The 114,422-nt window shown below is 70.8% G+C and carries 101 protein-coding genes, 2 tRNA genes and 2 pseudogenes (1 of these 105 cut by a window edge); 59 read left to right on the forward strand and 46 right to left on the reverse strand.

Annotated features, from left to right (window positions below):
* Positions 1-283, reverse strand: partial view of a transglycosylase domain-containing protein gene (locus tag AB0411_RS10200; protein WP_366416787.1) — the start only. 1,916 nt of this gene lie to the left of the window's left edge; the window shows 283 of its 2,199 coding nt (coding positions 1-283); its start codon is at positions 281-283; the stop codon falls past the left edge of the window.
* A gap of 382 nt (positions 284-665) precedes the next feature.
* Here AB0411_RS10200 and AB0411_RS10205 point away from each other — a divergent pair, with 382 nt between their 5' ends.
* Entirely contained in the window at positions 666-1,007 is a 342-nt protein-coding gene (locus AB0411_RS10205) for a WhiB family transcriptional regulator (RefSeq protein ID WP_088799104.1), read from the forward strand.
* A 308-nt stretch (positions 1,008-1,315) separates the two neighbouring features.
* Here AB0411_RS10205 and AB0411_RS10210 read toward each other — a convergent pair whose 3' ends face one another.
* The gene (locus AB0411_RS10210; RefSeq protein ID WP_366416788.1) at positions 1,316-2,764 is read right to left on the reverse strand and encodes an ArsA family ATPase; all 1,449 of its coding nucleotides are present in this window, start codon (positions 2,762-2,764) and stop codon (positions 1,316-1,318) included.
* Complete coding sequence (locus AB0411_RS10215; protein ID WP_366416789.1) at positions 2,761-3,813, reverse strand: ArsA-related P-loop ATPase; 1,053 nt, start codon at positions 3,811-3,813, stop codon at positions 2,761-2,763. Before AB0411_RS10215 ends, AB0411_RS10210 begins: the two co-directional genes overlap by 4 nt.
* Positions 3,814-4,021: 208 nt before the next feature.
* Here AB0411_RS10215 and AB0411_RS10220 point away from each other — a divergent pair, with 208 nt between their 5' ends.
* From AB0411_RS10220 to AB0411_RS10235, 4 genes are all read left to right on the forward strand, one after another.
* A complete protein-coding gene (locus AB0411_RS10220) occupies positions 4,022-4,180 on the forward strand; it encodes a DUF4177 domain-containing protein (RefSeq protein ID WP_003967454.1) in 159 nt (52 codons plus the stop codon).
* A complete protein-coding gene (locus AB0411_RS10225) occupies positions 4,177-4,641 on the forward strand; it encodes a RidA family protein (protein ID WP_366416790.1) in 465 nt (154 codons plus the stop codon). The genes AB0411_RS10220 and AB0411_RS10225 overlap by 4 nt, the downstream gene beginning before the upstream one ends.
* A 124-nt stretch (positions 4,642-4,765) precedes the next feature.
* Positions 4,766-5,725 (forward strand): NUDIX hydrolase, encoded by a 960-nt coding sequence (locus AB0411_RS10230; protein ID WP_366416791.1) that lies wholly within the window; start codon positions 4,766-4,768, stop codon positions 5,723-5,725.
* Complete coding sequence (locus AB0411_RS10235) at positions 5,722-6,558, forward strand: MBL fold metallo-hydrolase (RefSeq protein WP_366416792.1); 837 nt, start codon at positions 5,722-5,724, stop codon at positions 6,556-6,558. The genes AB0411_RS10230 and AB0411_RS10235 overlap by 4 nt, the downstream gene beginning before the upstream one ends.
* A 65-nt stretch (positions 6,559-6,623) precedes the next feature.
* Here the strand turns inward: AB0411_RS10235 and AB0411_RS10240 are convergent, their stop codons facing one another.
* Both AB0411_RS10240 and AB0411_RS10245 read right to left on the reverse strand, forming a co-directional pair.
* On the reverse strand, positions 6,624-7,442 hold the full coding sequence (locus AB0411_RS10240) for a nucleotidyltransferase domain-containing protein (RefSeq protein WP_366416793.1): 819 nt from the start codon (positions 7,440-7,442) through the stop codon (positions 6,624-6,626).
* 209 nt (positions 7,443-7,651) lie between these two features.
* A complete protein-coding gene (locus AB0411_RS10245) occupies positions 7,652-8,326 on the reverse strand; it encodes a Crp/Fnr family transcriptional regulator (protein ID WP_006604164.1) in 675 nt (224 codons plus the stop codon).
* 440 nt (positions 8,327-8,766) lie between these two features.
* On the opposite strand from AB0411_RS10245, the gene nth reads away from it, so the two are divergent.
* Genes nth through AB0411_RS10260 form a run of 3 tightly spaced genes read left to right on the forward strand, consistent with a single transcriptional unit; the run spans position 8,767 to position 11,835 of the window.
* Positions 8,767-9,840, forward strand: coding sequence for an endonuclease III (gene nth / locus AB0411_RS10250; protein ID WP_366416794.1), 1,074 nt, complete (start codon positions 8,767-8,769; stop codon positions 9,838-9,840).
* Positions 9,841-9,893: 53 nt separating this feature from the next.
* Positions 9,894-10,622: an NUDIX hydrolase gene (locus AB0411_RS10255; RefSeq protein WP_366416795.1), complete on the forward strand. Its 729-nt coding sequence runs from the start codon at positions 9,894-9,896 to the stop codon at positions 10,620-10,622.
* Positions 10,623-10,635: 13 nt separating this feature from the next.
* The gene (locus AB0411_RS10260; RefSeq protein ID WP_366416796.1) at positions 10,636-11,835 is read left to right on the forward strand and encodes a MarP family serine protease; all 1,200 of its coding nucleotides are present in this window, start codon (positions 10,636-10,638) and stop codon (positions 11,833-11,835) included.
* Positions 11,836-11,970: 135 nt separating this feature from the next.
* Here AB0411_RS10260 and AB0411_RS10265 read toward each other — a convergent pair whose 3' ends face one another.
* From AB0411_RS10265 to AB0411_RS10295, 7 genes are all read right to left on the reverse strand, one after another.
* Positions 11,971-12,168 carry a hypothetical protein gene (locus tag AB0411_RS10265; RefSeq protein WP_350252447.1) on the reverse strand — a complete coding sequence of 66 codons (198 nt, stop codon included), beginning with the start codon at positions 12,166-12,168 and terminating at the stop codon, positions 11,971-11,973.
* Between the two features lie 220 nt (positions 12,169-12,388).
* Entirely contained in the window at positions 12,389-13,324 is a 936-nt protein-coding gene (locus AB0411_RS10270) for an alpha/beta fold hydrolase (protein WP_366416797.1), read from the reverse strand.
* A complete protein-coding gene (locus AB0411_RS10275) occupies positions 13,321-13,776 on the reverse strand; it encodes a phage holin family protein (protein WP_366416798.1) in 456 nt (151 codons plus the stop codon). The genes AB0411_RS10270 and AB0411_RS10275 overlap by 4 nt, the downstream gene beginning before the upstream one ends.
* Positions 13,777-13,820: 44 nt before the next feature.
* Positions 13,821-15,215, reverse strand: coding sequence for a Na+/H+ antiporter NhaA (gene nhaA / locus AB0411_RS10280; RefSeq protein ID WP_366416799.1), 1,395 nt, complete (start codon positions 15,213-15,215; stop codon positions 13,821-13,823).
* Positions 15,216-15,609: 394 nt separating this feature from the next.
* The gene (gene acs, locus AB0411_RS10285) at positions 15,610-17,574 is read right to left on the reverse strand and encodes an acetate--CoA ligase (protein WP_366416800.1); all 1,965 of its coding nucleotides are present in this window, start codon (positions 17,572-17,574) and stop codon (positions 15,610-15,612) included.
* 149 nt (positions 17,575-17,723) lie between these two features.
* A complete protein-coding gene (locus tag AB0411_RS10290; protein WP_366416801.1) occupies positions 17,724-20,060 on the reverse strand; it encodes a SulP family inorganic anion transporter in 2,337 nt (778 codons plus the stop codon).
* Between the two features lie 506 nt (positions 20,061-20,566).
* The gene (locus AB0411_RS10295; protein ID WP_366416802.1) at positions 20,567-21,553 is read right to left on the reverse strand and encodes an ATP-binding protein; all 987 of its coding nucleotides are present in this window, start codon (positions 21,551-21,553) and stop codon (positions 20,567-20,569) included.
* Positions 21,554-21,654: 101 nt separating this feature from the next.
* On the opposite strand from AB0411_RS10295, the gene AB0411_RS10300 reads away from it, so the two are divergent.
* A complete protein-coding gene (locus AB0411_RS10300) occupies positions 21,655-22,557 on the forward strand; it encodes an oxidoreductase (RefSeq protein WP_260636531.1) in 903 nt (300 codons plus the stop codon).
* Between the two features lie 364 nt (positions 22,558-22,921).
* Here AB0411_RS10300 and AB0411_RS10305 read toward each other — a convergent pair whose 3' ends face one another.
* Positions 22,922-23,830, reverse strand: a complete 909-nt coding sequence (locus tag AB0411_RS10305; RefSeq protein WP_366416944.1) for an HAD family hydrolase — start codon at positions 23,828-23,830, stop codon at positions 22,922-22,924.
* A gap of 458 nt (positions 23,831-24,288) precedes the next feature.
* Between AB0411_RS10305 and ssd the strand changes: the two are divergent.
* From ssd to AB0411_RS10340, 7 genes and pseudogenes are all read left to right on the forward strand, one after another.
* Positions 24,289-25,395, forward strand: a pseudogene (ssd, locus tag AB0411_RS10310) (septum site-determining protein Ssd); the annotation flags it as partial.
* 260 nt (positions 25,396-25,655) lie between these two features.
* Positions 25,656-26,822 carry a TadA family conjugal transfer-associated ATPase gene (locus AB0411_RS10315; RefSeq protein ID WP_366416803.1) on the forward strand — a complete coding sequence of 389 codons (1,167 nt, stop codon included), beginning with the start codon at positions 25,656-25,658 and terminating at the stop codon, positions 26,820-26,822.
* Entirely contained in the window at positions 26,819-27,739 is a 921-nt protein-coding gene (locus AB0411_RS10320) for a type II secretion system F family protein (protein WP_366416804.1), read from the forward strand. Before AB0411_RS10315 ends, AB0411_RS10320 begins: the two co-directional genes overlap by 4 nt.
* Before the next feature lie 13 nt (positions 27,740-27,752).
* Complete coding sequence (locus AB0411_RS10325; protein ID WP_366416805.1) at positions 27,753-28,595, forward strand: type II secretion system F family protein; 843 nt, start codon at positions 27,753-27,755, stop codon at positions 28,593-28,595.
* Between the two features lie 495 nt (positions 28,596-29,090).
* On the forward strand, positions 29,091-29,228 hold the full coding sequence (locus AB0411_RS10330; RefSeq protein WP_371872427.1) for a DUF4244 domain-containing protein: 138 nt from the start codon (positions 29,091-29,093) through the stop codon (positions 29,226-29,228).
* On the forward strand, positions 29,215-29,613 hold the full coding sequence (locus AB0411_RS10335) for a TadE family type IV pilus minor pilin (RefSeq protein ID WP_366416807.1): 399 nt from the start codon (positions 29,215-29,217) through the stop codon (positions 29,611-29,613). The genes AB0411_RS10330 and AB0411_RS10335 overlap by 14 nt, the downstream gene beginning before the upstream one ends.
* Positions 29,588-29,932: pseudogene (locus AB0411_RS10340) on the forward strand (Rv3654c family TadE-like protein); the annotation flags it as partial. The gene AB0411_RS10335 and the pseudogene AB0411_RS10340, both read left to right, overlap by 26 nt.
* A 531-nt stretch (positions 29,933-30,463) precedes the next feature.
* Here the strand turns inward: AB0411_RS10340 and AB0411_RS10345 are convergent.
* Positions 30,464-32,833: a DEAD/DEAH box helicase gene (locus AB0411_RS10345; RefSeq protein ID WP_366416808.1), complete on the reverse strand. Its 2,370-nt coding sequence runs from the start codon at positions 32,831-32,833 to the stop codon at positions 30,464-30,466.
* 162 nt (positions 32,834-32,995) lie between these two features.
* Between AB0411_RS10345 and bldG the strand changes: the two genes are divergently transcribed.
* From bldG to AB0411_RS10380, 7 genes are all read left to right on the forward strand, one after another.
* Positions 32,996-33,337, forward strand: coding sequence for an anti-sigma factor antagonist BldG (gene bldG, locus AB0411_RS10350; RefSeq protein WP_004571875.1), 342 nt, complete (start codon positions 32,996-32,998; stop codon positions 33,335-33,337).
* Between the two features lie 111 nt (positions 33,338-33,448).
* The gene (locus AB0411_RS10355) at positions 33,449-33,892 is read left to right on the forward strand and encodes an ATP-binding protein (RefSeq protein ID WP_366416809.1); all 444 of its coding nucleotides are present in this window, start codon (positions 33,449-33,451) and stop codon (positions 33,890-33,892) included.
* Between the two features lie 1,068 nt (positions 33,893-34,960).
* On the forward strand, positions 34,961-37,366 hold the full coding sequence (locus AB0411_RS10360; RefSeq protein WP_366416810.1) for a sodium-translocating pyrophosphatase: 2,406 nt from the start codon (positions 34,961-34,963) through the stop codon (positions 37,364-37,366).
* A gap of 218 nt (positions 37,367-37,584) precedes the next feature.
* Complete coding sequence (locus AB0411_RS10365; RefSeq protein WP_366416811.1) at positions 37,585-38,169, forward strand: small secreted protein; 585 nt, start codon at positions 37,585-37,587, stop codon at positions 38,167-38,169.
* Between the two features lie 155 nt (positions 38,170-38,324).
* The gene (locus AB0411_RS10370; protein ID WP_437041578.1) at positions 38,325-39,872 is read left to right on the forward strand and encodes a DUF7059 domain-containing protein; all 1,548 of its coding nucleotides are present in this window, start codon (positions 38,325-38,327) and stop codon (positions 39,870-39,872) included.
* A gap of 84 nt (positions 39,873-39,956) precedes the next feature.
* Positions 39,957-40,154 (forward strand): hypothetical protein, encoded by a 198-nt coding sequence (locus AB0411_RS10375; RefSeq protein WP_366416813.1) that lies wholly within the window; start codon positions 39,957-39,959, stop codon positions 40,152-40,154.
* 325 nt (positions 40,155-40,479) lie between these two features.
* Positions 40,480-40,884, forward strand: coding sequence for a hypothetical protein (locus AB0411_RS10380; protein ID WP_366416814.1), 405 nt, complete (start codon positions 40,480-40,482; stop codon positions 40,882-40,884).
* A 51-nt stretch (positions 40,885-40,935) separates the two neighbouring features.
* On the opposite strand, the gene AB0411_RS10385 is transcribed toward AB0411_RS10380, so the two are convergent.
* Both AB0411_RS10385 and AB0411_RS10390 read right to left on the reverse strand, forming a co-directional pair.
* Positions 40,936-41,376 carry a DUF2752 domain-containing protein gene (locus tag AB0411_RS10385; RefSeq protein WP_366416815.1) on the reverse strand — a complete coding sequence of 147 codons (441 nt, stop codon included), beginning with the start codon at positions 41,374-41,376 and terminating at the stop codon, positions 40,936-40,938.
* The gene (locus AB0411_RS10390; RefSeq protein ID WP_366416816.1) at positions 41,373-42,044 is read right to left on the reverse strand and encodes a hypothetical protein; all 672 of its coding nucleotides are present in this window, start codon (positions 42,042-42,044) and stop codon (positions 41,373-41,375) included. The genes AB0411_RS10385 and AB0411_RS10390 overlap by 4 nt, the downstream gene beginning before the upstream one ends.
* Positions 42,045-42,577: 533 nt before the next feature.
* Between AB0411_RS10390 and topA the strand changes: the two genes are divergently transcribed.
* The 5 genes from topA (at position 42,578) to AB0411_RS10415 (ending at position 52,466) form a co-directional block, all read left to right on the forward strand.
* Positions 42,578-45,415, forward strand: coding sequence for a type I DNA topoisomerase (gene topA / locus AB0411_RS10395; RefSeq protein WP_366416817.1), 2,838 nt, complete (start codon positions 42,578-42,580; stop codon positions 45,413-45,415).
* Positions 45,416-45,546: 131 nt separating this feature from the next.
* Positions 45,547-48,861, forward strand: coding sequence for a dTMP kinase (gene tmk, locus AB0411_RS10400; RefSeq protein WP_366416818.1), 3,315 nt, complete (start codon positions 45,547-45,549; stop codon positions 48,859-48,861).
* 235 nt (positions 48,862-49,096) lie between these two features.
* Positions 49,097-50,347, forward strand: coding sequence for a DNA polymerase III subunit delta' (locus AB0411_RS10405; RefSeq protein WP_366416819.1), 1,251 nt, complete (start codon positions 49,097-49,099; stop codon positions 50,345-50,347).
* Between the two features lie 361 nt (positions 50,348-50,708).
* Positions 50,709-52,289, forward strand: coding sequence for an alpha/beta hydrolase (locus AB0411_RS10410; protein WP_366416820.1), 1,581 nt, complete (start codon positions 50,709-50,711; stop codon positions 52,287-52,289).
* A gap of 103 nt (positions 52,290-52,392) precedes the next feature.
* Positions 52,393-52,466: transfer RNA gene (locus AB0411_RS10415), tRNA-Thr, on the forward strand.
* Positions 52,467-53,183: 717 nt separating this feature from the next.
* Here AB0411_RS10415 and AB0411_RS10420 read toward each other — a convergent pair.
* Positions 53,184-54,125, reverse strand: a complete 942-nt coding sequence (locus tag AB0411_RS10420; protein WP_366416821.1) for a ScbA/BarX family gamma-butyrolactone biosynthesis protein — start codon at positions 54,123-54,125, stop codon at positions 53,184-53,186.
* Between the two features lie 296 nt (positions 54,126-54,421).
* Between AB0411_RS10420 and AB0411_RS10425 the strand changes: the two genes are divergently transcribed.
* From AB0411_RS10425 to AB0411_RS10445, 5 genes are all read left to right on the forward strand, one after another.
* On the forward strand, positions 54,422-55,048 hold the full coding sequence (locus tag AB0411_RS10425) for a ScbR family autoregulator-binding transcription factor (RefSeq protein ID WP_403146038.1): 627 nt from the start codon (positions 54,422-54,424) through the stop codon (positions 55,046-55,048).
* A gap of 141 nt (positions 55,049-55,189) precedes the next feature.
* Positions 55,190-55,888: an HAD family phosphatase gene (locus AB0411_RS10430; RefSeq protein WP_366416823.1), complete on the forward strand. Its 699-nt coding sequence runs from the start codon at positions 55,190-55,192 to the stop codon at positions 55,886-55,888.
* The gene (locus AB0411_RS10435; RefSeq protein WP_366416824.1) at positions 55,885-56,652 is read left to right on the forward strand and encodes an SDR family NAD(P)-dependent oxidoreductase; all 768 of its coding nucleotides are present in this window, start codon (positions 55,885-55,887) and stop codon (positions 56,650-56,652) included. Before AB0411_RS10430 ends, AB0411_RS10435 begins: the two co-directional genes overlap by 4 nt.
* Positions 56,653-56,815: 163 nt before the next feature.
* Positions 56,816-57,412 carry a TetR/AcrR family transcriptional regulator gene (locus AB0411_RS10440; protein WP_366416825.1) on the forward strand — a complete coding sequence of 199 codons (597 nt, stop codon included), beginning with the start codon at positions 56,816-56,818 and terminating at the stop codon, positions 57,410-57,412.
* Positions 57,413-57,508: 96 nt separating this feature from the next.
* Positions 57,509-58,375 (forward strand): transketolase, encoded by an 867-nt coding sequence (locus tag AB0411_RS10445; protein ID WP_366416826.1) that lies wholly within the window; start codon positions 57,509-57,511, stop codon positions 58,373-58,375.
* 53 nt (positions 58,376-58,428) lie between these two features.
* Here the strand turns inward: AB0411_RS10445 and AB0411_RS10450 are convergent, their stop codons facing one another.
* Positions 58,429-59,277 carry a helix-turn-helix transcriptional regulator gene (locus AB0411_RS10450; RefSeq protein WP_366416827.1) on the reverse strand — a complete coding sequence of 283 codons (849 nt, stop codon included), beginning with the start codon at positions 59,275-59,277 and terminating at the stop codon, positions 58,429-58,431.
* A 437-nt stretch (positions 59,278-59,714) separates the two neighbouring features.
* Here AB0411_RS10450 and AB0411_RS10455 point away from each other — a divergent pair, with 437 nt between their 5' ends.
* The 21 genes from AB0411_RS10455 (at position 59,715) to AB0411_RS10555 (ending at position 84,459) form a co-directional block, all read left to right on the forward strand.
* Entirely contained in the window at positions 59,715-61,055 is a 1,341-nt protein-coding gene (locus AB0411_RS10455; RefSeq protein ID WP_366416828.1) for an NDP-sugar synthase, read from the forward strand.
* 24 nt (positions 61,056-61,079) lie between these two features.
* Positions 61,080-61,781 (forward strand): SDR family oxidoreductase, encoded by a 702-nt coding sequence (locus tag AB0411_RS10460; protein ID WP_366416829.1) that lies wholly within the window; start codon positions 61,080-61,082, stop codon positions 61,779-61,781.
* A 313-nt stretch (positions 61,782-62,094) separates the two neighbouring features.
* The gene (locus AB0411_RS10465; protein WP_366416830.1) at positions 62,095-63,342 is read left to right on the forward strand and encodes an IS701 family transposase; all 1,248 of its coding nucleotides are present in this window, start codon (positions 62,095-62,097) and stop codon (positions 63,340-63,342) included.
* Complete coding sequence (locus AB0411_RS10470) at positions 63,339-64,841, forward strand: maltokinase N-terminal cap-like domain-containing protein (protein ID WP_366416831.1); 1,503 nt, start codon at positions 63,339-63,341, stop codon at positions 64,839-64,841. The genes AB0411_RS10465 and AB0411_RS10470 overlap by 4 nt, the downstream gene beginning before the upstream one ends.
* A 54-nt stretch (positions 64,842-64,895) precedes the next feature.
* Entirely contained in the window at positions 64,896-65,840 is a 945-nt protein-coding gene (locus tag AB0411_RS10475; RefSeq protein WP_366416832.1) for an NAD(P)/FAD-dependent oxidoreductase, read from the forward strand.
* Between the two features lie 106 nt (positions 65,841-65,946).
* Positions 65,947-66,651, forward strand: coding sequence for an EthD domain-containing protein (locus AB0411_RS10480; RefSeq protein WP_366416833.1), 705 nt, complete (start codon positions 65,947-65,949; stop codon positions 66,649-66,651).
* A gap of 86 nt (positions 66,652-66,737) precedes the next feature.
* Positions 66,738-67,574, forward strand: coding sequence for a type 1 glutamine amidotransferase domain-containing protein (locus AB0411_RS10485; protein WP_366416834.1), 837 nt, complete (start codon positions 66,738-66,740; stop codon positions 67,572-67,574).
* Positions 67,575-67,611: 37 nt separating this feature from the next.
* Positions 67,612-69,258: a thiamine pyrophosphate-binding protein gene (locus AB0411_RS10490; protein WP_366416835.1), complete on the forward strand. Its 1,647-nt coding sequence runs from the start codon at positions 67,612-67,614 to the stop codon at positions 69,256-69,258.
* Positions 69,251-69,850 (forward strand): DJ-1/PfpI family protein, encoded by a 600-nt coding sequence (locus AB0411_RS10495; RefSeq protein WP_366416836.1) that lies wholly within the window; start codon positions 69,251-69,253, stop codon positions 69,848-69,850. Before AB0411_RS10490 ends, AB0411_RS10495 begins: the two co-directional genes overlap by 8 nt.
* 5 nt (positions 69,851-69,855) lie before the next feature.
* Positions 69,856-71,703: an AGE family epimerase/isomerase gene (locus AB0411_RS10500; protein WP_366416837.1), complete on the forward strand. Its 1,848-nt coding sequence runs from the start codon at positions 69,856-69,858 to the stop codon at positions 71,701-71,703.
* Entirely contained in the window at positions 71,700-72,041 is a 342-nt protein-coding gene (locus AB0411_RS10505; RefSeq protein WP_366416838.1) for an STAS domain-containing protein, read from the forward strand. Before AB0411_RS10500 ends, AB0411_RS10505 begins: the two co-directional genes overlap by 4 nt.
* Positions 72,038-74,176, forward strand: a complete 2,139-nt coding sequence (gene glgX / locus AB0411_RS10510; RefSeq protein WP_366416839.1) for a glycogen debranching protein GlgX — start codon at positions 72,038-72,040, stop codon at positions 74,174-74,176. Before AB0411_RS10505 ends, glgX begins: the two co-directional genes overlap by 4 nt.
* A gap of 18 nt (positions 74,177-74,194) precedes the next feature.
* On the forward strand, positions 74,195-74,506 hold the full coding sequence (locus tag AB0411_RS10515) for an anti-sigma factor antagonist (RefSeq protein WP_366416840.1): 312 nt from the start codon (positions 74,195-74,197) through the stop codon (positions 74,504-74,506).
* Between the two features lie 14 nt (positions 74,507-74,520).
* Positions 74,521-75,009, forward strand: a complete 489-nt coding sequence (locus tag AB0411_RS10520) for an ATP-binding protein (protein WP_366416841.1) — start codon at positions 74,521-74,523, stop codon at positions 75,007-75,009.
* A gap of 11 nt (positions 75,010-75,020) precedes the next feature.
* Positions 75,021-76,271, forward strand: a complete 1,251-nt coding sequence (locus AB0411_RS10525) for a PP2C family protein-serine/threonine phosphatase (protein WP_366416842.1) — start codon at positions 75,021-75,023, stop codon at positions 76,269-76,271.
* 55 nt (positions 76,272-76,326) lie between these two features.
* Positions 76,327-77,094 (forward strand): MinD/ParA family protein, encoded by a 768-nt coding sequence (locus tag AB0411_RS10530; protein ID WP_366416843.1) that lies wholly within the window; start codon positions 76,327-76,329, stop codon positions 77,092-77,094.
* 65 nt (positions 77,095-77,159) lie between these two features.
* Positions 77,160-79,250, forward strand: a complete 2,091-nt coding sequence (locus AB0411_RS10535) for a maltotransferase domain-containing protein (protein WP_366416844.1) — start codon at positions 77,160-77,162, stop codon at positions 79,248-79,250.
* Positions 79,139-81,430, forward strand: coding sequence for a 1,4-alpha-glucan branching protein GlgB (gene glgB, locus AB0411_RS10540; protein WP_437041589.1), 2,292 nt, complete (start codon positions 79,139-79,141; stop codon positions 81,428-81,430). The genes AB0411_RS10535 and glgB overlap by 112 nt, the downstream gene beginning before the upstream one ends.
* 19 nt (positions 81,431-81,449) lie before the next feature.
* Positions 81,450-81,935, forward strand: a complete 486-nt coding sequence (locus AB0411_RS10545) for a TrkA C-terminal domain-containing protein (protein WP_366416846.1) — start codon at positions 81,450-81,452, stop codon at positions 81,933-81,935.
* A gap of 4 nt (positions 81,936-81,939) precedes the next feature.
* Positions 81,940-83,187 carry a cation:proton antiporter gene (locus tag AB0411_RS10550; protein WP_366416847.1) on the forward strand — a complete coding sequence of 416 codons (1,248 nt, stop codon included), beginning with the start codon at positions 81,940-81,942 and terminating at the stop codon, positions 83,185-83,187.
* 273 nt (positions 83,188-83,460) lie between these two features.
* On the forward strand, positions 83,461-84,459 hold the full coding sequence (locus tag AB0411_RS10555) for an SMP-30/gluconolactonase/LRE family protein (protein ID WP_366416848.1): 999 nt from the start codon (positions 83,461-83,463) through the stop codon (positions 84,457-84,459).
* Between the two features lie 81 nt (positions 84,460-84,540).
* On the opposite strand, the gene AB0411_RS10560 is transcribed toward AB0411_RS10555, so the two are convergent.
* The 11 genes from AB0411_RS10560 to AB0411_RS10610 form a co-directional block, all read right to left on the reverse strand.
* Positions 84,541-85,791, reverse strand: a complete 1,251-nt coding sequence (locus AB0411_RS10560) for an MFS transporter (protein ID WP_366416849.1) — start codon at positions 85,789-85,791, stop codon at positions 84,541-84,543.
* A 50-nt stretch (positions 85,792-85,841) separates the two neighbouring features.
* Entirely contained in the window at positions 85,842-86,342 is a 501-nt protein-coding gene (locus AB0411_RS10565) for a nuclear transport factor 2 family protein (protein ID WP_366416850.1), read from the reverse strand.
* 26 nt (positions 86,343-86,368) lie between these two features.
* Positions 86,369-86,836, reverse strand: coding sequence for a nuclear transport factor 2 family protein (locus AB0411_RS10570; protein ID WP_366416851.1), 468 nt, complete (start codon positions 86,834-86,836; stop codon positions 86,369-86,371).
* On the reverse strand, positions 86,833-87,528 hold the full coding sequence (locus tag AB0411_RS10575) for an SDR family NAD(P)-dependent oxidoreductase (protein WP_366416852.1): 696 nt from the start codon (positions 87,526-87,528) through the stop codon (positions 86,833-86,835). The genes AB0411_RS10570 and AB0411_RS10575 overlap by 4 nt, the downstream gene beginning before the upstream one ends.
* Positions 87,529-87,552: 24 nt before the next feature.
* Positions 87,553-87,861 carry a muconolactone Delta-isomerase gene (locus AB0411_RS10580; RefSeq protein WP_366416853.1) on the reverse strand — a complete coding sequence of 103 codons (309 nt, stop codon included), beginning with the start codon at positions 87,859-87,861 and terminating at the stop codon, positions 87,553-87,555.
* A 50-nt stretch (positions 87,862-87,911) separates the two neighbouring features.
* Positions 87,912-88,946, reverse strand: coding sequence for an ankyrin repeat domain-containing protein (locus AB0411_RS10585; protein WP_366416854.1), 1,035 nt, complete (start codon positions 88,944-88,946; stop codon positions 87,912-87,914).
* Positions 88,946-89,392, reverse strand: a complete 447-nt coding sequence (locus tag AB0411_RS10590) for a nuclear transport factor 2 family protein (RefSeq protein WP_366416855.1) — start codon at positions 89,390-89,392, stop codon at positions 88,946-88,948. Before AB0411_RS10590 ends, AB0411_RS10585 begins: the two co-directional genes overlap by 1 nt.
* Before the next feature lie 96 nt (positions 89,393-89,488).
* Complete coding sequence (locus tag AB0411_RS10595) at positions 89,489-89,956, reverse strand: nuclear transport factor 2 family protein (RefSeq protein WP_366416856.1); 468 nt, start codon at positions 89,954-89,956, stop codon at positions 89,489-89,491.
* A gap of 14 nt (positions 89,957-89,970) precedes the next feature.
* Positions 89,971-91,098 carry a low temperature requirement protein A gene (locus AB0411_RS10600; protein ID WP_366416857.1) on the reverse strand — a complete coding sequence of 376 codons (1,128 nt, stop codon included), beginning with the start codon at positions 91,096-91,098 and terminating at the stop codon, positions 89,971-89,973.
* A 174-nt stretch (positions 91,099-91,272) separates the two neighbouring features.
* Positions 91,273-92,523, reverse strand: coding sequence for a glycogen synthase (glgA, locus tag AB0411_RS10605; protein ID WP_366416858.1), 1,251 nt, complete (start codon positions 92,521-92,523; stop codon positions 91,273-91,275).
* A 314-nt stretch (positions 92,524-92,837) separates the two neighbouring features.
* Positions 92,838-93,251 carry a hypothetical protein gene (locus tag AB0411_RS10610; RefSeq protein WP_366416859.1) on the reverse strand — a complete coding sequence of 138 codons (414 nt, stop codon included), beginning with the start codon at positions 93,249-93,251 and terminating at the stop codon, positions 92,838-92,840.
* Positions 93,252-93,654: 403 nt separating this feature from the next.
* Between AB0411_RS10610 and AB0411_RS10615 the strand changes: the two genes are divergently transcribed.
* Positions 93,655-95,025, forward strand: coding sequence for a helix-turn-helix domain-containing protein (locus tag AB0411_RS10615; RefSeq protein ID WP_366416860.1), 1,371 nt, complete (start codon positions 93,655-93,657; stop codon positions 95,023-95,025).
* Positions 95,026-95,091: 66 nt separating this feature from the next.
* Here the strand turns inward: AB0411_RS10615 and AB0411_RS10620 are convergent, their stop codons facing one another.
* From AB0411_RS10620 to AB0411_RS10630, 3 genes are all read right to left on the reverse strand, one after another.
* Positions 95,092-95,643 carry a cupin domain-containing protein gene (locus tag AB0411_RS10620; RefSeq protein WP_366416861.1) on the reverse strand — a complete coding sequence of 184 codons (552 nt, stop codon included), beginning with the start codon at positions 95,641-95,643 and terminating at the stop codon, positions 95,092-95,094.
* A gap of 159 nt (positions 95,644-95,802) precedes the next feature.
* The gene (locus AB0411_RS10625) at positions 95,803-96,789 is read right to left on the reverse strand and encodes a TIGR03619 family F420-dependent LLM class oxidoreductase (RefSeq protein WP_366416862.1); all 987 of its coding nucleotides are present in this window, start codon (positions 96,787-96,789) and stop codon (positions 95,803-95,805) included.
* 5 nt (positions 96,790-96,794) lie between these two features.
* Positions 96,795-97,253, reverse strand: a complete 459-nt coding sequence (locus AB0411_RS10630; RefSeq protein ID WP_366416863.1) for a nuclear transport factor 2 family protein — start codon at positions 97,251-97,253, stop codon at positions 96,795-96,797.
* Positions 97,254-97,422: 169 nt separating this feature from the next.
* Here AB0411_RS10630 and AB0411_RS10635 point away from each other — a divergent pair, with 169 nt between their 5' ends.
* The 3 genes from AB0411_RS10635 to AB0411_RS10645 all read left to right on the forward strand — a co-directional run bounded on the left by AB0411_RS10635 (position 97,423) and on the right by AB0411_RS10645 (position 100,239).
* Positions 97,423-98,331, forward strand: a complete 909-nt coding sequence (locus AB0411_RS10635; RefSeq protein ID WP_366416864.1) for an alpha/beta hydrolase — start codon at positions 97,423-97,425, stop codon at positions 98,329-98,331.
* The gene (locus tag AB0411_RS10640; RefSeq protein WP_366416865.1) at positions 98,328-99,821 is read left to right on the forward strand and encodes an MFS transporter; all 1,494 of its coding nucleotides are present in this window, start codon (positions 98,328-98,330) and stop codon (positions 99,819-99,821) included. The genes AB0411_RS10635 and AB0411_RS10640 overlap by 4 nt, the downstream gene beginning before the upstream one ends.
* 121 nt (positions 99,822-99,942) lie before the next feature.
* A complete protein-coding gene (locus AB0411_RS10645; RefSeq protein ID WP_366416866.1) occupies positions 99,943-100,239 on the forward strand; it encodes a muconolactone Delta-isomerase family protein in 297 nt (98 codons plus the stop codon).
* Between the two features lie 179 nt (positions 100,240-100,418).
* Here AB0411_RS10645 and cysS read toward each other — a convergent pair whose 3' ends face one another.
* The 10 genes from cysS to AB0411_RS10695 all read right to left on the reverse strand — a co-directional run bounded on the left by cysS (position 100,419) and on the right by AB0411_RS10695 (position 110,651).
* Complete coding sequence (gene cysS, locus AB0411_RS10650) at positions 100,419-101,813, reverse strand: cysteine--tRNA ligase (protein WP_366416867.1); 1,395 nt, start codon at positions 101,811-101,813, stop codon at positions 100,419-100,421.
* Complete coding sequence (locus AB0411_RS10655) at positions 101,810-102,454, reverse strand: phosphoribosylanthranilate isomerase (RefSeq protein ID WP_366416868.1); 645 nt, start codon at positions 102,452-102,454, stop codon at positions 101,810-101,812. The genes cysS and AB0411_RS10655 overlap by 4 nt, the downstream gene beginning before the upstream one ends.
* 16 nt (positions 102,455-102,470) lie before the next feature.
* Positions 102,471-103,085: a LysE family translocator gene (locus AB0411_RS10660; protein ID WP_366416869.1), complete on the reverse strand. Its 615-nt coding sequence runs from the start codon at positions 103,083-103,085 to the stop codon at positions 102,471-102,473.
* Positions 103,086-103,211: 126 nt separating this feature from the next.
* Positions 103,212-104,003: an indole-3-glycerol phosphate synthase TrpC gene (gene trpC / locus AB0411_RS10665; protein ID WP_366416870.1), complete on the reverse strand. Its 792-nt coding sequence runs from the start codon at positions 104,001-104,003 to the stop codon at positions 103,212-103,214.
* 1 nt (position 104,004) lies between these two features.
* Positions 104,005-105,027, reverse strand: coding sequence for an anthranilate phosphoribosyltransferase (gene trpD / locus AB0411_RS10670; RefSeq protein WP_366416871.1), 1,023 nt, complete (start codon positions 105,025-105,027; stop codon positions 104,005-104,007).
* Positions 105,027-107,135, reverse strand: a complete 2,109-nt coding sequence (locus tag AB0411_RS10675) for an FAD-dependent oxidoreductase (RefSeq protein ID WP_366416872.1) — start codon at positions 107,133-107,135, stop codon at positions 105,027-105,029. Before AB0411_RS10675 ends, trpD begins: the two co-directional genes overlap by 1 nt.
* A 15-nt stretch (positions 107,136-107,150) precedes the next feature.
* On the reverse strand, positions 107,151-107,870 hold the full coding sequence (locus AB0411_RS10680) for a YggS family pyridoxal phosphate-dependent enzyme (protein WP_366416873.1): 720 nt from the start codon (positions 107,868-107,870) through the stop codon (positions 107,151-107,153).
* A gap of 25 nt (positions 107,871-107,895) precedes the next feature.
* Positions 107,896-108,627 (reverse strand): B3/B4 domain-containing protein, encoded by a 732-nt coding sequence (locus AB0411_RS10685; protein ID WP_366416874.1) that lies wholly within the window; start codon positions 108,625-108,627, stop codon positions 107,896-107,898.
* Positions 108,624-109,265 (reverse strand): pyridoxamine 5'-phosphate oxidase, encoded by a 642-nt coding sequence (gene pdxH, locus AB0411_RS10690; protein ID WP_366416875.1) that lies wholly within the window; start codon positions 109,263-109,265, stop codon positions 108,624-108,626. Before pdxH ends, AB0411_RS10685 begins: the two co-directional genes overlap by 4 nt.
* A gap of 147 nt (positions 109,266-109,412) precedes the next feature.
* Complete coding sequence (locus tag AB0411_RS10695; protein WP_366416876.1) at positions 109,413-110,651, reverse strand: hypothetical protein; 1,239 nt, start codon at positions 110,649-110,651, stop codon at positions 109,413-109,415.
* A gap of 473 nt (positions 110,652-111,124) precedes the next feature.
* On the opposite strand from AB0411_RS10695, the gene AB0411_RS10700 reads away from it, so the two are divergent.
* Positions 111,125-111,196 (forward strand) — tRNA-Cys (locus tag AB0411_RS10700).
* Between the two features lie 210 nt (positions 111,197-111,406).
* Here the strand turns inward: AB0411_RS10700 and AB0411_RS10705 are convergent.
* The 4 genes from AB0411_RS10705 to AB0411_RS10720 are packed head-to-tail and all read right to left on the reverse strand — an operon-like array spanning position 111,407 to position 114,269.
* Positions 111,407-112,615, reverse strand: coding sequence for a HAMP domain-containing sensor histidine kinase (locus tag AB0411_RS10705; RefSeq protein ID WP_366416877.1), 1,209 nt, complete (start codon positions 112,613-112,615; stop codon positions 111,407-111,409).
* Positions 112,616-112,620: 5 nt separating this feature from the next.
* Entirely contained in the window at positions 112,621-113,298 is a 678-nt protein-coding gene (cseB, locus tag AB0411_RS10710) for a two-component system response regulator CseB (RefSeq protein ID WP_366416878.1), read from the reverse strand.
* Positions 113,299-113,309: 11 nt separating this feature from the next.
* Positions 113,310-113,753 carry a hypothetical protein gene (locus AB0411_RS10715; protein ID WP_366416879.1) on the reverse strand — a complete coding sequence of 148 codons (444 nt, stop codon included), beginning with the start codon at positions 113,751-113,753 and terminating at the stop codon, positions 113,310-113,312.
* Positions 113,754-113,768: 15 nt separating this feature from the next.
* Positions 113,769-114,269: a hypothetical protein gene (locus AB0411_RS10720; RefSeq protein ID WP_366416880.1), complete on the reverse strand. Its 501-nt coding sequence runs from the start codon at positions 114,267-114,269 to the stop codon at positions 113,769-113,771.
* Between the last annotated feature and the right edge of the window lie 153 nt (positions 114,270-114,422).

The raw sequence follows: 114,422 nt of genomic DNA on the forward strand, positions 1-114,422 counted from the left end.
ACATGTCCTTGAGGCCGACGACCGTACGGTCACGGGAGTAGACCTTGGCGATCTCGCCGCCCTGGGAGTCCAGAATCCTGGTCCGCTGGCTGAGCGGTGGCGTCTTGAGGTTCGCCGGGATGTCGTCAAAACCCTCGACCGATCCCTTGGCGGTCAGGCCCAGCGCCCCGGCCGCCGGGAGCGCGAGGCCGGCGAGCACCGCTCCGGCCAGGACGCTGACACCGAGGAACTTGGCGGCCTGCTGAGTCTTGGACTGACCCCCGCCGTCGCGCTTCTTAGGCATGAGGGCAGCCTACGTTCTCAATCGCCGGACAGGGGCGCACCTGTTCGCCTAGCCTGTTCTCAGCTACCACAGCTGAACGGTTACGCCTGAGTTCGTCAACCCCCTCCTCCCGCGGGTCGCGCCCCCACGTACCCGTGTGTGTCGAGAGAAACCCCGTGTCAGGGCAGGGAACTGTCCTGCCTTGTGTGCAAAGTGATGTATGCCGTTCGGTCACTCCGTTGGGTGATCTGCCGCATACGCATAGTCCGTTCGGGCCATTCAAGATTGGGCCCGAAGGGGGTGTTGCGCCCTGCCTGCCTTCCGTAACGTCCTCAACTGGCAACGGTGAATATGCCGATTGCCGCCGTGGGGGAGCCTCGATTCGGGAGAGGACGGCGCCAGCATGAGCTGGGTAACCGACTGGAGTGCACAGGCAGCCTGCCGCACTACCGATCCGGATGAACTGTTCGTACAAGGGGCGGCGCAGAACCGCGCCAAGGCGGTGTGCACCGGATGTCCGGTACGCACGGAATGCCTGGCCGATGCCCTGGACAACCGGGTGGAGTTCGGCGTGTGGGGCGGGATGACCGAGCGCGAGCGGAGGGCGCTGCTGCGTCGCCGCCCGACGGTGACGTCATGGCGCCGGCTGCTGGAGACCGCGCGCACGGAATACGAGCGCAGCACGGGCATCTTGCCGCTGGACTGCGAGGACGAGATCTTCGACGAGTTCGCCGCGGTCGGGTAGGAGGGGAGTCACGGGCCCCGGCCCGTGGCCCGCAGGTCCGGCCGGTGAATTCGGCCGGGAAGGTTCGGCTGGTGGCGCGTTCTGGTCGTCGAGTGGTGACGTGCCATCAGTGTTCTTGAGGCATCCGGGAGTTGGGATGTCGAGGGGGTAGGCGAGGTGTACGGGCGTGCTGTTGTCCGGCGTGCCGCGTGCCGGGCTGTGATGTGCCATGCCACATGCCGGAGCGTGAGCGTTCGTGAGGGTGGTGGGTGCTGGGTGCGTGGTGCTGGGCGCCTTGGGTGGGCGGCCGGGCCGGTCGCGCGTACCGCTCAGTCGTCGGAGCCCTGGTCGGATGCCGTGGGGTCGTCGGTGTCGGTGGGGTTCAGCGCCAGGCGGTCGCCGATGGCACGCAGCCCCGCGAGGTCATGGACATCGCCGGGCAGCGCGGCGACCTCTGTCACCGGAACCTCGGGATGCAGCGCGGTGAAGCGGTCCCGCGTGCGACGTTCGCGCGCGAGGACCTGCATGCGTTCCGCGTGCAGTCGTAGCAGCCCGGCGGCCAGTTGCGCCGCCGAGGCTGACGTGGGTGTCACCTGCTCCGCCGCGGCAGCGGGGGAGAGGCCGCCGGCGGTACGTGGTCCAGCCTTCCCGGCGTCGAGATCCACAATGCCGGTGCTTTCAAGATTATTTTCTGCGCGGCCGGGAGCCCGGTCGGCGTCCGCGGCGGCGCCGGGGGCGGGGTCGTCCGCCGCGGCCGGGACATCCCCGGAGTCCGCCGAGGGGTCCGGCGCGCCGTCCGCGCGGGTGTCCTCCGCCCTGCGGTCCGTGAGGGCCTCCGCCGCCGCCAGGGCGCGCTCGGCGCTCAGTTGGGCGGCGCCGCTGCCGTGCACCCGGTTCAGCACGAGGCCGGCCAGCGGCATCTGCTCGGCGGCCAGCCGCTCGACGAAGTACGCCGCCTCGCGCAGCGCGTCCCGCTCCGGCGCGGCCACCACGAGGAACGCCGTGCCGGGCGCCTGCAGCAGGCGGTAGGTGGCGTCGGCGCGGGTGCGGAAGCCGCCGAACATGGTGTCCATCGCGGCCACGAACGTCTGCACATCGCGCAGGAGTTGACCGCCCATGAGCTTGCTGAGGGTGCCGGTCATCATCGACATGCCGACGTTGAGGAACTTCATGCCGGCCCGGCCGCCGACCTTCGCCGGCGCCATCAGCACCCGGATGAACTTGCCGTCCAGGAAGGACCCGAGACGCTTCGGCGCGTCCAGGAAGTCCAGCGCGGAGCGGCTCGGCGGGGTGTCGACGACGATCAGGTCCCATTCGTCGTTCGCGCGGAGCTGGCCGAGCTTCTCCATGGCCATGTACTCCTGTGTGCCCGCGAAACCGGCAGACAGGGACTGGTAGAAGGGGTTCTCCAGGATGGCGCGGGCCCGGTCGGCATCCGCATGGCCCTCGACGATCTCGTCGAAGGTGCGCTTCATGTCCAGCATCATCGCGTGGAGTTCGCCGCCCGCGCGCTCGTCGACGTCCTTGACCCGGCGCGGGACGTTGTCGAGCTCGGAGATCCCCATGGACTGGGCCAGCCGCCTGGCCGGGTCGATGGTCAGCACGACGACCTTGCGGCCGCGCTCGGCGGCGCGTACGCCCAGGGCCGCGGCGGTCGTGGTCTTGCCGACGCCGCCCGAGCCGCAGCACACCACGATGCGGGTGTGCGGGTCGTCGATCAGCGCATCGACCTCGAGCCGCGGGGCCGAGGCGTCCAGCGTCGTGTTGTCCGAGGTCATATGGGCCCCTGTTTCCGCAGGTCTCTCGCCAGGTGGTAGAGCCCGGCGAGGTCCACTCCCTCGGGGAGCAGCTCCAACTCGTAGGTGGGCAGGCCGAGGGCGGAGAGTTCGGCGTACTCGGCGCGCTCCAGCTCGACCCGCTCGGCGTGTTCGCGCGCCTGCTCCAGCAGGGGGTCGATCAGACGGTCCGCCAGGCCGCCGCGGCGGGCGCCCCCGAGGCCGGCTTCGGAGAGCGCCTTGGCGACGCCCGTACGCGCGCCACGGGCGGCGATGTCGAGGTCGCCGTTGTCCAGCAGGGCCGGGCGGGTCATGTTGATGACGACGCCGCCCACGGGGATGCCGGCGGCGCGCAGCTCGGCGACGCCGTCCGCGGTCTCCTGGACGGGCATCTCCTCCAGGAGCGTCACCAGGTGCACCGCGGTCTCGGGCGACTTCAGGACCCGCATCACGGCCTGTGCCTGATTGTGGATCGGGCCGATCTTCGCGAGTCCCGCGACCTCGTCGTTGACGTTCAGGAAGCGGGTGATGCGGCCCGTCGGCGGGGCGTCCATCACGACCGCGTCGTAGACGAACTTCCCGCTCTTGTCCTTGCGGCGGACCGCCTCGCACGCCTTGCCGGTCAGCAGGACGTCCCGCAGGCCCGGCGCGATGGTCGTGGCGAAGTCGATGGCGCCGAGCTTCTTCAGCGCCCGGCCCGCGCTGCCGAGCTTGTAGAACATCTGGAGGTAGTCCAGAAGGGCGCGTTCGGCGTCGATGGCGAGGGCGTGGACCTCACCGCCCGCCCGTCTGCCGCCGCGGGAGGGCTCTCCCGCGGACTCCGCCCGGGCGGATCCCCACGGCGAGGCACCCTCCGATGCCGGACCCACCGCGATCTTGCGTTCCTCATAGGGAAGCGCTTCCGTTTCGAACAATTGGGCAATGCCCTGCCGGCCCTCGACCTCGACCAGGAGGGTACGGCGCCCCTCGGTGGCCAGGGCCAGGGCGAGGGCGGCGGCGACCGTGGTCTTGCCGGTGCCGCCCTTGCCGCTGACGACATGGAGCCTGCTCACGCAAAGGAGCCTAACCAGTCCGCGTCCCGGCTACGCACGGGATACGCCTGGGAGGTCCCGGATAATCTGCCCGCGATCCCTCCGGGAAAGGTCGGGGATGCTCCGTAGGGGTCTGCGGGGAGCCCCGCGGAACGCCGCACCGGACGGGCGGGACGCCCCGCGGCGGACGGCGTCCGCAGCCGCCGTGGACAGGCATTACGCTCGCCCCATGACCAAGTGGGAATACGCAACCGTGCCGCTCCTCGTGCACGCGACGAAGCAGATTCTGGACACCTGGGGCGAGGACGGCTGGGAGCTCGTCCAGGTCGTGCCGGGCCCGAACAACCCCGAGCAGCTGGTGGCCTACCTGAAGCGGGAGAAGGCGTGAGCGCGGCGGAGGACAAGATCGCGGCGCTCGGGCTGAAGCTGCCGCAGGTCGTGCCGCCGCTGGCCACCTACCAGCCCGCGGTGCGCTCCGGCGCCTATGTGTACACCTCCGGCCAGCTGCCGATGGTGGACGGCGCGCTGCCGGTCACCGGCAAGGTCGGTGCCGAGGTCGGCGCCGAGCAGGCCAAGGAGCTCGCCGCGACCTGTGCGCTCAACGCGCTGGCCGCCGTGAAGTCCGTCGTCGGCGACCTCGACAGGATCCAGCGGGTCGTGAAGGTCGTCGGTTTCGTGGCCTCCGCGCCGGACTTCACCGGCCAGCCGGGTGTCCTCAACGGCGCCAGCGAGCTGCTGGGCGAGATCCTCGGGGACAAGGGCGTGCACGCCCGGTCCGCCGTGGGCGTGGCGGTGCTGCCGCTGGACGCCCCGGTCGAGGTCGAGATCCAGGTCGAGATCGCCGAATAGCCCTCCCGTAGGGGCTCCGCGGCCCCGAGCGTGTGCCGTGTGCCGGAGGGCCCCTCGTCAGCAGGGGCCCTCCGGCGCGAAAGACGCCCTCGAACATCAGCGCGCGAGCGCATAGCATCCGGCCATGTCGTCCACGACCAACGGCCAGTGGTACCCACCGGAGTGGCCGGACCGCATCCGGGCGCTCGCGAACGGCGAGCTGACCCCCGCCGAGCCCCGGCGGGCCGCCACCGTCCTGCTGCTGCGGGACTCCGCCTCCGGCGGCCCCACCGTCCACATGCTGCGCAGACGTACCTCCATGGCCTTCGCGGGCGGCGCGTACGCCTATCCGGGGGGCTCCGTCGATCCGCGCGACGAGCGCCCGATCGCCTGGGCCGGCCCGTCGCGCGCCCAGTGGGCGGTCCGTATGGGCGTCGATCCGGCCACCGCGCAGACCATCGTCTGTGCCGCGGTCCGCGAGACGTTCGAGGAGACGGGCGTGCTGCTCGCCGGCACCTCCGCCGAGACGGTCGTCACGGACACCACCGGCGCGGACTGGGAGGCCGACCGCGCGGCCCTGGTCGCCCACGAGCTGTCCTTCGCCGACTTCCTGGCCCGTCGTGGCCTGGTCCTGCGCGCCGACCTGCTCGGCGCCTGGGCCCGCTGGATCACCCCCGAGTTCGAGCCGCGGCGCTACGACACCTGGTTCTTCGTCGCGGCGCTCCCCGAGGGCCAGCACACCCTCCCCCAGGGACCTGAGGCGGGCCCCGGTCCGGGAGAGGCCCCCGGCGCCACCACCGAGGCGGACCTCGCGGTGTGGATCCGGCCGGAGGAGGCCGCGGCCGGCTACGACCGCGGCGAGCTGCTGATGATGCCGCCGACCATCGCGACCCTGCGCTCCCTCCAGCCGTACGCCACCGCCGCGGGCGCGCTGGGCGCCGCGGAGGCCCAGAACCTGACGCCCGTATTGGCGCAGGCCCGCCTCGTGGGCGGCGAGATCGAGCTGAGCTGGCCGGGACACGACGAGTTCACCAAGCACATCGCCCCGTCCGGCACCGGTACCCCCGGGGACGGCGACGGCTCCTCGGGAGGGACCCCCGCATGACCGAAGCATCCGCCCTCCCCGGACAGCCGCGCGGCGGAGCGATCGCCGGGCAGGCGAGCGCGCGGGCCCGGTGCGTCCTCGCCCCGAACCCGTCGCCGATGACCCTGGACGGCACCAACACCTGGATCGTCGCCGAGCCGGACTCCGATCTCGCCGTCGTCATCGATCCCGGGCCGCTCGACGAGAGCCATCTGCAGGCCGTCATCGACACCGCCGAACGGGCCGGCAAGCGCATCGGGCTGACCCTGCTGACCCACGGTCACCCCGACCACGCCGACGGCGCCGCCCGCTTCGCCGAGCTGACCCGTTCGGCCGTACGGGCCCTGGACCCGGCGCTGCGCCTGGGCGACGAGGGGCTCGCAGCGGGCGAGGTCATCACCACCGGAGGCCTGGAACTGCGCGTGGTGCCCACACCGGGCCACACCGCCGACTCGCTCTCCTTCCACCTCCCGGCCGACCGCGCCGTCCTCACCGGCGACACGATCCTCGGGCGCGGCACCACCGTGGTCGCGCACCCCGACGGACGCCTCGGCGACTACCTGGACTCGCTGCGCCGGCTGCGCTCCCTGACGGTCGACGACGGGGTGACGACGGTCCTGCCAGGACACGGGCCGGTGCTGAACGACGCCCAGGGGGCGGTGGAGTTCTATCTGGCGCACCGCGCACACCGGCTCGCCCAGGTGGAGACCGCGGTCGAGGCGGGCCACCGCGCGCCCGCGGAGGTCGTCGCGCACGTCTACGCCGATGTCGACCGGTCGTTGTGGCCGGCCGCCGAGCTGTCGGTGCGGGCACAGCTGGACTACCTGGGCGAGCACGGACTGATCGAGAGCTGACGGCCCGGCGGCGGGCGGCGGGGCCCCGGGGCGCGGACGGGCCCCGGGCGGGCCGAGAGACGGCGTCAGCCCGCCCCCGGCGGGGCCGCCTTCGCCCCGTGGACGGCCAGGTATTCGGCGGCCAGCCAGGGGCCGAGCCCGGTGAGCAGCTCGTCCAGCAGCTCCGGGTGGGCGGCGGGCGCCCGGGCGGCGCGTGCCGCGGCGCGCATCTGCTCGGCGTGCGCCGGGTAGTAGCGGGCGAACACCTCGGCGGACTCGCCCAGATCGCTCGTCCAGCCGCCCCAGCGCGGCATGACCAGGGTGAACCCGGTGCGTACCAGGCGGCGCGCCACACCCCGGGTCAGCCGGGTGCGCTCGGCCTCCGTAGTGGCCGCGGCGGCCCGCTCGCGCAGACCGGGCAGGCTGCGGAAGAGGTCGCCGTTGGTCTCACGGGCCAGGAGTGAGGTGGGGCGGTAGCGGGGCAGCTCGGCGGCGAGGTCCGGGCCGCCGAGCGGCGTGCACAGGCAGGCCACGAACCATCCGAGGTCGTACCGCTCCCGCTCGCTGCGCAGCCGGTCCACGCCGAACAGCAGGATTCCCACGCCGTTGACCTGCCAGAACGCGGCATCCAGGCCGCGCTCGACCGCGCGGACGGCAGCGTGGTCGGCCTCGGTGGGCTCGTCCCGCAGGGCGATCAGCGCGTCGAGGTCGGAGACCCCAGGGACGGCCGTGCCCCGGGGGACGCTGCCGAAGAGATAGCTGCTGTGCAGGCGGCCGGGGCCGAAGCGCGCGCCGGTCCGGGCGCCGAGCTCCGCCACGACGGGCGCGAACGGCGCGGACACCCGGTCCAGGGAGCCTTCCCGCACGAAGCAGCCGTCCCGGTCCAGTCCCCTGCCGCGCGTCATGGCGCCACTATGGCGAGGGGCGGGGGGTGTGGCGACCTGATTACGGGGCGGGGAAGGGCGCGGCGGCCGGTGGCCGGGGCCGCGAGGAGGCGGCCGGCGGCCGGGCCCATGAGAGGTGACCGGCGCCTACGAGAGGGCGCCGGTGCTTCCGCGGGCCCATGCGGAAGGGCCCCGCCGGAGCGGGGCCCTTCCAGGAGGTCGGCGAGGGGTCAGCGCGAGCGCTTGGCCAGCCGCTCGACGTCCAGCAGGATCACGGCGCGCGCCTCCAGGCGCAGCCAGCCGCGGCCCGCGAAGTCCGCGAGCGCCTTGTTGACCGTCTCGCGGGAGGCGCCCACCAGCTGGGCCAGCTCCTCCTGCGTCAGGTCGTGGACGACGTGGATGCCTTCCTCGGACTGCACGCCGAAGCGGCGTGACAGGTCGAGCAGGGCGCGGGCCACGCGGCCCGGCACGTCCGAGAAGACCAGGTCGGACATCTGGTCGTTGGTCTTGCGCAACCGTCGGGCGACCGCGCGCAGCAGGGCCGTGGCCACCTCGGGGCGGGCGTTCAGCCAGGGCTGGAGGTCGCCGTGGCCCAGGCCGAGGAGCTTGACCTCGGTGAGGGCCGAGGCCGTGGCCGTACGCGGGCCCGGGTCGAAGAGCGAGAGCTCACCGATCAGCTCTCCGGGGCCGAGGACGGCGAGCATGTTCTCCCGGCCGTCCGGGGAAGTGCGGTGCAGCTTCACCTTGCCCTCGGTGACCACGTACAGGCGGTCGCCGGGGTCCCCTTCGTGGAACAGGGCGTCGCCGCGGGCGAGCGTGACCTCTCCCATCGAGGCGCGCAGCTCGGCCGCCTGCTCGTCATCGAGCGCCGCGAAGAGCGGTGCGCGCCGCAGAACGTCGTCCACGAGATCTCTCCTTGTCGACATGCTCCGGGGGACTGTGGTCCCCATCATGCCGGAATGCAAAACAGTGCGATCAATCACAAGTTTGCCGGACCGGTGCCGCCCGCCATAAGGCAGGGGGCCGATTGGGGTCACGAATCATAGTGATCAAGCCGGATGTCAGTGGCTGGCCTTAGTCTGGCCGAGTGTCCAATACGCCGGTGGGAGCAGAGGAGTGGGGGGCCGGAAGAGTGAGCGCAGGGCGTGATTCCGCTGTGGGCGAACAGCCGTCCGGCCGCACGCCGAATCCCGGCGAAAGCGGCAAATCGCTCTCCGGGGTGACGTCCGGCCCGGAGCCGGCCGTCCGTAGGCCCGGCGCGTCGCGGCCGGCGGCGCAGGACACCGCGCAGACCTCCGTGAAGAAGACCTCGGTAGGCAGGACCTCGGCAGGGAAGAAGGCCGCCGTGAACGAAACCCCAGAGAAGCCGGCGGCGGCCACGAAGGCCGCGGCACAGAAGGCCGTCACGAAGAAGGCCACCGCCCGGAAGGCCGTCGCCACGAAGGCCACGACGAAGAAGGCCACCACGAAGAAGACGGCCGCGGCCGCCGAGAAGGCCCCCGCGAAGAAGGCGCCCGCCAAGAAGGCGGCGACGGTCAAGAAGGCGGCCACCAAGACCGCCCCCGCCAAGAAGACCACCGCGAAGACGACCGCCGAGACGGCCGCGAAGAAGACCCCGGCGAAGAAGACCCCCGCGCGCAAGCCCGAGTCGCGGGTCGCCATGGTGCGGCGGGCCCGCCGGATCAACCGCGAGCTGGCCGAGCTGTACCCGTACGCCCACCCCGAGCTGGACTTCACCAACTCCTTCGAGCTGCTGGTCGCCACGGTCCTGTCCGCGCAGACCACCGACCTGAGGGTCAACCAGACCACCCCGCGTCTCTTCGCGGTCTGCCCCACGCCCGAGGACATGGCCGCGATGGATCCGGAGCGGCTGGAGGAGCTGATCCGGCCGACCGGCTTCTTCCGGGCCAAGGCGAAGTCGCTGCTCGGGTTGTCGGCCGCGCTGCGCGACCGCTTCGGCGGCGAGGTGCCGGGCCGCCTGGAGGACCTGGTCACCCTGCCCGGAGTCGGCCGCAAGACCGCCAATGTCGTGCTGGGCAACGCCTTCGGCGTCCCGGGCATCACCGTCGACACCCACTTCGGCCGCCTCGCCCGCCGTTTCGGCTGGACCACCGCGGAGGACGCCGAGAAGGTCGAGGCGGATGTCGCCGAGATCTTCCCCAAGAGCGAGTGGACGATGCTCTCGCACCGCGTGGTCTTCCACGGCCGGCGCGTCTGCCACTCCCGCAAGCCCGCCTGCGGCGCCTGTGCCATCGCCCCGCTGTGCCCCGCGTACGGCGAGGGCGAGACGGACCCGGAGAAGGCCAGGAAGCTGCTGAAGTACGAGCTGGGCGGCCAGCCCGGGCAGCGGCTGAAGCCGCCGGCCGACTATCCGGGGCAGCCCGCGCCCCCGATGGCGTCCCAGGTGGCCGCGCCATGACGGCACCTGCCCAGAGGTGACCGACGATCGATGCCAGGCCTGAGGGGGCGCGTATGAGGAGTGCACGGGAGCAGCGGTACGGCGACGAGGCGGACGTCCGCGGCGCGGCGTCCGGCCGGGACGCCACGGTCACGGCCGACGGCCTGCCCGAGTGGCTGGCCCCGGTGGCCCGCGCGGCCGCCACGATCGAACCGCGCCAGCTCAGCCGCTTCCTGCCGCCCGAGAGCGGCGGGCGGCAGTCCGCCGTGCTGATCCTCTTCGGCCACGGCGCACGCGGCCCCGAGCTGCTCCTGATGGAGCGCGCCGGGACCCTGCGCTCGCACGCCGGCCAGCCCTCCTTCCCCGGCGGCGCCCTCGACCCGGAGGACGGCGACCCCGACGGGCCCGGTCCGGTGCGGGCGGCGCTGCGGGAGGCCGAGGAGGAGACCGGCCTCGACCCGTCGGGTGTGCAGGTCTTCGGCGTGCTGCCGCGGCTCTACATCCCCGTCAGCGGCTTCGTGGTGACGCCCGTTCTGGGATGGTGGCGCCGGCCGAGCCCGGTCGGCGCGGTCGACCAGGCGGAGACCGCACGGGTCTTCACGGTTCCCGTGGCGGATCTCACGGATCCGGCCCATCGTGTGACAACGCGCCATCCCAGCGGCCACACCGGGCCCGCGTTCCTTGTCGAGAACGCCCTGGTCTGGGGCTTTACGGCCGGCGTCATCGACCGGATCCTGCACTACTGCGGGTGGGAGATTCCGTGGGACCGTGACAAGGCGGTCCCACTGGACTGGCGCTCGTGAGACGGTGTCCGGCGTGAACGTCCTGGACATCTTGCTACTGGTCGCGGCCGTATGGTTCGCGATCATCGGCTATCGGCAAGGCTTTGTCGTCGGCATCCTGTCCGTGATCGGCTTCCTCGGGGGCGGCCTGATCGCGGTCTACCTGCTGCCCGTGATCTGGAACGAGATCACCGGAGACGCGACACCCGGCACCTTCGCGGCCGTCGCGGCGGTCGCCATCGTGATCGTGTGCGCATCCGTGGGCCAGGCGCTCACCACCCACTGGGGCAACAAGCTGCGCCGCCACATCACCTGGTCACCGGCGAGAGCGCTGGACGCGACCGGCGGCGCGCTGGTCAACGTGCTGGCGATGCTGCTGGTGGCCTGGCTGATCGGGTCGGCGCTGGCCGGTACCTCCCTGCCCACGCTCGGCAAGGAGGTCCGGAACTCCAAGGTGCTCCTCGGGGTGTCCCGGGTGATGCCCCAGCAGGCCGGCACCTGGTTCGCCGACTTCTCCTCGGTCCTCGCGCAGAACGGCTTCCCCCAGGTCTTCACGCCGTTCTCCAACGAGCCGATCCACAATGTGCCCGCGCCCGATCCCCGGCTGGCCACCAGCCCGGTGGCGGCACAGGCACGGCGCAGCATCGTCAAGGTCGTCGGCACGGCCCCCGGCTGCGGCAAGGTCCTCGAAGGCACCGGCTTCGTCTTCGGCCGGCACCGCGTGATGACCAACGCCCATGTGGTCGGCGGCGTCCGCGAGCCGACCGTCCAGGTGGGCGGCGAGGGCCGTACGTACGACGCCAAGGTCGTGATCTACGACTGGCGTCGTGACATCGCGGTGCTGGAGGTGCCCGCGTTGGAGGCGCCGGCGCTGCAGTTCGCCGACGGGGACGCGAACAGCGGCAACAATGCCATCGTCGCCGGCTTCCCGGAGAACGGCGGCTACGACGTCCGCTCCGCCCGTATCCGCGGCCGCATCCAGGCCAACGGCCCGGACATCTACCACCGCGGCACGGTCGGCCGCGATGTCTACTCCCTCTACGCCACGGTCCGTCAGGGCAACTCCGGCGGCCCGCTGCTCACCCCGCAGGGCAAGGTCTACGGCGTCGTCTTCGCGAAGTCGCTGGACGACTCGCACACCGGCTATGCGCTGACCGCCGACGAGGTCCGCCAGGACGTCCTCCAGGGACGTACGGCCCGGCAGCAGGTCGACAGCCAGGGCTGCGCGATCTAGGTCCGGTCGGCACGGTCCCGGGGCGTGTCCGGCGGTCGGTGACCGCCGGGCGGGCGCCTTGGGGCTGTGCCGGGCGCGGGAGACATGCTCCGCGCGCCCGGCCGGCGGCCGGGCGTCGGGTGCGGAAGCCGTGGGTCAGGTACGGGGATGGCGTAGCCGCGCGCTCATCCAGCGCGCTCTGCGGCGCAGGATACGAGGGATGCCCATGGGGTGCGCCGGGTCGGGGGAGGCGCCGGACCCGAGGTCCGGGGTTCCCCTGTCCTGAGTACCCACTACAGCGGCACTGCTGCGGCGGTTGCGTGCCACGTCACGGTAGTCGTGCGTCCAGCCCATACTTTCGACTCTGCCCGTGCCCCAAGGTCCGTAACCGCCTCGGGGACCGCCAATTGGCCTATGCGCCGGGCAAGTGGCTGTTCGTCATACATGCGTTCGGGCGCCGGTCGGGTGCACCCGCCCGGTGGGGGCGCACCGGGGAGCCGGTGTGCCCGCCTGTCCCAACGATCGGGCTCCGGGCTCTCGTTGCCCGGGGCCCGCTGCTGCCGGGCGCGGCCGCTCAGCGATCCGGTTCCGGGTCCTTGAGCCAGTTGATCAGTTCCGTGGAGAACGCCACCGGGTCCTCCTCGTGCGGGAAGTGGCCCAGGCCGTCGAACAGCCGCCAGCGGTACGGCGCCTCGACGTACTGGCCCGAGCCGGCCGCGCTGCGGGTGCGCATCACCGGGTCGAGCGAGCCGTGCAGATGCAGCGTCGGGACCCGTACGGGCATCTTCATCCGGCGGTTGAACTGGATGCCGTCGGGGCGCGCCAGCGACCGCACCATCCAGCGGTACGGCTCGATCGAGCAGTGCGCCGTCGACGGGATGCTCATCGCCCGCTGGTAGACGGCGATCGCCTCGTCGTCGGGCAGCCGGGGCCCGGACCAGTCGCGGATCATCCGGCCCACCAGCGCCGCGTCGTCCGCCGTCAGCCGGCGCTCGGGCAGCCAGGGCCGCTGGAAGTTCCAGATGTGCGAACTGCGGGCGCTCTGCCGGACGTCGGCGAGCATCGCCGAGCGCCAGCGCCGCGGGTGCGGCATCGAGGACACGGCCAGCCGGCGCACCAGCTTGGGCCGCATCACCGCCGCCGTCCAGGCGAGGTAACCGCCCAGGTCGTGGCCGACGAGCGCGGCGTCCGGCTCGCCCAGGGACCGTATGACGCCGGTGATGTCCAGGGCGAGGTTCGCCGGGTCGTAGCCGCGGGGTGTGCGGTCGCTGCCGCCGACGCCCCGCAGGTCCATCGCCACCGCCCGGAAACCGGCCTCGGCCAGCGCGGGGAGCTGGTGCCGCCAGGTCCACCAGAACTGCGGAAAGCCGTGCAGCAGCAGCACCAGCGGGCCCTCGCCCATCTCCGCGATGTGGAAGCGGGCGCCGTTGGCCGCGACGTCACGGTGCGACACCGTCCCACCGGGGATGCCGATCCGTACGACCGAGGCGGTGCTGTCAGGGGCTGTCATACCGATGAGCGTGTCACAGACTCCAGCGCCGGGTGTTCCACCGGGGCCAGGCGCGGGTGCGGCTTGGCCTTCTGGAGCACGGCCGCCGTCTCCTTGGCCGAGTTGATGGACTTCTCCGGCTTCTTGATCTTCTTCATCTTGGCCATGGCGATCAGGGCCAGCAGACCGGCGAGCACCAGGAAGGCGCCGCCGACGATCAGGAAGGACCAGGCGAGCCCGAGGCCGAGGTTGTGGATGCCGTAGGCCGCCGCGAAGCTCAGCACCGGCAGCGCGAACAGCGCCAGCGCGCCCGCGACCATGAACGCGGCACTGCCGATGCCGGCCCGCTTGGCGTCCTGGCGGAACTCCGCCTTGGCCAGCGCGATCTCGTCGTGCACCAGCGCGGACATCTCGGCGGTGGCCGTGGCCACCAGCTGTCCGAGGCTGCGTTCCGTGCCGTCGGCTGCGCTCATCGCCGTCTCCCTCTTCTCTTCACCCGGATGCAAAGCCTCTCAGATCATGCCGGACCATCGTCTCCGGCATGCCTGCTGGAGGCCACTTCGGCAAGTCGCCGGTGTTCCGCGGCCTTCGCTTCGTGGATTGCCGCCATCCGCAGGTGGTATTCGGGGTTGTCGAGTTCGTAGATGTCGGGGATGCCGTCCTGGTCCTCGTCCCGCTCTTCTTCCTCGCACAGCTTCTTGTACTCGGCATTACGGAGCTTGAGCAGGATCCCCGCGAAGACGGCCGCCAGCAGCGAGCCGATCAGTACCGATGCCTTGATCTCGTCGGTCAGCACCGCGTTGCCGGAGAAGGCGAGTTCGCCGATGAGCAGCGAGACGGTGAAGCCGATCCCGGCCAGGGAGGCGACGGCGAAGACATCCGGCCAGGCGAGGTCGGGGTTGAGTTCGGCCTTGGTGAAGCGGGCGGCCAGCCAGGTGCCGCCGAAGATGCCGAACGTCTTGCCCACCACCAGGCCGAGGACGACCCCCAGCGTCTCCGGCCGGGTGAACACGTCGTGGACCGCGCCGCCGGATATGGAGACGCCCGCGGAGAAGAGGGCGAACAGCGGCACGGCGAAGCCGGCCGAGAGCGGGCGGACCAGGTGCTCGATGTGCTCGCCCGGGGACTGGGTCTCCCCCTCGCGCCGGGTGCAGCGCAGCATCAGGCCCATGGCGACGCCGGCGATGGTGGCGTGCACCCCGCTGTTCTCCATCAGTCCCCAGATGACCAGGGCGAGCGGCACGTAGACGTACCAGCCCCGGACGCCCTTGCGCAGCAGCAGATAGAAGATCACCAGGCCGACGGCGGCCAGACCGAGCGCCAGGAAATTGAGCGTCGAGGTGAAGAAGACCGCGATGATCAGGATGGCGAAGAGGTCGTCGACGACGGCGAGCGTCAGCAGGAAGGCGCGCAGCGCGGCGGGCAGGGACGTGCCGATGACGGCGAGCACGGCGAGGGCGAAGGCGATGTCGGTGGCGGTGGGCACCGCCCAGCCCTGCAGCGAGCCGCCGCCGATGCTGTTGACGGTGAAGTAGACGACCGCCGGCATCGCCATCCCGCACAGCGCGGCGATCACGGGCAGCGCGGCGGCTTTTGGATCGCGCAGCTCGCCGGCCACCAGTTCGCGCTTGAGCTCGATGCCGGCCACGAAGAAGAAGACCGCGAGCAGCCCGTTGGCGGCCCAGTGCTGGACGGACAGGTCCAGACCCAGTGCGGCCGGTCCCAGGTGGAAGCCGCGGACCGCCTCATAGCTGCCGCCAAGGGTGTTTGCCCAGATCAGAGCGGCTACGGCGGCGGCGAGCAGGAGGACGCCGCCGACGGTTTCGGTGCGCAGCGCGTTCGCGATGTAGTTGCGTTCGGGCAGCGGCATCCGCCCCAGGAATGGGTTGCGGCGGTGGGTGGGGGCGCTCACGCGGTGACCTCCGGGCCTCTCGGTAGCTGCGTACGGCTGTTGCAGTTGCCGACCAGACTTCCCGGCGCACCCTGAGTTTCTTAGCGTGTCATTGACGCAGCTCCCACTTTACCGACCAGGGGCAAGCGGCTATCCGGTGGCCCCACTTTACGGGCAAACCGGGCGTTGGGCTGCTGGAGGGCGGCTGGGGCGCAGGGGCGGGCGCTGGTGGGGGCCGGGCTGCGCGGGAGCGGGGCCCGGCGGTGCCGGAGCGGGTGCGGGGCCGGGGCGTGGGGCCCGGGGGAGCGGTGGCTCTCGACGCGGACCCGGACCGCCCGGAGGCGCCCCTTCGCCGGAGACGACGGAGGGGCGCCCGGCCGCGTCGGCCGGGCGCCCCGTCGGGCGGGGGTTCCGCTCAGTCCTCGGAGGCCGCGCTCGGCAGCTTCGCCTGGATCAGCTCCATGACCGAGGAGTCGGTGAGGGTCGTGACATCACCGAGGTCGCGGTTCTCGGCGACATCGCGCAGCAGCCGCCGCATGATCTTGCCGGAGCGGGTCTTGGGCAGCTCCGCGACCGGCAGGATCCGCTTGGGCTTGGCGATCGGGCCGAGCTGCTGGGCGACATGGGCGCGCAACTCCTCGACGAGGCCCTCGTCCTCCGCCGCGCCGCCTCGCAGGATGACGAAGGCGCAGATGGCCTGGGTGGTCTGCGGGTCGGCGGCGCCGACGACCGCGGCCTCGGCCACCTTCGGGTGCGAGACCAGCGCCGACTCGACCTCGGTCGTGGAGATGTTGTGGCCGGACACCAGCATCACGTCGTCCACCCGGCCGAGCAGCCAGATGTCGCCGTCGTCGTCCTTCTTGGCACCGTCGCCGGCGAAGTACTTGCCCTCGAAGCGCGACCAGTACGTGTCGAGGTAGCGCTGGTCGTCGCCCCAGATGGTGCGGAGCATGGACGGCCAGGGCTCGGTCAGCACGAGGTAGCCGCCGGCGCCGTCGGGGACCTCGCGGGCCTCGTCGTCCACGACGGTCGCCGCGATGCCGGGCAGCGCCACCTGGGCCGAGCCGGGCTTGGTGGCCGTGACGCCCGGCAGCGGGCTGAGCATCATGCCGCCGGTCTCGGTCTGCCACCAGGTGTCGACGATCGGCGTGGCATCGGCCCCGATGTGCTTGCGGTACCACATCCAGGCCTCGGGGTTGATCGGTTCGCCCACCGAGCCGAGGACGCGCAGCGACGACAGGTCGAACTTCGCCGGGATGTCGTCGCCCCACTTCATGCAGGCGCGGATCGCGGTCGGCGCGGTGTAGAGGACCGTCACGCCGTACTTCTGGACGATCTCCCACCAGCGGCCCTGGTGCGGGGTGTCGGGCGTGCCCTCGTAGAGCACCTCGGTCGCGCCGTTGGAGAGCGGGCCGTAGGTGATGTACGAGTGGCCGGTCACCCAGCCGACATCGGCGGTGCACCAGAACACGTCGGTCTCGGGCTTGAGGTCGAAGACCGCGTGGTGGGTGTACGAGACCTGGGTGAGGTAGCCGCCGGTGGTGTGCAGGATGCCCTTGGGCTTACCCGTGGTGCCGGAGGTGTACAGGATGAACAGCGGGTGCTCGGCGTCGAAGGCCTCGGGCGTGTGCTGCTCGCTCTGCCGCTCGACGATCTCGTGCCACCACACGTCCCGGCCGTCGTGCCAGGCGACGTCCTCCTGGCCGGTGCGGCGGACGACCAGGACGCTGCGGACGTTCTCCGTGCCGGGCCTGGTCAGCGCCTCGTCGACGGCGGGCTTGAGGGCGGACGGCTTGCCGCGGCGGTAGCCGCCGTCGGCGGTGATCACCACGCGGGCGTCGGCGTCGTTGATGCGGGTGGCGAGGGCGTCCGCGGAGAAGCCGCCGAAGACGACGGAGTGCGGGGCGCCCAGGCGGGCGCAGGCCAGCATGGAGATGACCGCCTCGGGGATCATCGGCAGGTAGATGGCCACCCGGTCGCCGCTGCGCACGCCCAGCTCGGTCAGCGCGTTGGCCGCCTTGGAGACCTCGCGCTGCAGCTCGGCGTACGTGATCGCGCGGGTGTCACCCGGCTCGCCCTCGAAGTGGATGGCGACCCGGTCGCCCAGGCCGTTCTCGACGTGCCGGTCCACGCAGTTGTACGCGACGTTGAGCTTGCCGTCGGCGAACCACTTCGCGAAGGGCGGGTTGGACCAGTCGAGGGTCTGGGTGGGCGCGGTCTCCCACGACAGGCGTCGGGCCTGCTCGGCCCAGAAACCCAGCCGGTCCGCCGCGGCCTGCTCGTACGCGGCAGCCGTGACGTTGGCGTGCGCGGCCAGATCGGCGGGCGGCTCGAACCGCCGCTCCTCCTTGAGCAGGTTGGCCAGGCTTTCGTTGCTCACAACTTCTCCCATTCCCAGGGCGTCCGATGTGTCCCCAGGTCATAGCTCATCAGCCCACGCCCGGCCCTGACAAGGCCTGTGGAAAATTATTGGTGTAGACCTGTTGGCGGGGAGTCAGTTCCGGGGGTGCCGAGGGGCTGCCGCGCAGGTCAGGCCGTCACCGGTGCCGGTTCGCCACGGACCGCGCAGAACCGCCCGGTGGCCTCGTCGAGCACGTATGCCTGGGCCTCGCCGACATGGAAGTACATGCCGTGCAAGGTGAGCGCGCCCTCGGCCACCCGGCGCGACACGCAGGCGTGCGTCCTGAGGTGGTCGAGCTGTTGCATGACGTTGACGAGCGCCAGCCGCTCCTGGTCGTCGCTCACCGGGCGACCGCTCAGGGAGACTTCGCCCCGCCCCAGCCGCCCGATGCGCTGCATACGGGCCAGGCTCGGCCGCCCGTGCCGCAGCCACCGGGACAGCGAGGTCGGCTCGGCGTCCTCCGGGGCGGCGGCGCCCAGCAGCGCCCCCATGGCCCCGCACCCCGAATGGCCGCACACCGTGATCGACCCGACCCGCAGCACCTCCACGGCGTACTCGATCGCCGCCCCCACGGAGTCGCAGGAGGCATCCGAGCCGGGCGGCGGCATCAGGTTGCCGACATTGCGCACGGTGAACAGGTCTCCCGGCCCACTCGACGTGATCATGCTCGTGACCAGCCGGGAGTCGGCGCAAGTCAGGAACAGCTGGGTGGGCCGCTGCCCCTCGCGCGCCAGCCGTGCCAGCTCTTCGCGCACGAGCGGGGCCGTATGGCGCTGGAACGCGCTGACCCCGCCCAGCAGTTGGCTGCCGCTGCTCTCCGCGGTCGCTGCCGCCTCCGGGGCGGGCCGGGTGCAGTGGTGGTTGCGCCACGGCGTCCACGGGCGGCAGGAGTGCGCGCGGGCCGGTTCGGCGATCGGCCGTCCGGAGCGGCCGCCGAGGGTCACCCCGCCGCCGTGCGCCCGGTGGGCGGTGGACCAGGACTGCAGCGCCTCGTAGGCGGCATGGTCCATGAACGAGCCGCACAGTTCGATGACGACGTCGGTGTGCGCGGGGACCTGCGCCAGCGCCCGGGTCAGCCGCGGCACCGCCAGGAACGTCAACTGTCCGCTGACGCGCACCCGGTGCCCCCCGGCCTCCTCCGCCACCGTGATCCCGGTGTGCGTCAGCCGGCGCAGTGCCAGCAGGAGCGCGACGGCGATGCCCGTCACGACGCCCTGGAGCACGCCGAGCAGCACGACGCCGCCCAAGGTGGCGGCGTACACCGGGAACTCGCGGTGGCGCTGTACGTGCCGGATGTGCGCGAAGCTCACCATGCGCACGCCGACGACCATGACCAGCGCGGCGAGCGCGGCCAGCGGGATCAGCTCCAGTGCCGCGGCCAGCAGCCCCGCGCAGAGCAGCACCCATACGCCGTGCAGCACGGTGGCCCGGCGGGTGGCCGCGCCCGCCCGCACATTCGCCGAGCCGCGCATCGCGCCTCCGGACACCGGCAGCCCGCCCAGCAGCCCGGAGACGGCATTGGCCACGCCCTGGCCGACCAGCTCGCGGTTGAGCCGGGTCCGCCCCGTGGGAGCGTCCGGCCGCTCGGCCGCCAGCCGGCCCACGGCCACCGCCGACAGCAGCGACTCCATACTGGCGACGAGGGTGACGGTCAGCACCGCGGCGGCCAGCGCCGGAAGGGACGCGTCCGGCAGCACCGGCGGCTCGGGCAGCCGCCAGGACGGCAGCTCCACGCGCGCCACCGCCGTTCCCGTGCTGACGGCCGTCGCGGCGAGCACGGCGGCCAGCGGGGCCGGCAGCACCCGCGCCCACCGCCCGATACGGCCCGGCAGCCGCCCCCAGCCGATGAGCACGACGACGGTGACGCCGCCGATCAGCAGCGCGGCGGCGTGCGGGTGCGCCAACTGGCCGGGCAGGGCTGCGGCGTTGTCGAGCGCCGAGCTGTCCGGGCTGCCGCCGAGCACCACATGGAGCTGTCCGAGGGCGATGGTGGCCCCGATACCGGCCAGCATGCCGTGCACGATCGCCGGGCTGACGGCCAGCGCCGCGCGGGCCACCCGCAGGGCCCCCAGAGCGAGTTGGGCGAGGCCGGCCAGGACCGTGATGGCGCAGGTGGCGCGCCAGCCGTAGTGCTGGACCAGGTCGGCGGTGACCACCAGGAGGCCGGTGGCCGCACCGGTCACCTGGAGCGGGGCGCCGCCGAGCAGACCGGCGACGATGCCGCCGGCGACCGCGGCGACCAGCCCAGCCTGGAGCGGGGCGCCGGTGGCCAGGGCGATGCCCAGCGACAGCGGGACGGCGAGCAGGAAGACGACGACCGAAGCGGAGAGGTCCCCTCGGAAGGCGGCCCGGCGGGCCCCCTTGGAGCGAGGGCCGGGCCCGGAGGATGTGCCGGGCTCGGGAGGCGTTTCGGTGGGGGGAGAGGTGTGCGACGACTGCGGCGGCAACTTCTCGATCTGCGGCATTCCCGTCTCCTCCGGGGCGACGCGGTCGCGCGGGGCGCGAGCGTGGGGCGGCGGTGTACTGCGGCGGGACGTGAGCCGGCCGGTGGTTGCCGCCGTTGGGCGACGGTCCGGTGACTCTCAAGCATCGGTAAATGAACCGTAATGACAGGTAAAGGTAAGGAGAAGCTTTTACCGGCAAATGCCGTCATCCTTCCCCCTATGTGGTGAATAAGATGACGCTCGGCTTGCTGATTTCCTGTCGCTTCTCGACGGCGAGAAGTCGGTGTGCGGGGATTCCGGTGAACTGCCGGCGGAGGGGGTCCGGGCGCCGGAAATGAGGCGCCGATAGCGGTGCCCGGCGAAATCGAGTGGCCCGCGGCAAAGGCGACGGCGCCGCAGGCGATCGGTGTCATGGGCGACCGCATTCATCGCCGCGGCGGCCGTACTCCAGGTGCTGCCGGGGGCGGGCGCCGGAGGGGGCGGCTGGGCGGCGTGCCGCTCCGGGGCCCCCTCCGGACCCGTACCCGTCAGGCGGGCTGTGGGGCGGCCGCCCCTTCGAAGAGCACGAAGGACGGGTCGACCTGGGCCGCAAGATCGACTCCGGTCTTCGCATTGCCCCAGCTCTCCGCGTTCTTCAAATGGAAGTGCACCATCTGGCGGGTGTAGCGCTCCCAGTCGCGGCGCCCGTAGGCGGCGTCGGCCGTGCGGTGCAGGGTCTCCAGGGCGTGGCGGTTGTCCTCCTCCAGGCAGGCGAAGGGGCTCGGGCGGCCCTTCTCCATGGCGCGCACCCAGTCGGAGTGGCCGACGGTCACCAGCAGGTCCTCGCCCGCCTCCTCGCGCAGGAACGCCAGGTCCTCGGGGCCCTGCACCTTGTTGCCCACGACCTTCAGGGGGACGCCGAAGTCCCGCGCGTACTCCTTGTACTGGCGGTAGACGGCGATGCCCTTACGGGTCGGCTCGGCCACCAGGAAGGTCATGTCGAAACGGGTGAACATCCCGGAGGCGAAGGAGTCGGAGCCGGCCGTCATGTCGACGACGACGTACTCCTCGCGGCCGTCCACGAGGTGGTTCAGGCACAGCTCCACGGCGCCGACCTTGGAGTGGTAGCAGGCCACGCCCAGGTCGGACTCGGTGAACGGCCCGGTCGCCATCAGCCGTACGGCGGAGTCGCCGAGCTGCACCGTCCTGGCGCAGGCGTCGTACACGGGGTTGTTCTCGCTGATCCGCAGCAGCCGGGAGCCCTCGCCGGGCGGGGTGGTCTTGATCATCGATGCGGCGGACGGGATCCGCGGGTTGCTGCCGCGCAAGTAGTCCTTGATCAGCGGGAGGTGGGCGCCCATCGCGGGGAGCGCGGCGTCCTCCGCCTCGTCGAGGCCGAGGGCGGCGCCCAGATGCTGGTTGATGTCGGCATCCACGGCGATCACGGGGAGTCCGGTCGCGGCGAGATGGCGGATGAACAGGGAGGACAGGGTGGTTTTGCCGCTGCCGCCCTTCCCTACGAAAGCGATCTTCATGTTCACCAAGGGTAAGTGGAAGATCGCCGTGGGTGAGAGGGCTGCGTGAGGAAGACCACTCCTTCGAGGGGTCGGCCCCGGTGGTGCGTAGGGTCGTACCCATGGCTGGAAACACCAGGGGGACGTCCCCCGCACCCCCGAAAGCGAGCGACGACCCGCTCGCGACCCTGGCCTCGCTCCCGGGGGTCGCCGACTCCGTGGCCTCCGTCCGCAAGGGCGTCGACCGGGTGTACGGGCACCGGATCATGCGGCGCCGCAGCAACGAGGTGACCTCCGAGGCGGCGCTGCGCGGAGCGCGCGGTTCCGCGGCCCTTTCGGGAGCCGACTGGGCGCTCGAAGAGGTCCGGCGCCGCACGGACTTCGGCGTCGAGGGCGAACCGCGGACGGTCGGCGCCGCGCTGCGGCTGACGGCCGAGGCCGGGCAGCTGCTCAGCGTCTGGCGGCAGTCGCCGCTGCGGGTGCTGGCGCGGCTCCACCTGGTGGCGGCATCAGGAGGCGGACAGGGCTCCGCCGAGGCCGAGGGTCGGCACGGGCCGGGCGGCGCGGCGGACGACACGGTGGGACGGCCCCGGCTGGCCGCCGAGCCGGTGGACGAACCGCTCATCGAACTGCCGCTCCCGGATGCCGACGAGGTCGCCGGGCGCCTGGACGGGCTGTCGCGGCTGCTGCTCACCGGTACCGAGGCGCCGGCCCTGGTGACCGCGGCGGTGGTGCACGGCGAGCTGCTCGCCCTGCGTCCGTTCGCCACCTGCAACGGGTTGGTCGCGCGGGCCGCGGAGCGGATCGTGCTGATCGGCAGCGGACTGGACCCGAAGTCGATCTGCCCGGCCGAGGTCGGCCACGCCGAACTGGGCCGTGCGGCCTATGTCGCGGCCCTGGAGGGTTACGTCTCCGGCACCCCGGAGGGCGTCGCGGCATGGATCGCGCACTGCGGACGTGCGGTGGAGCTGGGCGTGCGGGAGAGCACCGCCGTCTGTGAGGCGCTGCAGCGCGGCGCGGCATAAGGGGAGCCGGGGCGAAAGCCGCGCTCGGCACCCGAGAATTCCGGAAGCCTTGCTTCCTTGCCCCTGAACAGGGTTGCGGCGGTACCAATGGTGGTACCGCCGCTGGCATGTCCGTCGGGTTACCATGCGTGCTCGGTTATGTGCCCATCAGGTCGGATTCTTTGTCCGGTTACCTGGTGCGGCTGGCCCGTAATCGACGGGTCGGCGTCGCGTGGGTGCCCGACATTCATGCATCGGTCCGTGGGCCACTTCCTGCGTTAAAGGTGTTCCTCTCGGATGTCCTTGGTCTCGCGGGCCGTTAAGTCCTTTGTACTCCTCGGGCCCGGCAAGCGGAACCCCAACCTGCAGATCTTTACGTTTGGCTTCAAACGCGGGCATTGCGGAGTGCGCCGCCGGTCCGGCCGATAACGCGGACGCGTGGCTTTGTGGTTTTCCGCCGGCTCGTGTACCAGACCAGCGTTGCCGTGGCCATGGCCGCACCCACCGCTGCCAGGGCGGCGAGCACCGGCCGCGAGGGCATCGACAGCGACGGGAGCCGCTGTTTGAGCGGGACCGGACGGTTGAAGGAGAGCACCGGCCAACCGCGCGCGACCGCCTCGCGGCGCAGCGCCCGGTCCGGATTGACCGCGTACGGGTGACCCACCGCCGAGAGCATCGGGACATCGGTCGCCGAATCGCTGTACGCATAACAGCGCTCGAGGTCGTAGCCCTCGGACGCGGCGAGTTCCTGAACGGCCTCCGCCTTGGTCGGTCCGTAGGCGTAATACTCCACCTCGCCGGTGAAGCGGCCGTCCGCGCCGACGACCATACGGGTGGCCACCACCCGGTCCGCGCCCAGGAGTTCACCGATCGGTTCGACGACCTCGGCGCCCGAGGTGGAGACGATCACGACGTCCCGTCCGGCGGCGTGATGCTCCTCGATGAGCGAGGCGGCCTCGTCGTAAATGATGGGGTCGATGAGATCGTGCAGCGTCTCGGCGACGATCTCCCGCACCTGGGCGACGTCCCAGCCGCGGCACAGCGAGGAGAGGTATTCCCGCATGCGCTCCATCTGATCGTGGTCGGCGCCGCCCGCCAGGAACACGAACTGGGCGTACGCGGTGCGCAGTACGGCCCGCCGATTGATCAGGCCGCCTTGGTAGAACGACTTGCTGAAGGTCAGCGTGCTCGACTTTGCAATGACGGTCTTGTCCAAGTCGAAGAACGCGGCAGTACGGGGAGTCGAGTGAGGCACGGAGTGGTTTTCCACGGGGCGAGCATAGGCGCCCACCATTCGGCGTAAGGTGTGGCGCGTGGGTTTGCCTGAGAAGGCTCTCGGGTACACCATGGAAGTCACGGATCGTTCGCGACCGTGCTAACCCGGTCCGGCTCCTCCCCCCCCGAGTCGGCCGTGGGGACGACCCCCGCTCTCCCCCCCGGCGGGGGTCGTCGCATGTCCGGATGCATTTTCTGCCGCCGGGCGCCGACCCGCTCCTCACCTTGCCTGTGCGGCGCCGGCACTCTCGGTGCAATCATCCCATTACGCACCGTAGCGGCGCGGCTCCTTCGGGGGAGAGTCTCTTGAGCCCCACAAGTTGCCGTTCGTCGCTGGAATAGGTGACAGGGATATTCACAACCCCCGGAGTTGTCCACAATTTCGGATCAAGATCCACAAGATTTTCCCGGTCGCTGCACCGTGAAAAGCCGCGAGTTCGCGGATGTGCGAGTTGTGTAGCGACAGGGGGACAGAACGTGGCCGGAACCACGCCATCGAATGGATCGGTCCGGACCGGCGGAGAGCCGGGCGGACCACTGATCATCACCGAGGACGAACGACTCCTCGACGATCTTCTGCGGCTGTGCGCGGCGGCCGGGGCGCTGCCCGAAGTGGCCCACGGCCTGCCGGCCCGCAGGGGCGACTGGGAAGCGCCTCCCCTGGTGATCGTCGGCGCCGACTGCGCGCCCCGGTTGCTCGGCGCCGCACGGCGCCCGGGCGTCATCCTCACGGGCGGGGACCCCGACGATCCCGCTCTCCTGCGCCGGGCTGTCGCCCTCGGGGCCGAGCGCGTCCTCGCCCTCCCCGACGGCGAGCGCTGGCTGACCGACCGGATCGCCGACGCCGTCGAGGGCGTCGGGCCCCCGGCCCTGACGGTCGGAGTCATCGGCGGCTGCGGGGGTGCCGGGGCCAGCACCCTGGCCGGTGCGCTGGCCGTCACCGCGGCCCGCACGGGGCGGCGCACCCTGCTCGTCGACGGAGATCCGCTGGGCGGCGGCCTGGACGTCCTGCTGGGCGGGGAGAAGGAGAAGGGGCTCCGCTGGCCCGCCTTCGCCGAATCGCGCGGCCGGGTGGCCTGCGGCGCACTTGCGGACTCGCTGCCGCGGCTGCACTCCCTGCGCGTCCTCAGCTGGGACCGGGGCGCCGACGTCACCATCCCGCCCCCGGCCATGCGCGCGGTCATGGCCGCGGCCCGGCGCCGCGGCGGTGTCGTGGTGGTCGATCTGCCGCGCAGGGTCGACGAGGCGACGGCCGAGGCCCTCGCGCAGGTGGACATGGGCCTGCTGCTCGTCCCCACGGAGCTGCGCGCGGTCGCGGCGGCCGGACGGGCGGCCTCCGGGGTGCAGCAGGTGCTCGGCGATCTGCGGGTGGTGGCCCGCGGGGTTCCCGGACGCCATGGGCACGGGCTGCCGCCGGACGAGATCGCCTGCCTCATGGGGCTGCCGCTCGCCGGCGAAGTGCCGTGGGAGGCGGGCCTGTTGATGGATCTGTCGCGTGGTGTGCCACCCGGGGCCCAGGTGCGGGGGCCGCTGGCGCGGTTCTGCGCAGGGTTCTGGGGGCGTGTGACGGAGGGCGGGAGCGCGGGCGGTGGCTCGGCGGGTGCCGAGTGGCCGGGCGCCGCCGAGCGGTCGGGGGCTGGGCCGGAGCGCTGGCCGGGATCGGGCGTGGGGGAAGATCCGGGGCCGGAGACAGCCGGTGGCCCGGGGCCGGAGGCGGACGGCCGTTCGGGACCGGAGCCGAGCGGTGGCCCGGGGCCGGGGGCGGCAAGGAGGCCCGGTGCGGTGTCGTGGTCGGTGGCCGGTCCCAGGGGGTCCCGTGCGGCCGGCCGGGACGGTGGCTGGTCATGAGCCGGAGCCAGGTCCTGCTGGAGGCGGTGCGCAGACGCCTCGCCGAAGCCGGGGCGGAGCCCACGCCCGCCCGTGTGGCGGTGGCCCTTCGTGAGCAGGGGCGGCTCCTGGGCGATGCCGAAGTGCTGGGCGTGGTGGCCGCATTGCGGTCCGAGATGGTCGGCAGCGGACCGCTGGAGCCCCTGCTGGCCGCGCCCGATGTCACGGACGTCCTGGTCACCGCGCCGGACGAGGTGTGGGTGGACCGCGGCGGCGGACTGGAACGCACCGGCGTCCGCTTCCGGGACGCGGCCGAGGTGCGCAGGCTCGCCCAGCGACTGGCGGCGGTGGCCGGGCGGCGGCTGGACGATGCCCGGCCATGGGTGGATGCCCGGCTGCCGGACGGCACCCGGCTGCATGCGGTGCTGCCCCCGGTGGCGGTCGCCGGGACCTGCCTGTCCTTACGGGTGCTGCGGCCGCGGGCCTTCTCCCTCGCGGAACTGGTGTCGGCGGGCACCGTCCCGCCGGGCGGCGACCGGCTGCTCGCCGCGGTGCTGGCGGCCCGGCTGTCGTTCCTGATCAGCGGGGGTACGGGCTCCGGGAAGACCACCTTGCTCAGCACCCTGCTCGGACTGGTCGGCCCGGCGGAGCGGATCGTCCTGGCCGAGGACTCGGCGGAGCTGCGGCCGGACCACCCCCATGTGGTGCGGCTGGAGACCCGGCCCGCCAACCAGGAGGGCGTGGGCCGGGTGACGCTACGGGATCTCGTACGGCAGGCGCTGCGCATGCGCCCGGACCGGCTGGTGGTGGGGGAGGTGCGCGGCGCCGAGGTCACGGACCTGCTGGCGGCGCTCAACACGGGCCATGAGGGCGGGTGCGGCACGGTCCATGCCAATGCGGCGTGCGATGTCCCCGCGCGCCTGGAGGCCCTCGGCTCGACGGCGGGCCTGGACCGCGCCGCGCTGCACAGCCAGTTGGCGGCCGCGCTCTCGGTTGTGCTGCATCTCGTACGCGACCGGACCGGCCGCCGCAGGATCGCCGAGCTCCATGTCCTGGAGCGGGACCGCGACGGGTTCGTGGTGACCGTGCCGGCGGCTCTCTGGAGCACGGACGGCTTCCAGGAGGCGCAAGGCTGGGGACGGTTGATGCGGCTGTGCGAGCGGGGCGGGGGCGGAGTCCGATGAGCGCGGTCGGTATGACGCTGGTGGCCGCGGTGCTCTGCGCGGTGGGCGCGGGCCGGTTGGCCGGCGGCCGTCGGGACGTCGTGCGGCGGCGGGTCCGGTCGCTGTTCGGGGGCGTCGGAGAGGCGGACCCGGAAGTCGGGTGGCGGGCCTGGCGTCGGGGCCGCGCGGTGCGGAAGTGGTGCGCGGGGCGAGTGGTCGAGGGCGAGGCGGGGCGGCGCTGGAGCCTCGGACGCTGGGGGGACTGCGGGCGGGAGATCTGGTGTCTGCCGGCGGGGCTGGCGCTGGCCGTGCTGGGCAGATCCGTGCTCCCGGTACTCGCCTCCGTGGTGGCCCTCTTCCTCGTCCGCCGGTGGCTGGCCGCCCGCGGAGCGGTCCGGGCGCGCGAGGGGCGCTCTGCCGCGGTGATCGGGCTGTGCGCTGCGGTGGCGGGCGAGCTGCGGGCCGGACGTCAGCCCGCCCGGGCGCTGCTGGCCGCGGGGGCTCCGGGGCTCGGTGCGGCCGGTTCGGCGGTGCTGGCGGCCGCGCGATACGGCGGGGACGTGCCCCGGGAGCTGCGGGCCGCGGCCCGGCTGCCGGGGGCCGCGGGACTGACCGGTATGGCCGCGTGCTGGCAGGTGGCGGTGGAGGGCGGCGCAGGACTGGCCTCGGGACTGGAGCGGATCGCGGCAGGCCTCAGAGCCCGGAGAGATCAACGCGATGAACTACGGGCGCAGTTGGCGGGCCCACGGGCCACCGCGCTGATGCTTGCCCTGCTGCCGGCCGGCGGACTCCTGATGGGCAGCGCACTCGGCGCCGACCCCCTGCGGGTGCTGCTGCACACCCCGGCCGGGTGGGGCTGCCTGGCCGTCGGCGGGCTCCTGGAGTGGTGCGGGGTGTCCTGGACGGCCCGGATCGTCGCTGCCGCGGAAGACGCTTAGGGAGGGGATCGGTGTGAGCGCGGAAGTTGTCCACAGGGTGGGGATGGCGGTTGCCGCGATGGTGGCGCTGCTGTGCACCATGGCCCTGGTGCGGGAGGCGCGCCGCGGGCGGATGATGCGGCGGCGGGTGTCGGCGATGTGGGCCGCCGGGCCCGGGCGAGGCCGTGGGCCCGGCGACCAGCACAGGACGATCGCCCGGCTCCGGCGCCGCACTCGAAAGCCGAGCACGGAGGACGGCGCCCCGGTGAACGGCCTGCTCAAGGAGTGGGCGGGGCCCCTCGGGGCGGCCGGATTCATGGTCATTCTCATGGGGGGCGTCACAGGTGTCCTGATGGGACTCGCCGTGGGATACGGGGCGCACCGCCGTCTGGCGCATCAACGGGGCGCGGAGGCGGCCCGGGCGGCGGCCGCGGAGGTACGGGCGCAGCTGGCGCCGGCGGGCGACCTGCTGGCGGCCTGCCTCGCGGCGGGGGCCGGGCCGCGGGAGTCGGCCGAGGCGGTGGGCCGGTCTCTCGACGGGCCGGTCGCCCAGCGGCTGCGCCAGGTGGCGGCGGAACTGCGACTGGGGGGTGAACCCGCCGTCGTATGGACACGGCTGGCCGACCTTCCCGGCGCCCAAGGGCTGGCGCGCTGCATGGAGCGCGCCGGGATATCCGGGGTGCCGGCCGTCGAGTCGGTGTCCCGGGTCGCCGCCGAACTCCGTGCGGAACAGGCCCGATCGGCGACCGCGCGGGCCCGGCGGGCCGGGGTGCTGGTCACTCTGCCGCTGTCGGCGTGCTTCCTGCCCGCGTTTCTGGCACTCGGGGTCGCACCGGTGCTGATCGGCCTGGCCGACGGCGTGCTGGGACGCAACTGAGCAGAAAGAGAGGTGAGTTCGAGGGGGAGGAGGGGCTGGTTCGAGCGGCAGTGGGATCAGCGGGACGAGGTCGGAGGAAAGACGGCGGCAGAGAGAAGGCGGCGGGCGGGACCGGAGCACCGGCGGAGGAACCAGGCGCATCCACGGCTCCAATGCCGGCACCGGTACTCGCCGCCCCGGTGGGCGCATCTCGCCGCCTGTGGTGTCGATGCAGGCCGGGCTCGGCTACCCGCCGGGCCAGAAGACGCCCATCGAAGGCCATACGTCAGAGGCCGCGCATCAAAGGCCGCGCATCAAGGGCCGCGCATCAAAGGCCGTGCATCAAGGGCCGTGCATCAAGGGCCGCTTCACAGAGGCCAGACGCCAGAGGCCATTCATCAGGTGGTGTGAACGGGGGACGGAATGTTTCGAGGTGGAGTGTTTCGAGAGGGAGCGTTCCGACGGTTGAGGCGGTGGAGGGCGGGGCTGCGCGCGCTCGGGGCCGACGACCGGGGGATGACCACAGCGGAGTACGCCGTGGGAACGCTCGCGGCGTGCGCCTTGGCTGCGGTGCTCTACAAGGTCGTGACGAGCGGGCCGGTGAAGGCGCTGCTCCAGGCGGCGCTGGAGCGGGCGATCAATGTCCAGTTCTGACGGCCGGCCCCCGGGCCCTCGGGCCCGGGGCGCCCCGCGCGGCGCCCGTGACGGCGGGTTCGTGACGGCGGAGACCGCTGTGGTCCTGCCCGTACTGGTAGCGGTGGTGGCTGCGCTCATCTGGGGGCTGATGGCGGTGTGCGCCCGTATCGAGTGTGTGGATGCCGCGCGGGCCGGGGCGCGGGCCGCCGCGCGGTCGGAACCGCGGGCGGCGGTGATCTCGGCGGCGCGGGGCGCGGCTCCGAGGGGCGCGCGGGTCGGGGTGGCGCGGGAGGGCGACCTGGTGCGCGTGCGGGTCGAGGCGGACCTGCCCGGCGTGGGGCAGCTGACCGTGAAGGTCGGAGGGGAGGCGGTGGCTCTTGCTGAGGAGACGGTGCGGCGATGAGGGCTCCGCGACGGTCTGGACGGTGTTCGCGGCGGCGGCACTGTGCGCGGTCTTCATGGCCCTGGTCGGCGTGGGCCAGGCGGTCACGGCGCGGCACCGAGCGGGCGGCGCCGCGGACCTGGCGGCGCTGGCCGCCGCGGACCACGCCCCGCAGGGCCCGGCCGAGGCCTGCGCCGCGGCTCACCGGGTGGCGGCCGCCCAGCACACCCGCCTGGTGCGCTGCGCGCTGACCGGGCCGGTCGCCGACGTCTCCGCCGAGGCCGGCCGCAGCCCCTTCACCTCCCGCGTACGGGCCCGAGCCGGGCCGCCGGGCCCTGCTGACCGGGCACCGGCCCGAACTGGCCCGCCGGGCGGGACCGGCGACGAGGCGCGGGCCCGGGCCGTGCCGACGGGGCGAGCTGCCATGATGCTGAGCCGGGCGGGGCTGAGGGGGCGAGCTGCCGTGGTGCCGAGCCGAGCCGGGCTGAGGGGCGTAGCGCCCCGGCGTCGAACAAGGCTGTGCCGGCGGGGGCAAGCTGGCCTGGCGCCGAGCCGGGCAGGGCTGCCGAGGCATGGTGTCACGGTGCTGAGCCGGGCCGTGCGGGGTGAGGCGAGCTGGCCTGGCGTCGAGCCGCGCAGGGCCGTCGGGGCACACCGCCTTGGCGCCGAACCAGCCCGTGCTGCCAGGCGCCCTGCCCCGGCGCCGAGCAGGGCCATGCCGCCAGGGCACGCTGTCCCGCCGCGGAGCCGGGCCGCGCCGACGGGGTGCGCCGACACAACGAACCGGACGAGGCCGAAGGCGCCCACCAGTGCCCCGGCACCGGCGCCGGCCCGCCCGCCCACGGCTGTGTCCGTCGGCCGCGGCCGACCGTCAGGGGGTGTCCTCCCGCGGCGCTCCGCGCAGCAGTTCGCCCAGCAACCGGATGGCGCCCCGCTTGTGGAGGGGCTCGTTGCCGTTGCCGCACTTGGGGGACTGGATGCAGGAAGGGCAGCCGGCCTCGCATTCGCAGGAGGCGATGGCGTCGCGGGTGGCGGTGAGCCAGTCGGCGGCGGTGTGGAAGGCGCGTTCGGCGAATCCGGCGCCGCCGGGATGGCCGTCGTAGACGAAGACGGTCGGCAGCAGGGTGTCCGGGTGGAGCGGCACGGAGACACCGCCGATGTCCCAGCGGTCGCAGGTGGCGAAGAGCGGCAGCATGCCGATGGAGGCGTGTTCCGCGGCGTGCAGCGCGCCGCCGAGCTGCTCGGGATTGACGCGCGCGGCGTCGAGCTGGTCCTCGGTGACCGTCCACCACACCGCGCGGGTGCGCAGCGTACGGGGCGGCAGATCGAGCTTGGTCTCGCCCAGGACCTCGCCGGTGATCAGTTTGCGGCGCAGGAAGGAGACGACCTGGTTGGTGACCTCCACGGAACCGAAGCACAGCCGGCCGTCCCCCCAGGGGACCTCGGTGTCGGTCTCCAGGATGGCGATGGCGGTGGTGTCACGGGCGGTCGTGGAATAGGGCGGATGGGCCTCCTCGACGAGCGCCACGTTGTCCGCCAGGTCGAGGTGCCGCACGACATAGGTACGGCCCTGGTGGAGGTGGACCGCGCCGTCGTGGACGGTGGTGTGCGCGGCGGCGGCGTCCACGGTGCCCAGCAGCCGTCCGGTGCCGTCCTCCACGACCTGCACCGGCGAGCCGCCCTGGCCGCGGATGTCGGTGAGGTCGACGGCCCGCTCGCGGCGCGTCCAGTGCCAGGCCCTGGCACGCCGCCGCAGCAGGTTCGCGGCCTCCAGCTGCGGCATCAGTCCGGCGGCCGCGGTCCCGAAGTGTGCGAAGTCGGATGCGGTGAGCGGAAGTTCGGAGGCGGCCGCGCACAGGTGCGGGGCGAGCACGTACGGGTTGTCGGGGTCGAGGACGGTGGATTCGACGGGCTGGTCGAAGAGCGCCTCGGGGTGGTGGACGAGGTAGGTGTCCAGCGGGTCGTCGCGGGCCACGAGCACGGCGAGAGCGCCCTGCCCGGAGCGGCCCGCCCGGCCGGCCTGCTGCCACAGGGACGCCCGGGTGCCCGGATAGCCGGCGATGACCACGGCGTCCAGACCGGAGACGTCCACGCCCAGTTCGAGCGCGGTGGTGGCGGCCAGGCCGAGGAGCTCGCCGCTGTGCAGCGCGCGTTCCAGGGCCCGGCGCTCCTCGGGCAGATATCCGCCCCGGTACGCGGCGATGCGCCCGGGCAGCGAGCGGTCCACCTCCGCGAGCCGCTCCTGTGCGATCAGCGCGATCAGCTCGGCGCCGCGCCGGGAGCGGACGAAGGCGACGGTGCGTACGCCCTGGACGGCGAGGTCGGTGAGCAGGTCGGCGGTCTCGGCGGTGGCCGTCCGGCGCACCGGGGCGCCCTGCTCGCCGTGGAGCTCGGTGAGCGGCGGCTCCCACAGCGCGAACGCCAACTCGCCGCGCGGCGAGGTGTCCTCGGTGATTTCCACCACGGGCAGACCGGTGAGCCGGGTCGCGGCTTGGGCCGGCTCCGCGGCCGTGGCGGAGGCGAGCAGGAAGACCGGCTCGGAGCCGTAGCGGGCGCAGACGCGGCGCAGCCGGCGGATGACCTGTGCGACGTGGGAGCCGAAGACACCGCGGTAGCTGTGGCATTCGTCGATGACGACATAGCGCAGCGCGCGCAGGAAGGAGGACCAGCGGGCGTGGGCCGGCAGGATGCCGTGATGCAGCATGTCGGGGTTGGTCAGCACGTAGTTGCCGTACTGGCGGACCCATTCACGCTCCTCGACGGGGGTGTCGCCGTCGTAGACCGCGGGCCGGACGGCGGTGCCCAGCGGGGCGGCCAGTTCGCGTACGGCACGCCGCTGATCGGCCGCCAGCGCCTTCGTGGGGGCCAGATACAGGGCCGTGGCGCCCCGCCCGTTCGGCGCCTCCGAGCCGTCCAGGAGCCGGGAGAGGACCGGCGCGAGATACGCCAGGGACTTCCCCGAGGCGGTGCCGGTGGCCACGACGACCGACTCGCCGCGCAGTGCGTGTTCGGATGTCCGTGCCTGGTGGGCCCAGGGACGATCGATTCCGGCCGAACGGATGGCAGCGATCACTTCCGGCCGGATCTGTTCCGGCCAGTCGGCATGGCTGCCAATGCGCGGGGGCAAGTGCTCCGTATGAGTGATGCGCGCAGCGCGGGTCGCGCCCCGGGCGAGACGTTCGAGAATCATGCCTGGGGAAGGGCGCGCGCCCGCATCCGGCGGGACTGGATTGGAGGCCATCGGCACCGAGTGTGTCACCGGAGTGACGGACAATGCTCAAAGGGCGTCGTGCACGCCTGCCGGTAAGTGATTGAATGCCATCGCGGCTGCCAGATCCGCCCCTACCTTCGGTGGGGAGGCCCCAGGGGGGCGACCGCTCGATAGCAAGGTGCTGGAGGATCCGTGGACCTGTCCCTGTCGACCCGGACCGTTGGCGACCGTACGGTCGTCGAGGTCGGTGGCGAGATTGATGTATACACCGCGCCCAAGCTGCGGGAGCAGCTGGTCGAGCTTGTGAACGACGGAAGCTACCACCTCGTGGTGGACATGGAACGTGTCGACTTCCTCGACTCCACTGGGCTCGGCGTGCTGGTCGGCGGACTCAAGCGGGTGCGTGCCCATGAGGGCTCGCTGCGCCTGGTCTGCAACCAGGAGCGCATTCTCAAGATCTTCCGAATCACCGGACTGACCAAGGTGTTCCCGATTCACACCTCGGTCGACGAAGCCGTCGCAGCTACCGACTGACGGTTTCGCCGGTCCCCCGCGCCATCGGGCGCGGGGGGAGGAAGCAGTAGGGGGTTCCGGACACGGTGTCCGGCCCCCTGCGTCGCACGCCCGCATAACGAGGGGGATGGCATGGCCACCGTCGAACTTCGCTTCAGCGCCCTTCCCGAGCACGTCCGCACCGCGCGTCTGGTCGCGGCTGCCGTGGCACGGCGCGCCGGGGTGGACGAGGCGGTGCTGGACGAGGTGCGGCTCGCCGTCGGTGAGGCCTGCAGCCGGGCCGTCGGGCTGCACGAGAGCCATGACATCGCGGAGCCCGTCCGCGTCCTGCTGATCGAGGACGAGAAGAAGTTCTCGATCGAGGTCGGCGACGGCGTCTCCGGCGACTCCGGTACGTCCGGCGCGCGGGGCGGCGACGATTCCGAGGGCGCCGCGGAAAGCGACGCCGAGGGCGAGGACGAAATGGGCCTCGCGGTGATCAGCGGGCTGGTCGACGATGTCGAGGTGACCGCCGGCAAGGACGGCGGGCTGATCCGCATGACCTGGCCCACCAATACGGCTCCGGTCCTGCCGTAGCGCCCCGGCGGAGCGCCGGGAGCATCCGGAGGGTGTCCCGGGGAGGCCGGGAGTCCCTGAGAGGGCCTGTGGAAGGCCTGCCCCGTCCGTAGCGGCTGAGGACGCGCCCCGTGATGCCTGAGGGGCCTGCGAGCCTCTTTCGCCGCTGCCGGCCGCACGTCGCTGCCGGTCGCAAGGCCGCACCCGGCTGCTAGGACGCACCCGGTCGCTAGGCCATACCCGGCTGCAAGGCCGTACCCGGTCGAGGGCGCCGGCCGCCCCCAGCCGATGGTGCGCTGATCGGGGGCTCCATGCCCCCGGCCCACGCCCCTGGCCCACGCCCCTGGCCCGGCGCCCGGGTCGTCACTGCGGATCCCGGACGTCCACGCATCCAGGCCGCCCACCTGTCCGGGACGTCCGCCTGCTCGACCCCGTTCCTCGGCCTTCCCGTCGTGCCCCACCGGCCTCACCCTCTCGCCGTGTGCCCGTGTGCCCGTGTGCCCGTGTGCCCGTGTGCCCGTGTGCCCGTGTGCCCGTGTGCCCGAGGGACCCGGAGCCATGCGCTGTCCCGGCCCGTGACGCAGGCGCCCGCGCAGGCACCCCGCAGCCGCCCCGTGAGCCCGGCGGTGCGGCCCCCACCGCACCGCCGGCCCCATGCCTTCCCGCCGTCTCCTGCGTTGCGATCCGGACTCGATCTGATGGGGACTCAGCGGGTGGTGGAGTGCGGTCCGTGCTCCCTGGGGCACCCGTTCGGCCGAAGACGGGCCGATCAATTCTCTCCCGCGTCACACGGGGCCGCGCCGTCCCGGATTCCGGGGTGGCGTCCTTGAGCAGCGACGATCAGATGGCGATCGCCGGACGATCAGTACGACAGAGAGATCATCGGGCGGTGGTCAGCGAATTTGGCGCTTTCCTTCGTCCGGGCGAATTCCGTACGGCGTCGGCCTTTTGATCTTCGCTGCTACCGGCGAATTCCCTTTGACGCGTACTGTTTTGATCAACCGTGGCTCCCTACAATCCGTCCACATCTTGCTCAGGACGCCTGAGCGTGCTTCCGCGCGCCCATGTGCCAAACGTCAAGGAGGACGAATGGCGGGGCCTTACACCCCTCAGTTGCTTGACACCCCCACTTTTCTGGCCGGGCCCTCACTCACGGCGGGCAACCGCGTCATCGTGCTGGTGATCGCCGTCGTCGCCCTGGCGGCGCTGGCTGTCGCGGCGGTGCTGGTCCGCCAAGTGCTCGCGGCCGGTGAGGGAACCGACAGTATGAAGAAGATCGCGGCGGCCGTGCAGGAAGGCGCAAATGCCTACCTGGCGCGGCAGTTGCGGACTCTCGGCGTATTCGCCGTCGTGGTGTTCTTCCTGCTCATGCTGCTGCCCGCGGAAAATTGGACGCAGCGCGCCGGACGCAGCGCCTTCTTCTTGATCGGCGCCGGTTTCTCGGCGGCCACCGGCTATATCGGTATGTGGCTCGCCGTGCGCAGCAATGTGCGCGTCGCGGCGGCCGCACGGGAAGCCACGCCGGCCGAGGGCGATACCAAGAAAAAGGATCTTACGGCCGTCTCCCACAAGGCGATGAAGATCGCATTCCGTACCGGTGGCGTCGTCGGCATGTTCACCGTGGGCCTGGGCCTGCTCGGCGCGTCCTGCGTGGTGCTCGTGTACGCCGTCGACGCGCCCAAGGTGCTGGAGGGCTTCGGGCTCGGCGCCGCGCTGATCGCGATGTTCATGAGGGTCGGCGGCGGCATCTTCACCAAGGCCGCGGACGTCGGCGCCGACCTGGTCGGCAAGGTCGAGCAGGGCATCCCCGAGGACGACCCGCGCAACGCCGCGACCATCGCGGACAACGTGGGCGACAACGTCGGTGACTGCGCCGGTATGGCCGCCGACCTCTTCGAGTCGTACGCGGTGACCCTGGTCGCCGCCCTCATCCTGGGCACGGCGGCCTTCGGCGACGCCGGTCTCGCGTTCCCGCTGCTGGTCCCGGCCATCGGTGTGCTCACCGCGATGATCGGCATCTTCGTCGTCGCGCCCCGGCGCAGCGACCGCAGCGGGATGACGGCGATCAACCGCGGCTTCTTCGTCTCCGCGGGCATCTCGCTGGTGCTGGTGGCCGTCGCGGTGTTCACCTACCTGCCGTCCAGCTACCAGGACCTGACCGGTGTCACCGACACCGAGGTCCTGGGCACCAGCGGCGACCCGCGGATGCTGGCGCTGGTGGCGGTCGCCATCGGCATCGTGCTGGCCGCGCTGATCCAGCAGCTGACCGGCTACTTCACCGAGACCACCCGGCGTCCCGTCCGGGACATCGGGAAGACCTCGCTGACCGGTCCGGCCACGGTCGTGCTGTCCGGCATCTCCATCGGCCTGGAGTCGGCGGTCTACTCGGCGGTGCTGATCGGCCTGGCCGTCTACGGGGCGTACCTGCTGGGCGGTGCCTCCATCATGCTGGCGCTGTTCGCGGTGGCGCTGGCCGGCACCGGTCTGCTGACCACCGTCGGCGTGATCGTGGCGATGGACACCTTCGGGCCGGTCTCCGACAACGCGCAGGGCATCGCCGAGATGTCCGGCGATGTCACCGGTGACGGCGCGCAGGTGCTGACCGACCTGGACGCGGTGGGCAACACCACCAAGGCCATCACCAAGGGCATCGCCATCGCGACCGCCGTACTGGCCGCGGCCGCGCTCTTCGGCTCGTACCGGGACGCGATCGCGACCGCCGTACGGGACATCGGCAGCGCCGCGAGCGGGATGGGGCTCAGCCTGGACATCTCGCAGCCCAACAACCTGGTCGGGCTGATCCTCGGCGCCTCGGTCGTGTTCCTGTTCTCCGGGCTGGCGATCAACGCGGTGTCGCGGTCGGCGGGAGCGGTGGTCTTCGAAGTGCGCCGGCAGTTCCGGGAGCACCCCGGGATCATGGACTACACCGAGAAGCCCGAATACGGCCGGGTGGTCGACATCTGCACCAAGGACGCGCTGCGCGAGCTGGCCACTCCCGGGCTGCTGGCCGTGCTCACGCCGATCGCGGTCGGTTTCTCCCTCGGGGTCGGCGCGCTCGGCTCGTTCCTGGCGGGTGCGATCGGCACCGGCACGCTGATGGCGGTCTTCCTCGCCAACTCCGGTGGCGCGTGGGACAACGCCAAGAAGCTCGTCGAGGACGGCCACCACGGCGGCAAGGGCAGCGAGGCGCATGCCGCGACCGTCATCGGCGACACCGTCGGCGACCCGTTCAAGGACACCGCGGGCCCGGCGATCAACCCGCTGCTGAAGGTCATGAACCTGGTGGCGCTGCTGATCGCGCCCGCTGTGGTGAAGTTCTCATACGGCCAGGACAAGAGCACGGGCGTGCGGATCGTCGTCTCCCTGCTGGCGATCGGAGTCATCGTCGGTGCGGTCTACGTCTCCAAGCGGCGCGGAATCGCCGTGGGTGACGAAGACAACTCCGAAGACCCGGAGAACATCGCCAAGTCCGCCACGACGGCGGTGGCGTCCTAGCCGGGAGAGACCTCCAACGGGGCGTGCGGACCGCTCAACTGGGCGGGTGGACGGCGTATTTTGCGGACGCCGGCCGCCCGCCTTCCGCTTGCCCGGGTGGCCCTGCGGTCCTTGGTGCAAATGGCTGCAATGAGGGCAGGGCGGGATGCCCGACCGGTGGCCGAGGCCCTTTGGACGTGTATGTTCCGGGGCCGAGAGCCATGGAAGGGACCAATCCGGTGAACAAGAAGCTTGTGGCTGCACTGTCCGGCGGTGCGGCACTGGTGCTCGCGCTGACCGGCTGCAGCGACGACAGCAACAAGAAGCTCAATGACTGGGCGAAGAGTTTCTGCGACCCTGCGCAGGCTCAGTTCAAGCAGATCCAGGACGCCAACGGCGCCATGCAGACGGCCGACAACGGCAGCACGGACTCCAAGAAGGTCCAGCAGACCGACTCGGCGGCCTTCCAGAAGATTTCCCAGGCCTACGCCTCGCTGGCCAAGTCCCTGGAGAAGGCCGGGCCGCCGCCCACCGACCAGGGCAAGCAGGCACAGCAGAACGCCGTCAAGGAGCTCAACTCGCTCTCCAAGGGCTACGCGGGCCTCCAGAAGCAGGTCAACAACCTCGACACCTCGGACAAGCTCAAGTTCGCGGACGGTCTGCGCGACCTGTCCAGCGGCATCAACAAGCTCAACAAGCAGAGCGAGGCGGCCTTCAAGAACCTGGAGTCCGGCGACGTCGGCAAGGCGATGGCCGCCCAGAAGGGCTGCCAGAACCCGGCCGCGTCGGGCTCCCCGGCCCCCACGCAGTCCAAGAAGTCGTAGGGCGCGGCCTCCTGGGCGTGACCCGGCGCCGTAGCCGGGCGTGAGCGGGAAGACCCGCGGCGCAGGTGCACGGCAACGGCTTCGTACGGCCCGGCGACGCGCCCGAGAGGGGCGTGGCGCCGGGCCGTCGCCGATTGTCGGTGGCAGGGCCGACAATGGTGGGCGTGAGTACGCACCTCCCCACCGCCGATGTCCAGGACCCCGAGAGCAACGCCCGCACCGCCCGGCTGCGCGAGGCGCTGCTGGCCGCCGCCTACACCGCCGACGGGCTGCTGGATCTGCTCGGCGCGCCGGCCTATGCCGCGCTGGCGCGCAGCGAGACCGTCCCCGCCCTGCGGGCGACGCGCGGCGGCAGCCCGTTGGAGACCCTGGTGCGGCTGTTCCTGCTGCAGCGCCCGGTGGAGCTGCGGCAGGCGCAGGCCGCCCTGCCGGTCGCGGACTGCCTCGCCGACGGCTGGCTGGTGCAGGACGGCGACGAGCTGCGCGCCAGTGTGGACGTGCGCCCGTACGGCGGCCCCGAGGGGCAGGACTGGTGGATCGTCTCCGACCTGGGCTGCGCGGTCGGTGGCGCCGGCGGCATCCGGGGCGCCGGGGAGGCGGACCGCGCGCAGCTGGTGCTCGGGGTCGGCGGTGCCTCCACGACCCTCGCGGGAATCACCGTGCGCAGGCCGGCCGGCAAGGCACTCGACCTCGGCACGGGCTCCGGCATCCAGGCGCTGCACGCCGCCCAGCACGCCACCCGTGTCACGGGCACCGACCTCAACCCACGGGCGCTGCGGATCGCCGCGCTGACCCTGGCGCTCTCCGGGGCGGGGCCGGCGGATCTGCGGGAGGGCTCGCTGTTCGAGCCCGTGGGGGACGAGACGTACGACCTGATCGTGTCCAACCCGCCGTTCGTGATCTCGCCGGGCGCCCGGCTCACCTACCGCGACGGCGGTATGGGCGGCGACGACCTGTGCCGCACGATCGTCCAGCAGGCCGCCGCGCACCTCAACGACGGCGGGTACTGCCAGCTGCTGGCCAATTGGCAGCATGTGGCGGGCGAGGAGTGGCAGGACCGGCTGCGCTCCTGGGTGCCGCGCGGCTGCGACGCGTGGATCGTGCAGCGCGAGGTGCAGGACGTCGCCCAGTACGCCGAGCTGTGGCTGCGCGACGCGGGCGACCACCGCGCCGGTGACGAGGCGTATGCCGCGCGGTACGGCGCCTGGCTCGACGAGTTCGAGGCGCGCAGGACGAAGGCCATCGGCTTCGGCTGGATCACGCTGCGCAAGTCCGGGTCGGACTCCCCCTCGATCACGGTCGAGGAATGGCCGCACCCGGTGGAACAGCCGCTGGGGGAGTCGGTCGTACGGCACTTCGAGCGCCAGGACTACCTGCGGGCCACGGACGACGCGGCGCTGCTCGCCGGGCACTTCCGGCTCGCCGACGAGGTGGTGCAGGAGCAGGTCGGGCTGCCCGGGGCGGAGGACCCCGAGCATGTGGTGCTGCGTCAGAACCGCGGGATGCGGCGGGCGACGAAGGTGGACACGGTCGGCGCGGGCTTCGCCGGGGTGTGTGACGGCTCGCTCCCGGCCGGACGGATCCTGGACGCCATCGCCCAACTCGTCGGCGAGGACCCGGTGCTGCTCCGGGACCGTACGCCGGCCTCGATCCGGATGCTGGTCGAGCAGGGGTTCCTGGAGCCGGTGGCCGCGGACGGCTGACAGGGGTCCGGGGCGGCGGGACACGGCGGATGTCGTTCATCCGGCGTTCGCCGGGATGCCGCCCCGGAGTGCCAGGCTGCCCGCATGGAGAGTGGACCCGAGGTCTTTGCCGGTGCGGCGTTCGCGCTGTTCGGCGCCGCACTGCTGGTGTGGACGGGCGTCTGCGCACGGACCGGTGCGCCGGTCGCCGAGGGCGTCAGCCGTCCGGTCGCCACCGTGACGGCGCTGCTGTGCGGGGTGGCCTTCCTGGTCACGGGCGGTTGGTTGCTGGCGACCGTGTAGTCGTGAACGATGGGCCGTGCCGGGAGCGGTGGCGCGGGGCGGGTTGTGAGCCGTGGTGCGAGGCGAGCCACGCGCCGGGCTGTGAGCCACGAGCCGGGCCGTGAGACGTGAGCCGTGCTGTGAGGTGTGAGGCGTCGCGTGGGGTGCCACGACGGGACGGTGCCTCAACTTCCGTTGCGTGTCGCTCCGTTCACTTCCGGCCAGATCTGTGACAGATGGCCGATGTGTGACGGTACGAGGGAACTTTCCGGCTCGGTTGGACATGTTCCTCAGTGAAGGTCACCCATGACCGGCAGGCTCACCGACCCTTGAGTGAGGAATCCATATGAACCGCGCATTCCGCTACGCCACCGTCGGCGCTGTCGCCGTCTCCCTGCTCGCCGGCGGCTCGGCAGCGGCCTTCGCCGCTCCCCAGCACCTGCACTCGCCCACGCCGGTCGTGGCCACCGCCCCGGCCGCCGCTTCCCTGACGGCCAAGGCCAGCGCGACCACGGTCAACGCCTGGCAGGAGTTCCGGATCTCCGGCACCGCCAAGGGGATCAAGGCCGGCACCAAGGTCACCGTCCAGCAGAAGCAGGGCACCAAGTGGGTCTCGCTGCCCGCCCAGGTGCCGGTCAACGCCAGCGGTACGTACTCGGTGCGGGTCAAGCTCGGCATCAAGGGCGTCAACCAGCTCCGCATGGGCGCCGGCAGCACCGTCTCCCCGGTGGTCAAGGTCACCGTGCGCTGACGCCGGACGTCCCGGACCGCGCCCGGACCGTCCCCGACGGCCGGGCGCGTCCTAGCCGACGAGATTGCGGGCGACCATCCACACCGCGGCAATGCCGAGCACCACGGCATTGCCGCGGGCCGAGAGCCGCGGCCGGTACACGCGCCCGCCGAGGCCGGCGACCAGCCGGCGCCCGACCGCGTACGCCACGACCGGTCCGGCCAGCGTGAGCAGCACGGCGTTGTCGTGGAAAGCCGCCACGACATCGCCGTGCATCAGGTCGTACGCCATCCGCGTCCCGCCGCACACCGGGCACAGCAGCCCGGTGGCCCATTTGAACGGGCAGGGGATCAGCAGCTGTCCCGGCTGGTGCGGATCGGTGTGCCAGAGATAGACGGCGGCCGCCGCCACGGTGCCGAAGCCGATCGCCGCCTGCCGGACGGTGCGGGTCCGGACCGACGCCCCCGTGGATTCCGCGGGCTCGGCGGGACCCCAGGGCTCCTCGGTGCTCACACGCTCAGCGACCTGGCGTAGTTGACCTGGTTGAGCACGAACATCACCTGCTCGCGGGACTGCACCGGGATCATCGTGGAGTGGTGCCGCCCGCCGCTGTTCACCGTGACCTGCACGAACCCGGTGGTCACCCGCTCCTTCATCAGCAGGAAGAGCAGCCCGAGCAGGCAGAAGAGGAAGAAGACGATGGCCAGCACGACCGCGTGCGCCGGCATCTTCTCCTCGGTCCGCGACATGTCGGTCGCCGTCCACACCGCGCCCCTGAGCGGCATCGGCCCGGCCGGCGTCATGATCGTGTCGCCGCTCACCGCGATATCGCCCAGCGACAGCGCCATCCCGCCGGGCTGCGGCCCGGCCTGGAACCCGGCCCCCGCCTGGAAGCCCCCGGTCCCGCTCTGGAACCCGCCGGGCCCCGGCTGCGGCGGCGCACCCGGCGGGAAACCGGGCGGGGGCGGCTGCGGGACGTCGTTCGGGTAGCCGTATCCGGGCTGCGGGGGCGGCGGCGAGGCGGGCTGCGGATAGCCGTACCCGGGCTCTCCGGGGCGGCCGCCCTGCCCGGAGCCGTATTCGGCCCCGGCGGGCTGCGGGCCGTCCGGCTTGGCGTAAGGGTTCTGGCCGGGTCGGCCGGGCGGCTGGTCCGGCGGCGGGCCGGGGTACTGGTTCGCCATGGGTGCTGATCCCCCCGAGAGTGCGTGATGACGGCAGTGCCGGACTCGCGCAGCGAGCCGTGCGCAGTCGACTCGAACGGCGAGCCGTGCCGTATCCATCCTGCCAGCCCGCTCACGTGCTGTATCAAGGCAATGACGGGATCCGGCGCCGCCTCGTGACAGACGTCGGTCCGCGGACGGTGCGGTGTGCGGCCGCGGGCGGGCGACGAGGTGCCGGGGATTCGTCACTGTGTGAAACCGCCGAGGGCGCCGCGGCAGCGGTGCGCGGGCAACGTCCGAGGTGGGCGCCGGGGAACGGTACGGCGCCGCCATGATCCACAAGGCGCGCCCCGGGCCCGCGGCGAGCGCCTGATGCGGTCCGGGCGGCATGAAGGCATGTAGTCGGGTTACCGTTCGAGTGGCGTTGCGGGGTTTTTCCGTTTGACACGGGGCCGGGAGGTACCGTCACACTCCGCAGCGTCAAGCGTCACCGCAGTGCACCCTCGGCGTCCGGCCGGGGGCACTTCCAGCGTCGACCGGAGAGAAGAGCGAAGTTGTCCCCGACCAGCGAGACCACAGACGGCGGCGGCCGCCGACTCGTCATCGTCGAGTCGCCTGCCAAGGCGAAGACGATCAAGGGCTACCTCGGCCCTGGCTACGTGGTCGAGGCGAGCGTCGGACACATCCGCGACCTGCCCAACGGCGCCGCAGAGGTCCCGGCGAAGTACAAGGGCGAGCCCTGGGCCCGCCTCGGCGTGAACGTCGACGCCGACTTCCAGCCGATCTACGTCGTCAACAGTGACAAGAAGGACCAGGTCAAGAAGCTCAAGGAGCTGCTGGCCGAGTCCGACGAGCTCTACCTCGCCACAGATGAGGACCGCGAGGGCGAGGCCATCGCCTGGCACCTCCAGGAGATCCTCAAGCCCAAGGTCCCCGTCCACCGGATGGTCTTCCACGAGATCACCAAGGACGCGATCCGCGAGGCCGTCGCCAATCCGCGCGACCTGAACCAGAAGCTGGTCGACGCCCAGGAGACCCGCCGCATCCTCGACCGCCTCTACGGCTACGAGGTCTCGCCGGTCCTGTGGAAGAAGGTCATGCCCCGGCTGTCGGCCGGCCGGGTGCAGTCCGTCGCGACCCGTCTCGTCGTCGAGCGGGAGCGCGAGCGCATCGCGTTCCGCTCCGCCGAGTACTGGGACCTGACCGGCACCTTTGCCACCGGCCGGGCGGGCGACGCCAGCGATCCGTCGGTGCTGACCGCCCGGCTGAACACCGTCGACGGCCGCCGTATCGCCCAGGGCCGTGACTTCGGTCCCAATGGGCAGCTCAAGAACGACGTCCTCCATCTGGACGAGGCGAACGCCCGCGCGCTCGCCGCCGCCCTGGAGCACACCGATTTCGCGGTGCGCTCGGTCGAGTCCAAGCCCTACCGCCGCTCGCCGTACGCCCCGTTCCGGACCACCACCCTCCAGCAGGAGGCCAGCCGCAAGCTCGGCTTCGGCGCGAAGTCCACGATGCAGGTGGCGCAGAAGCTGTACGAGAACGGCTTCATCACCTATATGCGTACGGACTCCACCACGCTCTCGGACACCGCGGTCGCCGCGGCCCGGTCGCAGGTGACGCAGCTGTACGGCGCCGACTACCTCCCGGACAAGCCGCGCACCTACGCCGGCAAGGTCAAGAACGCCCAGGAGGCGCACGAGGCGATCCGCCCCTCCGGCGACCGCTTCCGCACCCCGGCCGAGACCGGCCTGACCGGCGACCAGTTCAAGCTCTACGAGCTGATCTGGAAGCGGACCGTGGCCTCGCAGATGAAGGACGCGACCGGCAACTCCGTCACCGTCAAGATCGGCGGCCGGTCCGCCGACGGGCGGGACGCCGAGTTCAGCGCGTCCGGCAAGACCATCACCTTCCACGGCTTCCTCAAGGCCTATGTGGAGGGTGCCGACGACCCCAACGCCGAGCTCGACGACCGCGAGCGCCGGCTGCCGCAGGTCGCCGAGGGCGACGCGCTGGCCGCGCAGGAGATCACCGCCGACGGGCACGCCACCAAGCCGCCCGCCCGCTACACCGAGGCCACGCTGGTCAAGGAGCTGGAAGAGCGCGAGATCGGCCGCCCGTCGACCTACGCGTCGATCATCGGCACGATCCTCGACCGCGGCTACGTCTTCAAGAAGGGCACCGCGCTCGTCCCGTCCTTCCTCTCCTTCGCGGTGGTCAACCTCCTGGAGAAGCACTTCGGCCGGCTGGTCGACTACGACTTCACCGCCAAGATGGAGGACGACCTCGACCGCATCGCCCGCGGTGAGGCGCAGTCCGTGCCGTGGCTGCGGCGCTTCTACTACGGCGAGGGCGACGCCGAGGGTGCCGCCTCGGACGCCGGCAACGGCGACGGCGACCACCTCGGCGGTCTGAAGGAACTGGTCGAGGACCTCGGCGCGATCGACGCCCGGGAGATCTCGTCCTTCCCGGTCAGCGACGACATCAAGCTGCGCGTCGGCCGCTACGGCCCGTACGTCGAGCGCGGGGAGAAGGACGCCGAGGGCCACCAGCGCGCCGACGTCCCCGACGACCTGGCGCCCGACGAGCTGACCGTGGAGTACGCGGAGGAGCTGCTCGCCAAGCCGAGCGGCGACTTCGAGCTGGGCATGGACCCGGACAGCGGCCGCCAGATCGTCGCCAAGGACGGCCGCTACGGCCCGTACGTCACCGAGATCCTGCCCGAGGGCACCCCGAAGACCGGCAAGAACGCGGTCAAGCCGCGCACCGCCTCGCTCTTCAAGTCGATGTCCCTGGACACCGTGACCCTGGCGGAGGCGCTCAAGCTGATGTCGCTGCCGCGCGTCGTCGGCAAGGACCCCGAGGGCGTCGAGATCACCGCGCAGAACGGCCGCTACGGCCCGTATCTGAAGAAGGGCACCGACTCGCGCTCCCTGGAGACCGAGGAGCAGCTCTTCACGATCACCCTCGACGAGGCGCTGGCGATCTACGCTCAGCCCAAGCAGCGCGGGCGGGCCGCCGCCAAGCCGCCGCTGAAGGAGCTGGGCACGGACCCGGTCAGCGGCAAGCCGGTGGTGGTCAAGGACGGCCGGTTCGGTGCGTATGTCACCGACGGCGAGACCAACGCGACGCTGCGGCGGGACGACGACGTCGAGACGATCACCGCCGAGCGCGGCTACGAGCTGCTGGCGGAGAAGCGCGCCAAGGGGCCGGCGAAGAAGACCGCCAAGAAGGCGGCCAAGAAGGCGCCGGCCAAGAAGACGGCCGCGAAGAAGACGGCCGCCAAGAAGACCGCGGCGAAGAAGACCACCACGGCGAAGAAGACGACCGCCAAGAAGGCCACCGCCAAGACGGCGGCGGCCAAGAAGACGGCGGCGCCGGCCGAGGACTGATCTCTGCCGCCCGGCCTCGCGGCCGGTAAAAGCGCAGGACATGGGCGGGCACATCGGATGCGATCCGATGTGCCCGCCCGTTTGTTCGGGTGGGCGCTCGACGGCGTGGACCATCCCGCTAGGCTGGCGGGATGACGCGTGCCGAGCAGCCAACGGTCGTGACCCCCACATCAGGCGCCCTAGCGGCGGATTCCCGCGAGCGCGCCGTGCGAGCCCTGCTCCGCTTCCCCCCATTGAAGCGACTGTGGAGCGCCCAATTTGTCGGGGGCATCGGCGATGCCCTGTCCATGCTTGTCCTCGTACTCCTCGCCCTGCAGGCGGCGTTGTACGTACCCCTGGGCGGCGAGCCCGTCTTCGGCGGCGGTTATCGGGGCGCGGCCCTCGCGGTCACCGCGGTCTTCGCGGCCCGGATGCTGGCGACGCTGCTCTTCGGGGCCGTCCTGCTGGGCCCGCTGTCGGCGCTGACGGCGCCCTCCGGGCCGCTGGACCGGCGCTGGACGATGATCGGCGCCGACCTTCTGCGGCTCGCGCTGCTGGTCATCGCCCCCCTCTGGATCGACTGGACGCCGGACGACGCACTGGCCTGGCTGCTGGTCACGGTCTTCGTCACCGGTGTCGCCGAACGCTTCTGGACCGTCGCGCGCGAGAGCGCCGCACCCGGGCTGCTGCCCGCACCGCCCCCCGAGGGCTCTGCCGTACGCCCCCTGCCCGACAACATGGACGCCCTGCGCCGCCTCTCGCTGCGCACCGGCTTCGTGTCGCTGCCGATCGCGGCCGCCGCCCTGGTGGTCGTCACCCTCGTCAGCAAGCTGCTGGGCACCGGCATCGACTGGTTCCACCTCCACCAGGCCGCCCTCGGCTCGTACGTCGCCGCCGGTCTGTTCGCCGCCTCCGTATCGATCCTCTACTTCATCGAGTTCCCCGGAGTGCCGACGCCGCGGCCGCGCTCCCCCCTGGAGGGGCTGCGCCGCCCGAAGGCCACGGGAGCGAAGACCGCAGCGCCGGGCTCCGGCGAGCGGCCGGAGAACAACGCCGCACGCGCGGGCGCCGACAAGGGCCGCACGGGCGCGCTCCCGCTGCTGGTGGTGTCCTGCGCCGCGGTGGCCGGGGCGATCGCCGCGGTCGTCGCGCTCGCCGTCCTGCACGGCTACGACCTGGCCGGCGGACCGGCCACCTTCGCGCTGCTGGTGCTCGCGCCGACCGCCGGTACGGCCGTCGGCATCCGCGGCGCCCACCGGGTGCTGCCCGGCCTCTCCCGCCGCCGGCTGCTCGCCCTCGCGGTGGCCGCGACCGGCCTCGGGCTGCTGGCCATGGGGCTGGTCCCGGACCCGACGACGGTGCTGGTGCTCGCGCTGCTGTCCGGCGTCACCGCCGGAATCGCCGCCAATACGGGCCATGTGCTGCTGGAGCAGGAGTCCGAGGAGTCCCGCAGCGCCCGTACGACCGAGCACCTGCACGCCGTCGTACGGCTGACGGTCGCGCTGGCCGCCATCCTCGCGCCGCTGCTCGCCGCGGTCATCGGCCCGCACCACCTCGGCAGCGGCACCTTCGACTTCGCCTACGGCGGCGCCGCCTACACCCTGATGCTGGCCGGCGCACTGCTGCTGCCGGTCGCCGCCCTGGTGCTCGGCAAGGTCGACGACCGGCAGGGCGTACCGCTGCGGCGCGATCTGCGCGAGGCGCTGCGCGGCGGCGACCCGGCCCAGGCGCCCGCCCCCACCGGCTTCTTCATCGCCCTGGAAGGCGGCGACGGCGCCGGCAAGTCCACCCAGGTCGAGGCGCTCGCGGAGTGGATCCGCGCCAAGGGCCACGAGGTCGTGGTGACCCGCGAGCCGGGCGCCACCGCCATCGGCAAGCGACTGCGCTCGATCATCCTGGACGTCTCGACGTCCGGGCTCTCGGACCGGGCGGAGGCGCTGATGTTCGCCGCCGACCGCGCCGAGCACGTCGACAGCGTCATCCGGCCCGCCCTGGAGCGCGGCGCGATCGTCATCACCGACCGGTACATCGACTCCTCGGTCGCCTACCAGGGCGCCGGGCGCAACCTCGCGCCCACGGAGATCGCCCGGATCTCCCGCTGGGCCACCGACGGCCTCGTCCCCCACCTGACGGTGCTGCTCGACATCTCCCCGGAGACCGCGCGGGAGCGCTTCACCGAGGCACCCGACCGGCTGGAGTCCGAGCCCGCCGAGTTCCACCAGCGGGTACGGGCCGGCTTCCTGACGCTGGCCGCCGCCGACCCCGCGCGCTATCTGGTCGTCGACGCCGGGCAGGAGCCCGAGGCCGTGACCACCGTCGTACGCCACCGCCTCGACCAGGTGCTCCCGCTGTCCGAGGCGGAGATCCAGGCGCAGGCCGAGGCCCGTAAGGCGGCCGAGGAGGAAGCCCGCCGCAAGGCCGAGGAGGAGGCCGCGCGCAAGGCGGAGGAGGAGCGCCTGGAGCGCGAGCGCCAGGAGCAGCTCGCCAAGCTGCGCGCCGAGGAAGAAGAGCGCAAGCGCCAGGAGGCCGAGGAGGCCAGGGCACGCGAGGAGGCCCGCCAGGCCGAGGAGGCCCGCAAGCGCGCCGAGGAGGCCCGGCAGGCCGCGGAGGCGGAGCGGCAGCGGCGCGAGGCCGAGGAGCGCGCCCGCGAGGCCGAGCAGGAGCGGCTGCGCAAGCAGCACGAGGAGGAGGCGCGGCTGCGCAAGGAGGCCGAGGAACGCCGCCTGGAGAAGCAGCGCAAGGCCGAAGCGGCCCTGCTGCGCGCCGAGGAGGCCCGGGTCGCGGCAGCCGAGGCGGCGGCCGCGGCGGAGGCCAGGGCGGCGGCCGAGGAGGCCGAGGCAGCCGAGGCGCCCACCGCGGAGACGTACGTCGCCGACCTGCGAAAGCGTCTGGGGGATACGCCCGACGACTCCGCCGCGTCCGGTTCCGGCCGGTCCGGTTCCGCCGCCGGGGGTGAGCGGACGCAGGAGTCGCCGCGGCCCGGGACGGCGGACCGTGCGGCGGACGAGACGGCGGTGCTGCCCCCGGTGCGGGACGCGCACGACGCCTGGGGCGGCCGGGGCGCCGGCTCGGACGCCGAGGAGACCGCGGTGCTGCCGCCCGTACGCGGCGAGGAGGGCCGGGGCGACGCCCCCGCCGACCGGGTGCCGCCGTGGATGTTCCGCAAGGAGACGCCGCAGGGCGGCGAGCGGGCCGGCGACGGCGGACACGGCGGCTCGGGGCACTCCTCCGCTCCCGCCGAGTCGCGCGTCGAGCGCACCCGCGAACTCCCGCAGATCGACCCGGCGACGGGCCACCCGGTGGAGCACGCGCAGCCCCGCCGCCCCCGCCCCGAATGGGCGGAGGAGACCCCGCTGGACGATCTGCCGACGCTCGCCGACGAGCTGCTCGGCCCGCGCGGCGACGAGGACGCGGACGACGGCGCGGGCGACAACGGGCGTCGCGGCGGCCGGGGACGGCGCGGCTAGCCCATCGGGGAGACCCGGACGACCGGCCGTGGCCGCAGCGCAATCGCTGCGGCCACGGCCGTTTCCGGCTTCCGGAAGGCGCCCGTCCGGCCGCCCGGAACCGGCTTCCGGATTCGTTTGTCAGTGGGTTGCACCACAATGGGTCGGGCGTGGAGCAATGCGTGCGGTGCGCCCGGGCGCGCACGCACCCCGCACGGCACGAGCAGGACGGCACGGACAGGAACGGCGGACAGCGATGGCGGTATGGGACGACGTGGTCGGCCAGGACCGGGTGACCGAGCAGCTGGCCGCTGCCGCCCGCGATGCGGACGCCTTCGTCACCGCGGAGCGCGCCGCGGCCGAGCACGGCTCCGGCCGGCCGGAGCCGGAGTCGTCCGCCGACCGCGGCAGCGGCTCCCAGATGACGCACGCCTGGCTGTTCACGGGCCCGCCCGGCTCCGGCCGCTCCACCGCGGCCCGCGCCTTCGCCGCCGCCCTGCAATGCGTCAGCCCGGACCGCGCCCTCGGCGGCGCCCCCGGCTGCGGCTTCTGCGACGGCTGCCACACGGCGCTGGTCGGCACCCACGCCGACGTGGAGATCGTCCGTACGGACCTGCTCTCCATCGGCGTCAAGGAGACCCGTGACCTGGTCCGCCGGTCCTCGCTCTCCCCGGCGGGCGGCCGCTGGCAGGTGATCGTCCTGGAGGACGCCGACCGCCTCACCGAAGGCGCCGGCAACGTCCTCCTCAAGGCCGTCGAGGAACCCGCGCCCCGTACGGTCTGGCTGCTGTGCGCCCCCTCCGTGGAGGACGTCCTCCCCACCATCCGCTCCCGCTGCCGCCACCTCTCCCTGCGCACCCCGCCGGTCGGCGCGGTCGCCGACGTCCTCGTCCGGCGGGACGGCATCGAGCCCGAGGCCGCCGACCGGGCCGCCCGCGCCACCCAGGGGCACATCGGCCGCGCCCGCCGCCTCGCCACCGACGAGCGCGCCCGGGCCCGCCGGGCCGCCGTCCTCAAACTCCCGCTCCGCGTGGACGACATCGGCGGCTGCCTCAAGGCCGCCCAGGAGCTGATCGACGCCGCGGGGGAGGACGCCAAGCAGGTCGCCGAGGAGGTCGACACCAAGGAGACCGAGGAGCTGCGCGCCGCCCTCGGCGCCGCCGCCGGCACCGGCGGACGCCTGCCGCGCGGCACGGCCGGCGCCATGAAGGAACTCCAGGACAAGCAGAAGCGCCGCTCGACCCGTACCCAGCGCGACAGCCTCGACCTCGCCCTGGTCGACCTCACCGGCTTCTACCGCGACGTCCTCGCCCTCCAGATGGGCGCCTCGGTCCCCCTCGCCAACGACGAGGTCCGCGACAGCATCCACCGCATCGCCACCGCCTCGACCCCCGAACGAACCCTCCGCCGGATAGAAGCCGTGATCGCCTGCCGCGAGGCCCTGGACCGCAACGTGGCCCCCCTCCTCGCGGTCGAAGCCATGACAACGGCCCTCCGCGCCGGCTGACCACCCCCCCACCGACCCGTCCCCCCGCCGGTCACCCGGCCCGCCCTTCAAGGAGCCGCACACACAACGTTCCCATCCGGATACTCTCCGTTCAGGTCGTGCGGTGGACGCCTGCCCCACTCGGCGGCCGCCGGTCACCACCGGCAGTCGTCGGCCACCGCCCCGCAGCGCAGTACCCGCCACGCCGTACTCGAAGAGCAGCACGCACCACCCCACGACCCGCCACCGGAGGAATCAGCACCACCAGACCTTCGTAACGCCGCCCCTCGCCTCCCCCCTCGCACCACCACCCGCACTCCACCTCCGAGGACCGACTCCGCACTCCACTCCACTTCCAGGGACCGACACCAAGGGACCGTCCATGGCCTCCAGCCGCCTGCTCCGCACCTCCGCCGCTTTTCTCGCGGCCACCGCTCTGCTGATCTCCGGCTGCTCCTCGGGCAGTTCGTCCCCCGACGAGGCGTCCCCGGGCCGCACCACGGAGGCCGGTGCCCAGCGCCCCGCCGAGGAAGCGACCCTGGCGCCCCTCCCGGCCTCGACCCCGGCCGGCCTCCGGTCGTACTACGACCAGAAGCTGACCTGGCACGCCTGCGCAAGCGGCTTCCAGTGCGCCACGATGAAGGCGCCCCTGGACTACTCCCGCCCCGCAGCGGGCGACATCAAGCTCGCGGTGGCCCGCAGGAAGGCCACCGGCCCCGGCAGCCGGCTCGGCTCCCTCCTGGTCAACCCCGGCGGCCCCGGCGGCTCGGCGATCGACTACCTGGAGCAGTACGCGCCGCAGCCCGCCGCGATCCGTGCGCGCTACGACATGGCGGCGATGGACCCGCGCGGCGTGGACCACAGCCAGCCGATCGAGTGCCTCGGCAACAAGCAGATGGACCGCTACACCCAGACCGACCAGACCCCGGACTCACCGGCCGAGGTCGGCAAGCTCACCACCGCGTTCCGCGCCTTCGCCAAGGGCTGCGCGTCCCGCTCCGGCAAGCTGCTCTCGCACGTCTCCACCGTCGAGGCCGCCCGCGACATGGACATGCTGCGCGCCGTCCTGGGCGACAAGAAGCTCAACTACGTCGGCGCCTCCTACGGCACCTTCCTCGGAGCGACCTACGCCGGTCTCTTCCCCTCCCGCGTCGGCCGCATGGTCCTCGACGGTGCGATGAACCCGGAGCTCGACTCCCGCACCACCAACATCGAGCAGACCGCCGGCTTCAACACCGCCTTCACGGCCTTCGCCAAGGACTGCATCAAGCACAAGAACTGCCCCCTGGGCACCAAGAGCACCCAGGACGCTGGCGAGCAGCTGTCCGCCCTCTTCAAAAAGCTGGACGCGCACCCGGCCGCCACGGGCGAGGCCCGGAAGCTCACCGAATCCCTCGCCAGCACGGGCGTCATCGCCGCCCTCTACGACCAGCGCGCCTGGCCCCTGCTGCGCGACTACCTCGCCCAGGCCAAGGCCGGCAACGGCCGCGGGCTGCTCACCTTCTCCGACAGCTACTACGAGCGCGACCCGAACGGCACCTACAGCAACCAGATGTACGCCAACCCCGCCGTCAACTGCCTCGACCTCGCCCCCGCCTTCACCAGCCCCGACCAGGTCCGCGCCGCCCTGCCCAGCTTCCGCAAGGCCTCCCCGGTCTTCGGCGAAAACTTCGCCTGGGCCGCCCTGAACTGCGCCTACTGGCCGGTCAAGCCCACCGGCACGGCCCACCGCATCGAGGCCAAGGGCGCCGCCCCGATCCTCGTCGTCGGCACCACCCGCGACCCGGCCACCCCGTACGGCTGGGCCAAGGCCCTCGCCTCCCAGCTCTCCAGCGCCACCCTCCTCACCTACGAGGGCGACGGCCACACCGCCTACGGCCGCGGCAGCAAGTGCATCGACGACGCGATCAACGCCTACCTCCTCGACGGCACCGTCCCCCCGAAGCACAAGGTCTGCAAGTGACCCGCCTCACACCTCCGCGCCCCTCACCCCGCCCACCCCTGACCAGCTCCTAAACCGGTTACAGAGCACCCCTCCGCGATGTGTAGACTGGGCCGCGCACCACGCCGCCTTAGCTCAGTTGGCCAGAGCAACGCACTCGTAATGCGTAGGTCTCGGGTTCGAATCCCGAAGGCGGCTCGGTTGAAAGCCCAGGTCAGACGCATCTGACCTGGGCTTTTTCTTGTTCCGGGGGCGTTGCTGGGGTTGAGGTGCCCCTCGGTCCGTGCCATCAGATCCAAGGGGCGCGCGAGGGCGGACACGGCAGGGTCGCCGCAGGGCCCGGTGAGGACTCCTGGCGGGCAAGCCGGTTTCGTCGAAACGCTCCCACCCGGGCTTCCCTGCTGGGTCCGCGGCAGGGGCAAGGGAGATCCATCTCATCGAAGCCGTGGCTCGGCAGGTGGATGTGGACCGTGAAGAAGCTGTCCCTCGGGCTCCCCAGGGCCCTGGGGAGATCACCCTGAGGGCGGCGAGCGAAGGCGATCGGGCGTCCCCGGTCCGCACGCGGTGCGGCCGGTGGGCATCGAAGCCCCATGGTCGGTGCCCCGTCGGGGACTTGGCTTCACGGGACGCGGCCTCGGCGGGATTCGGCGCCTCCCGCAGGCGCCGGCAGGTTGTCGTCCGCCGTGACCGGCTCAGGGGCGAAGTTACCCGGTTCGCGTCAAGGTGGCCGTCGAAAGCCCGCTGAACGGTACGTTGCAGAGGCTTGCCCGGCGGGCCACAGGCGTTCCCCGACCACTGCGCATGCCGGGACGGGGGTGGGGTGCGTCGCGCCCCGAGCGCGACAGCCGGGCCACGCGCCGCAGGCTGGGAGCGTGCCCACCCGCCGTCCCGGAACGGCTCGTTACGGCCCGGGACTCAGCTCAGGGGCAGCTGTCGCAGCGTGATGATGCCGGAGAAGACACAGACGTTGTGCTGGACTGCGGTGACCAGGACCCGGTGGTGGTCCGCCCCGGTCGTCGGCAGAAGGTCGGTGTGAATCCAGCAGGGCGCGTCCAGTTCGGTGTAGCGGGCGAACGCGACGTTCATGGCGACGGCGCACACGGGGGCGGGATGGACCGCGGCGTGCGCGGACTGCCGTGCTGCTTCGAGCAGCAGCATGCCGGGCGCGTGGTCGACCGGGTGATCGAAGAGGACGCGGTGGTTGAGGTCAACTCGCAGCTGATGGCGGCGTGGAGAGCTGGTCGGGGACAGCACGACATCGGCGAAGCTCTCTCGTGCCAGCCGGGTGGGGGCGGCCGGCGGGGGAAGCGGCAGGGTGCGCGCAATGGCTGCGTCGAGGTCTGCGTAGGGTCCGCGCAGGCGCTTGTACACCGCCGGCGCGTGGTTGACGAAGCGGCTTTGGGCGGTGCCGACACGCAAACCGTTGCGCACCACGAAGACTTGCATGTTCAAGGAGGACAGTCGCTCGGACCGGCGCACGACGTCCCGGCACGCGACCTGGAGTTCCACATCCGCCGTCAACGTGGCGTCGAGGGCGAGCGCCAGGGGGTCGAGGGCGTAACTGAAGTGGCTCCAGGACTGGCGGTGGCCGAAGGGCACGTCGTAGGCCGCATGACTGAGCAGCGGCACGCACTGGCGAACCGACTCGGCCAGCAGAAGCGGGTCGAGCAGGTCGTGGCGAGGTGCGTAGAAGCGGTGGTCCTGCGGCCATTGCGCGTGTATGACATAGCCATCGCCCTCGTGCCGGTGCCACTCGGTCAGCAGCTTTTCGGCGGCTGTGCTCTTGTGGACCTGTTCGCTTGTGACGGGAGTGCCGCCTGCAAGTAATGTCGGGTACATCGGAATGGTGCTGTACATACGGATTTCCCCCTGAAACGTACGAAGCTCCGAGGCTCACCCCTGGCACGTATGGACCCTCGCGCCCGGCCGACGACGTGAAGGGGAGCCGGTGCCTAAATGTAGAGAGTGCTCTCTTTTTTTTCAGCCCAAATAACCATAAAGAAACGTTCATGAGGTGGAAAAAACGCCAGGAAATAAGGGGTGAAAGTGGCGTAGTTGGCGGCTTCGTCGTCGACTTCAGTGGTAGGGGGTAGGTTAGAGATCGTTCTGTTTGGTCTGGAGGGGCGATGCGGCAGCCAAGACAGCAGCGTGCTGTGGAAACGCGCGAGGGGATCCTGCGCGCCGCGGCTGAGGTCTTCGACGAGATGGGTTATGCCGGCGCCGGCATCAACCGGATCCTCGAGCGCGCCGGGGCCACGGCCGGCTCCCTCTATTTCCACTTCGGGTCCAAGGAAGGGCTTGCGCGTGCCGTGATGAGCCGGCAGTCGGAAAGGATCCTGCCGCTACTGGACTCCGAGGGGCTCCAGCGGTTGATCGACATCACCTTGGTGTGGTCGCGGCAGCTCCAGACCGACGTTGTTCTACGCGCCGGTGTCCGGCTCACCACCGAGGCAGGCACCCTGGGAATGGGGGACGCGGCCAAGCCCTACGCCGCCTGGACCCAGGTGATGGAGGAGTGCCTGCAAACGGCTCGTGAGCTGGGGGAGTTGCAGGCGGGAGTGGATCCCCTGCAGGTGGCTGAGCACCTCGTCGCGGCGTGCACCGGCATGCAACTTTTCTCCGAGGCCGCCAGCACCGACCGTGCGGACCTGCCGCAGCGCACGGAACGGATGTGGCAACTACTGCTTCCGGGCATCGCCGTCCCGGCTACGGTGGTTCGGCTCGCCCTTGATCCACGCCGTGCGGTGGCGCTGCTGGGGACCGAGTCGGTGTCCGGCTGAGGCCGGGCCGCTCGTCGCGACGTACGCCTGCGCCGGCGCGATCCGCATGGATCAAGGGCGTGCGTTGCGGAACAGTCCACAGGTGCGCGGCAGCGCACTGCGCCCTGGCCGGGTGCCGGGGCCGAAAATCGGGGAGAGTTCATGGGGCGGAATTTCGGGCAGCTGCGGCTTGCCGTGGTCAATGTCGACGGGGTGCTCCTCAACGACACCTTCAGTCCTGTCATCCATGACTTCATCGTCAGTCGTGGCGGGCAGTACACCGCGGAGACCGAGCGCGCCATCTTTTCCCAGCCCCAGCAGATAGCCGGTGTGCGCATGGCAGAGGCAGTCCCTGAGCCTCTCACCGGGGAGCAGGCGCTGCGGGCCTACTTCGAGGAGCGGGAGAAGTACCTCGAGCGCCACCCCGTCGCCCTGTCGGAGGGTGCGGTGGAACTGCTGCACCGTTTGCGACGTTTGGGGCTGCAGGTCGTGTGCTACGGGGGCCTTGCCACGTCGCACTTCGAGGCCCATCTGGGGGCGTACTCGAAGCTGCTCGACGGTCCCGGGTACGTCTGCACGAACGACTTCCGCCCCGGCATCCACGAGATCATCACGCAGACCTTCGGCCTCAAACAGGATGAGGCAGTGGTCATCGACGACGTCGCTCGAGTGGCCGAAGAGGCCCGGGCCCTGAACGTCGCGTTTATCGGCCATCCCAGCCGGTTCGTGCACAGCTTCCAACGGCAACTGATGGTGGAGGCCGGAGTGCAGCACATCGTGAGCCGGCTCGACCAGGTCGACGCCGAGTTGCTCCGTCACATAGATGCTGCTGCGGCGTCCGGCAGGAGCTGGGAGCGATGAGCTTGCTGGAGGGCAAGATCATCATGATCACGGGGGCGTCCAGTGGTATCGGGGCGGCCGCTGCTCGTCTGTTCGCCCGGCAGGGTGCCGCCGTCTCGGTCATGGCCAGGCGCGCGGAGCTGTTGGACCTTCTCGTCGACGAGATCACCGCAGCCGGCGGGAACGCGTTGGCGGTCAGCGGCGATGTGACGCGTGATCGGGACGTCGCCGACGCCGTGGCCAGAACGGCGGACAGGTTCGGTGGCCTGGACGCTGCGTTCAACAATGCGGGCTATGCGACGGCCGGACAGGTTCTCCATGAAATCGACGATGAGGTCTATGCGCACACCATGGCCGTCAACGTGCGAGGGGTGTGGAACTGCCTTGCCCACCAAATCCCCGCCATGCTGGCGTCGGGACGAGGCGGAGCCGTGGTCAACACCTCCAGCGTGGCGGGCGTGGCTGCCACCGGGGCCTCCGCCGCGTACGTGGCCGCCAAGCACGCCGTGATCGGCATGACGAAGGCGGCTGCGGCCGATTACGGAGCCCGGGGCGTACGCGTCAACGCACTCGTCGTGGGCAGCACGCGCACCGAGATGATGGATCAAGTCATCGCCCGGAGGCCGCAATTGGAGCAGGTCTTCGTGAACGCTGCGGTGCAGAAACGGATGGCTGACCCGGCCGAGGTGGCCCGCGCGGCAGCGTGGCTGTGCAGTGACCAGTCTTCGTTCGTCACCGGAGCGGCAGTGCCGGTCGATGGGGGAGCCACCGCGCTGTGTGACTGAGGGGGTGGCCCAGGGGTCGGGAGGCGCCGTCCACGGACGGCGCCTCCCGACTGCGTCATGCGAGTCCGACAGAATAAATAGAACGGTCTCTTTGATTTTCCCCCGGGATTCCACTACCGTCCTCCGTGGAAGAGTCGGATGACCGCTGTGGCCCTGGGGGTGCGTGGTGACTCAAGGCAGGGCCGCGCGTACGCGTGAGGCGCTGATCGGGGCTGCGGCCGCCGATATGGACGCGAAAGGCTTCGACGGGGCCACCCTGGCTGCGATCAGTGCGTCGGCGCGGGTTTCCATGGGGGCTTTGACCTTCCATTTTTCCAGCAAGCGAGCCCTCGCCGAGGGTGTCGTCGAAGAGGCGTCGGCCATCACCCGGGCGCGGACCACGGCTGCGGTTGCGGGGCAGCCTTCTCCGCTTCCGGCCGCGATCGCCCTGCTGCAGTGCCTTGCCGATCTGCTCGACGAGAGTGTGGTGGTGAGGGCGGCGGCATTGCTGGCGCGCGAAAGGCCGGAGGCGGTGCCGGGCTGGCATCAGGCCTGGGTGCCCACGCTCCGCCGGCTGTTGCGGGAGGCGGACAGGGCGGGGGAGCTGCATCAGGGTGCCCGGCCTGTCGCGGTGGCGACCCTGGTGGTGCATCTCCTCACCGCGGTCGAGGTGTACCGCGGCTCTCCCATGGGGGAGGGGCTCGGTGCGAAGGGTGCCCTGTCGCGCCTGCTGCCGGTCGTGTGCCGTGGCATCGGCACGAAGGGCAACGTGACTCTTTAGAGCATCTTCTGCGGTGTGCCCAGCGGAGGGGCTCTCTGTGCCAAGAACAAAGAGAGCATTCTATATTCTACGTATTCTTCTGAAGGGGGTTTCGCTATGGGGGCTCCAGCGATCCTGGCGGAGGACGTCTACCGCGAGGAATTAGCGAGGATCGGAGCGGAGGACGGGCGGGTGGTGTGTGTGGAAGCGCTGCCGCGCGGTGCCCGGCACCCCTTCGAGACGGCTCACCCGGACCGGTTCTTCCAGCTGGGCAGTGTCGAGAGCGCCATGGTGAGCATGGTGGAAGGGCTGATCACCGCCGGGTTCAGGGTGTTCGTGTGCGCACTGGGCGCGGGCATCGGGGTGGCGCGGCTTCCCCGGCTGACTCTTGCCTATCTGCGGGCGGGTGCGTCGGTCGTGGTGCCGGACACCCATGTCGACCCGACGGAGCTGCTGCGCACACCGCGCGTACGGATCGCGGCACCGTGCGGCGTGCGGGAGATCAGGGCGGTGGTGCGCGGTGCGGCACGTTCGGTGCGGCCTCATCACATCCGTATCGGCACCGGGGTGTCCGCCGACGTGGCGTCGGACTGGGCCGGGGCCGGTGACGGCGCCGGCGGTGTCCCCTCGGTCGTCTGGGACGCCGTCGAGGACGCGGGGCACGACGAGGACGCGGGGGTCTGCATGGTCTCGGTCGGCGAGGACGGCACCCGGCTCGCGTTGGCGGCCCGGGAGCGGTCCACCGGGCCCGCGCACGCGCACCTGGTGTATCTCGACGACAGCCACCTGGCCGCGGCGGCAGGTGAACTGGCCCGCCGCCACGGCCGGTTCGTGGTGCTCGGCGGCCATCCCGGGCCGGACGGAGTGCACAAGCGGCTGAGCCGGCTGATGCTCGGCTGCGACGTCCGGGAGGTGTCGCTGAGCGGTGAACTCGCCGCCGACGTCGACCGGGTGCTCTCGACCGTCAAAGGGCTGCGGAAATGAGGGCGCGCCGGGGCGGCCGAATGCGACCGCTCCGGGCAGGACGGGCTCGCGGATCAGTCGCTGCGCGGCGGCTCCAGGAGGTCGGACCGGGCCAGCAGATAGGCGAGGTGGGCCCGGCTGCGGCTGCCCACCAGGTCCGACGCTTTCTTGATGTGGTGGGACACGGTCCTGCTGCTGATGCCGAGGCGCTTGCCTATCCCCGCGTCCGTGTGGCCTTCGACCATCAGCTGGAGCACGGCCCGGCGGGTCTCGTCCGTCAACAGCCGGGGTCTGCTGTGGTCCTGGGTGATGGTGACCGGCTCGGCGCGCTGCCAGGCGTGGTCGAAGACCTTGACGAGGTAGTGGATGAGCGCCGGATGTTCCACGGCGAGCGCGGTCGTCTGCTGGTCGTAGCGGGGGTCCGGGATGAAGGCGATGGAGCGGTCGTAGACGATGAGCCGGCCGACGACCTCGTCCAGCGTCCGTACCTGTGCGCCGGCGCTCGTGACCCGCTCGATGTAGGCGAGCGTCGGGCCGTGCGTGCGCACTGAATGCTGGTAGAGCGTGCGCTGCCGCACGCCACGGCTGTTCAGTCGCAGCGTGCGGGGCAGGGTCTTGCCCAGGGCGTCGGGGTCACGGGCCCCGCCGGTGTGGGCTGTCAGGAGCTCTTCACGGCAGGATTCCGAGGCCCTTTCGAGGGCCGCGTAGATGACATCGGCGCCGTGCAGCAGGCGCACGGATGCGGCCGAGGTGCGCTGCTGGGTGCGGTACACGTCCTCGGCCGCGGACAGCGCGTCGTAAATGCCCGCCACCGTGTGCTGCTGGGCCAGGATGGCGCGCTCCAACGGACGGGTGAGGTCATGGGAAGCGATATCGGGCGGCACGGCGACCCAGCGGTTGCCTGTGTCGGCCTGTCGTCGCATCAGGCCCAACTCGATGAGGCAGTCCGGGACTTCGCTGGCCGTGAGTCCTTCAGCCAGCGCGCGGCGGTAGTAATCCAGCCCCCGCTCGCACAGAGGTACGATGTTCGGTTGTGGGCTTATGCCCGGATCCCTGCACACTTATCCCCCTTGCTGATTCCTGCAATGCGCGATCCCGAGGCTACCCGCCCAGGGATTCCGGCCTCTTACGCGCCATGCTGTTCGAGACGGAAGGGCGCGGTGCCATTTCCGTCGAGCGGGGGAAGGGATGGAAATGCAACAGGAGCTGTTTTCAGTCATTTCGATTCACGTGGCGTCCATGCCTCTTGCGGAATCCGGCGACGACGAGAACTGGTGTGTTGTTCCGGACTAGGGCGTCGGCCAGGTGAACCGGTAAGCGGAATGCGACACACAATTTATATTCACGGGGGGCAGTGGGCGTGAGTCGTGACGAGGAAATAGTTGGCATCATTCTGGCCGGCGGCAGGGGTGAGCGGGCCAAACCGATCACTCTCAAGTCCTCGGACTACATCCGGAGCAAGGCACTCATCCCGTTCGTCGGACGACGTCTGGTCGAGTGGATGATGGACGCCTGCCGAGCGCAGGGCGTGCGTCGGTTCTACGTCGTGACCCACGGCCTCGAGAACCGCAATCAGATCAAGCTTCTGCTGGGCCACGGTGAGCGTTTCGGGGTCGACATCACCTACTCGCGCTCCCGGTTCGACCGTTACAACGTGGGCTCGGCCGGTGCCACGCTGCACAACCTCGAGCAGTGGGACCTGCAGGGCCGTGCGCTGGTACTGCCCGTCGACTCGCTCTTCGACTTCGACCTGGCGGAGATGGCGGCGACACATGACGCCGAGGACGCCGTGGTCACCGTCGCCTCCGTGGCCCGCACCGCTGCGGAGATCGCCGGCAAGTACGGCGTCATGCGGACCGACGAACGCGGTCTCGTCCAGGGCTTCGTGGAGAAGCCCGGCATCGGGGAACTGGGTTCGCTCTTCCCGCGGACCGCCGAGGATCCCACCGCGACCCTGGCGACCAACGCGGGGATGTACTTGGTGGACTGCGGCCGTCTGCGGATGCTCGCCCGGGAGCCGGAGCTTTTCCGGCAGTCCCACCAGCGCTTGGACTGGGGCGGCGATCTCCTGCCCCACCTCGTCGAACGAGGCGTACCGGTGGCCACCCACTGCATCGGGCGCCTGGGCGACATGGGCAATGTGCCCGACTACCTGCAGACGGTCCAGCTCGTACTCAACGGCGCGTACGAGCAGATGAACCGCCTGATGGCAGCCCCCGACCGGACCGATCCGCGTTGCTGGATCCACGAGACCAGCCTGCAGACGAAGGACGACGTCACCGGCACCACGCTGGCCCAGAAGATCGAGGACGGCTCGGTCGTCATCGGCCCGGGTGTCCGGATCGGCCGCGATGTCGAGGTCGGACCCGCGGTGCGCCTGGAGCACACGGATGTCGGCGACGGAGCGGAGATCCGTGAGGGCGCCACCCTCGCCCGGTCCGCGGTGGGGGAATCGGCGGTGGTCGGCTGCTGGGCCGACATCACCGACACCTACATAGGCCCCATGGCCCAAGTGCTCTCGGAGCGCGCCAGGCCACTGCGGCTGGAGCAGTTCTCGGCCATCGGAGACGGAGCCGTGCTCTGGCCGGGATCACGATTCTGCGGGGTCACCGTGTACCCCCGACTGCGGGTTCCGGCGCTGGCCGGCGTACCTGCACAGACCGAGCTCAGGCGCGCCGACGACATCCTGCGTTGGGTGTGACGGCGCTCATCCCTGGAGGGGACCATGCAAAGCCCCATTGCAGTCATCGGAGGGGCCGGCCGGACGGGCGTGATCATCACACGCCGACTGCTCAAGGAAGGCCACCAAGTACGAGTGGTCAGCCGCGACCCGGAGCGCGCCGTGCTGCCGCTCGGAGTGGAGAAACATCGTGCCGACGTGCGGTACGCCGACTCGCTGGGACCCGCGCTGCGCGGATGTTCGGGCATCGTGTTCACCGTCGAGCCGGGCACTGCCGACTCGGGTCCGCACAGCCCCGAGACCACCGTCTATGACGGGGTGCGCAACGTGCTCGCGGCCGCCGCGGACGGCGGCCGGCGCCCGCACGTTGTGTTGGTCAGCCAGATCTTCGTGACGCGACGCGAGCACCCGATGAACGCCTATGGGCGGCTGCTCGACTGGCGGCTGCGGGGCGAGGACGAGGTGCGCGCCTCGGGGCTGCCCTACACCGTCATTCGTCCCAGCTGGCTGATGGACAGCGATGCCGCGGGCTCCCGGGTGCGTCTGGAGCAGCACGACCGGGGTGACGGCTGGGTGTCGAGGAAGTCGGTGGCGGAGGCGTGCGTGCAGTCCCTGTGCCTGCCGGGCACGGGCGGCAAGACCTTCGAGCTGTACAACGAGCCCGGGGAGGAACCCGCCAACTGGGCTCCACTGTTCGACCAGCTGATTCCCGACCGGGTCCCCGCATATCTGGGACCGGTCCACTGACGGGCGCCTGAGCGCCCCCCTGTACAGCGAGGCGGAGCCCCTGATCGGCCCGCCCCGCTCAAGACCTGCCGGTCCATTCCCCCGTATCCCGGCAGGAAGGGACACGGGGCCGGTGCGAGGTGCTGCCGCACTGCCCGCCGGCCCCGTGTCCACCCCCACGCTTTTCGGTTTCGGCCGCCATTGCTGCGCCGGTCGCCCGCCGATACCCGGCACGCGACGGGGAGGTCTGCCCGACTCGGCAGGCTTCGGTCCCGCAGTACGGATCTGTGGCTCACCGGGAGGTGACTCACGTATTTGATGGAGAGGGTGAACGGTGTCCGCAGAAGACGAGCAGACGCTTCCCTACGACATTTCACCGAACGAATTCACTGAGGTCCTCTCGGCGCTGCGTTCCATTCCGCGAAGCGACCAGCGGCGCTGGGGAGAACTGTATGTGCGCGGGCTGCTCGCGGTCCGGGGCAAGAAGACCATGCGCGCTCTCGCAAACGGGGCGGGCAGTGGGGCCGAGCAGAGCCTGTACCAGTTCATCAGCAAGTCGCCGTGGGACGTCGAACCGGTGCGCGGTGACCTGGCGCGCCTGCTCATCGAACGCGCGCAGCCCCGCGCCTGGGTGGTGCAGCCCCTCGTGATCACGAAGGTGGGCCAGCACTCGGTCGGTGTGGAGCGGCAGTGGGTCTCCCAGATCGGACGGATCGTCAACTGCCAGCAGGCGACGAGCGTCTGGCTCGCCTGGGACCGGGGGAGCTGCCCCGTGGACTGGCAGCTGGCGCTGCCCGAGTGCTGGACGGGCCAGGAGGACATGCGCCGCCGCGCCTCCATCCCCACCCATGTCGGATCGTGTCCGCCCGAGCAGTGCGGCGTCGATTCCGTGAGCAAGATGTCGCGGGAGTGGGGGCTGCGCGGCAGGCCGGTGGTGATGGATCTGCGGGAGGCGGAACCTCATCTGGTCTGCGCGGACCTGGTGGCCCGTCAGATTCCGTTCGTCGTCCGGGTCGACTCGTCCTCCATCGCTCCGACGCCGCCCGGCCCGATGCCCGCGTCGGGCGGTCCCGGCGACCGGGCGGAGGAATGGGTGGGCTCGGCCGGGCTGCTCTCCGTGCTCCACAAGCAGCGCATGCCGGTGGAATGGTTCGACCACGCGGCGGAAACCATGCGGGCCACCGCGGTGGGCGCTGCCCGCGTCGCCCTGCGCACGGGTTCCATGGGCCACGGGCAGCCGGAACGGCTGGAACTCGTGCTGCTGGCTGCCTGGGCGGACCCCGGTCGGCGTTCCCCGAGCGAATTCTGGCTCTCCAACCTCCCGCAGTCGCAGCTGGGCACGGTGTACCGCACGGCGATGCTCTCGCGGCGGGTGGAGCGTGATCTGGCGGAGGTGAGCGACGGCCTCGGCATCCGCGACTTCGAGGGCCGGTCGTACCGCGGCTGGCACCACCACATGACGATGGTGTCCCTGGCGCATGCCGTCATGGCGCTCTCGCCGTCCCGCGCGCGGGGCCCGCTCCCGCCCACGCACCGCCTTCCGCTCGCACCGGCACGGGACTCGAAGGTGAGCGCCGTATGACCGAGACCAGTCATCGCACCGTGACGCCCTGGCCGTCGGACGTGCTGCTCGCCGACGACCTGGACCTGATCGTCGACGAGCTGTGCCGGCTCCTGCCGGCCTGGCTGCCCGGCCAACGCTGGTACGCGGGCAAGGGCCATGCCCTCTCCGAGGTCCGGCCCGTCCTTGCGGAGATCGCCGTACCCGGCACCCCCGCGCTGCTGCAGACCGTGTTCCGCACCGGTGCCGGAGAGTGCTACCAGCTCCTCGTCGGCGCCGTGCCCTCCCCGGCGGAGGTCGACAGGGGCGTGCCGGCCGGCGCCGTCATCGGCAGCTGCCGCACATCGGACGGACTGTCGCTGACGCTCTACGAGGCGAGCTCCGACCCTGAGCTGCTGTCCGGACTGCTCGACCGCTTCGTCGCGGCCGCGCCGTGCGGAGTGCTCGAATTCCACCACTTCCCCGGGGCGACGATCCCGGCGGGACTGCGGGCCAGACCGCTCACGGGGGAGCAGTCCAACACGTCGGTGGCCTTCGGTGACCGGATGATGCTCAAGGTGCTGCGCCGCATCATGCCGGGTGCCAATACCGAGCTGGAGATGCTGGCCGCACTGGAGCGGGCCGGATCCGTGCCGAGCGCGACGCCACTGGCCTGGGCGCAGACCGCCGGACGGTACGGCGCGGAGCCGACTGCTTTGTGCATCCTCCAGGAGTTCGTGCCCTCGCGCGGGGACGGCTGGAGCATAGCCACGGCGGAGGCGGAAGCCTGCATACGGGGCGAGTGCGAATCCGTCGCGCCCTTGGGAGGCTTCTGGGACGATGCGTTCGCCCTGGGCCAGGCCACGGCACGGGTGCACACGGCGCTCGCACAGCAGCTGGAGGCCCGCCTTCTGAGTGTGCCGGAAGCCGTGGAGCTGACCGACGCTCTGGTGGCCCGGCTCGACGAGGCTCTCGTCGAGGTGCCCGACCTCACTCCCTACGTGCGCGGGCTGCACACGGCCTACCAGGACCTGCGCGAGGTCGTGCGGCGCGGTAACCCGCTGCCGATCCAGCGCATCCACGGCGACCTCCATCTGGGACAGGCGCTGCGCGCGCCGGACGGGTGGGTCCTGATCGACTTCGAGGGCGAACCGGGGCATCCCTTCGAGGAACGGCGCCACCTGCAGCCGGCGGTCCGCGATATCGCCGCCATGCTGCGGTCCTTCGACTACGCGGCGCATCACGCCCTCGGCGAGATCCTCGGCGTCCCGCCCGGCCGGCGGACCACTCGCGATCTTCGTGTGACGCGCCTGGCGCGCAGGGCCTCGGCCTGGGCCGTCCACAGCAGGCGCGGCTTCTGCGCCGGCTATACCGCGGCAGGTGGCCAGGATCCGCGTACCAGCCCCGTCCTCCTACGGGCGTTCGAGGCCGACAAGGCCGTGTACGAGGCGCTCTACGAGGCCCGCAACCGACCCGAGTGGCTGCCCATACCGCTCGCCGCGGTGCGCCGGCTCGCGCTCGGCAGCCGGATCGCGGGCTGACGCTGCGGCAGCGCCGGCGAGTCGCGCCGGGCATCGATCGAGGAACGGAGGCACGTGGCAGTGGCCACAGACGTGGACGACCTGGACTGCACCGATGTCGCGGTGGTCGGAGGAGGCCCTGCCGGTCTGTCCGCCGCGCTTCAACTGGCGCGCTACGGGCGCCGGGTGCTGGTCTTCGACACCGGACGAGGGCGCTCGACCCACCACCAGACGAACCGCAACTACCTGGGGTTCCCCGACGGCATCGCCACCACGGAGCTGCGCGACCTGGGGAGGCGCCAGCTGGCCCACTACCCGCACGTCTCCTTCGCCTCGCACTGCGTGACCGGTGTGCTGGGTGATGCGCGGCGGGGCTTCACGGTCCAGGCACAGGGCCACGTGTGGTGGGCCAGGACGGTGGTCCTCGCCACCGGTGTGCTCGACCACTTTCCGCACTTCCCCGGCTGGACGACGTACGTGGGCCGTTCGATGTTCTGGTGCATTGCCTGTGACGGTTACGAGAACCGCGGGCGCCGCATCCTCGTGGTGGGACACACCGACGCCGCCGCGGGTGAGGCCATGCAACTGCACAGCCTCACCGAGCGGGTCCGGCTGCTCACCAACAGCCGCAGGGACGACATCAGTCCTCGCTTCAGACGCCGGCTGGCCGCGGCGGGCGTACCGATCGTGCACGACCGCATCAAGGCGGCCGAGGGCACGGACGGCCGCCTGTCGGCCATCGTGACGCGGGGCGGCGAACGCATCCCGCTGGACTCGTTGTTCTCCATTCAGGGCGCCACACCGGAGACGGCCGTGGCTCGCGGTCTCGGAGTCCGGCTCAACGCGCAGGGCTATGTGGAAGTGGACATGGAGCAGTGCACATCGGTCCCCGGTGTGTACGCGGCAGGGGACATCACCGCGCAGCACTCCCACCAGGTCTCGGCGGCGGTGCAGGAAGGGGCCCAGGCCGCTTCCGCGGCCAACTATTTCCTCTATCCGCCGGAGCTGAAGGCGGACTGACCGCAGTGACGTCTCGGGATCGAAAGTTCAGAAAGTCGTTTTTCCTTCGTTGCCGTTCGTGATGGCCGCTGGACATGATGAATGAGCCCGTCAAAAGGAGAATCCGATGATCCACCAGTTCATTCTGGCGGCGCCCAAGCCGGGCATGACCGCACAGGAATTCCAGGACTACTGGGTAAATGTCCATGCGGTGCAATACGCAGCGAAAATTCCGCAGATCCGCAAGTACATGGTCGACACGGTTGTGGACATCGAGGGAAACCTCGGTGAGCCGGCGCTGCCGCACCAGGGCATCGCCGAGATCTTTCTGGCCAACGGCGAGGAGCAGCTGGCCTCGCTGCAGACCGAGGAGTTCCTGCAGGGTGCCCGCCTCGACGAGCCCAACTGGGCCGCGTTCTGGCAGACCATCGTCGTCGACACCACCGCGCACGAGATCGTTCCCGGTCCGCCGCCGGCCAGGGGGCAGGAGTGGGTCAAGCTCACCGTGCTGCTGAAGAGGCGCCCGGGCCTCTCCCTCGACGACTACCGCAAGCAGACCCTCGACTCGTACGCCTCGGTCGTCAAGGGCACCCCGGGGCTGCGGCGCTACCTGCATGCCCACACGGTGGACGGCGCCTACGTCTTCGGCGAAGCAGCCTTCGACAGCGTCGAGCAGCTCTGGTTCGACGACGTGAACGCCCTTGAGGGAGCCCTGCGTTCGCCCTACTTCACCGAGCAGGTGAAGGCGGCGCGCGACGCGATCGTCGACGAGAAGTACGTCTTCTCGCTCGCGGCGAAGGAGAACTGGATCATCGGCCCGCAGGCCCGCTGATCCCCCTGATCCGGTGGCTGAGGCGCCGCCCCCTTCCGTCGCGGCGCCCGGCCACCCACCCAGAACCGATTACCGAAGGAGCCGGCGTGCCCAGGAAGAACGCCAAGAAGATCCTCGTGATTCTGTCGGAGTACGGCTACTGGGGCGAGGAACTCGTCGGGCCGCTCCACCACTTCGACCAGCGGGGCTACGAGGTGGATTTCGCCACCCCGACCGGAGAGCGCGCGCACGCGCTGCCGCCGTCGATGGACCCCGAGTACATCGACCCGCCGCTCGGCCGGTCGGTCACCTCCGAGGAGGTGGCGAAGCTCACTCGCGAGGTCGACGCCTCCGACCGCCTGGACGACCCGATCAGCCTCGCCGGCTGGCTCCCGGAGCGTCCCTACACGGCGGATGACGACTACCTGCGCAAGCTGGAGGCCTACCACCGGGCGGTGGACGTGGTCGCGCAGGAGCTCGAGGACTATGACGCGCTGCTCATCGTCGGCGGTTCGGGCCCGGTCGTGGACCTCGCCAACAACGAGCGGGTGCACCAGGTCATCCTGTCCTTCCTGCGCGCCGGCAAGCCGATCGCGGCCGAGTGCTACGGCGTTGCGCCGCTCGCCTTCGCCCGCGACTGGGAGGACCGCAAGTCCATCATCTGGGGAAAGCACGTCACGGGGCACTGCAAGGAGTACGACTACAAGGACGGGACCGGGTTCCTCGGTACCGACTTCGTGATCGGCCCGCCGCCGTACCCGCTGGAGTACATCCTTCGGGATGCCACCGGCCCCGAGGGCCGCTACCACGGGAATTTCGGAAAAGAGACCTCGGTGATCGTGGACTACCCGTTCATCACCGGGCGTTCGACGCCGGATTCCTATCTGACCGGAGAAAAGGTCGTCGAGGTGCTCGAGGACGGGCTTCGCCGCTTCGGTTGGTAATTCGCCGCAACGATCGAGAAATCGAGAGAAGGCAGACATGGCCAGGCAGGGCAATGCGGCGATCATCGAGCAGTTCATCGCCGATGGAATTCCTTTTATGTTCGGCAATCCAGGGACGGTCGAGCAGGGATTCCTGGACGCACTGGAGGACTATGACGACCTTCAGTACATCCTGACCCTGCAGGAGACGGTTGCGGTCGGCATCGCGGACGGCTACGCCCGGGCCACGGGACGGCCCGCGCTCCTGCAGCTGCACAGCGGGGTCGGCCTGGGCAACGCCATCGGCATGCTCTATCAGGCCAAGCGCGGTCACTCGCCGATCCTGACGATCGCGGGCGAGTCGGGCGTCCAGTACGAGTCCATGGACGCCCAGATGGCCGCCGACCTGGTCGCCATGGCGAAGCCCGTGACCAAGTACGCGACCCGGGTCACCGACCCGCGCTCCGTGCTGCGGGTGCTGCGGCGGGCGATGAAGATGGCGATGACGCCTCCGATGGGCCCGGTCTTCGTGGCGCTTCCTCTCGATGTGCTCGACGCGCTCAACACCGAGCAGATCGTGCCGACGTCCGCTCCCGTCACCCGGAGCGCGCCGGCCGACGCACACGTGGAGCAGGCAGCGCGATTGCTCGCCGGTGCCGAGAGGCCGGTCGTCCTCGTGGGCGACGGCGTCTCGGCCTCCGGCGCCCAGGAGGAACTGGTGCGGGTGGCGGAGCGGTTGGGCGCCGATGTCTACGGTGTCAACTATTCCGAGGTGAACCTGGACGTCTCGCACCCGCTCTACCGCGGGGACCTGGGTCACATGTTCGGCGCCGTCAGCACGGCGGCGGTCAAGGATGCCGACGTGGTCCTGATCGTCGGCACGTACACCTTCCCGGAGGTCTTCCCCGACACCGGTGACCCCTTCCGGGCGGACGCCCGGATCGTCCACATCGATCTCGACGACTACGAGATCGCCAAGAACCACCCGGTCACTCTCGGCCTGGTCGCCGATCCGAAGGAGACGCTCTCCGCGCTCTTCGCGCAACTGGGCCGCAGGCTGTCCGAGGCCGACCAGGCGGCGGCGTCCGAACGGCTCCGGGCCCGCCGCAGGGAGCTGCCCACGGAGGTGGCGGACGACGGGTCGCTGCTCCACGCCTTCCTGAGGGAGCTGGCCGGCCAGGTCCCCGACGACGTGATGATCTTCGACGAGTCGCTGACCGCCTCCGGCGCGCTCCACGCCCATCTGCCGGGCCGCCGGCCGGGCCACTGGTTCTCGACGCGCGGCGGTTCGCTCGGAGTCGGCATCCCCGGAGCGATGGGGATCAAGCTGGCTCACCCGGACAAGACCGTGATCGGCTTCACCGGCGACGGCGGCTCCATGTACACCATCCAGGCGCTCTACACGGCCGTACGCCACGGCATCGGCGCCAAGTTCGTCATCTGCAACAACCGCAGCTACAAGCTGCTCGACAACAACATCGAGCAGTACTGGCGGGAGCGGGGCGTCGCTCCGCACGCCTACCCGACGCCGTTCGATCTCTCGCACCCCGATCTGGGATTCGCGCAGATCGCCGAGGGTTTCGGAGTGGAGGCCCTGCGCGTCGACGACCACGGCCAGGTCGGCTACGCGGTCAAGCGGATGCTCGCGGACGACCAGCCGTTTCTCATCGATCTGCGGACCACCGAAGGGGGAGACCGTGCCTGACGTACCGTCCCGTGACGGGGTGCTCAGCAGGCAGAAGATCGCGATCCTGGCGGAGAGCGACTTCTATGAGCCCGAAATCGCCTACTACCAACGCCGGTTCGCCGAGGAAGGCGCGCAGGTCGACTTCGTCACCAGGCTGTGGGGAAACAAGTCGATCACCTTCACCGGCCATGAGCACCGGGCTCCGTTGACGGTGTCACGCAGCCTGGAGGACCTGGACGACCGAAGGCTGCGCGAGTACAGCGCGCTGATCGTGCCCTCGGGCATGGTCGCCGACCGGCTGCGCTACACCGAGGACATCGAACAACTCGCGCCTGCCACGGACTTGCTGCGCCGCGCCTTCGCCCGCCCGGGAGTGATCAAGGGGGTCATCTGCCACGGCATGTGGCTGGCCTCGTCGATTCCGTATGTCGTCCGCGGGCGCAAGGTGGTCTGCCACAACAACCTGCTGGGCGACGTGCGGAACATGGGTGCCAACTACGTCGACCAGGACGTCGTCGTCGACGGGGACCTGGTGACGGCCCGCACCGGCGACCACTGCCATCTGTTCGCCAGGACCATCATCGACGAACTCGTATTGCGAGGAGTGTGACGGCCATGTCAGAGAGTGCCAGGAATGTCGACTTCACCTTCTCGGACACCATCGCGGGGCGGGTGTCCGGCTTCGACGGCGAGGCCCGTGTCTTCTCCGTGGTCACCGCCGACGGCCGGTCCTTCGACGTCGGCCTCGACGGTGGCCCCAGCGCGGAGCTGCTGCACAATCTGGGTGAGCCCTATCAGGATGCCACGGGTCACGTCGACGAGCTGCTGACGGAGGGCGCCTTCGTCCTCGCCTACGGCATCTTCTACCCCCACGGCGAGACGCTGCGGTTTGAGGCCAAGCGGCTGATCTTCGTAGGGCGCGACCCCGAGGACTTCCGCTTCGAGGAAGCCGGCTGGTGGATCCGGCAGATCAAGGAGATAGCCGGCTTCTACCGCAAGGCCCAGTTCGGCGACGGTCCCATCGACTTCGGTGACTACCGCACGGAGATCCGGCTCGGTGGCGACAAGACCGCCAGCCATGTCCAGGAGACGGACACCATCTCGCGGCTCGTCTACGGCATGGCCTCCGCCTTCCTGCTCACCGGTGACGACGAGTACCTGGAGGTCGCCGAGCGCGGCACCGAGTACCTGCGTGAGCACATGCGGTTCGTGGACGCGGACGACAACGTCGTGTACTGGTACCACGGCCTCAAGGTCGACGGTGACGTCGAGACGAAGCTGTTCACGTCCGAGTTCTCCGACGACTACGACGCGCTTCCCGCCTACGAGCAGATCTACGCGCTGGCCGGGCCCGTGCAGACCTACCGGGTCACCGGCGACCCGCGGATCAAGGCGGACGCGGACGCCACCATCCGGCTCTTCGACCGCTTCTACCTGGACCCCGAGGAGGGCGGCTACTTCTCGCACATCGACCCGATCCTGCTCAGCGCGCACCACTCCTCGCTCGGTCCCAACCAGGCGCGGAAGAACTGGAACTCGGTCGGTGACCACGCTCCCGCCTACCTGATCAACCTGTACCTGGCGACCGGCGAACAGAAGTACGCCGACATGCTGGAGTACACCTTCGACACGATCGTCGAACGCTTCCCCGACCTCAAGAACAGCCCGTTCGTGCAGGAGCGGTTCCACAAGGACTGGTCGCACGACACCACCCACGGGTGGCAGCAGAACCGCGCGGTCATCGGGCACAACCTGAAGATCGCCTGGAATCTCATGCGCATGAACGCGCTGCGTCCGAAGGACGTCTATCTGGAGACGGCCGTCTCCCTCGGCGAGTCCATGCCGGAGGTCGGCAGCGATCGCCAGCGGGGCGGTTGGTACGACGTGGTGGAACGCGTCAAGGCGGACGGTGAGGAGAGGTTCCGCTTCGCCTGGCACGACCGCAAGGCATGGTGGCAGCAGGAGCAGGCGATCCTCGCCTATCTGATCCTGCACGGTGTCACCGGGCGTGCGGACTTCCGCTCCGAGGCGCGTGACGCCCAGTCGTTCTACAACGCGTTCTTCCTCGACCACGACGAGGGCGCCGTCTACTTCAACACCATGGCCAGCGGCCTGCCCTACCTCCTCGGGGTGGAACGCCTCAAGGGCAGCCACTCCATGTCGATGTACCACTCGGCCGAGCTGTGCTATCTGGCGGCCGTCTACAACAACCTGCTCGTCAACGGGAAGGCGATGGACTTCTGGTTCAAGCCCGACCCCGCCCTGGTCGAGGACCGCATCCTGCGGGTCGCTCCCGACCTGCTGCCGGCCGGAACGGTGCGCATCGCGGCCGTGGAGATCGACGGTGAGGAGCACACCGATTTCCACGCGCAGGGCCTGACCGTCCGACTGCCCGAGACCTCGGGCCGGGTCAAGGTCAAGGTCCGCCTCGAGCCCAACTTCCGCACGGAGGTGTCCGGATGACCGTCAAGGTCAGCTCGCAGGTACTCGCCGGTGCCACGGTCGTCGCCCTGGAGGGCGAGATCAACTCCACCACCTCCGGCGGGCTGCAGTCCCAGCTGCTGTCGTTCATCGGGCGCGGCTCCGTGGTCCTGATCGACCTCACCGGGATCTCGTACATCTCCAGTGCCGGCCTGCGCACCCTGCTCATCGTGCACCGCCACGCCCAGCAGTGGGACGCCGAGATCACTCTGGTCGGTCTCTCCGAGGAGGTCTCGTTCGTCATGTCCGCCACGGGGTTCCTGGACTTCTTCAGGATCGCCGAAGACCTGGACGCCGAGCTGGAACGTGCGGGCCGATGAGTACACAGGACATCCGGGAGCGCATCGACGCCTTTCCGACGCACCGGATCGGCCCGTATCGGGTCAGGGCGGGCCGGCCCTTCCCCTACGGCGCCACCCCGGTGCCCGGCGGCGTCAATTTCTCGGTCTATTCCGACGGCGCGGACACGATGAGCCTGGTGCTCTTCGAGCGGGGCGCCACCCAGCCCAGTGCCGAACTGGAGTTCCCTCCGGAGTTCCGCACCGGCAGCGTGTACGCCATGACGGTCTTCGGGCTCGACGCGGAGAACCTGGAGTACGGGTTCCGGGCCGACGGCCCCTTCGACCCGGAGCGCGGCGACCGCTTCGACGCCGGCAAGGTGCTCAGCGACCCCTACGCGCGGCTGATCTCCGGGCGCGCGGTGTGGGGCCGGGAGCCGGACTGGGACAACGTCTACCACTATCGCGCGCAGGTGCTGAACGACGACTTCGACTGGGGCGGCGACCGGCCGCTGCGCATCCCCGCCGAGGACCTGGTGATCTACGAGACGCATGTCCGCGGCTTCACCCGCCACCCCTCCTCGAAGGTGTCTGCGCCGGGCACGTACGCCGGGATGCGGGAGAAGATCCCGTACCTGCAGGAGCTGGGCGTCAACTGCCTGGAACTGCTGCCCGTGTTCGAGTTCGACGAGCTGGACAATCCGCGCACCGATCCGGTGACCGGTGAGCGGCTGTACAACTACTGGGGCTACAACACCGTCTCGTTCTTCGCGCCCAAGGCGGGCTACGCAGCCACCGGCCCCTTCGGGATGCAGGCCGACGAGTTCAAGTCGCTGGTCAAGGAGTTGCACAAGGCGGGGATCGAAGTGATCCTCGACGTGGTCTTCAACCACACGGCCGAAGGAAACGAGCAGGGCCCGACCATCTCGTTCCGCGGTCTCGACAACGCCACGTACTACATGCTGACCCCGCGCGGCGAGTACTACAACTTCAGTGGCACCGGCAACACCGTCAACTGCAACCACCCCGTGGTCCGCGACTTCGTGCTCTCCTGCCTGCGCCACTGGGTCGCCGAGTACCACATCGACGGGTTCCGGTTCGATCTCGCGGCCATCCTCGACCGGGCTCCGGACGGCACCCCGCTGCCCAACCCGCCACTGCTCGAACAGCTGGCGCACGACCCGATCCTGCGTCACACGAAGCTGATCGCCGAGGCGTGGGACGCGGCCGGGCTGTACCAGGTGGGCAACTTCCCCAACTACGGCCGCTGGTCGGAGTGGAACGGGAAGTACCGCGACACGGTCCGGCGCTTCGTCAAGGGCGAGCCGGGACTCGTCGGTGAGCTGGCGACCCGGATGGCCGGCTCGCCCGACCTGTACCAGGGCCGGACCTCGTCCGCGTCGGTCAACTTCATCACCGCCCACGACGGCTTCTCCCTGGCCGACCTGGTCTCGTACAACGACAAGCACAACGAGGCCAACGGCGAGAACAACAACGACGGAGCCAACGACAACAACAGCTGGAACTGCGGAGAAGAGGGGCCCAGCGCCTCCTCGCACATCCGCCGGCTGAGGGTGCGGCAGATGAAGAACCTGCTGACGATCCTGCTGACGAGCCAGGGCATTCCGATGATTCTGGCCGGGGACGAGGTCGGCCGCACCCAGCTCGGCAACAACAACACCTACTGCCAGGACAACGAGCTGTCCTGGTTCGACTGGGGGCTCGTCGAGGCCCATGCCGAACTCCTCCGGTTCGTCACCCTGCTGATCGCCTTCCGGCACGCGCACCCGGTCCTGCGCTCCAGTGACCATCCGACCGGTACGGACCGGGTCGGCAGCGGCTATCCCGATGTCAGCTGGCACGGCGTCCGCGCCTGGGCTCCGGACTGGGCCGACCACGGCCGGGTGCTCGCGATGATGCGGTGCGGCCGTCACGCCAAGGGCGGCAGCGTGGACGACGACCATGTGTACGTCGCCGTGAACGCGCACTGGGAGGCGCACGACCTGGAGCTGCCCGCGCTGCCCCACGGGCAGCGGTGGCACCTGTTCGCCGACACGGGCGCTGCCGTTCATCCCCCCGGCGCCGAGCCGGAGCTCCAGCACCCCGGGCGCTACCACCTGGGGCCCCACTCCGCGGTCGTCCTCGTGGGACGCGCGGCTCATCAGACGTCCGCTTGACCCAGAAGGAGAACCATCGTGTCTTTCGACGTGAGGCTGAGGATCAACGACAAGGTCGCCACCATCGAACTCACGGGCGAGCTGGACGCCTCGACGGCGCGCGAGTTCCACGACACCGTCGGCCAGGCGGCCGGGGCCGGTGCCGTCGAACTGGTCATCCGCGCCGAGCGGCTCGGCTACCTCTCCAGTGCGGGCCTGCGCTCCCTGGTCTTCGCCCGCCAGAAGATGGGGGACGAGGTGCGCATCGCCATCGTGGGCGCGTCCGAGCCGGTGGCGCGGACCATCCGGCTCGCCGGATTCGACCACAGCATCGATCTCGTGGACGCCTGAAGGGACGTACCGAGATGACGTTCGACTTCGAGGCCGCAGGGGCCGGAAGGGCAGCGGGCGTCGCACGGCCGCCCGGGTGCGGCAGGGCGAACGGACTCTGTGTTTCCGCGACGATCGATTCGCTCGAGCCGGTGTCCGACTTCGTTCTCGGTCTGGGCAAGCGGGCCCGCCTTCCGGAGAGCTCCCTGTACCGGTTCCGCCTGGCGGCCGACGAGCTGGCCACGAACATCGTCCTGCACGGATACCGCGGCGAGCCGGGCGAGATCGCCGTGGACGGCGGGATCGACCCGGGCGACGTATGGGTCCGCTTCCAGGACGACGCCCCGGCGTTCGACCCCAGGCAGGGCATGCGCGAGCCCGCGCTCGACGTGCCGCTCGCCGAGCGGCAGATCGGCGGCCTGGGCGTTTTCCTGGCGTTCACAGCGGTGGACACCTTCGATTACGAGCTCGTCGCGGGGCGCAATGTGAGCACCCTGGTGATGCGCCGGCCGGCAGTGGAGTAGACGAGGCGGAGATGGCGCAGACGAGAGTGCTGATACTGGATGAGCGGCGGGACGTTCCAGCTGGGTTGTCCAAGGCGCTGGACGCCGTGGGCGCCGAGGCGCACACCTGCACACCGGGCGACGTGCTGGCGGCGTCGCCCGGCCGGATGCCGGCGGTGACCACTCTGCTCGCGAACGCCACGCTGTCGCCGCACACCGTCAGGTCGGTGGCCCGGAGGCTGGCGGACGAGGGACAGCAACCCATCGTGGTGGCGTACGCGGAGCACGATCTGCACCTCCTCGACGGCCATGTGCGGGCGGGCTCGGACTATTTGCTCCCGCCGTTTCATCCCGTGCTGGTGGAGGCGCGGCTGCGCGACTGCCATCAACACGCCGAACTCAACCGGAGCATGGAGGAGGTCGCCGCGCACGCCGAACTGCTCAGCTATGAGCGCGAGTTGGAAATAGGCCGCGAAATCCAGCTGGGTTTCCTGCCGGACTCGCTTCCCAGCCCCGACGACTGGAACATCCGGGTGCGCTTCCGGCCCGCCCGGACCGTGGCCGGGGACTTCTACGACGTGTTCGAACTGGTCAACCGGCGCCGGCTGGCCCTCGTCGTGGCCGACGTATGCGACAAGGGCGTCGGCGCGGCCCTGTTCATGGCGCTCATCCGCTCGCTGCTGCGGCACACCGCGGAGCAGAGCGGCCTGCAGAACCTCATCGCGGCGGACCTCTTGGGAGAGGACCCCGGCGGGGCCGAGCACACGCGGGCCATTCCGGTCGTCGGCGCCACCCCGCTGCTGAACGCGGTCGTGGGCACCAACAGCTATCTCACCCGCAATCACATCGAGCAGGGTTACTTCGCCACCATGTTCTTCGGCGTCCTGGACCCGGTCACCGGCAACCTCGTCTACATCAACGGTGGACACAACCCACCCGTCCTCGTGAGCGGAAGCGGTGCCGAACCGGTGCTGCTCCAGCCGACGGGACCGGCCGTGGGGGTCATGCCGGACTGCACCTTCTCCCTGGGGTACGCACAGATCAGCCCCGGGGACACGCTCTTCATCTACACCGACGGGGTCACCGAGGCCCGCTCGGAGACCGGGCGCTTCTTCGGGGAGGACCTCCTCATCCAGCAGTTGACCGAGGCCATCGTGCGCGGCGAGGAGCTGCTCGACCACATGGACGGCGCGCTGAGCGCCTTCGTCGGGCAGGCCGAACAGTCCGATGACATCACGATGCTGGCCGTGCACTGGCAAGGGCCGGCCGGGGCCGCCGGCTGACCGGCACCGTTCACCGGCCGGCGTGCCGGATTCCAGAAACCGTCAGGTGGAGATCATGTCGCAGATCATCACGGTGCACTCCTACCGAGGAGGCACCGGCAAATCCAGTACGGCCGCCAACCTCGGGCTGCTGCTGGCCTCCTCGGGCCTGCGGGTCGCTTTGGTGGACACCGACATCCAGACGCCTGCTCTGGACGTGATATTCGGCGACGTGGCGTTGCCGGCACGGCGGTCGCTCACCGATTACCTCATCGGCCGCTGCGAGATCGAGGAGGCGGCGTACGCCGTCGACCAGACCGTCGGTCACGACGGCTTCTTCCTCGTGCCGGCCAGGAGCCAGGCCACGGGTGTCAACGAAATCATGGGGCGTGGCTATGACGTGGGTCTGCTGCGCGAGGGCTTCGACCGGCTCATCGACACCCTGGCTCTCGACGTGCTGCTGCTCGACACGCACGCAGGCTTCAACAACGAAACCGTCACCGCGATGGCGAGTTCGGACGCGCTCGTCGTCGTGACCCGGGCCGAACGCCTGGACCTCGCGGGTGCCAAGGAGACGATGGCACTGGCGAGCCGGCTCGGCTTCGGCGCCATGAGCATCGCCGTGAACATGGCCCCCGACGGCGCCGTGGCCGACCGGCTGCGCGGCGATGTGGAGACCGCGTACAACACCCGCATCACCACCGTGCTGCCGTACGCGCCCGAGATGGCGTCGCTCGCAGGGGAGCGGGTGTTCTCCACGGCGTATCCGCACCACCCGCTGGTGTCGGGATACCGCCGGATCATCGCCGAGGTCAGCAACGGGACCACCGCGATCCGACGCTGACCGCTCGCACCACCGAGCACCTACTTTCCAGCGACCGCACCCCGGTGCGAGGAGGCACGAGCACTATGGAGGGCAAGCTCATGCAGCGCGACGCGACGCGCCCGGCCGCCGGAGGCGCACCGCCGGCCGGCGGGCCGGCCGGCCGGCCGGGATCGGGGCCAGGGGTGGGCCGTATCCCCATCGTGGACGTGCTTCCCCAGGTGGACGGCGGCCGCACCCCTGTCCGCTCCGTACCCGAGGAAGCGTTCGAGGTCTCGGCCACCGTCTTCCGGGAGGGGCATGACGCGGTCGCCGCCGGCGTGGTGCTCACCGACCCCCACGGCAACGCGGGCGGCTGGGTCCCGATGCGTCTCGTGGCTCCCGGGACGGACCGCTACACCGCATGGATCACCGCCGGACACGAGGGCGAGTGGACCTATCGGGTGGAAGCGTGGACGGACCCCTGGGCAACGTGGCGCCGGGCTGCGGAGATCAAGGTGCCCGCCGGGAGCGAGTCCGCCCTCGTCCTGGAAGAAGGCGCGTTGCTCCTGGAGGAGATTGCCGGCGCGGTCCCGGACGACGCGGCAGGGCAGCTGACCGCGGCGGCCGGGCTGCTGCGGGACGGGCGCCTCGGCGCGGAGGAGCGGCTCGCCGCTGTCACCGGTTCCGCCGTGACCACCCTGCTCGCCGCACACCCGCTGCGCAGGCTGCTCACCCGCTCGCCCGAACTGCCGCTGCGGGTGGACCGGAAACGCGCGCTCTACGGCGCGTGGTACGAGTTCTTCCCGCGGTCCGAGGGAGCCGTCGTCCCCCGGGCGGCGGACGGTGTGGCGCAGCCTCCGCGGTCGGGCACGCTGCGGACCGCGGCCAAGCGCTTGGAGGCCGTGGCGGACATGGGCTTCGACGTGGTCTATCTGCCGCCGGTGCATCCGATAGGTACGACCCACCGCAAGGGCGCGGGCAACTCGCTCGAAGCGGGTCCGCACGATCCGGGCTCGCCCTGGGCGATCGGCTCTGCCGACGGCGGCCACGATGCGATCCATCCGGACCTGGGAACGCTCGAGGACTTCGACCACTTCGTGGCGCGGGCCGGTGAGCTGGGGCTCGAAGTGGCGCTGGACTTCGCCCTGCAGTGCTCCCCCGACCACCCGTGGGTCACCGAGCACCCCGAGTGGTTCCGGCACCGTGCCGACGGTTCGATCGCGTTCGCCGAGAATCCGCCGAAGAAGTACCAGGACATCTACCCGATCGACTTCGACACCGATCCGGACGGGCTGCACACGGAGTGCCTGCGCGTGCTGCGGCACTGGATGGACCACGGAGTACGGATCTTCCGCGTCGACAATCCGCACACCAAGCCGGTCGCCTTCTGGGAACGGCTGATCGGCACGGTGCACGCGAGCGATCCCGATGTGCTCTTCCTCGCCGAGGCCTTCACCCGCCCGGCCATGCTGCACGCCCTGGCGCGCGTGGGATTCCACCAGTCGTACACGTACTTCACCTGGCGCAACTCCAAGGACGAGGTGGAGTCCTACCTCTCCGAGCTGGCCGGCCTCGGCGGTGAGGAGAGCTCGGCCTACCTGCGGCCCAATCTCTTCGTGAACACGCCCGACATCCTCAACGCCTACCTCCAGTACGGCGGCCGGGCGGCCTTTGCGGCACGTGCCGTGCTCGCCGCGACAGCCGGTCCCACATGGGGCGTGTACGCCGGGTACGAGCTGTATGAGAACGTCCCCATGGGGCCCGGGAGCGAGGAGTACCTGGACTCCGAAAAGTTCCAGCTCCGTCCGCGCGACTGGGCGGGCGCGGAGGCCGCGGGCGACTCCCTGACCTCGTTGATCCGTGCCCTCAACGACATCCGGCGTGCCCACCCGGCCCTGCACCAGTTGCGCAACCTTCGCTTCCACCGCACCGACAGCGACGCGGTGATCTGCTTCTCCAAGCGGGACGCCGGCGGCGACTGGGTCCTCGTCGTGCTCAACCTCGATCCGCACGAGACGCGCGAGGCCACGGTCACCCTCGACCTGCCCGCGCTGGGACTGGAGCGCTCGGAGACCTTCGAGGTGTGCGATGCCCTGTCCGGCGAGCGCTACCGCTGGGGCCGCGACAACTACGTACGCCTCGATCCACAGCACCGAGTGGCCCACATTCTCACGGACGGGACTCCGCAGTCGTGACCACCGCACAGCACCCAACGGCCCTGGCCGCCACCCATCTCAAGCGGCTCACCACGGGAGACCTCAGTGATCCGCACGCGCTGCTCGGCCCGCACCCGGCCGCCGAGGGCACGACCGTGCGGGTGCTGCGGCCACTCGCCGACCAGGTGTGGCTGACCGCGCCGTCGGGCGAACCGCTGGCTGAACTGGAGCACCAGGGCGAGGGGGTGTTCGCGGGCAGGCTGCCGGGCACGGTCGTTCCTGATTACCGGGTGCGTGTCCACTACGGCGCCGAGGTGTTCGACTACGACGATCCCTACCGCTTCGTGCCCACCCTCGGTGAGCTCGACCTGCACCTGATCCGCGAGGGCCGGCACGAGCAGCTGTGGCAGGTGCTGGGAGCGCGGGTGAGCGAGCACGAGTCCGGCTGGGGCACCGCCCCCGGCACGGCCTTCGCCGTGTGGGCCCCGAACGCCCGTGCGGTGCGTGTGATCGGCGACTTCAACCATTGGGACGGCAGGACCCACCCGATGCGCTCACTCGGCGCCGGCGGGGTGTGGGAGCTGTTCGTCCCGGGCATCGGCGAGGGCTGCCGGTACAAGTACGAGATCCTCACCCCGGACGGCCGCTGGATCCAGAAGGCGGATCCCCTCGCCACCTCGGCGGAGCCGGCGCCGGGCACGGCCTCCCTCGTCTTCCGCTCCCGCCACGACTGGGGGGACGGCGCCTGGATGGCCCGGCGCGGCGAACGTACCGTGGACCGGGCCGCGATGAGCGTCTATGAGGTGCACCTGGGATCGTGGCGGCCCGGCCTCGGCTACCGCGAGCTGGCGGTCGAACTGCCGGCCTACGTCAAGGCGCTGGGCTTCACGCACGTCGAGTTCATGCCGGTGGCGGAGCATCCGTTCGGGGGCTCCTGGGGCTACCAAGTGTCCTCGTACTACGCCCCGGCGGCGGGCCTCGGAAGCCCTGATGACTTCCGGGCCCTGGTCGACGCGCTGCACCGGGCGGGCATCGGCGTCATCGTGGACTGGGTCCCCGCCCACTTTCCCAAGGACGAGTGGGCCCTGGCCCGCTTCGACGGGCCCGCGCTGTACGAGCACCCGGATCCACGCCGCGGAGAGCACCCCGACTGGGGAACGCTCGTCTTCGACTACGGGCGCAACGAGGTGCGCAACTTCCTCGTCGCGAACGCGGTGTACTGGTGCGAGGAGTTCCACATCGACGGCCTGCGGGTCGATGCCGTCGCCTCCATGCTCTACCTCGACTACTCGCGGGCCGACGGCGCATGGCTGCCGAACGTGTACGGAGGCCGCGAGAACCTGGAAGCGGTGGAGTTCCTCCAGGAGGTGAACGCCACGGTGCCCCGGCGCTGCCCCGGTGCGCTGACCATCGCGGAGGAGTCCACGGCATGGGACGGCGTCACCCGGCGCACCGACCGCGGAGGGCTCGGCTTCGCCCTGAAGTGGAACATGGGCTGGATGCACGACTCGCTGTCGTACATGGCGGAGGACCCGGTGCACCGGCAGTACCACCACCACTCCATGACGTTCCCGATGGTGTACGCGTACGCGGAGAACTACACCCTGCCGATCAGCCACGACGAGGTCGTGCACGGCAAGGGCTCGCTGCTGACCAAGATGCCCGGAGACCGCTGGCAGCAGCTGGCCAACCTGCGCGCCTTCCTCTCCTTCATGTGGGCGTTCCCCGGCAAGCCGCTCCTGTTCATGGGCCAGGAGTTCGCCCAGGACTCCGAGTGGTCCCACGAGCGCGGCCCGGACTGGTCCCTGCTCCGGCACGGCTCGCACACGACCGTGCGCGACCTGGTGCGCGACCTCAACCGCCACTACCTCGACGACCCCGCGCTGTGGAGCCTCGACACCCGGCCGGAGGGCTTCAGCTGGATCGACGCGGACGCAGCCGAGGACAACGTCTACTCCTTCGTGCGGCACGGGGAGGGGGGCGAGTCGCTGGTGTGCGTCTTCCACTTCCAGCCCACGGTCCGGCGCGACTTCCGCCTGGCCCTGCCTCAGGCAGGCACGTGGACCGAAGTGCTCAACACGGACGCGGCCCGGTACGGAGGCTCCGGGGTCACCAATCCCGGGGGCCTCGACGGCGTTCCCGAACCCCGCCAGGGCCTGGCGGCGAGCGCGAGCGTGGTCCTGCCGCCGCTGGGCGGCGTGTGGTTCCGCAAGCAATGACGCAGCCTAAGGAGGCACCATGCCTGCTCCCCGCCTGAGGACCACCCCGCTGCCCGGCATCGGGGTGCAGTACGAGCTCACCACGCGGCGGCACGACACGTTGTCGGTGATCGCGCACCGTGACAGCAAGCGCACCCTGAACGTGCACCACGACGACGATCCGGACTCGGCGGGCATCTCCCTGGTGCTGACCGGCCCGGAGGCCCTGTCCCTGGCCGACGCCCTGCTTCCCGGCCACAACAACCCGAACCTGCTGCACACCAGCGACTTCGGGCTGCTGGCCGAGCAGATCACGGTCACCGGAACCTCGTACTGGAACGGGCGCACCCTGGGGGAGACGAGGATGCGCACCGACACCGGAGCCTCCATCGTCGCCGTCATGCGCCGGTCCCACGCGATCCCCTCGCCCGGACCCGACTTCCGTCTGCACGGGGGCGACATCGTGATCGTCATCGGTACCAGGGAAGGCGTGGACAGCGCCCACGAGATCCTCGAGCGGGGCTGATCACGTGCACTCGGCGGTCTTTCTGATCGAGTTCGGTGCGATCGTGCTGGCGCTCGGCCTGCTCGGCCGCTTCGCCGTACGCCTCAAGTTCTCGCCGATCCCGCTCTACCTGCTGGCGGGACTGCTGTTCGGCGCGGGCGGCGTGATCCCCCTGGGCGGCAGCGAGGAATTCATCGAGGTCGGCGCAGACATCGGCATCGTGCTGCTGCTCCTGATGCTCGGTCTGGAGTACACGGCGGGCGATCTCGTCGGTCACCTCAAGTCGCACGCCCCCGCGGGAGTCGTCGACTTCCTGCTCAACGCGCTGCCCGGAGCCGGGGCGGCGCTGCTGCTCGGCTGGGGGCCGGTGGCCGCCGTGGTGCTCGCGGGCGTCACCTGGGTCTCGTCGTCCGGCGTCATCGCGAAGGTCCTCGGCGACCTGGGCCGCCTCGGCAACCGGGAGAGCCCGGTCATCCTCAGCATCCTCGTCCTCGAAGACCTCGCCATGGCGCTCTACCTTCCGATCCTGACGGCGGTGCTGGCCGGTTCGGGCTGGCTGGCGGGCGGTCTGACGCTGGGCATCGCGCTCGCGGCGGTCGGTACCGTCCTGCTCGTCGCGGTGCGCTACGGGCGGGTCATCTCGCGTTTCGTGTCCAGCGACGACCCGGAGAAGCTGTTGCTCGTCGTCCTGGGAACGACGCTGCTCGTCGCCGGCGTCGCCCAGCAGCTGCAGGTCTCGGCGGCCGTGGGGGCGTTCCTCGTGGGAATCGCCCTGTCCGGTGAGGTGGCCGAGAACACCCATCATCTGCTGATGCCGCTGCGGGACCTCTTCGCCGCGGTGTTCTTCGTGTTCTTCGGACTGAGCACCGACCCCAGCACCGTCCCGTCGGTGCTGCCGCCCGCCCTCGGGCTGGCGGTGCTCACCGTCCTGACGAAGATCGGTACCGGGTACTGGGCGGCGAAGCGCGCCGGCATCGCGGAACGGGGCCGGTGGCGGGCCGGTGGCGCCCTGGTCGCGCGGGGCGAGTTCTCCATCGTCATCGCCGGCCTCGCGGTCTCCGCCGGTGCGGTCGACCCCTCCCTCGGGCCGCTGGCCACCGCCTACGTCCTGCTGTTGGTCGTCATGGGCCCTCTGGCGGCCCGTTTCACGGAGCCGATCGCGCAGCGGATCACCCTGTGGCGCGGCAAGGAGTATCCCGGCACGAGTCCGGGACGGCGGTCCCTGATGCCACGGCCGGTCGAGCCGGAGCCCACGGCCGCGGCATCCGAATGATGCGGCGGCCGGGGCCGGTCTCCTCCCGAGGCCGATACGGAAGCCTTCGTACCATGCGGAACTTCGTCGATCACCTACCAAAGTCGCCGTTTTTTCACAGGTGATATCGGGCTCGGCCTCCCGGCCCCACAAGGCCGTTCACCTCGCACTCTGCGTTCCGATCAGCGCCTGGGCCCGCTTCCGCCGTCCCCAACTCTCGTTCGGATACCGCCAAATGGTCCTCGACGCCCTGCCGGGGGCCGCCCGGCGTTTCCCGTTCCGAAACGAGGACCCATGTATCCGACACTCGCTCGCCGACGGTTCACCGCCTGCGCTCTCGCCCTGGCCTGTGCCCTCGCCGTCGGGATCACGGCACCGGTCACCGATGCCCGAGCGGACGGCTCGGGCGCCCGGGCTCTGACCGTCACCCGGGCCATCGCTCTGCCCGGCAAGCAGGCCTATCCGGAAAGCATGGCCACCGACCCGAGAACCGGCGACCTCTACGTCACCTCGTTCTCCACCGGGGCGGTCTACCGCGCACCCGCCGGCCGGACGGAGGCCACCGTCTTCCTGCCTCAAGGGACGGACGGCCGGACCCAGGCCATGGGGACCGAGGTCGATGCGCACGGCCGGCTCTGGGTCAACGACGCGGACGGGGTGACGGTGTACGACACGGCCAACGGCACCCGTCTGGCCCGCTTCCTCAGCCCGACGCCGGGCAAGTCGCTGCTCGACGACCTCGCTCTGACGCCCGACGGCACGGCCTACATCACCGACTCGCTGCGCCAGCTCGTCTACCGACTGCCCGCCACCACCATCGAGGACACCATCGCGAAGGGCGGCAGCGCCACCCTGGCCACCGGGTTCGACCTGAACAACGTCGTCGCCCCCCACCCGGAGGGCGCCATCACCCTGAACGGCATCGAATCGGACCCGACCGGCAAGTACCTGATCACTGCGGACATGGCCTCCGGAGACCTGTTCCGGCTCGCACCCGCCACCGGCGGCATCCACAAGCTGACGGTGACCGGCGGAAGTCCGGTCTCCGCCGACGGCCTGCTCTGGGAGAAGGACAGTTTGTGGGCCGTCCAGTTCGGCTCGGACAGCATCAGCCGGCTCACGCTGTCCGCGGACCGTACGCGCGCGTCCGTCGCGAGCCACCTCACCGACCCGGCCCTCGAACACCCGACAGCGCTCATACGCAAGGACGGATCCCTGCACGTGCTCCGCTCACAGTTCGGCTCCGCCACCCTCGACCTGCCGTTCTCGGTGGCCCGGGTGAGCGGCATCTGAACGACGGCGCCCGTTGCCGCGGCACCCGAGGGTGCCGCGGCAACGGGCGGTCCGGGCGCTTCCGGGGCGCCGCCGCGGAGCTCAGCCTCCGGTGGAGACCGGCGTGTGGTCGTTCACCGCGGCCGGCGCGGAGCCGGCGACCGGGCCCTGGGCGGCGGGCACCTTGAGGAACCGGGTGGCCCATACCGCGGGCAGCGCGAGGACAGCGAAGATCAGCGCGGTCAGCGGGACGTCATCGATACCGAAGGTGGCCAGGGCCCAGCCGCCGACCGCGGCGCCCGCGGCGACACCCACGTTCGCGGCGGACGCGCCCAGGGTGGCGGCCAGATCGGCGCCCTCCCCGGCCAGCGAGATGACGCGCAGCTGGAGCGACGGGGTGACCCCGAAACCGACGATGCCCCAGAGCGCCAGGGCCACACCGACCAGCAGCGGGCTCTCCCGGAAGAAGTACAGGCCGAGCAGGCCCACGATGAGCACTCCGTTGCCCACCAGCAGGGTCCGCGAGGCATTGATGTCGGCGAAGCGCCCGCCCGCGAAGGTGCCGATCGCGCTGAACACACCGAAGATCATCAGGAAGGCGCTCACCGCGGCGCTCTGGATACCGGTGACGTCCTCCAAGAACGCCGCCAGATAGGTGAAGGCGATGAACTGCGAGCCCATGAGCAGCACCTCGGCCGCCAGCATGGCCAGCACCCGGGGGTGGAAGGCGTGTTGGACCTGGGAGCCCAGGCCGCCGGAACCGCTGCTCCTGACGGACGGCACCCAGATCGTGATCACGACGAGGGCGATGAGCCCGAGGGCGGCCACGCCGGCGAACGTGGCCTGCCAGCCGAGGTTCTGGCCCAGCAGGGTGCCGAGCGGCACACCGAGCACGGTCGACACGGAGATGCCGCCGAAGACCAGGCCGACGGCCTGACCGCGGCGCTCGGGGGCGACCAGCCCGGTGGCGACGGCGGAGGCCGCACCGAGGAACAGGCCGTGCAGGGCGCCGCAGAGTACCCGCGCGACGACCAGCAGGCCGAAGAGCCCGGCGAAGACCGCGGCGAGGTTGCCGAGGACGAAGACGGCGAGCGCTGCGCACAGGAGGGTGTGACGCGGCATCCGGATGGTTGCCGCCGTGACGATCGGGCCGCCGATGGAGATGCCGAGCGCGTAGGCGGTGACCAGCAGTCCCGCCGTGCTCAGCGAGACGTCCAGATCGTCGGCGATGAGATTGAGGACGCCGACGATGACCAGTTCGGCAGTGCCGATGACGAAAGCGCCCAGGCCGAGGGCGCCCAGGGCGAGTTTGTTGCGGGTCTCGCCGGGCCCCGATGTGGTGGCGGTACTCATGGGAGAGCCACTCCTTGGGAAGGGAACGGAAGCAGGGTGCGAAGGCGCGGTCAGGCGTACTCGAGGTTGAGCCGGGCTATGCGACCGTCGCGCACCTCGAACTCGTAGTGGGCCTCGAAGCCGCCGGCACCACCGGGGGCGAAGCGCACGAGCAGCGTCGTGCCGTTGGTCCGGGGGGTGTTCTTCAGGACGGTGAGCTTGCCGCCGATGACCTCGTCGCGGGCCCAGTCGCGGATCTCGTCGTGTCCGGTGTACTTCCTCCCCACGTCCACGAGTTGGGCATCGGCATGGAAGGCGTTCACCAGCGCCTCGAGGTTCTTGTCGGCCACGGCGTCGACGTAGGCCTGGGCAGCGGGGTCCACTGCCGGGTCCTTCCGGTCCTCGCGCACGGTGTCGTGGGGCGCCTGCTCAGGCGTCCCCTTCGCCGGGTCCGGTGACGGGGCCTGCCGGGTGGTTCCCGGTGGGCCGCCGGACTGCTCGGGGCCTTCGGAGCAGCCGGCCAGCAGCAGGGCGGTCAGGGAGAGGGCGGGAACGAGGGGGCGGTACGGCAAGGTGGTCTCCCCGGGGTAGTGGCAGGTCAGGCGTAGCGCAGGGTGATCCGGATGATCGCGTCGTGCTCGACGGTGAACGCGTAGCGGGCGCGGAAGCCGGCCATGAATCCCTTGGGGTCGAAGCGCAGCAGTACCGTGGGTCCGGTGGGGCCGGCAGTGGTGCGCAGGACGGTGAGCCTGCCGCCGATGACCTCGTCGCGGGCCCAGTCCCTGATCGCCGCGCGGCCGCGGAAGCTGCGTCCGGTGTCGTTGATGGTGGCCTGCGGTGCGAAGACCGATACCAGGGCGTTCACGTCCTGGGAGTCGACGGCGTCGACGTAGCCGCGCACGGCCGGTTCCAGCGCGGCCAGGGCGCTGGGTTCGTGTTCGTCGCGGGTGTCGCGGACGGTTTCCCTTGCCGCGGCGCGCACGTAGTCGTCGGCCGCGACCGCCACGGCGAAGGAGGCGAGCACGGCGACGGCCACCACGGCGGCAGCGACGCGGGCCGCGGTCACCAGTCGATCTTTCTGCGGTTACGGAAGAACGCCCCGGTGGGCCCGGAGTCCGGCAGGCGGGCCAGCCAGGTCACCGTGTCGGCGCCCTCCTCGACGCTGGTCGGCGCCCCCCGGCCCCCCATGTCGGTACGGACCCAGCCGGGGCAGACCGCGTTGACCTTGACGGACTGCGGCACCGCGGCGGACACCACCAGGGTCAGCGCGTTGAGCGCGGCCTTGGAGATGCCGTAGGCCGCCGGGGACGGCACGTTCTCGGTGAGGGCGCCGAGCCCGGAGGAGACGTTCACCACCCGGCCGTAGCCGCGCTGCGCCATACCGGGGCAGAACGTCCGGCAGGTGTGGAACGCTCCCATGAGGTTCACGTCCAGGGCTCGGCGCATCACGTCCTCGTCGAGCGAGAAGAACGAGACCGTCGGATAGATTCCGGCGTTGTTGACCAGGACATCGACTTCGACCTGGTCGTCGGCCAGCCGCTCCGCGCATGCCGCCACGCTCTTGGCATCGGTGACATCCAGCTCCTCCACCCGGATGCGCGGGCTGTTGAGGCCACGCGCGGCCGCCCGGCCGCGCGCGAGATCACGTGCGGCCAGCACGACGTCGAGGCCGGCCAGATCCAGCCGGCGGACGGTTTCCAGACCGATGCCGCGGTTGGCGCCCGTGACGAGGGCGGTGCGGTTGCGTTCCCGGTTCACGTTCTCGAACTCCTCGCCGGCATGTCAGACCTTGTAGCGCTGCTTGACGTCCTCGGCGAAGCCGAGGTAGTCGCGCAGCGGCCAGACCTTCTCGAACTCCAGGTACTCCCGCATGGGGAGCCGGCCGAGCGCGGTGCGGTCGAGCTCCTCGGCATCCGGCGAGTCGATGATGGCGATGACGCGCTTTTGCGCAGCCACCTTCCAAATGCCGACGCAGAAGCCGGAGTCCACCGTTTCCTGTGCGTGGACGGCTTCGTCCTGCTCGAGCTCCCACAGCTCGTCGAGGGTGATGCGTCCCTCGTGCTTCCACTTCATCTGGACGTAGAACAGCATGATTCAACTCCGCGGGTGTGAACGGCTGTTGGGCGGCGGGCAGCGGGCGGTCAGCGGGAGCTGCGGGCGCGGATCAGCTCGGTGAGCGCGTGGTCGGCACCGAAGACCTCGACGGCAAGGTCGAGCGGCGTCTTGCCGTCGTGGCCGAGGAGGTCGAGCCGGGCACCTGACTCGACGAGTGTGCGTGCGCAGTCCTCGTAGCCGTGCCACAGGGCGTCGTGCAGCGGGCTGTAGCCGTTGGTCGCGCCCTGGAAGTCGAGGTCGATACCGTCCCGGCGGACCAGCTCGGCGGTGATGCCGGCATGGCCGTTGTAGACGGCCTTGTGGAGCGGCACGGCACCGAAGGTGGGCTCGACGGCGTTCACGTCCGCACCTGCCGCGAGCAGCAGGCGCACGATCTCCTCGTGGCCGTCGCGGCAGGCCACGAGGAGCGGGGTGTGACTGTCGTTGAAGCCGCTCAGGTTGGGGGAGCGCGCGTCGACCGGGGCACCGGCGGCGAGCAGCTTGCGCACCCGTTCGGTGTCGCCCTCCGCGGTCGCCGCCATCAGCTCCTGGTCGGCCACCGCGCGCTCGTCCTGGGCCCGGCGGGCGTTGAGGTGCTCCTCGGCCTTGAGCAGCCTGTCCTTGCCGAAGGTGTTGACGTTCAGCTCGTAGGCGAAGTGCTGCTCCAGCGAGAAGCCGTAGTGCGTGTAGACCTGGAGCGCGGTGCCCTGTGCCAGCAGGTACTCGGCGATGTCCGGGTACTTGTACCAGAGCGCGTCCATCAGGGCGGTGTGCCCGGTGGTGGGGGCCACCGCGTCCACGAAGGCGCCGGCTTCGACGAGAGCCTTCACCACCGCGAGGCTGCCGCCCTGGCAGGCCTTGTGCAGCGCGGTCGCGCCGGCCCGGGTGTCGGCGGTCAGGACATCGGCACCGCCTTCGATCAGGGCACGGACGGTGGGCGCGTCCGCCTGCCCCGCCGCGATCATCAGGACGGTGAGCCCGGTGGCGGACTCGCGGTGGCCCGCGTCGGCGCCGGCGGCGAGCAGCTCGGTGACCCGTGCGGTGTCCCGGCCGCGTACTGCGGCGATCAGCTCGGCACTCATCAGGCGGCCTCCTGCCCCGCGGTGTCGCCCCGCAGGGCCCGGATGATCTGCGACGGGTCCGTGTAGGACTTCCAGCGCGCGATCTTGCCGTCGCGCACCGTCAGCCACTGGATGAACTCGATCTCGAACTCGACGCCGGTGCCCCGCACGGTGGACATCTCGTGAATGACCCCCGCCGCCTGGTCGCCTTCGACGACCAGGTTCACCAGCTTCTCGAAGCGGACGTCCACGGCGCCGGTGAAGATCTTCAGGGTCTCGAGGACAGCGTCACGGCCGCGATAGCTGCCGATCCACTTCATGTCGTCGTTGTAGCCGGGCACCGGCGTGTAGTTGATCCACTCGACGTCCTCGGCGAGCGTGTCGAGGGCGGTTTCGAAATCGCCCGATGTCAGTGCGTCGAACCACCGCTGAACGACTTTCTTGGTTTCTTCCGTGGCGTTGCTCATGAACTCTCCTATAAATGGAAGGAATCCCAGGGGAATCCTGAATCAGGTGCTCGGAAGCCAGCAAGAAATGGGTGGTTGACTTTCTGAGATTGCCGCTCAGGAATCGGTGGTCTGCGCCTGTGCGGCGCGGGCGAACAGATGCTGGTTGCCGTCGGCCCAGGTGGCCGTCATCACGATGCTGTTGATCCGCCAGCCGCTGCCGGTGCGCTCCAGGCCGATGCGGTAGGTACCGCCGAGCGTCCACAGCGGGCCGCCGTGGTCGTTGGGCATGCGGTGCGTCGCCTGGAACATCGCGGTGGTGACCGCGGTGTCGCCCTGCACGTCGACGAGGAAGTTGCTGAGCAGGTGCTGGGTGGCGGCAAAGCTGCCGAGCAGGCCCGACCAGGAGGCGACCAGGTCCTTGCTCGGTACAAGGCCCGGTTCGCCGCCGTTGAGGCTGGTGTAGTCGAGCGAGATCTCGTCGCTGAAGACATCCCCCAGCGCGTCCCACTCGCGCTGGTCGATGTACCAGGCCATGCGGGTGCAGGTCTCGATGATGTCGAGGCGGTCGGCCACAGAACTCATGGAGTTTTCTTCCTTCAGTGATAGAGGTGTGCCATCTTCTTGGTCCAGCGATGGTCGCTGAGCAGGGCGGCGCCGATAAGGGCACCGAGCAGTACGACTTCGGCCACCGCTGTTCCGGAATGTCCCACCGGAATTGCCATGACGGCGAGCAGCGCGGCGGTGAAGTGGAAACGCTGTGGACCGATCTTCAGAATTCCGTGGAACCAGGCGATGCCGGCGAGATACAGCGTGACCCCGCTCGCCAGCGCGATGGACGGGGCCATGGCCAGTGGTTCGTAGGGGTGCACGATGGTCTTTTTGACGGCCGCCGCGATCAGGATCAGTCCGAGCAGCATCGGTACGTGGGCGTAGAAGAACGCGGCGAGGGCCAGCCGCGAGCGCTGGACCGTATCCTGCCGCTCCAGGGCGAGTTCGGCCCGCCGGGCCTTCTCGGACTCATCGAAGTACACCCACCACAGACAGGCCGGGATGACGAAGATGAGGACCGCAGTGGTCACGACCGAGGGCCCCGCCTGGCCGCCGTTGGTGCCGATGCCGAGCGCCAGGAACGAGTCTCCGAGCGCGATGATCATGAGCAGTCCGTGCCGCTCCACGAAGTGGCCCGGTTTCAGCTCGAAGCCCGACACGCCCGTCACCATCGGCGCGATGACCTCCAGTGCGACGGCTCCGGCCCACAGCGCGTACACGGCCCATCCGCTGAGGAAGCCGGCGCCGATGATGAGGAGGGCGCCCAGCATGTGGAACGGGGCGATCCGCAGCATGTTGCGGGCCGCTCCCGGGCCGCCGAACGCGAAGAGCGCGGCATGCACGGAGACGATCAGCAGGTATCCGACGCCGAACGCGACGCCGTTCCCGTGGAAGGCGTTGGGGGTGGCCAGGCCGATGACCAGAAAGGAGGCCATGCCGAGCAGCAGCAGGATCCGGTGATGCCTGCGGTGAGGCGGAAGGTGGTTGGTGAGCCACGCGTATCCTCCGTACATCCACCACAGGAGCCAGAAAATCAGGAGTACTTGAACGACTCCTCGCAGCGTCATGTCCCGGCTGAGCACCCGGGCGAGTTGCGTGAAGTTGAAGACGAATGCGAGATCGAAGAACAATTCCAGGGTCGTGACCCGGGCTTCGCTCTTCGGAAGGGCATCCACGGACCGCGCAGCAGAATCCGCGGATTCCGGTGTCCCGTCCTCGAACAGGATGTTTCCGTGCGTGGACCTCGAATGCTCCGGGACGCCTTCTGCATCGTGCGCGGAAGTCATTTGAGACATGTCCGCGACGGTAGCGGCGGCAGCGGTGGTCCGGTCAACGGGATCAAACAGACATCATGAAGTCAGGGCGCGGGGCCCGAGCGGTCCGCGCCCCGACACGGAGCCGTAGACGGCGTACGCCCGCTCCGCCGCCACGTCCCAGCCGAATTCCTTGTGCGCCCGGGCGAGCCCGGCCGCGCCGAGCCGGGCGGCGTGCTCCGGATCGGCGAGGAGCTGGTTCACCGCGGCCGCGAGGTCGGAAGCGAAGCGCTGGGGGTCCAGGGGTGTGCCGCTGCCGTCCTGCTCCTGTTCGACGGGCACCAGAAGTCCCGTCTCTCCGTCCGTCACGACCTCCGGGATGCCGCCTGTCGCGGTGGCCACGACTGCCGTGCCGCAGGCCATGGCCTCCAGGTTCACGATGCCCATCGGCTCGTAGAGGGACGGGCAGACGAAGACGGAGGCGTGGGTGAGGAACTGCAGGAGGGAGGCCCGGTCGAGCATCCCGTCGATACGGACGACTCCGTCCCGCACGCGGCGCAGCTCGTCGACCAGTGCCGCGGTCTCGGCTCCGATCTCGACCGTGTCGGGTTGCCCGCAGCACAGCACGAGTTGGGCGCGCGGGTCCAAGTCGAAAGCCGCGCGCAGCAGTTGTGAGAGCCCCTTCTGCCGGGTGACGCGCCCGACGAACAGGACGATGGGCCGATCGGGGTCCAACCCGTGACGCTCCAGGGCCGCGGTGCCGTGGTCGGGACGGTACGCCCGGGTGTCGATGCCGTTGTGGACCACGTGCACCCGCTCCGGATCCACGTCGGGATAGACGCGGAGGATGTCTTGGCGCATGGCGTGCGACACGGCGATCAGCGCGTCGGCGCTCTCCAGTGCCGAACGCTCCACCAGGGACGACAGTGCGTAGCCTCCGCCCAGCTGTTCGGCCTTCCACGGGCGCAGCGGTTCGAGGCTGTGGATGGTGGCGACGTGGGGGATGCCGTACAGCACCTGCGCCAGCCGGCCCGCCGCGTTGGCGTACCAGGTGTGACTGTGGACCAGGTCCGCTCGCGCGCATGCCGCGGCCATCTCGACGTTCACCCCGAGCGTACGAAGGGCGGGGTTCTGCTCTCCCGCCAGCACGGGTTCCGCATACGCGGTGACGTGCCGAGCGTCGCGCGGCGAACCGAAACAGCGCACGTGCAGATCGACGAGCGCGCGCAGCTTCTCGGCGAGTTCAGCGACATGGACACCGGCCCCTCCGTATATCTCCGGAGGGAATTCCTTGGTGAGCAGATCGACGCGAATGCGGGACGAAGGAGCGGGCTGCTGCACATGCATGGCGACTTCCTGAGGTCCGTGGAGGTTGACGGGATTCCTGCACCGGCCGATGCCCCGCCTGGTCGCGGAGCAGGGCCGGTTGGGGGCTGATCCGGCCGTTCTTCTCACCGCCGAAGCACGCGCAGTGCGGCACTCAACGGCGTACGCGCACGACAGGGTGGTGCTGCCCACCCACGGGGCGCGGAGCGAACTGCAGGGGACCGTGCCCGTGGCAGGGGTGCGTGCGGGACGGTGGGCCACGGGCGGCCCCGCCCCGACCGGCCGGGGGCGAACCCCCAGGACTGCCGGCGCGGTGCCTCCGTCTCCTGGCGCCTCTAGACGGAGGAAGGCGACATGATCACCGGCCAGCCCCGTTCCTGAGCAAGCCTGCCGCTTTCTGCGCTGCAGGCGATGACGCGTGGGTTGCCGACGACGCTGAGCAAACCTGTCCCGGCACACAGGTCCCCGTAGCCGAAGCAGCTCACCGGGTCGATGCACAGGCGGGTCATGGCTTCGACGACCGTCGTGCACTTGTCCATGGCGTACGTGGCGGACGCGGGGAGCCGGAGGAGCGTCCCCTCGGCGGACAGCGTCTCCGGTAACTGCTGCAGAGCATCTATGACCAGGACGACGAGGTCACCCTTTGCCCGGTGGCTTTCCAGCGCATCCCGAAGGGCCACATCCTCGTTCGGCGGGCGTTCTGGATGGGCGAGGTCGAAGAAGGCTGCACGCCGCATCGATCGGAACATGCCCCACTCCTGTCTCGAACCCGCATGCTGGTGCCACCAGCCCAAAGCTTCATGCGGTACTTGCCGATTCACCGTCACGCCGACACCGGGCGAGGAGCACTGCCGTCACCCGGCGCGACCATAGCCAAGTTCGAAGGAAGCCCGTGAGAAGGGACTTTGTACATCCTGAAGTCGGCGGTGCCTTCGGCTGTGAAGGGGCCATGACCGTGCTCGGTGCTCGTCCCCCGGTCGAGGCCCGCGCCTGGGCGTCTGTTGTCGAATGTGCGGCCCGTCCGCTCCCCTTCTGGCGCTGCAGAGCAGATCTTGTGACTTCTTTCCTCGGCAATAGCGGCCGTTGTCAAATATCCTGTAAATTTTCCAGGGCCCCACTGAAGGCCCACCGGTAGGACCCCGAGGAGATACTGTGGACAGCACCGCCGAAGACGGTGAAGGCACCGGCCGACGGCTATGGGAACTCCGCCGTGCTCGTGGTCTCAAGCAGCAGGATCTCGCCAGTGACGACGTCTCGGTGAGCTACATCTCGCTGATCGAGTCGGGCAAGCGAACTCCCTCGGCAGCTGTGGTGGCTCTCCTGGCCGAGCGCCTCGGATGCACCACCAGCTATTTGCTCACGGGCCAGGACGCCGCACGAACGCGCGAGTTGGAGCTCAAGGCGGCGTTCGCCGACCTTTCGTTGCACAACGGCGCGAACGAGGAGGCGTTGCAGGCCTTCAGTGAGGTCCTCGCCTCCGCGCCTGTCCTGCCCGACGCCACTGTGCGCCGAGCGCGCCTGGGGCAAGCGCTGGCCCTGGAGCACCTCGGACGGCTGGAGGCCGCGGTCCAGGCCTTCACGATGCTGTACGAAAGCCCCGAGTGCATCGCCGGCTCCGCGGAATGGAGCCAGGTGGCCACGGCACTCTGCCGCTGCCACCAGGCCCTCGGCGACCAGGTCCTCAGCGTCGAGATCGGGGAGGGGGCACTGCGCCGGCTGGACCAGCTCGGCCTCGAAGCCACGGACGACCACATTCAGCTCGGGGCAGTGCTGGTCGGCTGCTATCGCAGCCGCGGCGACCTCGCCAAGGCTCGCCTCGTGGCCGATCGCCTGACCAGGATCGCCGAAGATCACGGAGGCCGGGCCGCACAGCGGGAGTCCTACTGGAACGCTGCTCTCGTCGCACAGGCCCAGGGCCAGATCGAGGAAGCTCTGGCCCTGGCCGAACGCGCACGCGCGCTGCTGGTCGAGGACGACCACGTGCGCCACCGCGCTCTGCTCTCCGGTGTCTACGGGACGCTGCTGCTCTGCTCCGATCCCGGTGACCCGGAAAGGGCCCGTCAGCTGCTCGAAGAGTCGCACGCCCACCTGGTGGAAGTCGGTACGGCAGCCGAACAGGCGTCAGCGGAGAGCAGCCTGGCGATGGCGTGCCTGCGGCTGCACCAGGCGGCCGAGGCCCAGCAACACGCCTCCAGGGCGCTGGGGCTGTTGCGCAACGAGCCGTGCCGGGAGTCGGTCGAGGCTCGTGCAGTGCTGGCTCATGCCCAGTTCAGCGCGGGGGACAGCCGCAGGGCACAGGAGACTCTCCGTGCCGCGGTCACGCAGCTTCGCCAACTCCCCCCGGCGCGCTCGTCGGCCGCCGTGTGGCGCCGGATCGCGGACATCTGGCAGCAGTACGGGTACATCGCCGAGTCGACCGCCGCCTACCAGCAGGCCCTGAACGATGCGGGACTGCCCGGCGTGCCCGCCTCCACCGGCCAGGTCGATGTCGTCGGCGCGTTCCAGCCGGCCGCCCCGGCGTGACGTGGCCGGGCATCTGGAAGGCTCCGGCTCCACCAATGATCCCGAGCCGTCGTTCCCCGTGCCTGGTCAGTGAGCCTGCCCGGTGAGGGTGTCGTGAGCGCCGACGAAGACACTGGCCATGACGGCCGGTTCGGCGCTCCGGTTGAACCAGGCGTGCCGGTTGCCGCGGAGGACGACACAGCTGCCGGGCGTCAGCCGGGTCTCGGAGCCGTCCTCCAGCTGGAGCCAGAGCTCGCCCTCGAGGACGATCGACATGTCCACGGTGTCCGTTGCATGGTGCCCCTTCTCGTCCGGGGCCAGAGCGGTGAGCAGTCCGGGAAAGACCTGTTCCACCTCGGCGGAGAGCGCGTCCGGATCACCTTCCGGGCCGCGCCCGGTCTCCGGGGGCCAGCGCAGTATCACGAAGCGAGTCCCGTGGTCCCCGGGGAAGTAGGGGGTGAAGTCCGCCTCGGCGCCGCCGTCGCCGATTGCTGGAGCATCGTTGCGCCCCCAGATCTGGTAGAACTCGACGCCGGGCAGCGCGCCCACCGTCACCGGGACGATCGGCCCGTTCGCCTCGACCACCGAGGTGCCGTCGGGCCGGCGCCCCGCGACGAGGCGCGATATCGCATCGATCATGGTGTCTCCAAGTCTTTTCGTGTGCGGAGGATCGAGACCTCTCGGAAGGCAAGGGCCCGGGTACGAGGGGCGACCGGCCTTCCAGGCCTCCCCGCCTGCGCTCGCGCCGCCGGCCGTACGACCGGCGGACCGGCGCTTGCCGCGTTCGCTCCCGCTCCCTCACGGTCCGGGCGGTGGGGCCTGCCCTGCGGCGGGTTGCGTCACCGGAGCGAGCTCGCCCAGTGCTTCCTCGACTCGGGAAAGCGAGTCGACAGGGTCTGCCTGCGGACCAACGATCTGCGGATCGAAGTTGAAGTCGAGGAAGACCTCGGTGGCTCCGGCTTCATGCATGTGCTCGATGTCGGAGCGAATCTGCGCGACCGAACCGTGGAAGAGGGTGCGCCCGGAGCCGTGTTCGGGGCCGAGGAAAACGGTGGCGCGCACGACGATGCGCAGGTCGTCGGGGGAACGGCCGGCGCGTTCGGCGGCCGCGCGGACCCCGGACGCGGCCTCGGACACCTCTGCCACGGTGACGAAACCTGGACTGACCCAGCCTTGGGCCAAGCGTCCCGCACGCGTCCAGGCCTTCTCGGTCGAGCCACCGAGCAGCAGGGGGAAGACCGGCTGGACCGGGCGGGGCCGGACCAGGGTGCGGGGCAGCTCGGTGAATTCGCCCTTGAATTCGGCCTGGTCCTGCTCCCACATCCGACGGAGCACCTCTACGTACTCCAGAGTGCGGGCGACGCGCCGCTCCATGGGGAGGCCGACGGCCCGGAACTCCTCCTCGGACCAGCCCTGAGCCAGCCCGGCATCGAGCCGTCCGTTCGACACCCGGTCGAGCTGAATGAGCTGCTTGGCCAGAACGGCAGGGGCGAAGAACGGCGCGTTGAGCACCGATATGCCCAGCCGGATCCGTTCGGTGCAGCCGGCCAGATATCCGAGGGTGATGAGCGGTTCCGCTACGCCGTAGTGGAAGGCCGGCTGGAAGTCCGACGACCATTCGGCATCGCTGCTCTGCATCGGGAAGAGCAGGCGGGTGAAGGTCCACAGGGACTGGTAGCCGAGTGCCTCGGCCTGCCGGGCGATCCGCACCTGGGTGGCGGGTGTCGCCCAGGCTCCGGACAGCGGGACCCCTACGCCAAGAGCACGGGTGGCGGTGACGGACATCCCGCTCACCCCTCGTCGGTGGTCGGAAACATGGCCCGACGTGCCTCGAGGGGCACCTGCTCCGCGAACCGGTAGGTGTCGTAGAGCTCCCGGAAGAGCTTGATCTTCCCGTCCACGACCCGGAACAGGCCGTGGTAGGCGTTCGTGTATTCCTGGCCGCCGGGCTGCACGATCCGGCCGGTGTACTCGACGAGTGCCCACTCGGGGTCGGCGAACGGCCACGTGGTGCTCACGGGGAGCTCGATCGAGAGAGCCGCGTTCACCACCCCCGTGTACAGGCTGCGCAGCGCCTCGGCGCCTTCCAGCCGGGTCGGGCTTCCCGGTGGGGCGAACGGCATCTCCATCACCACATCGTCCGCCAGGCAGGCGAACGCGGCTTCGAGCTGCCGACTGCCGATCCGGTCCAGGAAGTAGCTCCCCACGGACTGTGCGTCGCGCGGCTCAGCGAGTTGATTTCGCGTCATAATCGACTCCTTGTTCGGCGGTCGATCGAGAATGACTCTGCGATCTACAGGATGTCAACTAGGTTGTCACGTGCAATAAGTGACTTGATACTTGACAGGCAGTCAAACAATTTCGTTATGATGCAGCGTGGTTAGCATCGAGCGCCGGCAGGACCTGGAAGGGAGACTCATGAACCCCAACGGTGATGTGCGTGTCGAGGGGGTGGCACTCCCCAGTGAAGGGACCGAACTCGTCGGAGACCTCTACCGGCCGGCGTCGCAGCCGGCGGGGGACGCTTCCCCCGCAGTGGTCGTGGCCGGCTCGTGGACCACGGTCAAGGAACAGATGGCGGGCCGGTACGCCGCCGGGCTCGCCCAGCGAGGACTGACCGCGCTCGCCTTCGATTTCCGCGGATACGGGGGATCCAAGGGGGAGCCGCAGGACTTCGAATCGCCGGAGCGCAAGATCGCGGACATCATCAGCGCCGTCGACTACCTCAAGTCCCGCCCGGATGTGGACTCGTCGCGGATCGGCGCACTCGGCATCTGCGCCGGCTCCGGGTATGTTGCGGTCGCCGCCTCGCGGAATCCAGAGATCCGCTCCGTCGCCATGGTGGCTCCGTGGCTGCACGACCGCACGCTGGTCCAGGACATCTACGGTGGACCGGACGGCATTCGCGAGCGGATGGCGCAGGGCGAGGCGGCCCGGGAGAAGTACGAGTCGACGGGCGAGGTCGACTATGTCCCCGCGGCCAGCGACACCGACGCGCAAGCCGCGATGTACGGCCCGTTCGACTACTACCTGAACGCCGATCGAGGCGCCGTTCCGGAGTGGGGCAACCGCTTCGCCGTCATGAGCTGGCCGCAGTGGCTGACCTTCGACCCCATCGCGGTCGCCCCGCAGTGCACGGCCCCCACCTTCATGCTGCACAGTCCGGACGCCGCCGTTCCGGACGGGGCCCGTCGCTTCCATGACGCGCTGACGGCACCCAAGGAACTGCAATGGACGACGGGTGCCCAGTTTGATTTCTACGACCAGGAGTCGACCGTGGTGCCGGCACTGGACGCGGTAGGGGCCCACTTCGGAAGGACACTGTGAGCAGGCGGCCTGCCGCCGATTCGGCGCGTGGCGCTGCCCTCGGGGCAGCGGCGGTTGGTGATCGCCCGAGGTTAAGTCCCCATGCCACGGTTCTTGTGGCCTGTCTGGCGTTTTTCGTGATCACGCTGGACACGACGGTGGTGAACGTTGCGCTGCCGAGCATCGGCGCGCAATGGGACGGCCAGGTCTCCGCGCTGCAGTGGGTGGTGACGGCGTACACCCTGCTCTTCGCGGCGCTGCTGCTGTCGGCTGGCGCGATCTCGGACCGGATCGGCGCGAGCCGCGCCTTCACTATCGGCCTGTCCGTCTTCACGCTGATGTCCGCGCTGTGCGGGCTTGCGCCCAGCCTCGACGTGCTTGTCGTCGCGCGGGCCATCCAGGGTGCGGGGGCGGCGGTGATGATGCCGGCCTCGCTCGCTCTGGTCCGCCAGGCCTACGACGAACCGGCCCATCGCGCCCGCGGGATCGCATGGTGGACGGCGGGCGGCGGCGCGGCGGTCGCCGCGGGTCCGGTCGTGGGTGGAGCGCTGACGACCGGACTCGGCTGGCGCTGGATCTTCTTCATCAACATTCCCGTGGGCATCGTCGCCCTCATCGGCATGCTCCGCGCTCCCCGGTCTCCGCGCGGGCAGGCTCCGATGGACCCGGCGGGCCAGGTGACGGCCGTCCTTGCCCTGGCGGCTCTGGTGTTCGCAGTGATCAACGGCGGCTCCGACGGCTGGACGTCCCCGGCCACCCTCGCCGGTTTCGTGGTCGCGGTCATTGCCGCAGCCGCGTTCCTGCTGGTCGAGTCCCGCCAGAGCAATCCGGCGGTGCCGCTGACCATGTTCCGCCACCCTTCGGTGGCCGTGTGCACCAGCGCGGGCCTGGCCCTGAACCTCGGCTACTACGGCCTGGTCTTCGTCTTCACCATCTTCTTCCAGGAACACCGCGGCGCCTCGGCCCTGGTGGCAGGCCTGATGTTCATCCCGATGACGGCCTTCACCACCCTGGTCAACCTCTTGGCCGGCAAACTCACCAACCGCCACGGTCCGCGTTTCCCGCTGATCCTCGGCCAGGTCATCCAGACGCTGGGCATCCTGGGCTTGCTGTTCGTCTCCCAGGACACCCCCACTCCGCTGCTCTTGGCGTTGCTCGTCCCGCTGGGTATCGGCGGAGGCCTGGCGATCCCGCCTCTGACGACGGCGATGCTGGAGTCGGTCCCGCACGAAAGGGCGGGTCTGGCATCCGGAGTCCTCAGCGCGGCCCGCCAGTTCGGCGGCGCCATCGGCGTAGCCCTGCTGGGCGCACTGATCGCCGACTCGGCCCACTTCATGACGGGCATGCGCATCAGCCTGATCATCGGGGCCGCGGTTCTGGTGGCCACGACGCTGGGCGTGGTCCGCTTCCTGCCGGCCGGCCATCAGCACGTGGACTCTTCGGCGCCCGGGCCGAGAAAAACCGAGGCCGATGCGGTCTCCGCTCATCCCGATGGACCGCGGCCTCAGTGACGAGCAGGCCTGCGAGCCGCCGACCCCCCTCGCGGTCCCGGACCGGCGCTCAAGATTTCCGGCCTGCTCGGTGCCGTCCGGCCGCACGGCACAGCGACCCACTCATTCAAGGAGGATTTCCATGGATTTCATGATCCAACTCGACGGTTCCCGCGTCTACGAGCTGCCGGCCGAAGAACGCGATGAGGTCATCAAGCGCGAGCATGCACACGCGCATGAGCTCATGGCCTCAGGCGTGCTCAAGCACATCTGGCGGCTGCCCGGTCAGCGCGGCAATGTCGGTATCTGGTCGGCCGCCGACGCGGACGCGCTGGAAGCGGTGTTGTCCGCCCTGCCCATCCGGCCGCATGCGGACATCCAGGTGACGCCGTTGGCCACCCACCCCCTCACGCTGGAGCTGGCGGACGACCGCGGCTAGTTGTCCCGGGCCGCGCATCCGGTCACGGTACGCGGCGCCTCATCCGGGAGCGTTGTCGGCGCCCTTCGTCCAGGCGAAGGGCGCCGGCCGTTTCAGGGGCCGTGGTCAGCAGGGTTCGGGTGGTGGACGTGGCGCGGGGCCGGGTGAGGCGAGCGCGACGGCGACGCCGCCGGCGGTGGTCAGGCCATCGACCACCGCGCCCCCGACGGGGTGTCCTCGATGGTGAGGCCGGAGTGCTGGAGCTGGTCGCGGATGGTGTCGGCGGTGGCGTAGTCCTTGCGGGCGCGGGCGGCCTGGCGTTGGTCGAGGACCAGGCGGACCAGGGAGTCCACGACACCGTGGAGGTCGTCGCCGCGGTCCGTGCCGCCGCCGGACCAGTGCGCGTCGAGCGGGTCCAGGCCGAGGACGCCGAGCATGGCGCGGAGTTCGGCGAGGGAGGCCGCCGCCGACTCCTTGTCGCCGGCGGTCAGCGCTGCATTGCCCTGGCGGACGGTGGTGTGGACGAGGGCCAGGGCCTGGGGGACGCCGAGGTCGTCGTCCATGGCTGCGGCGAAGGCGGGTGGGACCGCGGGCGCGGGCTGGACGAGGCCGGTCCTCTCGACGGTGCGCCGGATGAAGCCCTCGATGCGGGCGAAGGCGGACTCGGCCTCGCGCAGCGCCTCCTCGCTGTACTCGATCATCGAGCGGTAGTGCGGGGTGCCCAGGTAGTAGCGGAGCACGATCGGGCGCCAGCGCGTGAGCATCTCGGTGAGCAGGACGGAGTTGCCCAGCGACTTGGCCATCTTCTCGCCGCTCATGGTGACCCAGGCGTTGTGGGTCCAGTAGGCGGCGAAGTCGTCGCCGTAGGCCTTGGCCTGGGCGATCTCGTTCTCGTGGTGGGGGAAGATCAGGTCGATGCCGCCGCCGTGGATGTCGAACGCGGCGCCCAGGTACTTGTGGGCCATCGCCGAGCACTCCAGGTGCCAGCCGGGCCGGCCGCGGCCCCAGGGCGTCTCCCAGCTGGGCTCGCCCTCCTTGGCGGCCTTCCACATCGCGAAGTCGCGCGGATCGCGCTTGCCGGTCTCGCCCTCGCCGGAGGGCTGCAGCAGGTTGTCCAACTCCTGGTGGGAGAGCCGGAGGTACGGCGGGAAGGAGCGGACGTCGAAGTAGACGTTGCCGTCGGCGGCGTAGGCGTGACCGCGCTCGATGAGGCCGCGCATCATCTCGATCATCTCGGGGATGTGGCCGGTGGCGCGCGGTTCGTAGGTGGGGCGCAGGCAGCCCAGCGCGTCGTAGGCCGCGTTGAAGGCGGTCTCGTTCTCGTAGCCGATCGACCACCAGGGGCGGTTCTGTTCGGCGGACTTGGTGATGATCTTGTCGTCGATGTCGGTGACGTTGCGGACGAACGTCACGTCGTAGCCGCGGTGGGCGAACCAGCGGCGCATGATGTCGAAGTTCAGTCCCGACCTGATGTGCCCGATGTGCGGGGCGGCCTGCACGGTCGCACCACACAGGTAGATCGAGACACAGCCCGGCACGAGCGGGGTGAAGTCGCGGATCCGCCGGGCGTTGGTGTCGTACAGGCGGATCGTCACGCAGGTCTGCCTTCCGGTTGCGGGCGAGGCCGGTCCGCGGCGCGGGCGGCCCGGAGGAACGAGGTGATCAGGGCGGGGTCCTTGACGCCGCGGCGGCTCTCGATGCCGCTGGAGACGTCGACGCCCCAGGGGCGGGTGGCCCGTACGGCGTCCTGGACGTTGTGCGGGGTCAGGCCGCCGGCCAGCAGCCACTTCCCCTCCGGTGGCGTGAAGTGTCCGCCGGCCCAGTCCCAGGGGACGCCGGCGCCCGGCACCGCGGCGTCCAGGAGCAGCAGGTCCTCGCCCAGTTCGCCGCGGCGCGGGACCCGGTCGCGGACGGCCGTTCCGCGGATCGTCGTCCAGCCGGCCGCGCCGAGGCTGTCGTAGTAGCTGCGGTCCTCGTCGCCGTGCAGCTGCACCGCCCGCACCCCGGCGCTCTCGGCCAGGGCACGGACGTCGTCGAGCGGCTGGTTGCGGAAGACGCCGACCGTCAGCAGTCCTTCCGGGACGCGCCGGGCCAGGGTGCGGGCCGTGGTGGCGTCCACCTGGCGCGGGCTGTCCGAGAAGACGAAGCCGATGGCGTCGGCGCCTTCCCGGACCGCGGTGTCGACGGCCTGCTCGGTCCGCAGGCCGCACACCTTGATGAAGAGCGGGGTGTGCACGGGGGATTCCTTGTCGTCAGCGGCTGGCGAAGGCCAGTTGGATGCCGATGCCCACGAAGGCGGCGGCAAAGGTGCGGCGCATCCAGGCCATCACCTTCGGACGCGAGATGACATGGTCGCGGACGGCGGCGGCGAAGCCTCCGTAGACGGCGAAGACGACGAACGTCATCAGCATGAACACGCCGCTGAGCTCCAGCATGTGCGGAACGGAGTTCGACTCGTCGGCGGGGACGAACTGGGGGAGGAACGCCAGGAAGAAGATCGAGAGCTTGGGGTTCAGGAAGTTGATGAGGATCGCCGTGCCGGTGACCCGGAGCGAGGAGCGCTCCCCCTCCTCCTGGTCCTCCACCTTCAGGGTGCCCTGCTCGCGCAGCGTGTTCCAGGCCATGTAGAGCAGGTAGGCCACGCCCAGGTACTTGAAGGTCTCGAAGACCACCGCGCTGGTGTGCAGGATCGCCGCGAGGCCGGCGATGGCCGCCGCCAGGTGGGGAACGATGCCGAGGGTGCAGCCGAAGGCGGCGACGACACTCTTGCGAAAGCCCCGGGATAAGCCGGTGGCGATCGTGTAGAGGGCTCCGGTTCCGGGCGAGACGACGATGACGAACGACGTGATCAGGAATTCGATGCTCATGGGACGCGCTCCTTGCTCGGTACGGCGCCGCCCGGCGGCGTCCCTTCGGGGACGCATTCTCGACGGGCGGCGCAGGGGTGCTCTCGTGGCGGGCTCGACCCCGCGCGGCGGGAGAAACGCTACTGGTTACCGGGCCAGTAAAGCGCGAGTTGCGGACTCGAGATCCGCGGAGCGCATCAGACTCTCCCCGATGAGGAAGGTGTGCACCCCCGCCGCGGAGAGGCGGCCGAGGTCGGCGGGTGTGCCGAGGCCGCTCTCCCCGACGACGACCCGGTCGGCGGGGACCTTCGGCGCCAGCGCCTCCGCCGTGCTCAACGAGGTCTCCAGGGTCTTGAGGTTGCGGTTGTTGATGCCGATCAGGCGCGAGCGCAGCGAGGCCGCCCGCTTCAGCTCCTGCTCGTCGTGGACCTCGACCAGGACGTCCATGCCCAGCTCGAAGGCGGTGTCCTCCAGGGTCTGGGCCGTCTCGTCGCCGACGGCCGACAGCATCAGCAAAATGCAGTCGGCGCCCCAGGCACGGGCCTCGACGACCTGGTAGGGGTCGTACATGAAGTCCTTGCGCAGCACCGGCAGCGAGGTCGCTTCGCGGGCGGCGGCGAGGTGCTCCCGCGCCCCTTCGAAGGAAGGGGCGTCGGTGAGGACCGAGAGGCAGGTCGCTCCGCCGGCCTGGTAGGCGCGCGCCAGGGCGGGCGGGTCGAAGTCGGGACGGATGAGGCCCTTCGACGGGCTCTTCTTCTTGATCTCGGCGATCAGCGCATAGGCGTTCTCGGCGCGGCGCCGCTCGATGGCGGCCAGGAAGCCGCGCGGCGCAGGAGCGGCATCGGCTTCGCGCCGGAGCGTGCGCAGCGGCACCGCCTTCTTCGCGGCGGCGATCTCGTCGAACTTGTAGGCGGCAATCCTGGTCAGCAGGTCGGTCACATCATTCTCCTGTCGCGCTCGATGCTGCGGCGAGCCGGTCCAGGCACTCCCTGGCCCGGCCGGAATCGAGGGATTCCTCCGCCAGTTCCACCCCGGCGGCGAGATCGGTGGCCCGGTTCGCGGCGACGAGCGCGGCCGCGGCGTTGAAGACCGACACCTCCCGGTAGCGGCTCCGGTCCCCGTCGAGCACCGCGACCAGCGCCTTGGCGTTGCTCGCCGCGTCACCACCGCGGAGATCCTCCGGCCGGCTCGGCGGCAGGCCGACGTCCTGGGGCGCTATCCGAAAGGTCCGTACCGTGCCGTCGCGCAGTTCGGAGACGGTGGTCGGCCCCGTGGTGGTGATCTCGTCGAGGCCGTCGGAGCCGTGGACCACCCAGGCACGGGTCGAGCCGAGCTCGCCGAGGACCTCGGCCATCGGCTCGGTCCACCGGCGGGAGAACACGCCGACGAGGTGGTGCCGTACGCCGGCCGGGTTCAGCAGCGGGCCCAGCAGGTTGAAGATGGTGCGGGTGGCCAGTTCGACGCGGGTGGCGGCGACGTGCTGCAGGGCCGGATGGTGCGCCGGGGCGAACATGAACCCGATGCCGGCCTGCCGCAGGCACCGTTCGACTCCTTCGGGCGTCAGCCCCGTACGGACCCCGAGGGCGTCCAGGACGTCCGACGAACCGGAGCGCGAGGACAGGGCCCGGTTGCCCTGCTTGGCCACGGGCACGCCGGCGCCGGCGACGATGAACGCCGCGCAGGTGGAGATGTTGTAGGAGCCCGATCCGTCACCGCCCGTGCCGAGCACGTCGACGGTCCCCTCGGGCGCGGCCACCCGGCGCATCTGGGTGCGCAGCGTGGCGGCCGCGCCGGCGAGCTCGTCCACCGTCTCGCCACGCACCCTGAGGGCCATGAGCAGGGCGCCCATCTGCGAGGGCGTCGCCTCGCCCGACATCATCCGGCCGAAGACGTGCGCCGACTCGTCGCGGGTGAGCGTGCCGCCCGTGGCGGTCTTGTCCAGCAGTGCTCTGAACCGTTCCATCACGCCTCCGACCGGATCACGGCATTGCTTGCGGGCGGCATGGCCTGGTCCCAGTCGAGCGCCACGTTCTCCCGCCGGAAGGGGGTCCAGTCGGTGAGGCCGGTGTCCAGGGTGCGCGCGAACTCATGGCCGCTGTGGACCGCGGCCGCGATGATGCCCGGTCCCAGGCAGTCGCCGACCCGGACGACACGGCGGACGCCCGCCGCGGCGAGGGCCTTGGGATCCCCGTTCTGCAGTTCCTGGTAGAGCGTGTCGCGCGGCACCATGCTGGTGGCCAGCACGACGGCGTCGGCCGGCACCTCGCTCTCCCGGCCGGTGTAGACGCAGGCCAGGTGGGCGGCCCCGGCCTCGGTACGGGCGAGCGAGGTCAACGGCCGCACGGACGCGCACAGTTCGAGCATCCGGCGCGCGATCCGGCGCTGTTCGGCCGTCTGCTGGGTGAAGGCGGCGACCATGCTCTCCGGGGTGACGAAGGTGACCTCACACCCGTGCCGCACCAGGTGCTCCGCGATGACGTTGGCCATGTAGTAGTGGTCGTCGTCGAAGAGCACGACCCGGCCGGACGGCAGACGGCCGTCCATGATGTCGTCCGGGGTGAACACCGGGAGCCGGTCGAGGCCCGGAACGGCGGCGAGGTGGTGCCGCCCCACCCCGTCCCGCCGCCATACCGCGCCGGTGGCGACGGCGACGAGCGAGCACCCGGCTTCGTGGACGAGTTCGGGGGTGACCTCGTTGGCGGGCAGCAGCTGCACCGTGCGCATCGAGCGGAGCTGCTGCAGCCGCCAGTCCCTGACCCGGGCGTAGGTGGCCAGGCCCGGCAGGCGGCTCTCCCGGGTGACGCGGCCGCCCAGCTCGCGGTTGCGGTCGGCGAGGATCACGCTGTATCCGCGCTGGCCGAGGGCGCGTGCCGCTTCCAGCCCGGCCGGTCCGCCGCCCGCGATGAGGACGGTGTCGTCGGTGGTGCGCCGCTCGATGCGCTCGGGGTGCCAGCCGCGGCGCCACTCCTCGCCGGTGGTCGGGTTCTGGGTGCAGCGGAACGGGGCCCCGGCCCGGTCCCAGGCCACGCAGATGTTGCAGCCGATGCACTCCCGGATGTCGTCGAAGCGCCCTTCCTCGACCTTGCGGGGGAGGAAGGGGTCGGCGATGGAGGGGCGGGCGGCGCCGATGAGGTCGAGGGTGCCGCTGCGGATCATCGAGACCATGGTGTCCGGCGAGGTGAACCGCCCGACGCCGACGACCGGCTTGGTGGTCACGCTCTTCACGAACTTCACGTACTGCTGCTGGTAGCCCTCGTCGCTGAAGCGGGCCGTGGCGCCGTCGTTGTCGAAGTTGCTGACGTTGACGTCCCACAGGTCGGGCAGTTCCGCGAGCATTTCGACGACGTCGTAGCCCTCGCCGTCGGCGGTGATCCCGCGCTCGCCCATCATCTCGTCCACGCTGAAGCGGACCGCGACCGCACACCGGTCGCCGACCGCTTCCTTGGCGTCCTCGATCAGCTCGCGCAGCAGCCGCGCACGGTTCTCCAGACTGCCGCCGTACTCGTCGGTGCGCTGGTTGCGGCGCCGGGAGAGGAAGTTGATGGGCAGCGTCATGTCGTGCCCGGCGTAGACGTAGACGATGTCGAAGCCGGCGCGCTGGGCGTTGACCGCGGCGGCGCGGTGCCAGCGGCGGAAGGCCCGGATGTCGTTCTTGTCCATGGCGCGTGCCGTGCCGGGGAACAGGCCCCGGGTGGCCTCGACGCTCGCGGCGATCGGGACGGCGCGTGATTCGAGGTTGCTGACGTGCGCGCCGTTGTGGGCCAGCTCGACGCCGGCCAGGGCGCCGTGCTCGTGGATCAGGTCGGTCGCGCGGGCGAGATAGGGGATGTCCTTGGCGTCCCACAGGCGCAGTTCGCGCTGGTGGTTCCCGGAGTAGTGGATGTCGCACTGTTCGGTGCAGACCACCCCCCAGCCGCCTTCGGCCTTGACGCTGCGCATCGCGGCCATGGAGCTGGGGAAGGCGCGCCCCATGCCGTTGCAGTGGGGCACCTGGTAGAAGCGGTTCTTCGCGGTGACCGGGCCTATGCGGACCGGCTGGAAGAGGACGTCGAAGCGCTCGGGGCGTGGCATCGGGATCCTTCGGCGTCAGTGATGCGTCGGCTGCGGGGCCGGGTAGGCGCGTGCGCCGAAGATCGCGCTGCCCACCCGCACATGTGTGGCGCCGTACTCGACGGCGGTGGCGTAGTCGCCGCTCATCCCCATGGACAGGCAGTCCAGTCCGTTGCGGGCGGCCGTCTCCGCCAGCGCGGAGAAGTGCGGTTCGGGGGGCTCGCCCACCGGCGGAATGCACATCAGCCCGATGACGTCGAGGCCGTGCACCTCCCGGCAGGTGTCGACGAAGGCGTCCGCCCGGTCGGGCAGCACGCCCGCCTTCTGGGGTTCGGCACCCGTGTTGACCTGGATGAACAGCCGGGGGCGCCGGTCTTGCGCGGCGCACTGCCGGGCCAGCGCCCGGCACAGCGAGGGACGGTCGACGGAGTGGATGACGTCGAACAGCGCCACCGCGTCACGCGCCTTGTTGGACTGCAGCGGGCCGATGAGGTGGAGTTCGAGCCCGGGGAACTTCTCCTGCAGCCCGGGCCACTTCTCCTGGGCCTCCTGGACCCGGTTCTCCCCGTAGACCCGCAGGCCGGCATCGATGGCCGGCACCAGGGCCTCGGGGGAAACGGTCTTGGAGGCCGCGACGAGCGTCACGGACTCCGGTGTGCGCCCGGCTCGTGCGCAGGCGGCGGCGATGGTGGTGCGCACCTGCTCCAGGCCGCTGACCTGGCCGGAAGCGGGCGGTATCGGATGTGTGCTGCTCACGTTGGCTCGTCCTCGGGGGAGTAGTTCAGAATTCCAGCCGTCGTTGCGCGGGGTCGAACATCGCCGAGCCGGTGACGCGGACGCCGAGGCCCGCCAGGCCCAGGTCGAGCTCGGACTTGAGGGCGGCGAGGTCCTGTGCGGCCGACGCGTGGTGCGCCTCGATCACCATCAGCACCCGGTCGGTCTGTTCCGACACCACGGACCGGGCGCTTTGCCGGTACGTCCAGCGCCGGGCGTGGGCGTTGCCCTCCGGGTCGGCGAAGACGACCTCGCCCACGGCCGGGTGCTCCGTCTCGCCCTGGAAGGTCTGGTAGGTCTCCGACCCGTCGGCCGGCCGGACGGTGATGCCCTCGGTGACGTGGGCGCAGTCGAACGCGGCGATCGGGATGCCGAAGGCCATCGAGACGAAGTTCAGGTAGTCGACCAGGGGGTGGAACGACGGCATGTCCTGCGACTTGCGGTAGCGCCGCAGCAGGGCCTCGGAGGCGCACCGGTACTGGGTGGGCTTGAGCCCCATCCGCGAGAAGGCCTCGCGCCATGCGGCGATCTCCGGCATCTCGGCCTCGCCGGCGGCGGCCTGGCGCTCCTCGACCCTCTTGGCGAGGTCCCCGAGGCGGTCGCTGTCGTTCTTGGCGGCACGGACGTGGTCCGCGACGACGACCAGGGCCCGCAGGTCCGGGTGGGTGTTCCAGATGGCGTCGGCGTGCGTGAAGTACATGGTGCTGTCCCAGGGGTGTGTGGAGCGGTGGGTGGTCACGGGTAGAGGTGGCCGCGGTCCCAGGGGCCGTCGGGCTTCTCCCTGCTGAAAACGAGCCGCTCATGCAGGCGAAACGGCCGGTCCGACCAGAACTCGACGTGGACCGGGCGGATGCGGTAGCCGGTCCAGTGCGGGGGCCGGGGCACCTCTTCGCCCTCGAAGCGGGCGGCCTGGTGCCGTACGGCCGCATCGAGTTCCGCGCGGCCGGAGAGCGGCCGGGACTGCCGGCTCGCCCAGGCGCCGATGCGGCTGTCCCGGGCGCGGGAGGCGAAGTAGGTGTCGGCCTCCGCGTCCGTGACGCATTCGACCGGTCCGCGGAAGCGCACCTGCCGGCGCAGGGTCTTCCAGTGGAGCACCGCGGCGGCCTGCATATTGGCGTCGAGCTGGGCGCCCTTGCCGGAGCGGCTGTTGGTGAAGAAGACGAAGCCTTCGGGGCCGTGGTCCTTGAGCAGCACCATGCGGACGTCGGGCAGCCCGTCCGCGTCGGCCGTGGCGAGCGCCATGGCGTTGGGGTCGTTGACCTCGGCGGCGCCGGCTTCGTCGAGCCAGGTGAGGAACAGGTCGAACGGGACGGACTCGGGAGCCTGCGGTGCGGCGGCTTCCGCCGGGTCACCGGTCTCGGCAATCTGCGCGGACATCGATTTCTCCTTGGGCGGCAGCGCGCGGCTGCCGCGGCGGTGGAGTGGAGCGGCGGGGAACGGAGCGGCCGCGGCGGGGTCCGCGGGCCGAGGGGCGCGGCTCGCGGCGTGCGCGGGAGGCCCACGCCGCGTGCCGTCGCCGGGCGACTACTGCTTGAGCGGCGTCTTCTCGGTGAGGAGGTGGCGCCACTTGTCGAGTTCGCTGCCGGCCGAGGTGACCAGGTTCATGGTCCCGTCGGCGGCGATCAGCACCTCGGCGGCCGGCGGGACGTTCAGGAACTCCATGTGCTGGGTGGCGCAGTAGGCACCCACGTCGAGGATCACCAGGTGGCAGCCGGCGCCGACGCCCTCGGGGACCTGGACGTCACCGGGGAGGATGTAGTCGTTGCGCAGGATGGTGCGCCCGCGCACCGCGGCGCTCGTGGTCGCCCCGCCGGTGACCTCCTGCATCGCGGAGTCGAGGAAGGCCACGTTGTGGTTGCGGTCCCGCAGCTGGGCCGACGGCATCAGCATCCGGCAGCCGTTGGTGACCAGGATGCTGGAGACGGGGGTGGTGATGACGCTGCGTTCGATGTCCAGCAGCAGCGCTCCGGTGTCGGCCAGCACGTCCCGGGCCGGCTCGAAGAGGAACGTGACGTCCTCGGGGATCTCCATGCGGGCGGCGGACCGCGCGATCCGCCGGAAGTACTCGTGCCAGTCGAAGTGCTTCTCCGACTCGGTCCATGCGTCGTAGTCGAAGCCGTGACCGCCGGCGAAGTTGATCGACCGGGCGGTGGGGAAGTGCTCCAGGTAGATGCTGAAGACCTGCTCGACGATGCCGACCATCTCCTCGAGGGAGTTGCCGCTGCCGCAGTAGACCTCCAGGCCCTCGAGGTCGCGCTCGTACTCCTTGAGCAGGGCCGCGAGCTGTCCCAGCTCCCCGTACTTGATGCCGGGCTTGCCGGAGTCGAGGCTGTCGATCCGGACGCTGATCGTCGGGGCGTTGGTGCGCAGCGAGTAGGAGACCTCGTCGAGGCTCGCCAGGAACGTCGGGTGTCCGGTCTCGTCCCAGAAGGCGATCTCGCGGTCGGAGACGTGTCCCGGGGAGACGATGAACTTCTCGAACCCGAACTCGCGCAGGATCCGGTACTCGCTCGGCAGCTGGACGAGGATGCCCACGCCGTCGACGTCCTTCAGCGGCTCCAGGACATGCGGATTCGAGTTGGGGAAGAACGGGATGTACAGCTCCACCCTTTCGCCGAGGCCGGCCGCCGCGGCGGCGTCCTTGACCCGGCCGAGGTTCTTCCGGAACTGCGCTTCGCTGTAGACGAAGACCGGAGTTCCCGCCTGTTCGGCGAGGCGCTTCAGGTCGATGTCCTTGAACCATGAATGAGTTAACGCGGTCATGACTAACCCCCACAGGTGCCTGAAGAAGTAGCCGCGCACATCTGGGAGTACGGGAGTCGCCTGCCGGCTCGCCCCCCTGCGGACGCTCCCCCCATGCGCGCACAGAAGCCAGCTACGAGATGAATTGACGTTGCGTCGTCAGCGCGTGCCAAAGAAGTACCAGCGGCGCTCCGGAAATCGCAAGAGCAAGGCGATCGTTGTGGCCGGATGTCGGCTACAACTATCAAGAACCGCAGGTCGAAGCGGTTTATGTGGCCGGACAGCCCCTCCTGGGAATCTTGCGGGACGGTCGGCTTCCGCCCTCCCCTTTCTCGACATCCGGACGACTGTTGACGGAACGGAACATGCTCTCGCTAGTATTGCGGCAGTATTTCGGCGGCACGGCAGGGGAAGCCGAGAGGCGGAATCCTGCATTCCGGAAATGTGGAGCGTCTTCAACGATCCATGGTTTCCTGTCGCGTGCTGCCTGTGGTGGCCGTGTGCCCGAGTGGTTGAGGGGATCGCCTGCAAAGCGATTTACATCGGTTCGAATCCGGTCGCGGCCTCAAAAGGTCCCTGTGCGCCCTCCGCAACGCCATTGCGGAGGGCGCTTAAGGGCGTGGGGAAAGCAATGTGCGCAACGCCGGCGCCGGGAAACTCCGTTGCCGGGATACGCGCACGCCGTTGCGGACCGCCGTGCCGCGACGGCGGCCCGAAAGGGAGGGGCCATACGTTTCTCCGGGAAATCCCCCCGACACCGGTACCCCCGCGGCCGCCTACGGGCTCCCGGGAGCCAGGTCCACGATCGCCAACGCCCCGCCGCCCGCCGGGTTCTCGTACGTCACCCTGGCGTGCAGCACCCGCGCCTGGCCGGTGACGATGGTGAGGCCCAGGCCGGTGCCGGCGCCGCGTTCGCGGGCGCCGGTGCGGAACCGCCGGGGGCCGTGGGTGAGGAGGTCGGCCGGGAAGCCGGGCCCGTGGTCGCGGACGCGGAGGGCGGCCCCGTCGACCTCCAGCGTGACGGGCGGGGCGCCGTGGAGCCGGGCGTTGGTGACCAGGTTGGCCAGGATGCGCTCGACGCGGCGCGGATCGGTCGTCACGGGCGCCTCGCGGCGCACCACCACCTCGACGTCCCCGCCCGCCAGCGCGGCCGCCCGGTGCGCCAGCGCGCCCGTGCGGATCTCCTCGCGCTGGGCCTGCTCGACGCCCGGCACATCGAGCCGGGCCACCTCCAGGACGTTCTCGACCAGGCTGCGCAGGGTGTCCACGCCCCCGCTGACCAGCTCGGCCGGGCGGCCCGGCGGCAGCAGCCCGACGGCGGTCACCAGCCCCGCCACCGGCGTGCGCAGCTCATGGGCGATATCGGCGGTGACCTGCCGTTCGGCCTCCAGCCGGGCGCTGAGGGCATCGGCCATGGTGTTGACGGCGGCGCCGAGCCGGGCGATCTCGTCCTTGCCCCGCGGGCGGACCCGGTCCGTCAGATCGCCGTCCGCGATCCGCTGCGCGGTGTCCGCGGACGCGGCGATCCGCCGTCCCACGCCGGCCGCCGCGACCACGCCCAGCACACAGCCGAGCGCGGTGACGGACGCGCCGGAGCCCAGCAGCACCCGGTCGAGATCGGCGAGGGCACGGGCCTGCGGGGCGTAGGAGCGCCGGACGGCGAGGACGTCGTGGCCGCTGCGGGTGGCGGCCCACAGCACCGGCGCCCCGGAGCCGCCGTCGCGCTGCAGGAAGGTGGCCCGCACGGGACGGTCGGTGACGGTCCGGCGCAGGGCGGCGGGCAGGTCCCGCGGATTGATCAGGGCGCCGCCGTCGATGCCGGAGGCGTAGTCGCCGACCGCCTCGACGAGCCGGGCGTCGGCCACATGGGCCGCGTTCCTCTGCTGGTCCTCCCCGGTGAGCTGGTGCACCAGCAGTCCGATGAGGGTGGCGACGATCGCAGCCGTGCCGGCGATGACCAGGGCGGTCTTGGTGCGCAGCCCCATGGCGGTCAGAGGGCGAGCTTGTAGCCGAAGCCGCGGACGGTGACGATGCGGCCGTGGCCGATCTTGGCGCGCAGTCGCTGCACATGGACATCGACGACCCGGGGATCGCCGCCGCACGCGTAGTCCCACACCCGCTCCAGCAGCGTGGTCCGCGACAGCACGACCCCGGGCTCGGCCGCGAACTCCAGCACCAACCTGCGCTCGGTGGGCGTGAGTTCCAGCAGCCGCCCGGCCCGGTGGATGTCCATGGAGGCGGTGTCCACCGTGAGGTCGCCGAACCGCAGCAGCGTCTCCGACTCGTACGCGACGGGCTCGGCGAAGTCCGTGGTGCGGCGCAGCGCCGCACGTATCCGGGCGACGAGCACCGGTATGTCGTACGGCTTGGTGAGGTAGTCGTCGGCGCCCGCTTCGAGACCGAGGACCACGTCCACCGGGTCGGTGCGGGCGGAGAGCATCAGCACCGGCAGCCGGCTCACTTCCCGTATGCGGCGCACCACGCTGACCCCGTCGAGGCGCGGCAGCATCACGTCCAGCAGCGCGACGTCGGGCGCGTGCTCCCGGAAGCGCGCCAGCCCGGCGTGGCCGTCGGCGGCCGTGCGCACCTGGTATCCGTAGCGCTCCAGGGACAGTTGGGTGGCCTCGCGCAGCAGGGGGTCGTCCTCCACGAGCAGCACATCGGTCATCGCTTGCGTTCCTAGGGCTCGGGGAGGGGAAGGCGGATGTTGCTCAGCTCGGCCGCCGCCCCGGGGAGGCGGTGCGGGGACCGTACGACGGCGTGGGTGTAGTACGAGACGTTCTCACGGCGCTGCAGGCGGCCGACCTCGATGGTGGCCGGGTACCCCTTCGCCGGGCAGTGGGGGATGCACCACATCCCCCTCACCCGCCCGGTGGCGACGGCCGTCGGCTTGCCCCACGAGCGCCAGCTCAGCCGGGAGACCGAGGAGAACTCGCTGAGGGCGAACTGCGTGGGGCGGGTCAGCGGATGGCCCAGGGTGTCGGAGAGATAGACCGGTCCGGGGACCCGGCCGGGGCTGGGCGCGGGCCCCTCGACGTGGGGCGCCTCGGGGGTGCCGCACCCGGTGAGGCCCGCGGCCGTCAGCATCAGCGCGAGGGCGGCGACGGCCGCGGGCTTGTTCATCGGGAGTCTTCTCCGTCAGCCGGTGGCGAGCGGTCGCTTGCCCTGGAGGTCCTCGGCATCGTACTTACCGGAACCGCCGGCCAGCTTCAGGGTGAAGGACGAGAAGACCTTCTTGCCGTGCACGGTCTTGGGGCCGGACAGCGTGAGGGTGGCCTTCAGCGGCTTGTCGAGGCAGGTCTCGAGGCACCAGTTGCCGGTGACCTCGCCGGTGGCGACGGCCTGCTTCGCGCCCCACTGCTTCCAGTGGAGGTCCCCGGCCGAGGTGAACTCGGAGAGCACCAGGTGCGCGGGGCGGCGCTCGGCGCGCCCCCTGTCCGCGTTCTCCTCGCCGTAGTGGTTGATGACGTAGGGGGTGGGCGCGGCGTGGGCGGCACGCGCCGGGTGCGCGGTGTGCGCCGAGGGGGCCGCGGCGTTCGCGCCGTTGGCGGTGGCGAGGGTGCCGAGGACGGCGACGCAGGCCAGCGCGGCGCCTATCGCCGTCCTGTGGCGCCGGGTCGGATTCGTGGTGCGGTTCATGGCTCTCGCTCCGTTGATCGGGATCGGTCGGCGCGTCAGAAGCTATGAGCGGCGCTTCTCGGTGGCCTGTCAGCCGTGTAACAGCCGTCCATCGACGGCTGTTACGTGATCTACATACGGGAGCGGACGGGGCCGGGGCGGCCGCGGGACGGG

Source organism: Streptomyces angustmyceticus (assembly GCF_040701845.1).
Classification (GTDB): Bacteria; Actinomycetota; Actinomycetes; order Streptomycetales; family Streptomycetaceae; genus Streptomyces; species Streptomyces angustmyceticus_A.

Excerpts from the sequence above, each read along its gene's own strand:
- AB0411_RS10205 (WP_088799104.1), top strand. The coding sequence starts at position 666 with ATGAGCTGGGTAACCGACTGGAGTGCACAGGCAGCCTGCCGCACTACC.
- AB0411_RS10210 (WP_366416788.1), bottom strand. The coding sequence starts at position 2,764 with ATGACCTCGGACAACACGACGCTGGACGCCTCGGCCCCGCGGCTCGAG.
- AB0411_RS10220 (WP_003967454.1), top strand. The coding sequence starts at position 4,022 with ATGACCAAGTGGGAATACGCAACCGTGCCGCTCCTCGTGCACGCGACG.
- AB0411_RS10230 (WP_366416791.1), top strand. The coding sequence starts at position 4,766 with ATGTCGTCCACGACCAACGGCCAGTGGTACCCACCGGAGTGGCCGGAC.
- AB0411_RS10235 (WP_366416792.1), top strand. The coding sequence starts at position 5,722 with ATGACCGAAGCATCCGCCCTCCCCGGACAGCCGCGCGGCGGAGCGATC.
- AB0411_RS10240 (WP_366416793.1), bottom strand. The coding sequence starts at position 7,442 with ATGACGCGCGGCAGGGGACTGGACCGGGACGGCTGCTTCGTGCGGGAA.
- AB0411_RS10255 (WP_366416795.1), top strand. The coding sequence starts at position 9,894 with ATGAGGAGTGCACGGGAGCAGCGGTACGGCGACGAGGCGGACGTCCGC.
- AB0411_RS10265 (WP_350252447.1), bottom strand. The coding sequence starts at position 12,168 with ATGGGCTGGACGCACGACTACCGTGACGTGGCACGCAACCGCCGCAGC.
- AB0411_RS10270 (WP_366416797.1), bottom strand. The coding sequence starts at position 13,324 with ATGACAGCCCCTGACAGCACCGCCTCGGTCGTACGGATCGGCATCCCC.
- AB0411_RS10275 (WP_366416798.1), bottom strand. The coding sequence starts at position 13,776 with ATGAGCGCAGCCGACGGCACGGAACGCAGCCTCGGACAGCTGGTGGCC.
- AB0411_RS10290 (WP_366416801.1), bottom strand. The coding sequence starts at position 20,060 with ATGCCGCAGATCGAGAAGTTGCCGCCGCAGTCGTCGCACACCTCTCCC.
- AB0411_RS10295 (WP_366416802.1), bottom strand. The coding sequence starts at position 21,553 with ATGAAGATCGCTTTCGTAGGGAAGGGCGGCAGCGGCAAAACCACCCTG.
- AB0411_RS10300 (WP_260636531.1), top strand. The coding sequence starts at position 21,655 with ATGGCTGGAAACACCAGGGGGACGTCCCCCGCACCCCCGAAAGCGAGC.
- AB0411_RS10305 (WP_366416944.1), bottom strand. The coding sequence starts at position 23,830 with ATGGTGGGCGCCTATGCTCGCCCCGTGGAAAACCACTCCGTGCCTCAC.
- AB0411_RS10315 (WP_366416803.1), top strand. The coding sequence starts at position 25,656 with ATGAGCCGGAGCCAGGTCCTGCTGGAGGCGGTGCGCAGACGCCTCGCC.
- AB0411_RS10320 (WP_366416804.1), top strand. The coding sequence starts at position 26,819 with ATGAGCGCGGTCGGTATGACGCTGGTGGCCGCGGTGCTCTGCGCGGTG.
- AB0411_RS10330 (WP_371872427.1), top strand. The coding sequence starts at position 29,091 with ATGACCACAGCGGAGTACGCCGTGGGAACGCTCGCGGCGTGCGCCTTG.
- AB0411_RS10335 (WP_366416807.1), top strand. The coding sequence starts at position 29,215 with ATGTCCAGTTCTGACGGCCGGCCCCCGGGCCCTCGGGCCCGGGGCGCC.
- AB0411_RS10345 (WP_366416808.1), bottom strand. The coding sequence starts at position 32,833 with ATGGCCTCCAATCCAGTCCCGCCGGATGCGGGCGCGCGCCCTTCCCCA.
- AB0411_RS10355 (WP_366416809.1), top strand. The coding sequence starts at position 33,449 with ATGGCCACCGTCGAACTTCGCTTCAGCGCCCTTCCCGAGCACGTCCGC.
- AB0411_RS10360 (WP_366416810.1), top strand. The coding sequence starts at position 34,961 with ATGGCGGGGCCTTACACCCCTCAGTTGCTTGACACCCCCACTTTTCTG.
- AB0411_RS10370 (WP_437041578.1), top strand. The coding sequence starts at position 38,325 with ATGGTGGGCGTGAGTACGCACCTCCCCACCGCCGATGTCCAGGACCCC.
- AB0411_RS10375 (WP_366416813.1), top strand. The coding sequence starts at position 39,957 with ATGGAGAGTGGACCCGAGGTCTTTGCCGGTGCGGCGTTCGCGCTGTTC.
- AB0411_RS10380 (WP_366416814.1), top strand. The coding sequence starts at position 40,480 with ATGAACCGCGCATTCCGCTACGCCACCGTCGGCGCTGTCGCCGTCTCC.
- AB0411_RS10390 (WP_366416816.1), bottom strand. The coding sequence starts at position 42,044 with ATGGCGAACCAGTACCCCGGCCCGCCGCCGGACCAGCCGCCCGGCCGA.
- tmk (WP_366416818.1), top strand. The coding sequence starts at position 45,547 with ATGACGCGTGCCGAGCAGCCAACGGTCGTGACCCCCACATCAGGCGCC.
- AB0411_RS10405 (WP_366416819.1), top strand. The coding sequence starts at position 49,097 with ATGGCGGTATGGGACGACGTGGTCGGCCAGGACCGGGTGACCGAGCAG.
- AB0411_RS10410 (WP_366416820.1), top strand. The coding sequence starts at position 50,709 with ATGGCCTCCAGCCGCCTGCTCCGCACCTCCGCCGCTTTTCTCGCGGCC.
- AB0411_RS10420 (WP_366416821.1), bottom strand. The coding sequence starts at position 54,125 with ATGTACAGCACCATTCCGATGTACCCGACATTACTTGCAGGCGGCACT.
- AB0411_RS10430 (WP_366416823.1), top strand. The coding sequence starts at position 55,190 with ATGGGGCGGAATTTCGGGCAGCTGCGGCTTGCCGTGGTCAATGTCGAC.
- AB0411_RS10435 (WP_366416824.1), top strand. The coding sequence starts at position 55,885 with ATGAGCTTGCTGGAGGGCAAGATCATCATGATCACGGGGGCGTCCAGT.
- AB0411_RS10445 (WP_366416826.1), top strand. The coding sequence starts at position 57,509 with ATGGGGGCTCCAGCGATCCTGGCGGAGGACGTCTACCGCGAGGAATTA.
- AB0411_RS10450 (WP_366416827.1), bottom strand. The coding sequence starts at position 59,277 with ATGCGACGACAGGCCGACACAGGCAACCGCTGGGTCGCCGTGCCGCCC.
- AB0411_RS10460 (WP_366416829.1), top strand. The coding sequence starts at position 61,080 with ATGCAAAGCCCCATTGCAGTCATCGGAGGGGCCGGCCGGACGGGCGTG.
- AB0411_RS10470 (WP_366416831.1), top strand. The coding sequence starts at position 63,339 with ATGACCGAGACCAGTCATCGCACCGTGACGCCCTGGCCGTCGGACGTG.
- AB0411_RS10480 (WP_366416833.1), top strand. The coding sequence starts at position 65,947 with ATGATCCACCAGTTCATTCTGGCGGCGCCCAAGCCGGGCATGACCGCA.
- AB0411_RS10490 (WP_366416835.1), top strand. The coding sequence starts at position 67,612 with ATGGCCAGGCAGGGCAATGCGGCGATCATCGAGCAGTTCATCGCCGAT.
- AB0411_RS10500 (WP_366416837.1), top strand. The coding sequence starts at position 69,856 with ATGTCAGAGAGTGCCAGGAATGTCGACTTCACCTTCTCGGACACCATC.
- AB0411_RS10505 (WP_366416838.1), top strand. The coding sequence starts at position 71,700 with ATGACCGTCAAGGTCAGCTCGCAGGTACTCGCCGGTGCCACGGTCGTC.
- glgX (WP_366416839.1), top strand. The coding sequence starts at position 72,038 with ATGAGTACACAGGACATCCGGGAGCGCATCGACGCCTTTCCGACGCAC.
- AB0411_RS10520 (WP_366416841.1), top strand. The coding sequence starts at position 74,521 with ATGACGTTCGACTTCGAGGCCGCAGGGGCCGGAAGGGCAGCGGGCGTC.
- AB0411_RS10525 (WP_366416842.1), top strand. The coding sequence starts at position 75,021 with ATGGCGCAGACGAGAGTGCTGATACTGGATGAGCGGCGGGACGTTCCA.
- AB0411_RS10530 (WP_366416843.1), top strand. The coding sequence starts at position 76,327 with ATGTCGCAGATCATCACGGTGCACTCCTACCGAGGAGGCACCGGCAAA.
- AB0411_RS10535 (WP_366416844.1), top strand. The coding sequence starts at position 77,160 with ATGGAGGGCAAGCTCATGCAGCGCGACGCGACGCGCCCGGCCGCCGGA.
- AB0411_RS10545 (WP_366416846.1), top strand. The coding sequence starts at position 81,450 with ATGCCTGCTCCCCGCCTGAGGACCACCCCGCTGCCCGGCATCGGGGTG.
- AB0411_RS10555 (WP_366416848.1), top strand. The coding sequence starts at position 83,461 with ATGTATCCGACACTCGCTCGCCGACGGTTCACCGCCTGCGCTCTCGCC.
- AB0411_RS10560 (WP_366416849.1), bottom strand. The coding sequence starts at position 85,791 with ATGAGTACCGCCACCACATCGGGGCCCGGCGAGACCCGCAACAAACTC.
- AB0411_RS10580 (WP_366416853.1), bottom strand. The coding sequence starts at position 87,861 with ATGCTGTTCTACGTCCAGATGAAGTGGAAGCACGAGGGACGCATCACC.
- AB0411_RS10585 (WP_366416854.1), bottom strand. The coding sequence starts at position 88,946 with ATGAGTGCCGAGCTGATCGCCGCAGTACGCGGCCGGGACACCGCACGG.
- AB0411_RS10590 (WP_366416855.1), bottom strand. The coding sequence starts at position 89,392 with ATGAGCAACGCCACGGAAGAAACCAAGAAAGTCGTTCAGCGGTGGTTC.
- AB0411_RS10595 (WP_366416856.1), bottom strand. The coding sequence starts at position 89,956 with ATGAGTTCTGTGGCCGACCGCCTCGACATCATCGAGACCTGCACCCGC.
- glgA (WP_366416858.1), bottom strand. The coding sequence starts at position 92,523 with ATGCATGTGCAGCAGCCCGCTCCTTCGTCCCGCATTCGCGTCGATCTG.
- AB0411_RS10610 (WP_366416859.1), bottom strand. The coding sequence starts at position 93,251 with ATGTTCCGATCGATGCGGCGTGCAGCCTTCTTCGACCTCGCCCATCCA.
- AB0411_RS10620 (WP_366416861.1), bottom strand. The coding sequence starts at position 95,643 with ATGATCGATGCGATATCGCGCCTCGTCGCGGGGCGCCGGCCCGACGGC.
- AB0411_RS10625 (WP_366416862.1), bottom strand. The coding sequence starts at position 96,789 with ATGTCCGTCACCGCCACCCGTGCTCTTGGCGTAGGGGTCCCGCTGTCC.
- AB0411_RS10630 (WP_366416863.1), bottom strand. The coding sequence starts at position 97,253 with ATGACGCGAAATCAACTCGCTGAGCCGCGCGACGCACAGTCCGTGGGG.
- AB0411_RS10635 (WP_366416864.1), top strand. The coding sequence starts at position 97,423 with ATGAACCCCAACGGTGATGTGCGTGTCGAGGGGGTGGCACTCCCCAGT.
- AB0411_RS10645 (WP_366416866.1), top strand. The coding sequence starts at position 99,943 with ATGGATTTCATGATCCAACTCGACGGTTCCCGCGTCTACGAGCTGCCG.
- AB0411_RS10660 (WP_366416869.1), bottom strand. The coding sequence starts at position 103,085 with ATGAGCATCGAATTCCTGATCACGTCGTTCGTCATCGTCGTCTCGCCC.
- trpD (WP_366416871.1), bottom strand. The coding sequence starts at position 105,027 with ATGGAACGGTTCAGAGCACTGCTGGACAAGACCGCCACGGGCGGCACG.
- AB0411_RS10675 (WP_366416872.1), bottom strand. The coding sequence starts at position 107,135 with ATGCCACGCCCCGAGCGCTTCGACGTCCTCTTCCAGCCGGTCCGCATA.
- pdxH (WP_366416875.1), bottom strand. The coding sequence starts at position 109,265 with ATGTCCGCGCAGATTGCCGAGACCGGTGACCCGGCGGAAGCCGCCGCA.
- AB0411_RS10695 (WP_366416876.1), bottom strand. The coding sequence starts at position 110,651 with ATGACCGCGTTAACTCATTCATGGTTCAAGGACATCGACCTGAAGCGC.
- AB0411_RS10705 (WP_366416877.1), bottom strand. The coding sequence starts at position 112,615 with ATGGGGCTGCGCACCAAGACCGCCCTGGTCATCGCCGGCACGGCTGCG.
- cseB (WP_366416878.1), bottom strand. The coding sequence starts at position 113,298 with ATGACCGATGTGCTGCTCGTGGAGGACGACCCCCTGCTGCGCGAGGCC.
- AB0411_RS10715 (WP_366416879.1), bottom strand. The coding sequence starts at position 113,753 with ATGAACAAGCCCGCGGCCGTCGCCGCCCTCGCGCTGATGCTGACGGCC.
- AB0411_RS10720 (WP_366416880.1), bottom strand. The coding sequence starts at position 114,269 with ATGAACCGCACCACGAATCCGACCCGGCGCCACAGGACGGCGATAGGC.